The following is a 110,904-nucleotide window of genomic DNA, read 5'->3' as shown; positions in this document are numbered from 1 at the left end:
GTTCGCGATGGAGTCCGCGCTGGACGAACTCGCCGAGAAGTGCGGCCTCGACCCGATCGTGCTGCGCACCCGCAACGAACCGGACGCCGGCCCCCTCTCCGGCCTGCCGTTCAGCAGCCGCAACGTCCTCGCCTGCTTCGAGGAGGGCGCCCGCAGGTTCGGCTGGGCGGACCGCGACCCGCGCCCCGGCGTGCGCCGCGAGGGCCGCTGGCTGCTGGGCACCGGCACGGCCGCGGCCACGTTCCCCGTACTGGTCGCCCCGTCGACGGCGTCCGTGACGGCGGAGGCGGACGGCACCTTCACCGTACGGATCACCGCGGCGGACGTCGGGACCGGAGCGCGCACCGCGCTGACCCTGGTCGCCGCGGACGCGCTGGAGGTGACGCCCGAGCGCATCCGGGTGCGGATCGCGGACAGCGACTTCGGCCAGGCGATCCTGGCCGGCGGTTCGATGGGCACCCGTTCCTGGTCCTGGGCGATCGTGGCCGCGGCAGCCGGCCTGCGGGAGCGGCTGGCACTCGCGGACGGCATTCCGCCGGAGGGCATCACGGCGCGCTCGAACACCGCCGAGGCCATCGGCAGGCTGACGAGCAAGGAGCGGTACTCCTTCGGCGCGCAGTTCGCCGAGGTCGCCGTCGACGTCACCACCGGCGAGGTCCGGGTACGGCGGATGCTCGGGATGTTCGCGGCGGGCCGGATCGTCAACCCGCTGACCGCGCGCAGCCAGTTCGTCGGCGGCATGGTCTGGGGCCTGTCCATGGCGCTCCACGAGGAGGCGGTCCGGGACCGGGCCACGGGTGGACACGTCGGCGCGGACTTCGCGAGCTACCACTTCGCCGCGAACGCGGACGTCCCCGTCATCGAGGCGGACTGGGTGGACGACCCCGACCCGGACGACCCGGTCGGCATCAAGGGCATCGGCGAGATCGGGATCGTGGGAGCCGCGGCGGCGATCGCCAACGCGGTCTGGCACGCGACCGGCGTACGCCACCGGCACCTGCCCATCCGGCCCGACCGCGTCCTGATGGCCGGCCGACATGCTTGACATCGCAATCGAACTGCACCGGTGGGCGGCGGAGGGCCGTGACTTCGCCGTGGCCACGGTGGTGGCCGTCGGCGGCAGCGCTCCCCGCCCGCCGGGCGCGGCGCTCGCCGTCGACGCCGACGGCACGGCCGTCGGCTCGGTCTCCGGCGGCTGTGTGGAGGGCGCGGTGTACGACCTGTGCGTCCAGGCGCTCCAGGACGGCCGCGCGGTACGGGAACAGTTCGGCTACAGCGACGAGGACGCCTTCGCGGTGGGCCTGACGTGCGGCGGGGTGATCGACGTCCTGGTCACCCCGGTCCGTGGGGACGCGCCGTACCGGCGGGTGTTCGAGGCGGCGCTCTCAGCCGCCGCCGGTGGGGAGACTGCCGCGGTCGCCCGCGTGGTCCGGGGCCCGGACGGACTGCTCGGCGGCGCACTGCTGGTCCGCGTCGACGGGGCGTACGAGGGCGGTCTCGGCGGCGATCCGCGGCTGGACCGGACGGCGGCCGCGGAGACCCGCGCGCTGCTGGACGCCGGTCGCACCGGAACGGTCGACGTCTCGGAGGACGGCTCACGCTGCCCGGGCGGTGTGACGCTGTTCGTCGAGTCCAGTGTGGAACTGCCCCGCATGATCGTCTTCGGGGCGATCGACTTCGCGGCGGCGCTCGTGCGGACGGGCAAGTTCCTCGGCTACCACGTGACCGTCTGCGACGCCCGCCCCGTCTTCGCCACCCGGGCCCGCTTCCCCGAGGCCGACGAGATCGTGGTCGACTGGCCGGACCGCTATCTGCGCAGCACCGCGACCGACGCCCGCACGGTCCTGTGCGTGCTCACTCATGACGCCAAGTTCGACGTCCCGCTGCTGGAGGAGGCGCTGCGGCTGCCGGTCGCGTTCGTCGGCGCCATGGGCTCGCGCCGCACCCACGAGGACCGCAACCGGCGGCTGCGCGTGGCGGGTGTAACCGAGGAGGAGTTGGCCCGTCTGCGCTCCCCGATCGGCCTCGACCTGGGTGCCCGTACGCCGGAGGAGACCGCCCTGTCCATCGCGGCCGAGATCGTCGCGGCGCGCCGGGGCGGGTCGGGCATACCGCTGACCGGCGCACCGACCCCGATCCACCACGACCGCCCCGAAGGCCCCGGTCGGGTGACCGCAGTGACGTCGGCGGCCGGATGACCTCCTTCTCGTCCATCTACGCAGTGCCGAGGCGACGCTCACGCCAAAACCGATAAAGGGCCCAGCCGGTACCGAATACAGCGCCTGTCCAGACGGTGGCCTCTGCCACGGTTGCGGGCAGTGACGTGAACAGGCCGCCCAAGACGGGGCCCTCGCAGGCCCATCACCGAGCTCCAACGGGTCTTCGCGGACCCGAACGAGGTTGCCGAGGCAGCCGAGCAATCGGTGTGTCACCGGCGACCGCCCACCGGCGAGTTCCTGTCCGGGGAGCGTGTGGTGCGCGGTGTCGGGGTGGACTGGGGTCCGGTGTTGGAGGTGCAGGTTCCGCTGCTTCACCGGGCCCCAGCTAGGAGGCCTGGTGCCCGGGAAGGTGGTGGTTACACCGTTCGCCTGGAGGGATGTCCTGATGCTGGACATGCCTGTGGGCCCCGGATGTTTCCGGGGCCCACAGGCCGGCTGCTGGTTGGTGACTACCAGCGATACCAGCGGCCCTTGCGGCCGCCGGTATCCGCGGAGCGCATGACGAAGCCCAGAAGCCAGACGACCAGCACGATGACGGCGATCCACCACAGCGCCTTCAGCGCGAAACCCGCACCGAAGAGGATCAGAGCCAGCAGGAGAACGAGAAGCAGTGGAACCATAGTTATCAACCTCCGTCGCTCCTCGTGCCCGGGGTGCAGGAGAACATACGGTCGATTTCCCTGGTTTCTTCACCGATCTTACGGGCACTTGATCCACTTTCTCCACCGGTACGTGGCATCGCAGGAGTCACCGGCACGGTCTTGCGGGCGCTGATGCCCGGTCCCTGGCTGGAGTTGAGGATGGCCGTGACGGGCGGCGTGGACGCTGCTTCCTTCCGTGCGGTGCGGCGCCCCTCCCATCCGGAGCCGCGTTCCGGCCAGGTGAACGGCGGCCTCGACCACACCTGCGACCACGGCCCGACGACAGTCACGGTCGGGCGGGCGTAGGCGGTGAGCTCCGCGTGAACTGCGCCTGACCGGTGGGGAGTGGTATTCGCCCTACGACGACCGTGTGTTCGACGCTTCGCGGGGGCTGGACATCGACCCCCTGGTCCCGCTCGCCGAAGCATGGGACTCCGCCGCCTTTGCCTGGCGCGCAAGAACATGAGGCCTACGCCAACGACCTGAGAGACGAGCGGGCGCTGATCGCGGTGTCGGCCGCTTCGAACCGTTCGAAGGCTGATCAGGACCCGGCCACCTGGCTGCCGCCCGCGGAAAGCTACCGCTGCCGGTACGTGACCGACCGGGTGGCCGACAAGATCCGCTGGGGCCTGAGTATCGACGCCACCGAGCAGACAGCTCTGGCCCGTGTTCTGGAGGCTTGCCCCGCTGAGACAGTGACGGTCGTCCTGGCCCGGTGAGCCTGTCGCCGCACGAAGGTGACCATCCTGGACGGCTGGGGCCCGCCGGACTCCGGCGCGCGAATCGGTCAGGTCCGCACCGGCCTCCCGCCTCATGGGCCAACCAACGCCACCTGCATCAAGCTGGACAACGCCGTCCTCCGCGACATTGAGCTCGACCAGATCATCGGCTGGCCCCTCACCAAGTGGGCGGCCGATGGCCGAGGCGCATGAACCTGGCTCCACTCATCAGACCTCCTTGGAATCGATCATCTAGGGAACCGGGAGGCGCTCTACCGGCGGACCGCCGAGATCAGTCCGCCGGGCCGCTCCTCGCGCTGTGGCGGGGTGCTGATCGGGCGACCGTAGGCGGCAGCGCGCTCGCGCAGAGTGTGGCTGTCGGCCTCCCAGCCGTGCCCGGCCAGCCAGCCCACCGGGTCGTCGGGCATCTCCGAGACCCACATGGACGCCGCCGATCCCGGCGCGGCGTCCGCGCCGAAGCGCTCGATCACGCCGCGCGAGCCCAACGTCAGCCCCATCCGACTGCCTGCCGCCGACTGCGCGCTGATCCGGGCCAGCAGCAGCTCCACCGCGTCCTCGGGCAGATAGATCAGCAGTCCTTCGGCGATCCACGCGGTTGGCACCGCCGGGTCGTGCCCTGCGGCGGCCAGCGCGCCTGGCCGTCCTCCCGCAGATCCACCGCGACGGTGATCCGCTCGCAGCGAGCGACGGCCCGCTCCTGGCGCAGCACCGCAGCCTTGAAGTCCAGTGGCGCGGCGGTGTCGACCTCGAACAGCCGGGTGCCCTCGGGCCAGTCCATCCGGAAGGCCCGGCTGTCCATGCCGGCGCCGAGCAGCACGACCTGCCGGACCCCGGACGCGGAGGCCTGCTGCAACACGTCGTCGAGGAACTTCGTCCTGATGACGATGGAGAACGCCACGCCCAGCCGGCGGCGTTGCGCGGCCTCGTCACCAGGCAGCGGCGGCGAGGAGGGCCACAGGCCGCCGGTGGCGGCGAAGCCTGTGCCAGTGGGTCGCGGAACAGCGCGTTCTCCCGCTCGGTCTCCAGCGCCCGCACCCTGGCCACCCCCACCGCCGTGGCCCACACTCCCGACGGCTGCACCCGCTCCTGCTCATCCGTCACCGCGCCAGCCTACGGCCTGTCCGACGGGTCAGGCCCTGGTGCCTGTCCAACAGGGCTTCGGGCTTGCGCTTTCCGTTGCGGCAACTTCTACGGTCATGTGTGTGGCCGGAGAGACCGGCCCGGCGAGGGAGGCACCGTCAATGGCCTGGTCGATCGCGGAGGTGGCGCGGATGTCCAAGGTGACATCGCGGACGCTGCGGCATTACGACGAGATCGGCCTGCTGCCGCCCGCATGGATCGGGAGCAACGGGCACCGCTACTACGAGGAGGCCGATCTGCTGCGGTTGCAGCAGATCCTGCTGATGCGGGAGCTGGGCCTGGGGCTGCGCGAGATCCAGGCGGTCCTGGACAGCAAGCTCGACCAGGTGGCCGTGCTCCGTGAGCACCACCAACGGCTGCTCGCGGAACGGGACCGGCTGGAGACGCTGGCCCGTACGGTCGGCCGCACCATCGCCGAACTGGAAGAAGGTAAGGACAAGGGCCACATGGCGAAGATCAACAAGCCGGAGAACCTGTTCGAGGGGTTCCAGGCCCCCTCCGAGGCCGAGGCCGAGGTACGGGAGCGGTGGCCGCAGGCGTGGGAGCAGTCCCGGCAGGCCGTCGAGGCGATGACCCCCGAGGACACGGAGCGCTGGCAGCGTGAGGTGACGGCGCAGATGATCCGTATGGCGGAGTTCATGGTGGCCGGCACGCCGGTGTCCGACCCTGCGGTACAGGCCGAGGTGGACGCCAACTACCAGGGCATCTGCCGGTTCTGGACTCCAACCGCGGCCGCGTACAAGGGAGTGGGCCAGACCTATGTCGACGACCCGCAGATGCGGGCCAACTTCGACAAGATCGCCGACGGTCTCGCCGTCTACCAGCGCGATGCCATGACCGTGTACGCCGATACCCGGCTGAGCTGACCGCACGCGCCTGAGGGCTGTTCGGCCGGTCATGAGCGCAGCCAGAGCGAATGGCTGCGACGGTCCCGGTGCCGTGGAAGATGTATGCCCTCTTATCGAATCGGGTGGCGACGGCACGGAAGCCCTCGAGGGCATTGATCGTTCGCTCGACTTCATTCCTGCGCTTGTAGAGCGACTTGCCGAAGCCGGTGGGCCGACCGCCCCGGCTGCCACGGTGCTGCCTGTCGGCCCGCTGGCTCCTCGGTTCGGGGATGGTGTGCTTGATCCGGCGCCTGCGCATCGAGATCGTCTGCCGCGACCGCGCCCCCTTCTATGCCGAAGGTGCCACCCGAGGCGCCCCACAGGCCCTCCAGGTCGCCGACCGGTGGCACCTCTGGCACAACCTGGGAGAAGCCGCCGAGAAGTGCGTCTACCGGCACCGCGGCTGCCTGCGCCCTATCCCGACACCGCCGGACGAACAGCAGGAGGAGGCGGAGCCGACTGCGTCATCGCCATGGCCGACGGGCCACCGCTTCGCCGAACGCACCCGTGGCAAGCATGCCGCAATCCACGCGCTCCTGGCGGCCGGTCACAGCAAGCGGTCCGTCGCCCGGCAGCTCGGCATGGGACTTAACACCATCCTGCGTTTCTCCCGCGCCGCTACCCCAGAGGAGCTGTTCACCGGGCAGTGGCAGAGCCGCGCGACCAAACTCGACGCCTACAAGCCTTACCTGGACCAGCGTTGGCAGGAAGGCTGCACGAACGCCTGGAGACTCTGGGAGGAGATCAAGGAGCAGGGCTACCCGGACGGCTACGGCAGCGTCCGCAACTACCTGAGCAGGACCCTTCGCCGCAAGCCACAGCCGGTTGGGCCCCGGTCCCCATCGACCCGCGCCGTCACCCGGGCAATCCTCACCCACCCGACGCCCTGGCCGAGGGCGACCGGCTCCACCACAAAGCCGCCCTGGCCAACTGTCCCGACCTGACCCTACTCGCCAAGCACGTGCGCTCGTTCGCCCACATACTCACTCACCTGCAAGGCGACCAACTGCCGGCATGGATTGAAGCGGCCACCGCCACCAGCGAGCTGCCCAGTCTCCGCCGGTTCGCCCAGCACCTCGAACGTGACCTCGACGCCGTCGTCGCTGGCCTCACACAGCCCTGGAACTCCGGTGGCGTCGAGGGCCACGTCAACCGGATCAAGATGCTCAAGCGCCAATTGTTCGGTCGCGCAGGATTCGAACTTCTGCGCAGACGAGTCCTGTTGGCGTGACAGATCGTAGAAGCGGACACATGGTCGCCGCCAGCCAGGGCAAGAGGGAATGCCGGTACAACGCCGACAGTAAGACGCGGTACGTCAGCTGAGCCCTAGGGAGGCCGGTTTGTTCGAAGGATTCAAGACAGCGCAGATCGATGTCGGTCCGGCTTCCGTCTTCGTCCGCTTCGGTGGGGACGGCCAGCCAGTGGTGCTGCTGCACGGTCATCCCCGCACATCGGCGACGTGGCACCGGGTCGCTCCACTGCTAGTACGAGCCGGCCACACGGTAGTGTGCCCGGACCTGAGGGGATACGGGCGCTCGAGGGGACCGCGTTTCACTACGGATCACGCGGGCTACTCCAAACGCGCGGTCGCTGGGGACGTGGTGGCCGTGATGCGCCACCTCGGCCATCGCCGATTCGCTCTCGTTGGACACGACCGCGGAGGAAGCGTGGCGCTGCGCCTGACCCTCGACCATCCCGAGATCGTCTCCCAGGTGGCTTTCGCGGACTGCCTGCCGCTCACGGAACACCTGTCGCGGATCACCGTCGAATTCGCCACCCAGTGGTGGCACTGGTTCTTCTTCGCGCAACCGGGCATCCCCGAGCGCGTCATCACCGCCGATCCTGACAGCTGGTACCGCGGCGACCCCAAGACGATGGGACAGGAAAACTACGACGAGTGGCGGCAAGCCACACGCAATCCCGACGTGGTAAGCGCGATGCTTGAGGACTACCGCGCCGGCCTCACCATCGACCGACAGCATGAGGAAGCCGACCGCGCCGCCGGTGCGCGCATCGCTTGCCCGACGCTAATCCTCTGGTCGCTTCAAGACGACCTGGAGGACTTGTACGGAGACCCCCGCGCAATCTGGCGCCGCTGGGCCAGCAACGTCCGCGGCCACGGCATCGACTCCGGACATCATGTCGCCGAACAAGCGCCCGAAGCACTGGCCTCTGCACTTACTGACTTCCTTCAACCAGGTCCAGGCCACAAGTAGTGGCCGATCACGGAGCCCGGCCACAAAAGTCACGACAGAAGATGGGCCGCAGCGAAACTCACTCAACGTGCGCACACCACAGGAAGTGGACCAGAGCCCAAACTCGTGCACAAAGCCAGCTCGGGCGCGCACTGCGGCTGTCCGGCCTGCGGTATGCGGTTGCCGGGCAACGGCCGGCCGACAGTAACGACGAGCCGGGTGTCGGCGTCGATGACGACCTGGTGATTGGTCGAGTACCGGTAGTTCTTGGACTGCTCGGCGATGCTGTGGTCGCGGGTGGGAACCAAGGCGCCGTCAACGATCAACACGGCGTCCTTGCGGAAGCGCTTGCGCTGCTGCAGGGCGAGCAACGGCCCGAGGTGGTCGATGATGCGGTCGGCCGCAGACTTGGAGACCCCGAACAGCGGCGCGAGCTGCCGCATGGTCAGGTTGGTCCGCCAGTACGCGGCGACCAGCAGGACCCGATCCTCGAGAGCAGGCTCCACGGCCGACCCTTGCGGACCGGGTCCGCGACCTCCCGACGCAGTGCCGTGATCAGCTTGCCGAACTGACTCATGCTCAACCCGGTGAACGGGGCTATCCAGGACGACTCCGACGCCGTGATCACACCAGCCACGCCGAGATGTTCTCACCCATGTACGGCTGCCTACGGCACCCGTCAGTCGGGCAGGTTGCCGTCGCCGCCCAGGTTGGCGACCATACGTCGCAGGACGTTGACTGTGGTCACGAAGTCGGCCGTATCAATGCCTTCGTGCATCTGCTGATGTACGCGCAAGTTGCGCTCCCTGGCCCGCAGCCGCCCGTCCTCTCCTGCCTCGGTCAAAGTCATGAGCCCTGCGTCCTCCGTCAGCCAACCGCGGGCGACAAGGTCATCGAAGACACTATTGAAGTCGATCCCGAGGTCCTCGTACTTCGCCAGCCGCTCGATCAACATTGCGCGGGTCCACTTACCCGGCTCCCCGGCAACGTGGTTGAGCGTCCACCAATGCGGCTGCGTGAGATCCTCCACCGCTAACTGCGCACGGAGGGCACCGACCACCTGCCGGTATGCCTCGCCAGTCCATGAACCGATGGGCTGAGCAGCCAACTCCTCCTGCGAGTACTCCCTGAGCGTCACGCTCACGTGCCCCTCCTTCTCGTGATCGACAGAACGCGATCACCGTAGACCCTCAGGTTCAGTTGAGGTCAAGGCGTTTCAGGGCCCGTTCACAGCATCACGCGAGGCTGAACCCCGAGGGGCGCGGCCCACCTCAGAGAGCACTAACGGGACAGCCCTTAGTAGGGCTTGGTCAGGTGCGTTCGTCGGTGGCGTGTCCGGTTGAGGGGCTGTGTCGTTGACCGGGCATGACGCCTGAGGAGTTGGATGAAGTCCGGTGCCGTCTGGAGGACTTCGCGGCGGATGTGTTCGAGCCGTTCGCGCGGGCGGATCAGCGTCGGTGGGGTGGGGTGTATCTGCGGGGTCTGCTGCTGGACGGGCAGCGCAAATCGGTGGAGCCGATGGCCGCCCGGCTGGGTGAGGACGGCAACCGGCAGGCCCTGGCCCACTTCATCACCACCAGCCCGTGGGATCCGGCGCATGTGCGGGCCCGCATCGCGTGGAAGATGGTTCCAGCGATCAGCCCGACCGCCCTGATCATTGATGACACGGGCTTCCTCAAGGACGGCGACGCCTCGGCGTGTGTGTCGCGGCAGTACACGCCGGCAAGGTCACCAACTGCCAGGCGGGCGTGTCCATGCATCTGACAACGGACACCGCCTCGGCAGCGGTCGACTGGCGCCTGTTCTTGCCCGGGAGCTGGGATCCCGCCTCGCCGCAGGCCGATCCCGCCAAGGTGGCCCGCCGCGAGCGGTGCGGCATCCCGCCGGACGTCGGCCATGTCGAGAAGTGGCAACTGGCCCTGGACATGATCGACGAGACCCGGTCCTGGGGCGTCGATGTCCCCCTGGTTGTGGCCGACGGTGGCTACGGAGACACCGCAGCCTTCCGGATCGGCCTGGAGGAACGCGGGCTGCACTACGTGGTGGGCAGCTCGACCACCGTGACGGCCCACCCGCACGACGCGACAGCGCACACCCCGCCCCACAGCGGCCGCGGGCGCCCACCCCAGTCGGCTTGTCCACAGGCGCCGAGGAGCGTGAAGGAGCTGGTCATCGCTGCGGGGAAGCGGGAGGCCCGGCTGGTGCAGTGGCGGGAGGGCTCCCGCCCAGGCAGCGGCCGCAGCGGGTTCAAACGCATGTACTCGCGGTTCGTGGCACTGCGGATCCGGCCTGCGGGACGCGAGATCCGCAAGGCCGTCCAGGGGGCCGAGCTGCCCGCCTGCCGGCTGCTGGCGGAGTGGCCCGCCACCGAGCCGGAGCCGGTGCAGTTCTGGCTCTCCAACCTGCCCGAGGACACTGCGCTCACCACGCTGGTGCGGCTGGCCAAGCTGCGCTGGCGGATCGAGCACGACTACCGCGAGATGAAACAGGCCCTGGGCCTGGCCCACTTCGAGGGCCGCACCTGGAACGGATGGCACCACCACGTCACCCTCGTCTCCGCCGCCCACGCCTTCTGCACACTCCAGCGACTGGCCCGGACCCCAAAAAGAGACGGCGCCGGCCTGAGCCTCTACCAGGTCGTCCGCGACATGCAGTTCCTCCTCGCGGTCTGGACCGGCGCCTGCCCCACCTGTCACCGCGACATACCCACGGCGATACCAACCTGACCAAGCACTACTAGGGACAGGTCCCGGACTTCCTCGGCTCTCTACATCACGGGCCCCTGCCAGGCTCGAAGGCCTTCGTCTACCCGGTCGGGTGAAGACGCCGCGAACGCAGAACCGTCACCGGCGCAGGTGCGTGGTACCAGGCATGAGCCGATCAACGAAGCGCATGTGGCGGAGCCGGGGCTGGCCGTGGCGGACGTCGCGGCCTGTGACGACGAGACCGTCTTCGCCGTCCAGGAACTGCTCGCCGCGCACTGGACCATCGCAGCGGCCGACCGTACGACCCGGGATCCGGGGCAGCCCGGCGTACGGCTGCGCTGCTTCCTGGACACGCGGCAGGAACCCAACTCGTAGCGCCACGGCCCTCCCCGCGCCGGCCGCGGCGATCGTGCACTGATCTGCGGTGTCTGGGCACCAGGCGGCGGAGCGGCTCGAACACGCGCTTCTCTGCCCTGCGCCGGCCCCACCGACCAGTGCACCGACCGACCTGCGGCTGGCTGCCCTTGTGCTGACGGTGCACGACTCAGGTGTTGGCGGCCACGGCACGGACATGGACGTCCTCGCCCGCCTGTGCGGGCATTCCCCTCAGCAGACCGGAGAAATGCTGGACCGGCTGGTGGCTGTCCGCGCGCTGACTTCCCGGCATCACAACCGGGAGGCCGATGAGGTGGTCTGGCAGCAGCCGTCGCAGTACGCGCTCCCCCGTCTCACCGTCCGCAGGCCCGCCTGAGGCCTACCCTAGGTTGAGGGAAGATCAACAGGCAGAGTCTAGGAGAACAACTTGCTCCGCTTGTCCGTACCATCTACGGGCAGGTCTTTGCTCGGGGGGTTCAGTTCCACCGTCCCGGACACATCAGGCCGTAAAGCACACCTGCTTGCAGGCTCTGCGCGTTTGCCCTGAACCGAGAAAGGTTGTGCGCCAAATGTCTGAGAACACCTCCATCACCGAACTGACAACGCAGTACACCGCTCAAGTGACCGCCGACCTCGAACACAACGCCAAGGAACAAGAACGCATCGGCGGTGAAATCGCTGTGCTGCAGGAGAAGTTGGCCGCCCTCCAGCGTGACCACACAGTGCTGGTCAGCATTCAGCGTGCGATCGATGCGGCACCGGCTCCCGCTGAACGTGCGGCCGGATCCGACAGCGCTGCGGTGCCCGCCCCTCGCGAGGAGCCCGCCGGGCAGATCGCGAGCGGCAGGCGGCAACGGACGAAGAAGGCCGCCGCCGGGCCCCGTCGCGCCACGGCTGACAAGCCGACTGCCCGTAAGAGCGGAGGAAAGTCCGCCGCGCCGATGAAGGCGGCGCAGCCGACGCTGGTCGACTTGGTCCGTCGCCATCTCGCGGAGCAGAGCGAACCGCGTTCGGCCGCGGAGGTCGCTGCGGCCCTCGGTCAGGCCCATCCCGAACGCGGTATCAAGGCGAACGTTGTGCGCACCACGATCGAGGGACTGGTGGCCAAGAGCCAGGCTCAGCGCACCAAGCAGGGTGCATCCGTCTTCTACACCGCTCCTGACGCCCCGGAACAGGCCGGCCAGGGTAAGCAGCAGCCTGCACCGGCTGATGCCTGACAGCGCCGCGGCGCACTCCTTCCACCGTACCGCCCCTGTCAGGACTCAGAGCAGCCTGTGGTGGAGATCGCGGCGGCCGATGACGAGACCGCGCTCGCGGTCCAGGAGTTGCTCGCCGCGCGGTGCGCGATCGCGCCGACGGACCGTACGACCCGGGAGCCTGGCGAGCCCGGTGTGCGGCTGTGCTGCTTCCTGAACCTGCACGAGGCGCCCGACGCGTAGGCCGGCGGCCGGACGCTGGCCGTCCTCGTAATTCCATCGGCCGTCACCCATGCCGCACGTCGGAGGATGGGCGGGCTGATCACTTCCCGTCCTGGTCCGCTTTCGAGGGGTTCTTCATGGGGTGCCGGGTGGCGTCGGACTACCTGGGGCTACGGTAGCCCGTCGTCCCGCCCCCATGTCGGCTTGCGGCGCTGCCCCAGGTCGCGCCCGGGTGAAGTCGCCGAACGTACGTTGGCCGCAGTGCGCGGAGAGTCCGTGGACCCACCTTGCGCACTGCGGTCGCTCTCGGGTTCGGCTTGGCTCAGTAGCCGAGGGCCTCAACGTGAGGCAGAGTTTCGGCGTACGCGTCGTGCCCGAGCTTCCCGATGGCGTTCAGCCCAGCCAGGTACGTCCTCAAGCGCCCTTCGCCGATGAACCATTCGTTGGCCTTCGGCCGCCGGCACTGCTCGTGCCTCGGCCGGGCCGAGGTCGCCGCGTCCCGTAGTACGGACCGGCGCTGGGCTGCCGCTCAGGTGCGGTAGGCGTAGTAGAACGAGTTCGGGTTGGACGCCACGATGCTGGGCAACGACCGTCGGTAGGTGTCCAGGGAGTGGTAGGTGAGGTACGGGACACCGGTGGAGCCCCGGTACGTGGTCATCAGGGTGTGATCCTTCTCCCCGTCCCGGTTGAAGTCCATCTGGAGGACGTCACCCTTGTCCATCTGGTAGGCGTATTTCAGCGCGGTCGTCCGCTTGGCCGTCTGGGCGAACCAGGACCACTCGTTGACGCCCACCCAGGTGTCGGACTGGTCCCTCGAGCCGTACCACCAGGTCCCGTAGGACTCGCGGGAGCTGTTGATCTTCTTCCAGCCACCCGCGTTCAGGGACTGGCTCAGGAAGTTGGTGCAGTCGCCGCCTCCCCGGGCCCGGGCGAAGCTCCGGTAGGACGGGTTGTAGTTCTTCCAGTACTTCTCGGCGTACTGGGCCATCGCGTTGTAGTCGTACGCGCGGCCGGTGAGCTTCTTGGGCTTGGCCGGCGCGGGGTAGGCGGTGGACGCACGGGGAGCGTCGATGACAGCGCCCGGCCGTACCGGCACCGACGCGGCGGCCGGCGCGGGCTCGTTCACCGGGCGGGGCCCACTGTCCGTCAGCCGGATGCCCGACAACTTCCAGGTGCCGTCCGGCTGCGCGGTGAAGGTGAGGTCGTGGTGCGCCGTGAAGCCCGTCGTCGGCGGCTCGTCACCTCGGACCCTCTTGTACGTCAGTACGGTGGTCTCCGTGACGGAGACCGTCGCCTTTCGCCCCCGTATCCGGGTCGAGTCGACCGTCACCCGGGAGTCGGCGGCCGTGTAGGCCTCGTCCAGCGCGGCGAGGCGGGAGCGGGTGCCGTGCAGGGCGGACAGGGCCCGGTCCTCGGTGCGGGCCAGGCCTGCGGTCAGGTGCACCCCGCCCACGGGCTTCACCGCCGTGCGCGCCGTCCGGCCGTGGTCCAGCAGAGCGTTCGTGCGGTCCGTGAACACGGCGTCGGCGACGCGGCCGAAGGCGTCGACGGTCGCCCGGTTCACGGTGGGTGCCGGTGCGGCGGCGTGCGCGGCCGACAGGGGCAGCAGCGCTGTGGAGACGGCCACCGCCACCGCGGCCGGACAGCCGCGGCGCAGCATTCTTGATCTCACTGGGATTCTCCTTGCCCGGGTTGGTCGGACACCGGGCGAGGGCATCTTTACATGTCCTCCTCAACTTTCGCGAACACGCCACCGCGGTCGGCCGGTTGACGAGACTCGCACGTCAAGCGCCGGGCGTTAGGGTGCCGACAGCCCGCCGTCCCCGCCGGGCACTGTCACGTTGGCTGACCGGTGGGATGATCTTTGGGTTGATCAGCCTGGGAAGGGTCGTCCGTGGGGAGCGCGTCGCTTTCGTACAAGGGGCACCGGTACCCGGTCGAGGTCATCTCCCACTGCGTGTGGCTATACCACCGCTTCCCGCTGTCATTCCGCGAGGTCGAGGAGCTCATGCTCGAGCGCGGGATCGTCGTCTCCTACGAGACGGTCCGCCGCTGGTGCGGCAAGTTCGGGCAGACCTACGCAGGCGCCCTGCGCCGCCGGCAGCCCCAGTCCGGGGGCAAGTGGCACCTGGACGAGGTCTTCATAAAGATCAACGGGCGGTTGCAGTACCTGTGGCGGGCCGTCGACCAGGACGGCAACGTCCTCGACATCCTCGTGCAGAACCGCCGGGACAAGGCCGCGGCCAGACGCTTCTTCCGCAGGCTGATGAAGAAGACCCGCACGCCGCCGCGGGTGATCGTCACAGACAAGCTCCGCTCCTACGGCGCCGCCCACCGCGAGGTCATGCCCTCCATCGAGCACCGACAGTCGAAGTACCTCAACAACCGGGCCGAGAACAGCCACCAGCCAACCAGGCAACGCGAACGGGCGATGAAAGGCTTCCGCTCCGCGGGCGGAGCCCAGCGGTTCCTGTCCGCGTTCAGCGGCATCGCACCCCACTTCCGGCCCCGCCGTCATCTGATGGCCGCACACGACTACCGGGCCGAGATGACCGTCCGCTTCGCGATCTGGGAGCAGATCACCGGCGCCGCCGGCCTCTCCACCACGGCCTGGGCACAGCCCGGAACCGGGCTCCACCACGCCACGACGCACCATCAGACACCTACCCACCCAACAACGTGACAGCGCCCTCTCCGCAGTTCGAGGCCGTTCTGGACCGCATCCGGGTCCCCCGGCTGGGCCCGGGCCGACCGCGCACCCGGCCCCGGCGGGTGCGCGCCGACAAGGAATACGCCTCCCGCAAGAACCGCGCCTACCTGCGCCGGCGCGGCATCCGCTGCACCATCCCCGACAAGGCCGACCAGGCCCGCAACCGCAAGAAGCGCGGCTCCCGCGGCTGCCGGCCGCCGAAGTTCGACAAGGCCGACTACCGCGAACGGCACGCGGTCGAGTGCGGCATTAACCGCCTCAAGAGGCACCGCGCCGTGGCGACGCGGTACGACAAGCTCGCGGTACGCTACGAGGCGACCGTCCTCGTCGCGGCCATCAACGAGTGGCTGTGACCAGCACTTTCACGAGTTAGTCGACGATGGCGTCGAGCTCTAGCTCCACGAGCCAGTCGGCGTCAATAAAACGCGATACTTCGACAAAGGTGCAGGCTGGACGGACTGATGCGAACCGCTCTCCGTGCGCTCGCGCTGCTTCCTTCCATCGAGTCACGTCCGTGAGCATGATGCGGGTCCGCATGACATCCTCCAGCGACGCCCCGGCTTCCTTCAGCGCGGCCTCGGCGATATCCAGGCACCTCACAGTCTGCGCATAGACGTCACCTTGCCCCACCGTCGTCCCGTCGTTCCCGATGGGCGCGGTGCCGGCAACCGCGACATGCTTCCCTTTGCGGATCGCCCGGGAAAATCCGATTTGAGGCTCAAGCGGTGAGCCAGAACTGACCATCCGTCGAACAGGTTCCATCACGCCATGCTCTCAGAGCGCAGCGCTTTCGATACGCGCCCTAGCAGTAGCCGTCCACCCTGGAGCCTGCTGGAGCGAGGTTGGGCCAGGGATGTCCTGCTCTGTCGGAGGCGGAGGACCGTAGGAGGTCAAGGAGAGTGCACCCCGGGTACCCCTGAAAACTCGCGTAGGTGCCCCGGTAGTAGCAGTTCCAGTAGCTCACGACCCGTCGTTGAGTGCGCGCGAAGAAGGCCGGGTTGTCCACGATGAACTGCCCGTAGGCGAGGTGTCCGCAGGTGCCGGGCGTGGCTAGAACACGGAGCTCATCACAGATGACGACCAGGATCTCCAAGACGTACTCGCCAACCAGCTGCACGACGAAGGGGACGAGCCATGGGTCCGTGGAACCAACGACTTTCTCCAGGTGACGCTGCCTGACCACCCCGTCGCAGTGCCTTGAGTACAGGCAGTGCAGAAGCTGTTGTTGGCGCGACGAAAGCGACGCCACCGTGTCAGTTGGCGGCTCGTCGTTGTAGAGGCGCCCGGGGATCAAAACCTGCTGGCCCTCTACAGCGACCGAGAACGAGGCATGCGGCTGGAGCCGAGAATCAGGCATCACCGCCAGGACTGCCTCGGCATCGCTTGCAAGCTCGGCTGGGAACGCCGTGATCAACGGATTGCTGCGGTCGGAAAGCGGCTGCACGAGCCGAGCATAGGCAGATGGCTCGGCCAGGTAGCCGGCATTAATGGCCCCACACCCGCTCACCCCGGCGAAGGTATGCCGTCAGAGCACTGGTAGGACTCCGTCAGGTCTGTCTCGCGGTCCTGTTTGGGGGCATGTTGGGGGTGTGGACGCACATGAAGTGAACCGTGCTCGGGCGAAGTTGGCGTTATTCGTAGCTGATGTGTTCGCGTCGGTGCCGCGCAAGGATCAGCGGGCGAAGGGTGACTGCTATCTGCGGGGGCTGATGCTGGACGAACTCAAGAGCCAGAGCAACCTAACGGAGTCCTACTGGTGCTGTGACCGGGATGGTTCACCGTGGTCGGGAGACGGCTCACGGGACGAGCGCGGTCCGCAAGGCGACTGGTATTACTGGTGCATGCAGGAAGAGACCGCGCGGTCCGCGATCGACACGTTCATCTCCGCGTTCAACGCCTCGGACGACAGCTATGTGACTGCGCTGCTCTCCCAGGCCCTAACCTCGGACGTGGTCTTCTGGGGACCGTTGGGCCGCAGTGAGGGGATCGAGGCGGTCGAGCGGTTCGTGCTGGACATCCGGCGCCACCCCGCGGGGACCGGCACGATGGTGCGCTGTTCGGCGGTGGACATGCCGGACGAGTGGGCCCGGTACCAGTGGGTCTTCACGACGCCGGATGGAGGCCCCCGCCTGGCGGGAACGGACGTCGTCCATCTGCGGCGGAGCCTCATCGACCAGGTCATCGTCTTCGCGGGGCAGATCGAGCCGTCCGCCTCCTGAGTCATTCTCCTCTGGCGCCGTCCTTCTCCTGAACCGGCCCGTTCGGGGCTCCGGGTCTGCCCAGCCGAGATCATCTTCACAAGGCTTCGGTCGTCCGCGCTTGGCCACGAGCGGACCGATGATGCGCTGTGGCTGTGTAAGTTCGCGGTTGGTCAGGCTGCGGTGTTGAGGGGGCGTCCGCCCCAGCGGATGCCCTTCTCGCTTCGGATGCGGGCGCGTTCCTTGCGTTCGGCGGCCAGGACCTCGCGGTGGCGGGCGTTGGCGTTGCGCCAGCGTAGATAGGCGTGCAGGGCTCGTGTCTGCACGGGGTGGTTGGGGTGGTTGGAGTTGGCGATGGTGAACTGCCTCAGCGGTCCGAAGTGGGCCTCGATGGGGTTGGCCCAAGAGGCGTAGGTCGGGGTGAAGCACAGCTCGACCTTGTGCTTTGTAGCCAGCGGCGGATGTCGGTGCCTTTGTGGGCGGACAGGTTGTCCAGGATCACGTAGATGGGGGCGCCGTCTGGCCGGGCAGCGCGGATCGACTTGAGCGCGGCCAGCGTGTTCGCGGCACCTTTCTTGCGGCGGTTGACGCCCCACAACATGTCGTCGCCGACCGAGTAGCAGCCGTGGAAGTACCGGACTCCATGGGTGCGGTGGTAGGTGGCCGGCACCCGGTCGGAGTGTTTCCGTTCGGCCCAGCCCGAGCCTGCGGTGGGCCGGATCCCGAGTGGGCCGAACTCGTCGAACGCGAAGACCCGGTCGGGGAAACGGTCCAGGACGTGCTCGATCCGGTCCAGCTTCGCCTCGCGGTCGGGGTCGGTTGATTCCTTCCAGGTCTTGGTGCGCTGGAAGGTGACTCCACGGCGGGCGAGCAGGCCGCGTAACGCCTCGCGGCCGATACGGATCACTCGGCCGTGGACTGTGCGCAGGTAGGCGACGAGTTTGCGTAGCGACCAGCGAGTGAAAGGCTGGCCGAGCTTGGTGGGGCGGGTGGTGGCCGTCTGGATGACGAAGTCCTCGTCGTCATCGCTGAGCAGGCGGGGACGGCCTCCCGCCCACCGAGGGTCCAGGCAGGCCAGGCCGATCTCGTTGAACCGGTGGATCACATCGCGCACGGTGTCCTCGTCGGCCGCCACCAGCTGGGCGATCACCGGCACCCGATTCCCGCCGGCCGAGGCCAGCAGCATCATCGCGCGCCGATAGCGCACCGAGTTGGTGCTGCCCCGGCGCACGATCTGCTGCAGCCGCTGCCCCTCCTGGTCGGTCAGTCTGCGCACACGGACAGGCTCGGCCACCGCGCCTCCAGCGGTCGGATCGGACGTCACCGCACATCCAACCGCCACGACGACCAACCCGGCGAACCTATGCGGTCACAGAACACCGTCAAGTTGAGGACCCGGGTCACCCGCGGAGCTGGCAGCCCCGCAGCGGCCCTGGCCATGGTGTTCAAGCTCACCGAGTCCGCCCAGACCCGCTGGCGCGCGATCACCGCACCCCACCTCGTCGCCCTCGTTCGCAACGGCGCCACATTCCACAACGGCTACCTCGTCGAGCGTCCCGAGGTGAGCGCAGCATGACCAGGCACGGGAACCGCCCACTGCTCTTCCTGGACGTGGACGGGCCGCTCCTGCCGTTCGGTGACGACCCGCAGCGCGATCTCGCGGGCACCGCATCCAACTCGCACCTGGCGCGGCTCAACCCGTGATCGGGCCGCAGCTCGCGGCGCTGCCGTGCGACCTGGTCTGGGCCACCACCTGGGAGGAAGAGGCCAATATCGAGCTGGCACCGCGACTCGGCCTGCCGCAGTTGCCGGTCGTGAACTGGCCAGAGCCCTCAGCCACCCACGAACGCGAAGACCAGTGGTTCGGGCTCCATTGGAAGACCCGAACCCTCGTCGCGTGCGCGGCTTTACCGACCGGCGAGCTCACCGGGACGCGCTCAACCTGGGGCGATGCCTCGCGGTCGTGTCAGGGATGGCCTGCTTCCTTCTCGGATGTCGGGCCCCAGGTAGGCACCCTGAGCCTCGCGGCCACCCGGCGTCACGGCATGCCCGCACCGTGACGCCCCGGCTGCACACTGCGGACGGGCTACGTCATCAACTCGATGTGCGGATGCTCGGGCTTCGCCGGGCAGACGAACAGATGCTGCCGGTAGCCGCTGCCTATCTGGACCCCGGTCGCGTTGTAGCCGCGGTGGCCGGGGTACGGTCCAGCACCTGGGTGGGGGTACGGAGACCAGCTGTTCCCGGAGTCGTCTCCTTCCTCGAACGTGGCGACGGTCATCAGGACCTCCATGCCGGTGCCGCACTCGGAGCAGGGCTGCGGGCTGGGGTCGGTGGAGTCCCAAGCGGGCCAGCCGCCGACCTTCCAGCCGGGTGCGTTGGACAGCACACAGTCGTAGTACGTGTCCGGGTCCATGTCTTCCTCTGCTGCATGCGGCACACTCCACTGCTTGAGCTGCTCCTGCAGTTCTTCGCTCAGCTCCAGATGGTCGGGGTACTCGGTGATCTGCTCCGGTTCGAGCACGCACGGTTCCGGTAGATAGCCGTCGAACTGCACTGCGGGCGGCTCGGGGGGCGTGTCGAGGATGTCGGTGACGGCGGCTGCGGAACGCCAGAAGAGCAGGGTCCTGGGCATGATCGGATGATCGAAGGGGCACCACACAACTTGCAGCAGGTCCTTACCCTCCGGCGGGCTCAGATCGGGCACATCCCGTACGTACAGCTGCGCGACGGGCAGCATCGCTATGGGGCCGTCGTACGACTGGACCGCCAGCCGCACCGGATACGTCCGAGGGGGCCGGATCCGCTCGAGAGTCTCCCGTTCCTCCGGAGTCAGGTCCCGGCCGTGCGAGGCGGCGAAGATCTGTCGTTCCAGCCGCAGATCCGCCGGGGACTGGGCTGGGTTGATGCCATCCACCACATGCGGTTCCTCACAGTGCGGCCACGGCTCCTCAGCGGGCCACAGCAGCGGCCCGCCGATCGAGCTGTCGTGCCACGTCGGCGCCCCAGGGCGGGGGTGCAGGCGGGTCGCCGTGCGGGCCAGCGGAGCCAGTTGGGGAAAGACCGCGGCAACGTCGATCGGCCGTGGCGGAGTGACAGGAGTGACATTCATGGCCGCAATCTTGCCAATCGCCTCTGACAACGGCCCTCGTGGCCGCCCCACGAAGAGCCCCGGCACGGGCGCCACCCGGGAGAGCGCTACCGCCGGTCCGTTGCCGGCAGATGCCCCGCGAGCAGGTCCACGATCGCCGCGTGGATGTCCGTCCACGCGCGCGGTTCGTCGCCTGGCTTTGTTCACGGTCAGCGGTTCTGGCACAACTTCTGTGCTTGTCGTTTAACTTCAGGCGCTCGGTGGGGTCGTGGCAACGGTGACCTGAGCTGTCCAGGACCCGGGTTCCCGGGGCGGATCCCAGGTCACATCGACGTCAGCTTCGTGGAAGTCGTGTGCGAGTCCCACCACCATGGCAGCCACGGCGGCCTGTGCCTCGGCTGGGTCGGTGTTGGCCGCCACGTCGGCAAGGCGTCCGCAGAGCATCCCGCCTTCCTCGGTGAGGACACTGTGGCGCCAGCCTTCCTGTGTCGCCAGGAGGACGATGCTTCTCGGCATGCCGAAGGGAGGCCGTCTCTTCGTCACGCGCTCTCGTCGCACCATGGGGCTATCCAACCTTGTGGGCTTCCTGGAGGGTCGCGCAGGCGGAAGTTCAGGCGCCGCGGCGGGGTTTGGTGCCGACCTTGTGGTGGGCTGGCCGGGCGTATGCCTCACCGGTGGCGACAACCCGCCCGACGTCGTGGCGGGGTGCCGATCGCTGGTTCTTCGATCCTGGTGGCCGGCCCGGACCCGGGCGGGAAGGTTTCGGTGCACCAGCCGGGGAGCCGGTCTTTGTGCGCAGGTTTCTGAACCCTCTGCGGACCCGGGCGGGCGTGAGCTTGTTTGGCGGGGTCGGCTTCTCCCAGGGCCGACGAAGGTCGGTGGCCAGCGGGCGGGCGAGGCGGAGCTGGGCGAAGGCGACGATCACCAGCCACGTCCACCGGTCGGCGGCCTCGGAGCTGCGAAGCCGGGGCTTGGTCCACCCGAGTGTCTGCTTGAACAGGCGAAAGGTGTGCTCCAGGTCGAAGCGGCGGAGGAAGGACTGCCAGCAGCGGTCGACGTCCGCTTCAGTGGCGCCGGTGCCCGACCACCACAGCCATACCGGCTTGTTGACCCCACCACTGGGCAGCTTCTCCACGGCCAGGCGGATGACGGTGCCCTCGATGACGGGCAGCGGCCCCTCATGGCCGAGCCATGCCGCCCGTCGGGTCAGCCGCGGATGCAGCCGGTCCCACGCCTGCGCGGTCGCCTTCCCATAAAGTCGCGTGTCCGTGGCCGTCACGGCCTGCTCGGCGCCCCAGGTTGCGGGGTCGCCGAAGATGAACTCGCCGCCGTGCTTGGGCGGTCGGCCACCCTTGGGGTTGGCCAGGCTGAACTCTTTGCGGGAGGGTGTCGGACGCCGCATCACCCGATCTGAGCGGAGCCGGCCGAGGATCTCGACCGGCAGCCCGGCGAGCAGGTGGGCAATGCGCGGAGCGTCGTATCCCGCGTCCAACACGACCAGGACCTCGGGGTCACCCGGCCGCCACTGGCCGGCGGCGACCAGCCGCTCGACGACCTCGCGGACCTGCACCGTGGTCACCGCGGCGACATCGGCTCCTGGCTCCAGGCGGACCGCGTCCAACACCGCCGTCCAGGACGTGCGGCCGGTCTCCAACGCAGCGACCACCGAGTACGGCCAGCCCGGCACCATCTGGTGCTTGCCCTCACCCCGGCCGAACGTGTGGCAAAAGGCCCGGTCAGCACACGTGTTGGCGTCTGGACGCAGCCACGGCGAGACATCCACCGCCAGCACGAGACGACCGTCCGCTGCCCTCGGCAACGGCACCTCGACCAGGGCCCGACGCAGTCGGACGACGTCGATCCGTCCGTGGTTGAGTCCGCCGTACAAAGCCCCGTGCCCACGACGGTGTTCCGGCGCGAGCGCCAGGTCGACCAGCGTCCGCACCGGCCCGTCGGTGCACAGCAGGGCGTCGCATAACTCGAACAACGCGTCGCCCCGGGCGGTCAGACACGCGTACGACTCCGTCCGGAAGCGTGAGACTTCCGCGAACGCATCCCGCAGGACGCCTTGATGCTCCAGACTCACGACCACGGCCTTCGCGCTGATCCACTCTGTGACGGAGCACAGGATCAGACGGAGGCCGTCCTCCCGTCCGCTGAACTGCGAAAACGCCGACCAAGTTCGAGCCGCGTTCGACGCCGGACCTTAAATGACAAGCTGTGGACCTGTTGCGGAGCGTGACTGGTGACGGCCCCGGTGGCGTGCGCCGGTGAGCGATCGTGCAGGCTGGACACATGGCCAGTCGCGTTGAGAAGTACCTCGCCCATCTTGATCGACTTTCCGGAGGAAGGGAGCCCCGCTTCTTCCCTGTCGAGTCGACCAAGCAGGGGCTGCGGGGCGTGACGGAGATCGTTTACGACAACCTGCCGGACGGGCTTCTCACGGCGCTCACCTACGGCTTGTCGCTGGCGGAGCATCCCGATTGGCAGCACGGCTCGCCGGAACTCTGCCTCAGCGTGAACTCGACCAACGTGATCTGGGCCCCGCCGTAGGCTTCCTCGCCGAGCAGCTCCGTGGAACTGCCCATTCAGTTGCGGCAGCACGATCAACTTCGGTGAGCGCATCGTGCCCGAGTCAGAGATGACGGCATTCTGCGTGTTCGCGCCGCTGGTCCTCGACAGAGACGACTACCTGGGCATCGACGTCGGCATTCCGGGACACGAGGGCCACGACGTGATCAACATCCAAGGGATGTACCCCATCCAGGGGCGCTGTCACGTTGGTGGGATGATCTTCTGGTTGATCGTGTTGGAGGGGGCTGTCGTGGGGGCCGTGTCGCCGTCGTACAAAGGTCACCGGTACCCGGTCGAGGTCATCTCCCACTGTGTGTGGATGTATCACCGCTTCCCGCTGTCGTTCCGCGAGGTCGAGGAGCTGATGCTCGAGCGCGGGATCGTCGTCTCCTACGAGACGGTGCGACGCTGGTGCGGCAAGTTCGGCCAGGCCTACGCCAACGCGCTGCGCCGCAGGCAGCCACGGCCCGGTGACAAGTGGCACCTGGACGAGGTCTTCATCAAGACCAACGGCGCGCAGAAATACCTCTGGCGGGCTGTCGACCAGGACGGCATGGTGCTGGACATCCTGGTGCAGAACCGGCGGGACAAGACCGCGGCGAAGCGATTCTTCCGCCGACTCCTCAAGACGGCAGGCGCGGTGCCGCGGGTGGTCGTCACCGACAAGCTCCGCTCCTACAGCGCGGCCCACCGCGAGGTCATGCCCTGCGTCGAGCACCGGCAGTCGAAATACCTGAACAACCGGGCCGAGAACAGCCACCAGCCAACCAGGCAGCGCGAACGCGCGATGAAAGGCTTCCGAAGCACCGGCGCAGCCCAGCGGTTCCTGTCCGCATTCAGCGGTATCTCGCCCCACTTCCGGCCCCGCCGCCATCTGCTGCCCGCACACGACTACTGCGCCGAGATGACCGTCCGCTTCGCAATCTGGGAGCAGATCACCGGAGTCGCCGGCCTCGCCACCGCGGCCTGAGCGCAGCCCGGAACCGGGCTCACCACGCCGCGACGCACCATCAGACACCTACCCACCCAACAACGTGACAGCGCCCTGCCAACGCCTCCTGCCGGGCATCGCGATGCAGCAGACTCATCATCACGGCCTTCGTGCTGGACGTGTGTGTTCCTTGGTCGGAGCACATGTTCAGACGAAGGCCGCTTCTACGTACCGCAGTTACCGGACCGAGTGATCAAGTTCGACACACCATTCGACGCCGAAGGTTAAAGATCAAGTTAGGTGTTGCGATAGATGTTGCGCGAAGTGTTGCGGTAGGTGTTGCGCCGGCCTCCGCAACGCCCTGGAGTCTGCCCAGGTCACTACAGGCGTACGGCGTGGTCGGGCCGCTGACATCCCCGTTGCGCACCCCTTCGCCCATGCCCTGGCTGGAGTTGAGGATGAGGGAGGGGCGGGATGGGCGGGATGGGCGGCGCGGCCGCGGCCGGGGACCGAGGCGTCGCTCGCGGTTGCGCGTGGGCCGGGGCTGCCGCGCCTGTGCCGCCGTCAGCGCGGCGGCGAGGTCCAGCGGGAGACGTCGGCAGGGGAAAGGACGGGGCGGGCACGGTGCAGGCCTGCGGGGTGGCGCCACCGGCCGGAGGCATCACGGGCGACATCGACGCCGACTTCCACCACCAGCTCGGGTTCCGCCCGCGTGACGTCCAGTGTCACCCGGCTGCCCCACCCGGCGGAGACCGACCAGCCCGTCCACGGATGACCGTGCCGGGCCGGAGCGAGTAACCCGGCGACCGTGCTGCTCACCGCCTGGTTTCTGGAGACGTCGCGGTATGGCAGTCGATTTGGGCGTGCGACGCCGATGACCTGCGGGCTTATGAGCGGGTGCGGTTGTGGAGTGGCGGGCCGGGTGCTGTGCCGGTGGGGACGTGGAACCGGGCGGTGGCGGCGCTGGACAAGTGGGTGGCGTGGTCACTGGATGCAGGGCTGCTGAAGCGGGCTCCGTTCCGGTATGTCGACAAGACGGTGATGACGCCGGCCGGCCCTCGCCGGGTCCACGTGAACGCCGAGGTGGAGTCAGATCCGCAGGACGAGCCGTTGCGGTTCGTGTCCTTCGAGGACTACCTGTTGTGGCGGAACGCGGGACTCCGTGGGGAGTTGCCGGAAGGCGGCGCTGATCCGGCGTGGCGGGGGCGGCATGGTGAGCGCAACGCTCTGTTCGCCGATGGTCTTGTTCGCAGCGGGATGCGGCTGGGCGAGGGGGCCTGCCTGCTGGTGCCTGAGGTGCCCCCGCCGGGCGGGCCGGGGGAGTTCAGGGTGGCAGGGGCGGTGGCCAAGCCGCGCAAAGTCCGCCGGGTGTTCCTGCCGCCGCGCAAGGTGCGCCAGGTTCACCAGTTCCTGGCCGTGGAACGCGATGCAATCGTGGCCCGCTGCACTGCGCAGGGCCGCTTCAGGCCTGCGGCTACCGCCCCCGGCGGCGCGTACACACTGAGCTACGTCCCCAGCGGCAAAGCGCTCGATGTGAACGGCTCCTCCTCGACCGTCGGGCTGCAGCTTCAGCAGTGGACATCCACCGGCGGCACCAACCAGCAGTGGTACCTGCGACCGACCGGCGACAGGTACTGCACCATCGTCCGCCACGACAGCGGGCTCGTGGCGGACGTGTACGGCTGGGACACCGGCGACGGGGGCGAAGGCCGTGCAGTACACCGCCGACGGCGCCAACCAGTAATGGCGGCTGGTACCGGCGTGATCCGTTCCCGACCGTCGCCCGTATCCTGACGGCTGCGGATCCCCCAGGCCGCTGACGACTGGCCAGCGGCCTGGGACGGGTGCCGCTGGTGTGCCGCTGCCTCGGTGCGTTGCTCGGCTCCCGGTAGCGGCGGGTCCTTCGGCCGCTGGAGAACGGCATGGGCACGCCAGGATCGAGGACCCGGACGCTGGGCTGAGGTCGGGAACGGCCGCTCGCGCCCGGGCTCAGCCGGTTCGCCAGGCCGACTCGAGGGCCGTCCGGTTGGCGCGCAGGAGATCGTCCAGGTCCGTCTCGTAGAGCGAGTCCGGCACCTTGTCGGAGAAGATCTCCAGGACGCAGGGGCCGCGGTAGCCCACACCGTGGGCGGCGTGCAGCAATTGGCCCACCGGGATGTCGCCGGTGCCGACGCTGCGCCGGTCCATCCGCGAGCGGGGTGTGCGCCAGTCGCTGACCTGGAGCAGGAACAGGCGGTCGGGAGCGTCGGCGAGGCGGGGGACGAGGTCCGGATCCTGCCACAGGTTCCACAGGTCGAGGCAGACGCCCACGTTCTCCCGGTCGGCCTCCTGGACGATGTCGAGCGCCTGCCGGTAGGTCCAGATGGCGGTCTCCGCGTTCAGCAGGACGGGGTTGAGGGGCTCCAGCGCGATGCGTACGCCGTGGTCGGCGGCGATGTCCGCCAGTTCGCGGTGATGGGTGACGACATGGTGGATCGCCTCGTGCAGGTTTCCGTCGGGCGCCGGCCCGGTGTTGGTGACGAAGACCGCACCCGGGGCGAACGGTGCGATCAGCTCTATGCTGCGGCGGAAGCGGGCCAGCCGGTCGCGCCGGCCGACGGGGTCCGGCTGGGTCTCGCTGGGGAACACGGTCCGTACGACGGGCTGGACCGAGCTGATCGGCAGTCCCGTACCGGCGACCGAGGCGAGTTGCGCCTTGGCGAGGTCATGGTCGTGGTGGAGCTTGGTCTCGCACAGCTCGATCGCTTCGACACCGAGGTCGGCGTAGCGCGTCAGGTCCTCCTCGAAGGACCAGGGCATGGTGGTGAACTGGTTGACGCCGTAGGGGAAGGCGAACGGAGGTGCGGGGCTGTTCATACGAGTACCTCCGTGTCGTTCCTGCTGTCGGTCAGGAAGCCGGTGACCGTCCGGTGGAACTTCTCCGGCTCGTCGAAGAAGAGCGCGTGGCCGCTGTGCTCGAAGAAGACGGTCCGGGCACCCGGGATCGCCTCGCCGACCCAGGCCGGGCCCTGCCAGGGGAACACCTGGTCCTGACGTGCCACCAGGACCAGGCTGGGCAACCGGATCGTGGGCAGCAGGTCGCGCCAGTCGTGGCGGGTGTGGTCGGCCATCAGCGCGTTGCGTGCGTACGGGGGTGACTTGGCCATCTCGGCCAACAGCGACTCCCGTTCCTGCGGCGTGGGTTCGGTGGCGAGGATGGTGTCGATCTGGTCCTCGTCGAAGGCCGGGGGATCGCAGGTGAGCTGCGTCTGCAGGGCGGCCAGGGAGGGTTCGTCGTAGCAGGTGGCGTGTGCGTGCTTCCAGTCCGGTGCGTAGTACTGGCGGGGTGCCTGCTCGACGTACACCGCGCGGGCCAAGCGGTGGCTGCCGAACAGTTCCAGATAGCTCCAGATGACCGGGCAGCCCAGTGACCAGCCCAGGACGGTGACCTCGCGCAGGTCGAGTGCTTCGAGGAGGTCGAACAGGTCCTTGGCCAGCCTCGACACCCGGTAGCCATGGCGGGGTTTGCCGGAGTCGCCGTGACCGCGCAGATCGACGGTGATGACGCGGGCGTGTTCGGCGAGGGCGTCCAGGTTGCGGGTGAAGAAGCGGCCGCTGAACCCCCAGCCGTGGATCAGGACGAGAGGGGGGCCGCAGCCCTGGTCCTCGTAGTGGATCGTGACGCCGTCGCTGGTGGTGATGTCGCCCATGGCTCTCCTTCGACGTGGGTGTGTTGCGCCGCACGGTGTACGCGTCAGCGCTGGGGCGCCGGGTTGTTTCCCGGAGTGCTCGTCTCAGTGCCGCCCCGCGCCCGGCCCCGGCGGCACCGGCGAAAGGCCCTCACCGAGCGCGGCCACGGCGGCGGCCCCGTGCCCCGACGCGAGCAGCGGCGTGCGGATGTCCTGCTTCAGGTCGGGCAGGTAGCCGAGGAGGACATCGGCGGGCCCGTGGATGCGTACGCGGCCCAGCGCGGCCGGCAGCAGCAGGCTCCGGGCGCGCCCGAGCCGCTCGGACCGGCCACCGGACTCCACGGTGACCGGGGCACCGGCGTTGCTGACGACCAGCGCGGTGGAGAAGTCGTGCACCAGCGGGGCTGTGGTGCCCGCCCGCCACCGCTCCAGGGCGAAGTACGGGCCGGCGCACAGCACGGTGCGCTCCACCGCGTCGTCGACCTGGACGCTCAAGCCGGAGTGGAACTCGGGGCGTGCTCCAGGACGCCACTCGTCGAGGAGCCGCCCGAGGTTGCTGTGCCACTCCTCGTCGTCCAGTTCCGAGCCGTCCTCCATGCGCCGGCGCATGGCGTGCTGCTGGATGTCGGACGTCTGCTCGATCTCGTGGACCAGGATGCCGGGGCCGAAACTGTGCAGGGTGCCGCCGGGTACGTAGACGGTCTGCCCGGCCCGCACCGGAAGCCGGCGCATGACCGCGTCGAAGTCCTGGGCGAGCAGGGCCCGGTGCAGCGTGTCCCGGTCCACACCGGCCTTCACCCCCACCAGTGCGGTGGCCCCCGGGGCCGCGTCGAGGACGTGCCACGCCTCGGTCTTGCCGTGGGGCTCGCCCTCCAGCCGGCGCGCCGTTTCGTCGTCGGCGTGAAGATGGACCGGGAGGGCGCCGGTGGCGTCGATGAACTTGGTCAGCACCGGGAATCGCGGGCCGCGCCACCCGCGCCCCACGAGTTCGTCGGGGTGGTCCTCGACGAGCCGGCGCAGCGGGCGTCCGGCCAGCGAGCCGTCCGCGACCCGCGCTCCCTCGCCGTCCACATCGCTGACCTCCCAGGTCTCGGCGACCGGGCCGTCGGGCAGGCCGGTACGACCCAGCCGTTCGGCGAGTGCCCGGCCGCCGAAGACGTGCTGCTTGACCGGGGTGGTCAGCCGCAAGGGGTACCAGTCCACGAGTCGCTCCTAATTCCTGATGATGCGTCAGAAAATGAACGTCAGAGGATGGGCTGGCCGCCGGTGACGGCGATGCGCGCACCCGAGACGTAGGCGGCCTCGTCGGAGGCGAGCATGACGTACACGGGGGCGAGTTCGGCGGGCTGTCCGGCTCGTCCCAGTGGCGTCTGTCCGCCGAAGTCCTCGACCTGTTCGGCCGGCATCGTGGCGGGGATCAGCGGCGTCCAGATGGGCCCGGGGGCGACGCTGTTGACCCGGATGCCTCGCTCCGCGAGCGACTGGGACAGAGAGCCGACCATGTTGGCGATGCCCGCCTTCGTCGCGTTGTACGCGAGCAGGCCAGGCGGCGGCGTGTCGGAGTTCACCGAACTGGACGCGATGATCGACGCCCCCGGCTTCATGTGCGGCACAGCCGCCTTGCAGAGGTGGAACATGGCACTGAGGTTGGTCGCCAGCGTGTGGTCCCACTCCTCGTCGGGGATCTCCTCGATCGAGTCGCGGAACATTTGGAACGCCGCGTTGCTGACCAGGACGTCGATGCGGCCGAACTCCTCGACGGCCCGTGTCACCACCTCTCGGCAGTGGGCCGGATCGGACAGGTCGCCCGGCAACAGGACCGCCTTGCGGCCGGCCTCCTCCACCCAGCGCGCCGTGTCGCGGGCGTCGTCGTCCTCCTCGTTCAGGTACGAGATGAGAACGTCAGCGCCCTCGCGGGCGTAGGCGATCGCGACGGCCTTGCCGATGCCGCTGTCGCCCCCGGTGATCAGGGCTGTCTTCCCGGCCAGTCGGCCCGATCCGCGGTAGCTGTGCTCACCGTGGTCGGCCCGGGGCCGCAGGGCGGCCTCGGCGCCCGGAGGCTGTTGCTGCTGTGCGGGCTTCTCCATGGGGACGTACCTCTCTTTCCTTGCGTTTTCCGTCCGCGTGGCAGGGCTCGTGCCTGCCCGCTCCCGGCCGGGGACCCACCGCCTCGGGCCACGGGACCGGCCGGGGGGCGCCCCGAGCGGGCGGGGACCGACTCACCGGGACGGCGATGGTGGTGCCGTCGGGCCTGAGTTGACGCTCACATCGACGGAGCGGCAGAAGAAAGGGGCGACGGCGCGCCCCTGCCCTGTCGAGCGGGTAACCCGGGTGCGTGGGGACAAACGGGTCCTGACGGCAAGCGCGGTCATGGCGTGCCGTGCCACAGCCGGGTATGCGTCCGACCTGCTTGAGCACAACGTCCACGACATCGACTGAGAGGTCGTTCTCTTTCCGAACCTTGTGTGCGGATTCCGCTGGTCAGACATGAGATTGCAGCTGACGCGGAAGTCTCGGCTCGGTGCCGGCCGAGGTGTTATGGGGTGGCGGATGCCGTCGATGCGGGCGGTTCTGGATCGATGCGGGCGGTTCTGGAAGCGCGGCGGAAGGCCGCAGTGGTGCGGGTGGAGGAGCTCGAAGCCGAACTGGAACGGGTGCGGACGGACTTGGCGGACGCCCAAGAGGTACTCAGGCACCGGGTGATCGGCCTCGAGCAGTATCTGGAAGCGCTGGCCGAAGACGAAGCGCCCGCTGCGGTGGTCGGCGATTCGCCGCAGAGGAAGCCGGTAGGACCGCGACGAGCGGTGCCGCATCGGGGTAGTCCCGGACCAGGCGTCGGCTGCGCAGGAGCCAGGCGAAGGATCTTTCGACGACCCAGCGGCGGGGCAGTGCCTGGAAGCCGCGGACGTCCTCGCGGCGGCGGACGACCTCGAGGACGATCCCGAGGTGGGCGGTGGTCCAGTCGGTGAGGTGGCCGGTGTAGCCGCCGTCGGCCCAGACCCGCGCCAGCCGCCGGAAGCGGCCGGCTGCCGCTGGCAGAAGTGCCCGGGCGGCGTCCCGATCGGTCGTGGACGCCGGCGTGACCAGCACGGACAGGAGAAGCCCGAGGGGGTCGGTGAGCAGATGCCGCTTGCGCCCGTTGATCCTCTTCCCGGCGTCGAAACCCCGCGAGGTGTGGGCGACGGTGGCGTCCGCCTTCACCGACTGCGAGTCCACCACGGCTGCACTCGGGTCCGGTTCACGGCCCTCCGCCCGGCGGACTGCCTGGTGCAGACGCTCATGCAGTTCGCTCACCAGCCCCGTATCCCGCCAGCGGGCGAAGAAGGCGTAGACGCGCGGCCAGGGCGGGAAGTCGGACGGCATCGCCCGCCACTTGATGCCGCTGTCGACGAGGTAGCGCACCGCATCGATCATCTGACGGTGGCAGTAGCCCTCCGGTCGGCCGCCCCGGCCGGCCGGCCGGGGCGGCACCGGCAGCAGATCCCGCACCAGAACCCACTCGGCATCGCTCATGTCCGAGCCGTACCGAGGTCGGCGATCTGGCCGGTCGACCGCGTTACCGAACCTGTGGGCGAGACAGTCACACCCACGAGTGGACGAACTGGACTCGGCAACCGTGACCACGCGAAACTTCGACAACAGGGCCTCCTGCTTCTCGCTGGACTCGACCTCCGCGAGCTACCAAGAGGCCCTTCTTCCATGCCTCCGCACCCGACAACTCGACCGAACCAGGCCTCTGTTCGAACCCCACCGACCACAGGGCCTGATAGAGAACAGCCAGTTACAGACAGCCTGCCCGAGCACAGCCGCCGGCGACGGGTCCGTACGCGCGCGTGAGGCGGCCCGCACGAGGTCCAGGCGCGCAGCAAAGCCGGCCGCGGCCGGTCCGTCGCACCGGCAAGCCGGTATCCCTTTCCGGACGCCCGATCAGGAGTCGTAGCGCTGGGGCACGACGGCCGTCCGTCACGGCGAAGCCGGCATCGGCCGGAGCGAGACGGTCTCGCCAGGCGCGCACGAGGGTGCCGAAAGCGGAGCGGGAGGAAGCCATGGGTTCATTCTCGCCGCGCGGCCCAGGGTGAGCCTGGGTACTGCCAGTCCTAGTGACGGGGACGGCACTGGTTGGCGGTGGCGCGAGCGGTGAACGTGGACGTGTGACCGAGCCGGACGCCATCGGCCAAGCAGTGAAGGAGCCTTCCATGAAGGACACCATCGTGATGACGGGCGCGAGCCGCGGGATCGGCCGCGTCGCCGCCGGGCAGATCGTGCACCGGTCGCCGGACGTGCACCTCCTCGTCGTCGCCCGCGGATCCTCCGGCGCACAGCTCGCTGCGGAACTCGCTACGGGCGGGCACACGGTCTCGCACGTCTGAGCGGACCTCGGCTCGCTGGACCGCGTCCGCTCGGCCGCCACCGAGATCCGTGACCGGCTCGATCGCGGTGACCTCCCGCCGCTGCGCGGCTTCGTGGGCAACGCGGGCATGCAGTACACGAACGCGCTCACCGAGACACCCGACGGGTTCGAGTCCACCTTCACGGTCAACGTGCTCGCCAACCACCTGTTCGTCCGCCTGCTCCAGGACCGCTTCGCCGCTCCCGCCCGGATCGTGATCACCGCCAGCGACACCCACTTCGGCGACTTCAAGCACAACATGGGCATGGTTCCCGGCCCGGCCTGGAAGTCCCCGGACGTCCTCGCCCGCACCGGCGCCTTCCCCAACCCGGACACCGTGGTCGCCGGGCGCACCGCGTACTCGACGAGCAAGCTGGCCGCGATCTACCTCGTGCACGAGTACGCGCGCCGCCTTCCGGCCGGGATCGACGCCGTCGCCTACAACCCGGGCTTCGTCCCCGGCACCGGCCTCGCCCGCAACGCCGACCCCGTCTCCCGGTTCGCGATGCGGCGCATCCTGCCGGTGATGACCCTCACCCCGTTCGCCACCAGCCGCAACGCCGCGGGCCGCTACCTCGCTGACGTCGTCCTCGGCACGCCCCAGGCGCCGACCGGCTCCTACGTCGACCGCAGCCGTGTGGACCGCTCGTCGGAGGAGTCCTACAATCCACGGCGTGAAGGCGAACTCTGGGATGCCGCTGAACGGTTCACTGCGGCGTGAGCAGCCAGGACGGATGCGCTCGCAGGTGACGTGGTGAGCGGTTCACCCCGCTAGAGCGAGCGGTGACCGAATGGCCTGACTGGAAGCAGTGAACACGACTCCTGATGATCAGGGTTGTAGAAGCCTTTGATCATGAACAGGGGTCGCGTTCGCATGTCGTCTTCCCTGATCGGTGTCCTGCGGCGCCACTGCGCAGACTTCGACTCCACCTGCCCGGATCCGGAACTGCCGCGGCTCACCTGCCTGGCGGACGTGTTGGGTCGGATACCCGATCCCCGCCGGGCCCGAGGCCGCCGCTACCGTCTGGGCTCCCTGCTCGCGCTGTGCCTGGTCGCCAAGGCGGCCCTTGAGGGCCGCTGGAAGACCTGCGTGAACTTCTTCGCCGGCCCCAAGCTCCTGATCATCGACGAGCTGGGCTACCTCCCGCTGCCCGTTCCAGGTGATCAACCAGCGGTATCTGAAATCGAGCACGATCCTGACGACCAACGTCGGGATCGCCGACCGGGCCGGTGCCTTCGGCGACGCAACGGTCGCCGCCGCGACTCTCGATCGGCTCCTGCACCGGTCCGCTCTCGCAGGCATCGACGGCCCCTCCTACCGGCTGCGCGGCCACCAGAACCAGGCCGAAGCCATCCGAGCCGGGGTGAACGCCCGTGCCTCCTGACCCCATTCGCGACACCACCGAGGCCGAAGCCGACATGGCTCGTCACTGCCCGGTCTGCGAGACCGTCTTCACCGTCGCCACCGCGACGAGTCGGCGGGTCTTCTGCTCACCCACCTGCAAGGAAACCAACCGCAACAGGAAACCAGCCCAACAGACCTGCCCGGTCTGCGAGAGCGAGTTCACGACCACGGTCGCCCGCCGACGGACCTACTGCTCCGAGGAATGTCGCGCCACCGCCCGCACCAGCGATGACGTTCGGGAAAGGCGCATCTGTCCCGTCTGCGACGGCCTCTTCGAAGCCCTCAAGACCACCCGCCAGATCTACTGTTCCCCAAGCTGCCGCAAAGTCGCTGAACGCAGACGCCACCAGGCCCGAGATGAAGACCGGGCCCGCCGCCTCGGCGAAACCACAACCTTGCCACCGCTGCCCGAGCTGCCGCCTCCACCCAGATCTCTCAGCCGATCCCCGTCGCGTCAGCCCGCCGCGGAACGTGATCCGCTGCAACCCACCGCGGCCCGGAACTGTCCGCACTGTCACCAGCCGGTCACCATCGTCGCACTCCTCGCGACCCCCGAGGCCGCCCGACCCTCCGTCCCCACCACCAGCCCCGACATCGTTCCACTGCGAAGGACCCCATGACTGTCATCCACCGACCGTCACTGATCACCGGGCCCGCCGACCTGACGGTCGGCGGGCCCACACAGTGCTCCTCGAACCCCACCCTCCCCACATGCTTCAACTGCCAACGAACTGAGGCGAAGAGCACCGCTGGCCGTTTTCAAGGCTGTGGCGGATATTCCGTGACGGTGGAGGCTGATCACCAGATCAGATCTTGTGGCGGTGGGGCCTGTCACACCCTCTGGCTAAGGTGATCAATCGCTCGAAACATACGAGGGCACAGCGTGTGCCGGGGGAGGATGAGCGTCGTGCGTGGCGGCATTCAGTGGCTCGTAGAGCAAGATGACTGGCAACACAGCGTGGTTTTTGCACGGGGCGTCACGCCCGAGGAGCTGGGCCTGCGTATGGGCGGCGTACGTGGTTCCGTCGTTTCGCCGATCACGGACTCTGAGGCATGGAACATGGTTCTCGACCTGTCGACGGCCGACGATGATGTCGTGCGCGTCGGTGCGCACGGTGGGTGGTCCTTCGCCGTTGAATACGGGCTGGGGGACGGTGCGCAACGACTCGTCGACATTTCCCGGAACGGGGTGGAGGTGGTTCACCTCCACCCTTCCGTGGACCATCCGCCGGCGATGTTCTCCTATGCAAGAGACGGCGTGGACGTCTGTAGCTTTGGGATCGGGGAGGAGTGCTGGCGGTGGGGCGTCCAGCCAGACCTCCTGCTACCTGAGCTGGTCGCGGCCGGGGTGCTGCACTCCGACGGCGAGTACGCACGGCCGCAAGACGAGTCCTACCGGGACCGGGACCGGCACACACTGGCGATCATAGAGACCCAGTTCGGTCTTTCCCTCCCCCGTGATGTATGGGAGGGCGAGCGCCTGCTGGCCTTCGTCATCGCCTAATACTCCAGTCTCACTTCGCGATCTTGTCGCGGGCCCAGCTGGGAACAGGGGCGGCCACCGCGTGATCATCGGGGGTTGTGTGGACTCCTGAAGATCGTGTAATGGCCGCAGGCCATAGCGTAGACCCTGCCCGCTGGCAGGCGATGTTCGACCAGGCCATGGCTCGGATCGCGGGCAAATTCAAGCGAGTTGAGCCCCGGGCCGCGGCCCGCGCCTACCTGCTCGGGCTGCTGTCGAGCGTCGAACGCAAAAACTGCTGGCAACTGGCCGAGCAGGCGGGCCATACGCGGCCTGGGCCGATGCGGCGTCTGCTGCGCTACGCCCGCTGGGACGCCGATGCTGTCCGCGACGACTTGCGCGCCTACGCCGCCGAACACCTCGGTACTGACGGCAGCGTTCTCGTTGTCGACGAGACCGGCTTCCTGAAGAAGGGCCGGTCTTCGGCAGGAGTGCAAAGACAGTACACCGGCACCGCGGGACGCATCGAAAACGCCCAGGTCGGCGTGTTCCTCGCCCTGGCCACCCGCCGGGGACGGACCCTGATCGACCGGCGCCTCTACCTCCCCGAACACTCCTGGTCCAATGACTCAGAACGCCGCACCGGGGCCGGGATACCCGAGACGGTGCAGTTCGCCACCAAGCCCCGTCTGGCCTCGGAGATGATCGCCGCTGCGCTGGACGCCGGGATCACCGCCTCCTGGGTGACCGGCGACGAAGCCTACGGGCAGGACCCCCAGCTCCGCGCCGCCCTTGAGGCACGCGGCACCGGCTACGTCCTGGCCGTCGCCTGCTCGATGCGGGTGAAGATCAACAACGGCCGTACTCCCGTCCGCGCCGATACCGTCGCCAGCCGTCTGCCCGCCACCGCCTGGCACCGTCAGAGTGCCGGAAACGGCGCGAAAGGCCCGCGATACTACGACTGGGCCTGGATCCACATCGGCACCAGCAGTCATCGGCACCTGCTCATCCAACGTAACCGGTCCACCGGTGAACTCGCCTTCTACCTGTGCTGGTCACCCACCGAAGTGCCCCTGTCCGAACTGGTCCGGGTCGCCGGTGCCCGCTGGAGCGTCGAGGAGTGCTTCCAGGCCGCCAAGAGCCAGGTCGGACTCGACCACTACCAGGTCAGGCACTGGACCTCATGGCACCGGCACATCACCCTCGCCATGCTCGCCCTGGCCTTCCTCACCGCCCTCGCCGCCGGCGCGGCCCCCGAACTGCCCGCAGACACGAACCGCTTCATCCGCAGCCGCGATCCGATCACGCTGACCGTCCCGGAGATCCGACACTTACTCGTCGCCGTCTTCGCCCCACCAGCCGTGACCGTGGCCAGGCTGCTGCACTGGTCCAACTGGCGCCGACGCCACCAGGCGGCAGCCCGACGCAGCCACTACCGACGACGAAGTGCCGGCGAACCGCGGGATAGCTCACCAAATCGCCGGAGTACTGATTCCTGATAGGCCCTCACCTGAGGCCCGCACGACGGAGGGATGCCCGCCAGCTCGGGAAGGGGGCTCGAACGGTGGTGGGGCAATGCGCGCGTCGTGAGGTAGGCCGACGCCGGTCAGACCTGGGTGTGGAGGGGGCCCGAGTTGCAGATGATCGCGTCGGTGAGTGCCTGGGGCAGGTCGAAGGGGTGGCCGGTGGTCTCGGCATAGGCGCGCGGTGCAGGTTGAGGACGATGCGTTCCCCGTCGGGCAGGACGGGGCCACGTGTGTACGGCGGGGCCGGAGCCGTGGGTCACGAGGGGGCGATCATGCCGGCGGAGAGGTCGATGTCCGCGCCGCAGAGTCCGGGCATGGCGAGCAGCGCCACCAGGGCCTTCGCCACCTCGTCCTCCTCCACCAATCTGCCCAGGGCCGCCCGTGACGCGAACGCCCGCTCGGCCTCTTCCGGTGTGCTGCCCGTCAGTTCGGCCTCCAGCCGGAAGTTGCGGTCCATGCGCGGGCCGCGCACCGGGCCGGGGGAGAGGGAGTTGACGGCGACACCGTGGGGTCCGACCTCAGCGGCGAGGGTGCGGGTCAGGCCCAGCAGGGCCATCTTGGAGGCCGTGTAGGGGGTGCGGTTGAGGAGGGGGCGTTTGCCGCTGACCGAGGCGATGTTGACGATGTCACCACGGCCGGCCCCGATCATCGAGGGAAGGAAGGCCCGGCACATCAGGTAGACACCGCGTACGTTCGCGGAGAAGACCCCGTCCCACTCGTCGGGTTCGACCTCGGTGAGAGGCTTCACCGGGCCCGCGACGCCCGCGTTGTTGACCAGGACGGAGATGTCCTCCTCGGCGAGCGTGTCCGTGAGTGCCGTGACCGACGCCGGGTCCGACACGTCGCACACCGCGGTGCGGGCCGTGCCACCCTCCATGGCCACACGGCGAGCCGCACCGGAGAGGGCCTGCGCGTTGCGGCCGACGAGGATCACCCGGGCCCCGGCCTGTGCGAGCGCGAGGGAGAAGGCCCGCCCGAGCGGGCCCCCTCCGCCGGTGACCAGTGCCGTACGGTCCCGCAGGGGCAGGGTGGTCATGCCCGCACCGCCCAGGGCAGTTCGTCTCCCGCGGCCTTGGCGGCCCGTACGTCGCCGGACCGGGCGTGTCCCTCGAACAGCTCGATCCGGGCGGCCCGGCCGCAGAGCCGGCCCAGCAGGGCCTGCGACTCGGTGTCCGTGACCTCCTGGTAAGTCACCGTCTTGAGGTACTTGCCGACCCACAGACCGCCGGTGTAGCGGGCGGCGCCGCGCGTGGGCAGCACATGGTTGGTGCCGATGACCTTGTCGCCGAAGGACACGCAGGTGCCCTCGCCGAGGAACAGCGCACCGTACTGGGTCATTCGCTCCAATGCCTCGCGCGGGTCGGCGGTGAGCACCTCCACGTGCTCGTACGCGAACTCGTCGGCCAGCGTGTACAGCTCGTCCACGGAGTCCACCACGATCACCTGGCCGTGGTCCCGCCACGCCGGCTCCGCGAAGTCCTTTGTCGGCATGCCGGGCAGCAGCCGCTCCACCTCGGCGATGGTCCGCTCGCCCACCTCGCGGGAGGTGGTGATCAGCACGGCGGGGGAGTCGGGGCCGTGCTCGGCCTGGGAGAGCAGGTCGACGGCGCAGATGAACGGGTCGGCATCAGCGTCGGCCAGCACCAGGATCTCGGTGGGGCCGGCGAACAGGTCGATGCCGATCTCGCCGAACAACTGCCGCTTGGCCTCGGCGACGTACGCGTTGCCCGGCCCGGCGATCAGGTCCACCGGTCGCATGGTGTCGGTACCGGCGGCCATCGCGGCGACGGCCTGGACACCGCCGAGCAGCCAGATCTCGTCGGCGCCCGCCAGGTGCGCGGCGGCGACGGTCGCGGCGGGGACCTCGCCGCGGATCGGCGGGGTGCAGGCGACGACCCGGGGCACGCCCGCGACCTTCGCCGTGACGATGGTCATGTGGGCGGAGGCGGTCAGCGGGTAGCGGCCCCCGGGGATGTAGGCGCCCGCGGCCTGGACGGGGATGTGCTTCTGACCGAGCTTCACGCCGGGCAGGGTCTCCACCTCGAACTCGCCCAGGGAGTTGAGTTGGTGGCGGGCGAACGTGCGCACCTGCTCCTGCACGAAGCGGATGTCCTCGATGACCTGGGCGGGCACCGAGGAGACGATCTCCTCGATCTGCTCCGGTGACAGCCGGAAGGACTCCGGGCTCCATCCGTCGAACTTCTCGGAGTACTCGCGCACCGCCGTGTCGCCGCGTTCGCGGATGTCCGCGATGACGTCGGTGACCGTGGCGCGCACGGCGTTCAGATCGACGGCGACCTGTTCCTCGGAAACGGCGGTCTTCAGAAATGTCTTCGCCATGGTGGCGCCTTTCTCGGATGCTTCGGGGGGCGTTTGGCCAGAGGGGGCGGCGGGTGCTGATCACATCCCGGTCACACGGGCGGGGCCTCGAACAGCACGTCAGGGTCGTTGAACTGTTCCTTGGCCACCGACTCGCTCATCGGGTCGGCGGTGCCCCACTGGTCCTGCGTCTGCGGATCGTCCACGTCGTGCCGTCCGGGGTGCCACAGGTCCTCCTCCAGGACGGCGAGTTCCGTGGTGTACTCGACGGTGTTGCCGTGCGGGTCGTGGAAGTAGGCGAAGGTGTTGTCGCCCGCCAGGTGGCGGCCGGGCCCCCAGGTCAGCCGTGTCCCGGCGCGCAGCGCCCGTCCGGTGCCGCGCATGTACTCCTCCACTCCGCGCATCTCGAACGACGCGTGGTGCAGGGAGACATGGGGGCCGCGCGCGATGGCGAAGGAGTGGTGCAGCGGGTTGCACCGCATGAAGTACATGAGGTCACCCATGTGCTGCGAGAACAGGGTGTCGGAGAGCCGGAAGCCCAGGTGCCGCGCGTAGAAGTCCCGAAGTCCTGCCGGATCGGTGGAGTTCACCACGCAGTGCGAGAGCCGGACCGGGACCGCCTCCCTCTCCTCGATCTTGCGGTGGACCCTGTTCTCCACGTCCGCGGAGACCTCGACGACCCTCCCGTCGGGGTCGAAGAACCGAAAGCCGTAGCCGCCTCCCGGAGTGTCCATGGCGCCCGGTTCGCTGACCAGCGGGACGTCCGCGGTGCCCAGCCGTGCGGCCAGCTCGTCGACATCGGATACCGAGGCGGCGCCGAAGGCGACCAGATCCATGCGCTTGCGCTGGTCCTTGCGGATGCGGACGACGTACTGCTCGGGGCTGCCCTCGGCCGCGAAGAACGCGATGCCGCTGTCGTTGGCGATCTCGGTCAGTCCCCACACCTCGGAGTAAAAGGTGCGCTGCTGGTTGAAGTCGGGCACGGCCAGGTCGAAGTGACGCAGATGTGTGATGGGCTGGAAGGCGTCGGAAGAAGTCGAGGTCATCGGATGCTCCTGACGGTGTTGCGCTGGTGCCCGAGGCCGGTGATTTCGGCCTCCATGGCGTCGCCGGGCGCCAGGAACACGTTCCAGTGGGCGCCATTGCCGGCCGGCGAGCCGGTGAGCAGCAGGTCTCCCGGGCGCAGGGTGCTGGTGGTCGAGGCGTAGGCGATGAGCCGGGGGATGTCGAAGATCATGTCCTTCGTCGACTCGTCCTGGCGTACGACTCCGTTGTGGCGCAGGGTGATCCGGAAGTCGGACGAGTCGCCGACGAAGCCGGCCGGCACCAGGAACGGCCCGGTCGGCAGGAAGGTGTCGGCGTTCTTGGCGGTGAACCAGTCGGTGCCTATGGCCTTCAGATCCGGGCGGTAGAGCCGGTCACGGGTCGTGATGTCGTTGCAGATGGTGTATCCGGCGACATACGACCACGCGTCCTTCGGGGCGATGTTCCGCCCTTCACGGCCGATGACAAGCGCGAGCTCCAGCTCCCAGTCGTGTCGCTCGCCGAGTTCAGGCAGCACCACCTCGTCGTAGGGGCCGCACATCGCGCGCGGCGAGCCGAGGAAGATGTACGGCACGCCGTTGCGGGCGCGTTCGTCCATCATCTTCTCGGCGTCGGCCCGCGCCGCGTCCGGGGTGGCCCCGTGCACGCTCTCCTTCTCGGCCGCGACCAGATCCACCACGTGACGCCGGTAGTTGGCACCCGACTGGAGGATCTGGCCGGGCTCGATCGGGGCGTGCACGCGCAGGTCGGCCAGGTCGTGCCAGGCGGCGTCCGGTGTCTGCGGTTCCTCGGCGAGAGCGGCCAGCCGCGGCAGCACCCCGTCCCAGTCCTCGACCAGCGCACGCACCGACGCCGCCACGTGCGACAGATCGCGCACCCGGGTGGCGGTGACCAGTCCCGGGAACGGATCGCCGTCATCGCGGCTGAAGGTGCCGAGCGCGAACGGCCCGGCGTGCAGGGGTAGACGATCAGGCACGAGCGACTCCTCGTCCATGGGTGACAGGGGAAGTGACAGGAAACGGGATGCGGACAGGGCATCCACTGGGAACGCTAGGCATCAGCGAGTGCCCGGCGGAAATGGTCATCGGCGATGCCAGCCATCACGTTCAGCCACTACTGCCCGTCACCCCAGATCGCGCATGGTCCCCGGCTGGTCCATCGCCGTAGGGCATGGATGACGTGCTGATTCGCGATGCCCGAATCCGTTGACCGCGCGGTCGCCACTCACGGAGGGTCATGCAACGCAGACCCGACGGCGGGCGTTGGGTGTGCTGGACCGTCGCACCCGGAACGTCAGGAGAATCTGGTGATCGTCGAGCACGCGGAACTGGCCGTATCGGCCGGCCAGGAGCAGCAGTTCGAGGCGGCCTTCGCCGAGGGACGCAAGGTTCTGGCCGAGGCCGACGGCTTCCGCTGGGCCGAGTTGCTGCGCTGCGAGGAGCGGCCGCAGACCTACCTGCTGCTCGTCGGCTGGGACAGCGTCGAGGCGCACACCGTCGGTTTCCGCAGCTCCGAGCGGTTCCAGCGCTGGCGTTCCTTGGTGGGCCCGTACTTCGACAAGGCCCCGGTCGTCGAGCACTACAGCGAACTTGCGGACCGCTTCACCGGCTGACGGACTGGCCTTCCCATAGCTCTCATCTCACACGGCAAGGAATGCCCATGGCAGTGGACAAGGTGCTCGTCGTCGGCGGCGGCATCACCGGAAGCGTGCTGTCGCTCGCGCTGACGCAGCGAGGCGTCGACGTCGACCTGGTAGAGATCTCACCTCGGTGGTTCGGAGTCGGCCACGGCATCACCCTCCAGGGCAACGCGCTGAAGGCGCTGCGCTCGGTGGGCGTCCTGGACAAGGTGCTCGCCCGGGCGGTGCCCTACGACGGTCTGCGACTGCGCCAGGCGGACGGCGAGCTGATCACCGATCTTGCGGTCGCCCACACCGGCGGACCCGACCTTCCCTCGACGGCCGGCGCGCTCCGCTCCGACCTTCAGAACGCCCTGTGCGACGCGGTGTACGCCCAAGGGGTGCACGTCCGGCTGGGCCTCACCGTCGAGCGGTTGGAACAGTCGACCAGCCGTATGGAGGTGACCTTCACCGACGGCACCACGGGGAGCTACGACCTGGTCGTCGGCGCGGACGGCATCAAGTCGCACATGCGCTCCCTGATCGGCATCACCGTCGAGCCGCGCCCGGTCGGCATGTCCATCTTCCGGGTGGTCGCCGACCGCCCGGCCGAGCTGGACTGCCACGAGGTCTACTACGGCGGCCCCCGCTACAAGGCCGGCTACAGCCCCATCGCCCCGGACAAGTGCTACGCCTACCTGCTGGACGAGAACCTGGACGCCTCTCTGGTGGGTCCGTCCGCCCCGGTGTCCCTGCTGCGTGAACGCGGCGAGGGATACGGCGGCACCTGGGGCAGGCTCATCGCCGCGCTGCCCGACGACACGGCGGTCGACTACCGCTGGATCGAGACCGTGATGATCGACGAGCCGTGGTACCGGGGGCGGACGATCGTGATCGGTGACGCGGCGCACGCGTGCCCGCCCCTGGTCGCGCAGGGCGCGGCGATGTGCGCCGAGGACGCGGTGGTCCTCGCGGAGCTGCTCGTCGGTGACGACCCGGTCGAGATCGCGCTCAAGGCGTTCATGGCACGGCGGATGCCCCGTGTGCGGATGGTGCTGGAGAACTCCCTGAAGCTGGCCGAGTGGGAGATCAACCCGGAGACGCCGGGAGCCCACCCGGCCCGGCTGATGACCGAGACCCTCGACGCGCTGCGGGCCCCGGCATGATCACGCCTGTCGTGGACTTCCACGGCCACTTGGCCGTCCCCGCAGCGGACGAGCTGTGCGCCGGTACGGACGGACTCGCGGCCGAGTTCGCAGCCGAGCAGCGGGCGCACGCGCCCGAGTCGCTGGCGGCCAACCGCGCCCAGTTGTCCCGGCTGCGGCCCAAGCTGACCGACGTACGGGCAAGGCTGGCGGACCTCGACGCGATGGGCGTCGACATCCAGGTGGTCGGTCCGATGCCCATGCACCACTACTGGGCCGGCGAGGACCTCGCGCAGCGCCTGGCCCGTACCACCAATGAGGCGGTCGCCGCGCACTGCGCGCAGGCTCCGGAGCGGCTGTGCGGCCTGGGCACCGTGCCGCTGCAGCACCCGCACCTCGCGGTGGAGCTGCTTCAGGAGGCGGTCACCGGACTTGGGCTGTACGGGATCAGCGTCTCCACCTCCGTCGACGGCCGCGAGCTGGCCGACCCTGCCCACGACCCGGTGTGGGCCAAGGCCGAGGCGCTGGGTGCGGTGGTGTTCGTCCACCCGTGGGGCTGTTCCCTCGGAGAACGGCTCGCCGTCCACTACCTCGGCAACACCGTCGGCCAGCCCGTGGAGACCACCGTCGCGCTGTCCCGGCTGATCTTCGGCGGCACACTCGACCGCTTCCCGGGGCTGAAGCTGGTCGCCGCGCACGGCGGCGGCTACCTGCCCACGTACATCGGCCGGTCCGACCACGCATGGCAGGTACGCCAGGACGCGCGGGGCTGCGCCCACCCGCCGAGCACCTACCTGCGGCGCATGTGGTTCGACGCCTTGGTCTACACGCCCCGGGGACTGCGCCACCTGGTCGAGGAGGCCGGTGCGGACCGTGTCGTTCTCGGCACCGACCATCCCTTCGACATGGGCGTCGAGGACCCGGTGGCGCGCCTGGACGCCGCGGGGCTGGCCCCGGGGGCCCGGGCCGCGATCGCCGGCGGCAACGCCATGGACCTGCTGGGGACGGTCCGGCGGGCACCCACCCCCACCCACCACTGAGCACGGGAGAGACACACGATGCGTTTCGCGACATACGAGCACGAAGGCGCCGAGCGCGCGGGTGTCGTCCGGGATGGGGTGATCCACCCGCTGCCGGACGGCACCACGGTGCTGTCGCTCCTGGAGAACGGGACGTTGCGGGAGGCGGGCGAGCGGGCCCTGGCCGGGGACGGCGGTCCGCGGGTCGAGGACGTCCGGTTGCTGCCTCCGCTGAAGCCGCCGTCGATCCGTGACTTCGTGGGCTTCGAGGCGCACATCGAGGGCGTCTCGAAGGCCCTGGACGGTCTGGAGCACATCCCAGAGGAGTGGTACAGGGCACCGAACTTCTACTTCACGAACCCGCACGCCGCCTACGGCGCCCACGACGAGGTGCCGGTCCCGGCCGGGTGCTCGGTGCTCGACTGCGAGCTGGAGGTGGCCGCCGTGATCGGCCGGCCCGGGCGGGACCTCACGCCCGAGCAGGCCGGGGACCACATCGTCGGCTACCTGGTGTTCAACGACTGGTCCGCCCGTGACCTGCAGAAACCGGAGAAGAACCTCGGGCTGGGTTTCTCCAAGGGCAAGGACTTCGCCAACACCCTCGGCCCGTTCCTGGTGACCGCGGACGAGGTGGAGGACCGCAGGGACCCCGACGGGTTCCTCGACCTGGAGATGACCGTCACCGTCAACGGAGACCTCATCGGCCGTGACACCCTCGCCAACTGCTCGTGGACCTTCGAGGAGATGATCGCCTACGCCAGCCGCGACACCTGGGTGCGCCCGGGAGACCTGCTGGGCTCGGGCACCTGTGGCTGGGGCGCCCTGGCGGAGCACTGGGGCCGCAACGGCGAGCGGACCCCGCCCCCGCTCACCCCGGGTGACGTGGTGACGCTGACCGTGGAACGGCTCGGCAGCGTGTCCAACCGGATCGTGCCGGGCCGCCAGGACGTCTACCTGCCCCGGGCCCGCAGGCGCGGGCGTACCCCGCGGCCCTGAGCGCGGGAACCGTAGAACCACACGTCCACGGGCTGCTGCGGCGGACCGCACCAGCACCACGGGTGGCGTCGCGAATGTTATCCGTGGCACCGATGGCTGGTATGGATCTCGGTGACGGCCGCACGCCACCCCTTCCGTGTCTGATTGCTCCCGGTTAAGCTCACCGCCCTGGTTAATCCCGCGTTTCGGCGCTCGTTCGGTGACATTGCCGGAAGGGGACTCGGATGGGGCTCGGAACGATCGACCTCAACCTGCTGGTGGCGCTCGAAGCGCTGTTGCAGCAGAAGAACGTCACCCGGGCGGGTGAACGCCTGAACACGAGCCAGTCCGCGATGAGCGGCTCGCTGGCGCGGCTGCGCCGACACTTCGACGACGAGCTGCTGGTGCGGGTGGGCCGGGAGTACGAGCTGACGCCGCTCGCGGAGCGCCTCCTGCCCGTCGTGCAGGCGTCCCTGCAGAAGGCCGAGGAGGCCCTGTCCCTGACTCGTCGGTTCGATCCAGCCACCAGCGACCAACGGTTCTCCGCCGTCATGTCCGACTACATGATGACGGTGATGGTGGAGCCGCTCCTGCGGGTCATCGGGCAGGAAGCGCCGGGCGTGCGCATCGACTTCCACCCCACGCCCGGACAGCTGGCGAGCGAGACGCATCTGGCCTGCCACGACGTGCTGATCGCGCCGCTCGGCTACGGGGTGCCCGGGGTCAACGAGGCTGTGCTGCGCGACCGGTTCGTGTGCATCGTCGACCCGGACAACCCACGGCTGGTGGACGGACGGCTGAGCCTTCGGGACCTGGCGGAAATGCCGCACGCCGCGGCCGGATTCGCCAAGAGCCCCACCCCGTCGGACCGTCAGCTGGAGGTGCTCGGGATCACTCCGAGGATCCAGGTCAGCACCCCGGGTTTCAGTGTCCTGCCGTTCGTGGTGAGTGGCACCGATCTGGTGGCGATGGTGCCGGAGCGGCTGGCCCGCCGGTACGCGGGCTTCGCGCACTGTGCCGTCGTACCGGCGCCGTTCCCCGACGAGCTGCCGCTGGTCGAGGCAATGTACTGGCATCCCAAGCGCCATACGGACCCCGGGCACACGTGGCTGCGCGGCGTGGTCCGTCGTGTCGGCGCGGAACTGGCCGAACCCGGCATGCCGGCTCCCGCCGCCGGGGCATCGGCGACCGGCGCTGCCGCCGTTCAAGCCATGGCGGCTCCGGATGCCAGCCATCGGCAACAACCGTTTCCGCATCTCGTCTCCGCTTCCTAGCGTGAGTCCCGTGCCGGGTACGGCCGAGTGCCCGGACGGGACACAGGCGGGAAACAGGAGGAAGCCGTGAGTCGAAGGCGTCTGGAAGGCCGAAGCGTTGTCGTCACCGGTGCCGCTCGGGGCCAGGGTGCCGCCGAGGCGGAGGCCGCGGCCCGCGAGGGCGCCACCGTCTTCGCCACCGACGTCCTCGGCGAGGACGGCGAGGCCCTCGCCGCCTCCCTGACCGCCCAGGGCCTGGACGTCAGCTACCGGCACCTCGACGTCTCCTCACCCGACGACTGGGCCGCTCTCGCCGACTGGCTGGAGGCACTCGGCCGTCCCCTGCACGGCCTGGTCAACAACGCCGGTGTGCCGGTACGCGCGCGGCTCGGCGAGGTCGACGTCGCCGACTGGAACAGGGCCTTCGCGGTCAACACCACCGGCGCCCTGCTGGGCATGCAGGCCATGGCCCCACTGATGCGCGAAGGAGGCTCGATCGTCAACGTCGGTTCGGTCGCCGGCCTCGTCGCCCACCACGCGGTCGCCTACACCGCCAGCAAGTGGGCACTGCGCGGACTGTCGAAGGTCGCGGCGCTGGAGCTGGCTCCCCGGGGGATCCGTACGAACATCATCCACCCCGGATACATCGACACACCGATCATGGCCAACGCCAACCCCGTGTTCGTGAAGGCGCATCTGTCGATGACGCCCATGAACCGGGCCGGGGTCCCCGAGGAGGTGGCACCGCTGGTGGTGTACCTCCTCTCCGATGAGTCGGCGTACGTCAACGGCGCCGAGATCACCGTCGACGGGGGATTCTCGGCACACGGCGGCACCAAGGCGTTCACCGACGCGCTTGACGCCGTGTAAAACCCTCCGCATTTTTCCGCCTCTGACGCCCTGCGGTGTTTTCCGCACCGGGCGGCGGGCTGCGCTGTGCCCTTTTCCGGCAGCGCGCCGATTCATTCACCACGCTGATTTCATTCGTTCGCTGAAAGGTGAGCTTTATGAGCTGGATCTCTCGCCGGGTCGTCACCGGTCACGACGACAACGGAAAATCGGTGTTCCTCTCGGACGGACCGCCGCCCGTGGTGCGGACCGCACCGGACGGCGCGGTCTTCCACGAGCTGTGGAACACCCGCGAAACGCCGGCCCGTATAGACCCTGACGAACCGGAGCCGACGCAGATCTCCCTGACCGTACCGCCCGACCCGAACGGGACGAAGATCAGGATCAACGAGTTCCCACCGGGTGCCGTGTCACCGATGCACCGTACGCAGACCGTCGACTACGGCATCGTGCTGCAGGGGGAGGTCGTCCTGGTGCTCGACGACACGGAGACCGTGCTGCGGCCAGGGGACGTGGTCGTACAGCGGGGCACTGATCACCGCTGGGAGAACCGCTCCCAAGCGGTTGCCCACATGGCGTTCGTGCTTGTCGACGGCGAATTCTCCGGCCAGCTCAGGAAGCGGCTTCCCGAAGGAGTCATGGAAAGCCTGCTAACGGATCCGAATCACCCCTGACATCGCTGTCGAGGCAGCCGCGGATCAGCAGGAGCGCATGCATCATGTTCCGCGATGACATTCATGCTGATTCGCAATTTCCCTTGCAGCCGCGCACTGTGTTCAATTCCAGCAACCACCGGCTCCGGAATGGCAATGCTGCCGTCACCGCTCCCCAAGGAGAACCGTGTCAGAACAAAGGCGTTCACTTCCAAGACTTGCCCTCCCCCTGATCGTCGCGGCGATCACCGCCATCACCGCCGCCTGCGGCGCCTCCCCAAGCACCTCGGCCGGCGGGTCCTCCGACTCCGGGACCTCCAAGGAGGCGCGCGCCGCCCTGGAGACGGCCTTCAAGGGCGCCACCGGCGACTTGCCGGAGGTCACCGCGAAGCCGAAGGCAGGGGTGAACCTGTGGGTCATCTCCTGCGGCCAGCAGCAGCCCGGATGTGTGGAGCCCAGCGTGGCCGCCATGGCGGCCGGCAAGGCCGCAGGCTGGAAGACCAAGCTCTGTGACGGCAAGCTCAACCCCGGCGGCTGGGGGGCCTGCATCCGGCAGGCGATCAGCGCCAAGGCCGACGTGATCGTGCCCGTGGGCATCGACTGCCCGGCCGTCCAGGGCCCCCTCGGCGAGGCCAAGAAGGCCAAAATCATCACCATCGGCAACGGCGGCATGGACTGCGACGTGGTCGGCGGCAAGAAGCTGTACTCCGCGGTCACCACCCCCCTCAAGGGCATCACCCTCGCGGACTACCGCGCTCGGATGGGCGCGCTCCAGGCCGACTACGTCATTGGCAAGACCAACGGCAAGGCGAAGGTGCTCCTGGTCAACTTCACCGACCCGATCTGGGGCCCGATGATCACCAAGGGCTTCCGTGACGAGCTCAAGAAGTGCTCCGGCTGCGAGGTCGTCAAGCAGCTCGACGTCGGCAACCAGGACCTCGTCAACAACACGCTCGGCTCCAAGTTCTCCTCCGCCCTCCTCGGGGCGCCGACCGTGAACGCGGTCGCCTTCCCGATCGACGGCTGGCTGCAGGCGGGCATCGGCCAGGCCATATCCTCCTCCGGACGGAGTGCCCAGCTCACGGTGGTCGGCAACTTCGGCGACGCGGCCAACGCCGACGTCATCCGCAGCGACGGCGCGCAGGACGGCGACGTCGGCTACTCCTCGAAGCAGCTGTCGTGGGCCGCCATCGACGACGCCGTCCGGCTGCTGGCGGGCCAGAAGCCCGCGGAGTCGGCGGGCGTCGGCCTCGTCGGCATCGACGCCGACCACAACCTGCCCAAGAAGGGCAGCTCCTACGAGCCGCCCGTCGACTACGTCAAGCACTACACCACCGGGTGGGGGAAGTAGTGAGCCGCCCGTCCGGCACGGCACTGCGGATCACCGGGCTGACGAAGCAGTTCGGCGGTACCACGGTGCTCCACGGCACGGACCTCCAGGTTCGTGCCGGCACCGTCCACGCGCTGCTCGGCGGCAACGGCTCCGGCAAGTCCACCACCATCAAGATCCTCGCCGGCGCACACAGCGCCGACGGCGGCACGATCGAGGTCGGTGGGCAGAGCTGGGAAGCCCGGCACTTCTCGGCCGCCACCGCACAGGCGGCCGGGCTCCGCTTCGTCCACCAGGACCTCGGGGTCTTCGACGACCTCACCGTGGCGGAGAACATCGCGCTCGCCTCCGGCTGGCCCACCCGGGCGGGCGCCCGGATCAGCTGGAGGGCGCTGCACGACCGGGTCGCCGCACTGCTGGAGCGGTTCGAGATCGACGCCGACCCCCGCGCCCCGCTCGGCACTCTGCGCCCGGCCGCCCGCACCATGGTCGCCATTGCCCGGGCACTGCAGGAGACCGACCGGGACGACCTCATCCTGGTCCTCGACGAACCCACCGCGAGTCTGCCCGAGCACGAGGCGAGCTTCCTTCTGGAGTCCGTGCGCCGGCGTGCCGACCAGGGGCAGACGGTGATCCTCGTCAGCCACCGCCTCAGCGAGGTCATCGCCGTCACCGACGACTACACCGTGCTGCGGGACGGCCGGGTAGCCGGCACCCTCGTGGACCACCGCCCCACGGAGTCCGAACTGGTGGAGCTCATCGCCGGGCGCGCACTGGACGAGGCCGTGCGTCCGACCGTGAGCACGAGCCGGCCCCACCCGGTGCTCACGGTCACCGACCTGACCGGCGGCCCGCTCAGTGGCGTCGACCTCGAGGTGGGCGCAGGTGAGATCGTCGGCGTCGCGGGCCTGCTCGGCTCCGGCCGCACCTCGCTGCTGCGCACCCTCTTCGGCGCCCATCGGCCGACCGGCGGCACCATCGAACTCGACGGCGCCAGGGTGTCCTTCACCGGCCCCGGCGATGCGATGCGCGCCCGCGTCGCCTACGTCCCTGAAGACCGCGGCGCTGACGCCGCGTTCCCGGACCTCCCGCTGCGGGCCAACCTGTCGATGTCGGTGCTGAGCCACTACTGGCGGCGCTGGCGCCTGGACCAAGGGGCCGAACGCAGCGACAGCCAGGACCTCGTGAGCCGCTACGGCGTGAAGGCACCTTCCGTCGAGGCGGCGTTCAGCACCCTGTCCGGCGGCAACCAGCAGAAGGCCGTACTGTGCCGCTGGCTGCGCCGCGACCCCCAGCTGCTGCTCCTCGACGAGCCCACCCAGGGCGTGGACGTGATGTCCCGCGCCGACATCTACACGGTGGTCCGCCGCACCGCTGCCACTGGGTGCGCGGTCCTGGTCGCCTCCTCCGACCTGGAGGAACTGGCAGCCCTGTGCGACCGGGTCCTCGTGCTGCACCAAGGCCGCGTCGTCACCGAGGCCGACGGCGAAGGGCTCAGTGCCGACCGCCTCGTCCACCTCGTCCAGCGTTCACCGTCCCTCACCTCCGGAGCAAGGACATGACCATGAGCGGTGTTACCTCTTCCGCACCCTCGCCCCCGCCGCCCCCGTCGTCGGCGAAATCCGAGAGGTCCGAGGTGACGGAGTCGACCCGGCGCACCCGGCGGCCCGCCCTGTCGCCGGGCCGGCTCGCAGAGCGGTACACCCTTCCCGCTCTGGCCGTATCCGTGGCGGTCTTCTTCAGCCTCTACCCGCCGAGTGCCGCGGTCTTCCCGACCTCCGCCAACCTCAGCGTGGTGACCGGCAACCAGTCGGTCATCGCCCTGCTGGCACTGGCCGCCCTCGCGCCGCTGGCCGCCGGCTACTTCGACTTCTCCCTCGGGGCGAACGCGGCGACCAGTTCCCTGGTGTGCGCGGCGCTCATGGCCCGCCACGACGTGGGCGTCGTGCCAGCGATACTCGCCGCGGTGGCAACGGGCGTGCTCATCGGACTGGTCAACGGCGTCATGGTGGCCCGGTTCCAGATGAGCTCGTTCATCACCACCCTGGGCAGCGCCACTCTCCTCGGCGGGGTCATCCAGTGGTATTCGGGCGGCCAGACCATCAGCGCGGGCGTCTCGCCCGCCCTGCTCGACTTCGGCTCCCAGCAGTGGCTGGGTCTACCCCGCGTGGTGTCCGTCGTCGTCGTTCTCGGTGCCCTGATGTGGTATCTGCTGGGCCACACTCCATACGGGCGGGCCCTGTACGCGATGGGATCCAACCCCAGGGCGGCGAACCTGGTCGGCATCCGCGTCCGGCGCAACCTGCTGCTGACCTTTGTCATCGCCGGAGCGCTCGCGGGGATGGCCGGCGTCGTGCAAACCGCCCGTGTCGGCGGAGCCACCGCGGACAGCGGCACCAGCCTGCTCTTCCCCGCTTTGGCCGCGGTCTTCCTGGGCGCGACCGCGATCGAGCCGGGCCGGTTCAACGTGCTCGGCACGATGATCGGCGTGGTGTTCGTCTCCGAGACCGTCAGCGGCCTCACGCTGGCCGGTGCCAGCGACTGGGTCGACCCGGTCTTCAACGGCGCCGCGCTCCTGCTGGCCGTGGGCCTGTCCACCTACTTCGGTCGCAGGCGGGCCGCCGGAGCCGCCGTCTAGCGAGGTGGCTCCGGCGGCTGGCCGGCTACGGAGGGCGCCAGCGGCGGTGCCAGGGCAGAGCCGCCGGGTAGGCGTCCTCCTCGTCGGCCTGCTCGAGAGAACCGATGACGGTGGCAGTGATGGCCGCCAACTGCTCAACCTGTTGGGGGCTGAGCGCGGCGGACGGCGGCGACATGGCCCGGGGCCGCGCCGGTCAGCAACGCCATGCCTTCCTCGGTGAGTTCGACCAGCTGACCGCGCCGTTCGGCCGGGTCGTCCCGGCGCCGTACGTAGCCAGCGTGCTCCAGGCGGATCACTGCGTGCGTAAGGCGACTGCGCGTGAATTTGAGCTGCTCGGCGAGCACGGACATCCCCAGCGTGTGGTCGGGGCGTGCGGACCCCAGGAGACTGTAATCCGTATGCGTCACGCCGGCGTCGCGGCCGTAGCTGCTGATCGAGGTAGTCGCTCAGCAGCGTCGAGCAGTCGATGAGGTCGATCCGGGCTCGCATCTCTGCTCATCCTCAAGGAGTGCACGCTCCCGCTCATCGGCGCCACCAGGCAACAGCCCGACGCAGCCACTACCAACGACGATCCGCCGACGGACCCACTCGATAGATCACAAAACCGCACTGGAGTACTAATACTCCAGCAGCGTTTCGCTATCTGGCCTGGTCAGAGGCATCGCCGGGAGTGTAGTTGGCGGATGGCCTGTCAGGGGCGGTCTTGCCGGACCGCCCCTCCAACGAGTGGCATCGTCGCCGGTAGTGGCAGTGCCTCGCGACGGCCTGACGCCTGCGCCGCCACCGTGACCAGCTGATTGCGTGGACGCGGAGCGGTGAGCGGGGCCGGTATGCGAGGCCAGTTGCCAGCAGTCGGCGGACTTCCGCCACGGTGAGCGGAACCAGGGTGGAACCGTTTCTGCATCCCCCTTTGCCGCCGCCTGTGCCGCCGTGACCGCGAGAAAAGCGTGCGCGAGCATGGCCAGGGTGACGTGCCGCATCCAGCCGACGTAACGGCGGACCTCGTACTGGTCCAGGCCGCACTCGTTCTTCGCGGCCTGGAAGCACTCCTCGATCGCCCACCGGCGCCCTGCAACGCGCACGAGCCGGTCGACGTCGGTGCCCACCGGCGCGTATCCGAGGTAGTAGGCGATCACATCGGGTCTGCTGATACTGCGCCAGGCCAGCGCCCAGCGGTGATGGGTGGGCCGCTCACCGTCGAAGTCCTCGATCGGACAGGGGCGGCGAGCATCGGTTCCGGCAGAGTCCGCGTCACAGCCCAGGCCTTCCACTCAGCCCGCCCGTCGGCAAACCGAGTGCGCGTACGCACCCGACTACCGGCCCGACCACGGCAGGTCAGCGCACTACAACACCTCGCCGGGGGCTGTGTGCTGAGCTCCTGGCGCACATCCAGGTAGCAGCGCAACCGGACACTGGCTGCCCCGATCCCGTGTCGTACGGTCTGACATCGCGGTCGCCCACCCTCCGCAACGGATCTCACCGAACCCGGCGGTGCCGCCGGTACGGCCGAGAGAGCTGAACCAATACCGGGAATCAGGCGGCGACGAGTTCCTGCTCACGGTCCGGCGTTTTGACCTTGGGCTTCTTGTTCGGCAGCGAGAGCCGGAAGACCTTGTGCCACGCGGAGAACACCTGCTTGGGCAGCGGGCCGGTGACGTACTCCAGCTCGTACTTCTCGAACAGCGCGCGCACCTTCACCGCGACCTCGGCGTACCGGTTGCTCGGCAGGTCCGGGAACAGGTGGTGCTCGATCTGGTGCGAGAGGTTGCCGGTCATGAAGTGCATGGCCTTGCTGCCGCTGATGTTCGCCGAGCCCATCATCTGGCGCAGGTACCACTGGCCGCGCGTCTCGTCCTTGATCGACCGGCGCTCGAAGACCTGTACGCCCTCGGGGAAGTGCCCGCACATGATCACCGAGTGGGACCAGATGTTGCGGACCAGGTTCGCGGTGAACGTGGCGGCGAGCGTGGGGAGGAACGACGGGCCCGACAGCAGCGGGTGGATCACGTAGTCCTTGAGCACCTGCTTGCGGATCTTGCGGCCCACGGCCTTGGCCCGCGCGCGGAACTCCGGGTTCTTGCGGCGGCGCTTGTGCAGGTTCTTGCCGAGCTCCAGGTCGTACGCTGCGATGCCGTACTCGAAGAAGCAGGCGTTGATGAAGTTCCACAGCGGCTGGCCGAGGTGGAACGGGTGCCACTTCTGGTCCTCGTCGACGCGCATGATGCCGTAGCCGAGGTCGTTGTCCTTTCCGATCACGTTGGTGTACGTGTGGTGCAGCTCGTTGTGCGAGTGCCTCCACTGCTCGGACGGCGAGACGTGATCCCATTCCCAGGTGGTGGAGTGAATCTTCGGGTCCCGCATCCAGTCCCACTGGCCGTGCAGGACGTTGTGGCCGATCTCCATGTTGTCCATGATCTTCGCCACGGACAGCCCGGCGGTGCCGAGCAGCCACGCGGGCGGGAAGAGCGAGAACAGCAGCACGCCCCTGCTGACCAGCTCGAGCTTGCGCTGCGCGGCGATGACCTTACGTATGTAGGCGGCGTCTTTCTCGCCGCGGCCGGCGATCACCTCGTCGCGGATCGCGTCCAGCTCGCGGCCCAGCTCCTCGATCTGCTCCGCGGTCAGGTGGGCGGTGGGGTCGATGGCGGTCAAGGTGCTCCTACCGTTCGATGTCGCAGGGGCCCGCCGCGGCGGACACGCAGGTCTGGATGAGGACGCCCGGCTCGGCCTCGGTGATCTCGCCGGTGCGCAGGTCGCGGACGGCGCCCGCCTTGAGCGGCGTGACGCAGCCGAAGCAGATGCCCATGCGGCACCCGGAGGGCATGAGCACGCCTGCCTCCTCGCCGATGTCCAGCAACGGCGTGGCGCCGTCCGCGTCGACACTCTTGCCGGTGGCGCTGAACGTGACCTCGCCGCCGTCGCCGGCGACGACGATGCTGGGGCGGAAGCGTTCGGTGTGCAGGCGCTCTTGGACGCCGTGCTCCATCCAGTGCTCTTCGGCGGCGTCGAGCAGGCCCGCGGGCCCGCAGGCCCAGGTCTCGCGCTCGGCCCAGTCGGGCACGAGTTCGTCGAGACGGGCGATGTCGAGCATGCCGTCTGTGTCGGTGTGCACCTCGGTGAGCCGTAGCTTCTTGTCCGCGACCAGGTCGTGCAGTTCGTTGCGGAAGATCACGTCTTGCGGCTGTGGCGCGCAGTGGACCATGACGACGTCGTCGAACTCGGTGTCGCGCAGCATGCCCATCACGGGCGTGATGCCGCTGCCGGCCGTCAGGTAGAGCACCTTGGCGGGCTTGGCCTGCGGCAGCACGAAGTCACCGGTCGGCTGGTCGAGCTGGATCAGCGTGCCCGGTTTCGCCCTGCGGACCAGGTGGTTGCTGACCTTGCCGTCCGGGATCGCCTTCACGGTGATCGTGACGCGGCCGTCCTGGCGGCTTGTCGGCGAGGTGAGGGAGTAGGCACGCCACAGGCGCACCCCGTCGACGTCGACCCCGATCCGCACGTACTGACCGGCCGTGTGGCCGCGCCAGCCCCGTCCCGGCCTGATCAAGATAGTCGCGGCGTCACCCGTCTCGGGGCGCACGGCCTCGATGCGCCCACGCAGGTCAGCGCCCGCACGCAGCGGGCTGACCAGGTCGAGGTAGTCCGACGGCAGCAGCGGCGTCGTGACCATCTCCAGCAGTTTCCACGCCCTGCTGCGGAGGGCTGCACTCGTCATGACTCCAGCTTGCTGCGCCTCAAGGCGTAAAGTCCTGACCGCAGGACGTAAATCTGGCCGGCAGAATTGTTCGTAGGGAACAAAAACGTGAGCCATGCAATCCGGAGGGCCAGTGAACTGGCCCTGGATGAGACGACGGTCACCGCACTTCGGGCCGCGGTGAAGACCACCGCCGAGGAGGTCGTCCAGGCGATCATCGACGAGGTCCCCTCCTACGCCAACGCCCTTTCGGGCAGCATGGGCGCCACCATCCGCCGAGCCGTCCGAACCGCCCTGGGGCACTACCTCGACCTCGCGAGCGGGAAGACCACAGGCGGCGACGGCGGTGACGCGGCCTACGAGCTGGGCCGCGGCGAGGTGCGCGACGGCCGTTCCATGGACGCCCTGCTCAGCGCCTACCGCGTCGGCGCCCGCGTGGCCTGGCGATGCCTGGCAGCGGGTGCCGTTCCCGCAGGTCTGCCCGCCGCCGAGGTCGCCAAGTTCGCCGAGCTGACCTTCGCCTACATCGACGAGCTCTCTGCCGCGAGCGCCGCGGGCCACGCCGACGAACTGGCCGCCCAGGGGCGGGCCCACGAGCGCCACCTGGAACACCTGGCCCGCGACCTCCTCGCCGGCGCGAGCCCGGACGTGCTGCTGGCCTCTGTTCAACGGGCCGGGTGGCAGCCTCCGATTTCGCTGACCGCGGTCCTGCTGCCCGCCGCCCAGGCTCGGCCTGCCTACCGCGCGCTCGACCCGAGCACCCTCGTCCTCGACGATCTGCCGGACGCCACCGGTGTGCTGCTCGTCCCCGATGCCGACCGATCACATCTCTTGCGGCAGCTGACCGACCGCACCGCCGTGGTCGGCCCGGCCCGGCCATGGACTCGTGCGTCGGCCTCGTACGCACGAGCCGTACGCGCGCGCTCCCTCTCCTCTGATATTCGCGACACCGAGGATCACCTGCCCGAGCTGGTGCTGAGCGCCGACGCGGACGCGTTCGCAGACCTGCGTTCCCGAGCCCTCGCACCGTTGCGGACCTTGCCTGTCGCGACCGCGCGGCGGCTGGAGGAGACGTTGCGGGCGTGGCTGCTGCACCAGGGCAGGCGGGACGAGGTGGCGGCGGCGTTGTTCGTCCATCCCCAGACGGTCCGGTACCGGATGTCGCAGCTGCGGGAGCTGTTTCCGGATCTCGCATCGCCACACCGGGTCCTTGAACTGACGCTGGCGGTCGGTCTTCGGGTCAGCTGACGCGTACTTCGACCGTCCACGACCGCCTCCGCGAGCGGTTAAGGAATCGTGCCTCGTTCCCGGTGCCATCAGCTGGCTCATGCGGCCCGGGGGAGAGCGGTATGAGCCAGCTGAGACCGGGGGTTGATGCGAAGACCAGACAAGGCCTCGGGAAGCCTGTCGGGGGCGCTGTCTCTGAGAAGCGCGGTGGCGGATACGGCTCGACTGGACCGGGTGGACGATGCGCACCGGCCCGCTCGTCGACGCGCCCATCGAACATCTCGTCGGTGATCTGGGCCTCTATGCCCTGAAAGCGGCTTTCGTGTCGTCGTGGAGGGCGCCGTCCTGGCACGAGCTGACCCACAGGCGCGCGGCGGGCTGCAGCCGGGTGACCGGCGGGGCAGCCAGGCCGGGTCACCAGGGGCGAGGGGCCGGGCCGCTCGCGCCGGGGACCACCGTGGTTCTGCGACGGCCCCGTGCCTCCCTTCGGCAGGTCGGCCGGACGACCGGCCGGGCCGGCCTGGCACACCGCGCGAGGGATGATGGGGATGAAATGACGGAACGTGAGGTCAGGAGCTTCCATGGCGAAGCGGGTTCACCGACCCCGTGAGGACGCGGAGTTCAATTTCATCCTCAAGATGAGCGGAGTTCCGGTCCTCGCATACTTCACCGGGACATGGCCCAAGGCAATCGAGCCCTGCCGGGTGATGGACCTCGTCGTGGGTGCCGTCGCCGACGACTACGCGGGCCGCCTGACGGCCGTCCGCACCGACATCACGCGTTGTCCGGCCGCAACCGAGCGATACGGGATCACCGGAGCCCCGTCCTGCGTCCTGCTGAAGGAGGGAGAGGCGGTGGCACACGGCACGGGGCCTATGACCATCGCCGAGGTACGGAAGTTCCTGGACGGCCACCTCTGAGCGGCCGCTGCGGCACGTGGCCGCGACGCCCGTCACGTCTCGTCCATGGGAGCTGCGCCGCCTGAGACACCTTGGAGCTGAGACACCCCCACAGGTCACATAACGCCATCCAGCCCGGTGTCCGCCGGCAGCTGCGCGAGCGCCGCGGCCCGAACCTCAGGGAACGACGCCGTCATGTCCGTCCCCCGCCAGGAACGCAGCAGCACTCGCCCGCCCGCGTGCACGGCAAGCTGAGCGCGGTAACCGTCCCATTTCGGCTCCGCGGCCCACTCGGTGGGCAGGGCAGGGCTTTCGACGGCCACGGTCAGCATCGGCTCGGGCAGGGACCACGTAATGCGTGATGCCTTCCACGTCGACCACCGGTAGCCCGGGCGAGCAGGGCGCAGCCACCCGGCAGCCGGTCACCGTCGCCCGGCGCTAGTCGAGGATGCCGAGGGCCGTGTCTGGTCGGCAGTGGACGCAGGCCGGCACCTGCTGGCGCAGTGCCTCCAACGCCTGCTGCCGGGTGGCCGGACGGCACCGGCCGCTCTTGGCCGCTGCCCAGCACTCACCGGTGTGCACGGCGTCGACGTTCGTGCGGTTGAGCCCGTGCTGGACCAGCCACTCAGGCGGAGGTGGCCGCATCTCCTCACCCCGGCGTCGTTCTGCCTCGTGCCGCTCTTCCACCGCGATCCAGCCGTCGATCTGGGCGAGGGCCGCCGTCGCCTGTTGGACCACCACGCGCCGGGCGAAGCGGAGCAGCTGAAGCCTCGACGGGTCCTCGTTCATGCGTTCGATTCTATGTTCCTTTCGTGCAGGTGGCGGGGCCGGGCAGGTTGTGACCTCTCGCAGTGAAGGTTGAGCGTTCTCGCCGAACCTTGGTCGACAGGCGCAGGGGCCATGGGCTGAGCGAGCAGATCGCTCGCTGACCTCTAGCCAAGTGCGAATGGATCAAGAAGGGCCTGCCCCTCTGCCTCATCGGCGACTCCGGCACGGGGAAGTCCCACCTGCTGATCGCACTGGGCACCGAGGCCGCGTTGGCCGGCTACCGAGTCAAGTGCGTCCTGGCAGCCAAGCTGGTCAACGAGCTGGTCGAAGCCGCGAACGAGAAGCAGCTGACCAAGACAATCGCCTGCTACGACCGCGTCGACCTGCTCTGATCGACGCACTCGGCTACATGGAACTCGACCACCGCGGCGCCGAACTCCTCTTCCAGGTCGTGACCGAACGCGAGGAGAACAGCGTCGCCATCGCCTCCAACGAGTCCTTCTCCGGCTGGACCAAGACCTTCACCGACCCCCGCCTCTGCGCTGCCATCGTCGACCGCCTCACCTTCGGCGGCCACATCATCGAGACCGGCACCGACTCCTACCGCCTCGCCACCACCCGAGCCCGAGCCGAACAGCAAGCAGTCGTCTCACTGCCTCTTTTCGAAAGGAGCAGGTCGTGAGGCGGCCCAGATGGGGGGTCACACGGTGAGGGCGCCGCCGACGAAGGTGCGTTCTGGCGGTGACGGCACGAGTTCGACCATGGTGCCGGTGCGGAGGTCATCGCCGACGACGCGCGTGATCGCGTCGGTGAGCGCGGTGCCGAGACGCGCGGTGATCTGGGCAGCGTCGGGGCGGTCGAAGACGCCGGCGCGGACACCCAAGATCACCGAGGCGTTTGTGTCCACGGCCTTGCCGCCCTGCGCGAAACGGCCTGCGGGGACTCCGGCCAGGCGGATGCTTACGAGGTCGCGGGCCCATGCGCCATAAACGTCGACGATCGCGTCGGTCAGTGCGGCGACGAGCATGGGTTCGTTGCCGGTCAGCCTGTTCTCTGGAAGGTGGACGGTCAGATGCGGCATAGTGGGTCTCGTTCCCTTTGAGTCCAAAGCCTTTGATTTCAAAGGTATCTGGAAGAGGTCGCTGATGTCCACGGAATCGGACGGTCCAGCCGTCGATGAGGCCGTCCGCACCCTGCTGTTGCTCATGCCACGGCTCGTAGGCCGGGCCAAGCGCCTGCCCATACCTCCGGCGCTCCAGGGTCTGGACCTGGCACCGCGACATCTCGCGCTGCTGGCCCACCTGGAGTACGAGGGTGCCACCAGCATCAATGAGCTGGCCGCCCGGCTGGAGGTGGCCCCGACGACAGTCAGCCTCATGGTCAGCGAGCTGTCACGGCCGGGCGTCCTGCAGCGCACTGCCGATCCCGCTGACCGCCGCCGCCGCATCATCGCCATCGCCCCCGCCTACGCCGCACCAATCAGCGAATGGCTTTCTGGCAGCGCCTCTGCCTGGGAATGCGTCATGCGCGGTCTCGACCCCGCGGAACGCGCCACAGTCATCACCGCCCTGCACGCCTACGAGGCTGCCTTGGAGCAGGCGGGCGACCAGCATCGGAACGCGCAGCCGCGTTAGCGGGCTTGGCGAAGTCGGCATAGCGCGGCCTGCAGCCACAGCCGCTCGCGCTTCTCACCAACATTTTCCCGTCTCGAGATCGCGACCGTTGCCCGAACCACCTGGCAAACGCTGCTGCTTCTCGCCAACGAAGCCATCACGGGCACCGTTGTCTGACCGTGCGTTATGGCTGCCCGCAGAGCGTGGTGCTCGGCGGGCAGCGCCATGAGTTGTAGGCGGCGACGACGCCACTGGCTCGGTCGGCTCGCTCGGGTTGGCGGTGGGCGCCCACTCCCTCACCAGCATCGTCTTTCTGCTGCTCGGCGGGGTGTTGGCGGACCGGCTGCCGCGCGGCCCGCTGCTGGTCGGCAGCAGCGTGGTCAGCGCCGCGAGCCAGGCGGTGACCGCCGCCCTGGTCCTCACCCACAGCGCCACCATCCCCCTGCTCATGGTGCTCGCCGCGGTCAACGGGGCGTCAAGTTCCTGCTAACAGCCCGCCGCCCAGGCCCTGCTGCCCCAGGCCGTGCCGGCCGAGTCCGGCCGCGCCGCCCTCGTGCTCTCCCGGATCGCGGGCAGCAGCGCGATGATCGTGGACGCCTCGCTGGGCGCCTCGCTGGGCGGCGTACTGGTCGCCGCGGTCGGCCCCGGCTGGGGCCTGGCCGTCGACGCGCTCAGCTTCGCGCTCGCCGCCGCGTCCTTCGCGCTGGTCCGCGTCCAGATAGCGACACCCGCGCCCAGCCCCGGCCTGGTGCATGAACTGCGCATCGGCTGGCAGGAGTTCACCTCCCGCAGCTGGGTGTGGGTGATCGTGGTGGCCTTCTGCTTCCTCAACGCCGGAATCACCGCCTCGTTCACCGTCCTCGGCCCGGCCGTCGCCGACACCACCGGGATCGGTCGGACCGGCTGGGGCCTGGCCGTCGCCGCGTCCTCGCTCGGCGCGGTCGCCGGCGGCGTACTCTCGCTGAGATGGCGGCCCCGGCGCGCGATCCTGGTCGGCTGCGCGCTGATGGGCCTGACGGCGATGACCCCGCTGCTACTCGCGCTCGCCCCGTACACCTGGGTGCTGGTCGTGGCCAACTTTGTGGCGGGTGTAGGTGTCGAGCAGGCCGGCGTCGCCTGGTACGCGACCCTCAACGAGCAGATCCCCGAGGCCCGCGTCTACGCCTACGACGACCTCGGCTCCTACCTCTCGCTCCCGCTCGCCCAGTTCGCCGCCGGACCCGCCGTACTCTTCCTCGGCCTCCACGCCGCCCTCTACGCGGCCGCCGCGCTCATCCTCCTCGCCACCCTCGCCCTGGTCGCCACCCCCTCCATCCGCGCGCTGGTCCCGAAGACCGCAGAATCGCTGCCCGCCTCCGAAGATCCGGTGCCTCGCTGAGCTCGACCCGGACGCGGGAACAGGCGGTCGTAGAGTTCTGGCCCGCCCTTGCTGGAATCATCACGGAGGACGGGCCGTTCGACGGTCGGGCCCGGCGCCTTACTCGGCGGCGACGGACGCGGTGCGGCGGGCCCCGCCCAGCACGAGAACCGTCAGGAGGGCGAGGACGGCGCCGATCCACAGCACGCTCGTGGTGGCGATGCCGTCGACCGCGAAGCCGCCGAAGAGCGCCCCGAGCGCGATGGACAGGTTGAATGCGGAGACGTACAGCGAAGAAGCGGCCTCGGTCGCGTCCGGCGCGGCGTCGACAATCCAGGTCTGAAAGGTGACGGGCACCGCGCCGTAGCCCAGGCCCCAAAGGATCAGGAGGGCGCCCGCGGTGACGGTGCCCGTGTCGACGAGGGCGAGAAGCACCATGGCGAGGGTGAGGACCAGGGAGATGGCCAGGACGGTCTGCCGCAGCCGCTTCGCGATGAGCACTCCGGCGATGAAGTTGCCGCAGATGCCGGCGACGCCGAAGGTGAGCAGCAGCGCGCCGATCATGTTGTTGTCGATCCCGTCGTCCTCGAGGACCGGCCGGACGAACGTGTAGGCCAGGAAGTGACCGGTGATCACGAGGAAGGTGATGGTGATCCCGGCTCGTAGACCCGCGTGGCCCTTGAAGACCTTCGGCAGGTCCTTGAACGTGATGGTCTGCTCGGCCGGCACCTTCGGCATCAGGAAGACCATGCAGGCCAGGGAGGCCAGTCCCAGGATGCCCACGACGGCGAACGCGGTACGCCAGCCGCTGAGGTCACCGATGATCGTCCCCGTGGGGATGCCCAGGACGGACGCGGTCTCGACGCCGCCGAAGATGACGGCGGTGGCCCGGGGGACGTGCTTCTCCGGCACCAGCCGGAGCGCTATGCCACCGGCGATGGACCAGAAGCCGCCCACGCTGATGCCGATCAGGAAACGGGCGGCCAGGACGACCGCGAAGCTGGTCGCGAAGGCGGAGGCCACGTTGGCCGCGCCCACCAGGCCGATCAGGACCGCCAACACGATGCGGCGGTCGATGCGACCGGTGGCCACGGTGACCACGGGCGCGGAGACGGCGGCGACCAGACCGGGAACGGTCACCATCAGTCCCGCGGTGCCCTCGGAGACGTCCAGGGCGGAGCCGACCGCGGTGGACGGCGAGCCAGCCCTTGACGGGCGAACGGCCGGTGGAGGCTGACACCGGTGTGTCGACGGTGGTCACGGCTTCATCAGCCCTTCGTCAGGAATGGGTCATGGCATGCCACGGGCGGTGGCCCCGGTGGGTCGGCCACCGCCCGTGACGGGGAACTGTCGGTTTACTCGGTGCCGGGCGTCTTGCGCGTGGTGACGTTCATCCGGTTCCACGCGTTGACGGTGAAGATGAGCGCGATGAGCTGGGCGAGCTCCGTGTCGTCGAAGTGCTTCGCGGCCTCGCTGTAGACCTCGTCCGACACACCCTGGGGCAGGAGGGTGACGGCCTCGGTCAGCGCCAGGGCGGCCCGCTCCTTCTCGGTGTACAGGCTCGACTCCTTCCAGGCGGAGAGCTGGTAGATCCGCTCTTCCGTCTCGCCGGCCTTGCGGGCGTCGGAGGTGTGGTAGTCGATGCAGTACGCGCAGTGGTTGATCTGGGAGGCGCGGACCTGCACCAGCTCCAGCAGGACTGGGTCGAGCCCCTCACGTGCGGCGGTGTCGAGCGCCAGGACGGCCTTGAAGACCTTGGGGGCGACGGCGGAGAAGTCCATGCGCTGAGGAACCTGAAAATTTGTCATGCCTCAAAGCTAAGAAGGGAAGTGACCCGAGCTATGGTGCATTTCCATGTCAGAAACTTGGGTCAATGTTTCTGAGCCCGGGACGGCCGGAGCTGAACCGGGCCAGGCCGCGGGAATATGGAGTTGTCGGCGCCGGGCCGGGCCCGGAGCGAAGAAGACAGCCGAACAGGCCGTGGAGGTTGCGTGCCACCTCGCGGACCTCGCGGGCGTGGACGGCTGGAGCACGGCGGCCGCTGAGGACGTCCCGACGCGACCGACATCCTTGGCGGCGGAGGGGCGTAACTCGCGCAGGCCCTCGCTGTGATGCCAGCCGCCACCACCGGCGCACCGGCGCCTGGACATCGCTGCGGATGCCTAGGCGCCCGGGCGAGACGTTGCGGCGTCGGGGCCCGTGGAAAGCGGTCGGGAGAGAAGGCCTCCCCAGCGTCGCGGGCTCGGTCCGGGCTTCCGAGGCATCCGTAAGGACCGCTGAGTGCCTGATCGGGTTTCTACAAATCTGGGGCTCACGCGCGTCACGGCCGGCCGCTTCATCGAGCAGTTCCCCTCGGGCCCGGTTCACGCGAACCCCTGCTCCACCTGTCCAGCCGCTGAGGTACTGGCCCTCACCTCCAGGAGAAGAGCACGCGTGGCCGGGTACAGCAGGGGCTACACAGTGGAGAGCCGGGGCGCCTGGTCCCGCTGCGCGCGGCGACCAGCACGACGACCTCGCACAGGTCCACGCTGCCCGCCACCAGCATCAGGACCACTACGAGGGCCTCATCAGCGACGCGGTCGCCATACTCAAGGGCGCCCAAAGGGAGAGTGGGCGGGGCGTTTGCTGTAAGGGACAGCCGTCTCGCTGGTCGCACGGCCTACGTGTTCGGAGTCGAGCAGGCTCTTCGCGGTGCGCCAGACCCGGTTGCCGTGCCGGTCAAAGTGCACGGCGGTGACTCGGTCGACAGCAGCATCGCCTCTCTTCGGTGACGCTGCTGTGCGGCGCGGCGGTTGTGCCACTCGGGTCAAGGAGAAGACTGGGCAGTGTCAGGACTGGCCCAAAGCACGACTCCGTCAACGTTCTTCCGTACTTTTGGCCGGTACACGATGAGCTTCGGCTTTCTAGCCTGAGCGGCATGAAGACAGGGGACCGGCTGACAAAGCCGACTGGCACGATGTCCACCATCGGGCTCGGCGCCGTGTTCAGCCTGGGGATCGTCTTCACGACGTTCATGCTCATGGACAGCTGGGGCGGCGCCTCCTGGCTGTTCGGTTCCGCCGTCTCGATCATCGTGGGTGGCCTCGCGCTGATGCGCGAGCGGCAGCAGATACAGACCGCGATCGCGGGCTTGGCCGTGACGGCCGTCGCCGTCGCGGTGTCCGTGATCGCCGCGGACGACCTGCCGCAGGAACCCGCGCCCATCACGGCGCTCGCTCTGTCGGTGCTCGTCGGCTCCGCGATCAGGACGCTGCCGAGGGGACGGGCTGCCGGGATCGCCGCGGGCGGCGTCGTGGTGACCGGGGCCACCTGGTTCAACGGGTGGACCGGCGTGACGAACCTGGCCACGATGGGGATGATCGCCGCCCTCGTGACGGGACTGGTGCTGCGCGGTCTCGCCCGCAACCAGCGCGCCAACGCCCCGGCCATGGCGGGCAGTGTCCGGCGCAGCAGGAGCCCGACGACGGTGCCGAAGGTGAAGGCCATCGCGGCGTAGCCCATCGGAGCGATGTTGCGCGCGCCGAACACGAAGGTGTCGAACTGTTCCTTGACCACCTGGTCGAAGGGGCGTGCCGCCCAGGTCAGCAGGGCCGAGGCCGCACCGGTCACCACGATGGCGGCCAGGCCGATGAGCAGGACCTTACTGAGAAGCCAGCGCGGGCGGGTGACGCTCTGGTTCCACACCAGCCGGTGGGTGCCGGTCTCGAGTTCCCGGGCGATCAGGGGAGCGCCCCAGAAGGTGCCGATGAGGGCGGGGATCAGAGCGAGTCCGGTCGCCAGGAGCAGCAGGGTGTTCTGGAACGTGCTGCGGAACTGGCTCCTTGCCTGCGTGCAGTTGCCCGAGCTCTCGCAGTTGGCCCGGTAGACGTCGTAGGCGTCGCGGATGTCCGCGCCGACGTACACCATGTACGCGGCGATAAGGGTTAGCGCACAGGCGGCGAACAGCGCCTGGATGCGGAACTGGCGCCAACTCAGCCATGTCATCGCGAGGCCCCCCTTGCTGCCGCTCCGCTCTGGGCGGCGGGTACGGCAGCTGCCCGGGTCATGTAGGCGAGGACGAGCTCCTCAAGCATGATGGGCTCGGCCTGGTAAGGCAGGGGCTCGGGTGCGGTCGCGGTGCGGACGACCGCGCTGCTGTGCTTGCTGCTGTGCTCGATCGAGATCACCTCGACCCCGGCGGGCAGCCGGTCGAAGTCGCCGCGACGCGCGACCAGTCGGGCGTGCCCGGCCAGCAGATTCCGGGTGTCCCCGGCGATCTGCACCTGCGAGTCGCACAGCACGATGATGTAGCCGCAGACCTGCTCGATGTCGCCGAGCAGGTGCGAGGTTACGGCGCTGGCGCCGAGCTCGAGCACGAACTCCACCAGGTTCTGCAGGAACCCTTGCGGGCCAGTGGGTCGAGCGCCGCCGCCGGCTCGTCGAAGATCAGCAGCTCGGGCCGCTTGGCCGCTGCGATGGTCAGCGCCAGTTGCGCCCTCTGGCCGCCCGAGAGCTGCCCCGCCTTCTGGGCGGGGTTCAGCCCCACCTGGCTGATCCGCCGCTCGGCCAGGGCCGGGTCCCACGCCGGGTTCATCTTCGCGCCAAACATCAGGTGCTCGCCCACGGTGAACGAGCCGTACACCGGCGTGTTCTGCGCGACGAACCCCACACGGGGCAGATGCGACGCGTTCGCCGCCGGACGTGACCCCAGCACGGTCAGTGACCCGGACGTCGGCTCGATCAGGCCGCAGGCCAGGTGCAGCAGGGTCGATTTACCGGCCCCGTTCGGGCCGACCAGGCCGATGACACGGCCGGAGGGGATGGTGAGGTTCACGTCGGTCAGGGCCGGCGCGCCGCGACGACCGTACTTCTTCGTCAAGCCATCGGCATGAAATGCCGGAGGGGAGTCTGCATGTGACATGCTCCCATCCTGGAATTTCGCCTTCTTCCCGGCACCAGCCCAAAGCACGGTTCGCTTGTCGGCGACCGTACTTTTGACCGGTTCGGCGCCGAGGCCCCGCTGCTGGGCGAACTGCGTGCCCTACAGCTCGGCGCAGAGCCCACCGCCACGCGCAGCCGCGAGCCTCCGCCCGAGCCGGAGGAGCCCGAGGACGAGATGTCGTCGCCGGAGGAGGCAGGGCGGGAAGGCTACCGTGTGATCCGTCTCGATCCCTGGGAGTTCGACGACCAGTTCGATGTGCGCGGCAGCGTGATCGGCGAGGTCCTGCAAGACCTTCTGTCTGCCTACGGGTCGCAGGACGGCCTGCCGGAGAAGGTCAAGGAGCTTCTGGAGCGCGTGAGCTGGTCACGCGTCGCCGTCAGCATGACGAGGGGATCGCTGGTCGCCCAGTCCGAGGACCTGGCCAAGGCCCTCACGCCCCGTTCGAAGAGCGACCCCAGGAGCCTCGCGGGCTTCCGGGAGGAGTTGCCCGCCTGCGGCCCAGGAGCAGCGGCGTGGCCACCACGAAGCGGTAGCCGTGCGCGAGTTCACGACGGTAGACACGCAGCGACGTCGGCTCGGCCCGTCGTTGGGCCTGCGCCTCGGGCAGGCCGCGCACCCCGAACGCGAACAGTGGCGCCGCCACGGCGAAGCTCGCGGCATCCACCAACAGGACGTTCTCGGCACCGAGTACGGCGATCAGCACACCTCCGAGAGCGGATGCCGTCAGCGCCGCACAGCGTGCCGCACCGTCGTACAGCCCCGCAGCCCTGGTCATCGGCATTCCGGCGCGTTCGGCGAGCGTGGGCAACAGCACGCCGCGAGCGGTTTCACCCGGCGCACGGCACAGCCCTGTCATCGCCATCAGCACACACAGCATCCAGAACTGCAGGATGCCGGCGAACTGCAGCAGCGGGATCGCCGCAACGGCGACTCCGCAGGAGAGATCCGAGGCGACACTCACCCGCCGTCGCCCCATCCGGTCGATGACCGGACCCGTGACGAGCGCAGCGAGCACTGCAGACAGCAGTGTGCAGAACGCGACGATCCCAGCCTTGGCGGCGCTGCCCGTGCTCTGCAGCACGAACCACGGCACGCCCATGTAAGTGAGGCAATTCCCTGCGATCGAAACGAGGTTGGCGGCAAGAACCGTCGCCAAAGGACGGCGATCAACCGTCCCGAAGTCTTCGGACACTACGGTGGTCTCCCATAAGGGGAAGCGCCCACCGTGAACGAAGCAGGTCAGCCGGTGGGCGAAGCGAAGGGGTCAGCGTCTGGCGCGCATGGCAAGGCGCACCGCGGTGCGGTGTTCACAAGCAGCGCCTCCAACACTTCGCCGGGATGACCACCCGGCACCTCCACGCATTGTGACGTCGGGCACCGGCCCTCCGCAACGACGATCCGTCGCAATGGGCGAGCTCACACAGGGAATTGATCGAGTTGCACCCATGAGGACAGATCTGCTGACCATCTGGATCTCAGGGCGCCGTGCTTCAACGCGCTAGGAAGAAAAACACCTACTAGCAGGGACAGGCGTTGCAGACTCCGGCACAGGCTGCGTGTCTGGCCCTCGGTCAGCCCGCCGCTTGCCTGCTACAGCAGGGCGACCACCGGGTCGGGGATGGACTCGTCCTCGGCAAAGATACCCAGCTCGGTGAAGCGGTCCGGGCCGCCCGGCGGTACCAGGGTGGTGGCAGCCTCGATCGACGCCTTGACAGCCTGGTTGCGCAGGCGAGGGTCGTCGAGACTCCAGGTGGCGGTCGGGTCGTCCACCACAGCGGGCCCCCTGCCACATAGACGGTTCAGGATCCCCTCAGCGGTGGCGGTGGGATCAGCGCCGCCAGCACACTGTTCGGCGATCAGGCGGTTCGTCAGGCGAAGCAGCAGCGCCCATCGGCCGGTGACCTGCAGCAGATCCTCCACGAGGGCCACGGGCACGGGTGGCAGTTTCCAGGTCGGCACGGCCCTGGCCTGGGCGTGGGACATCTGATCGACCGGGATGCGGCGGGCGCCGGCGGGCAGGAGGGCCGGGTTGCGGGTGGTGACCAGCCGTACGCAGCGGCTACCTCCCTTCAGGAAGGGCTCGAGCTGCTCGCTTTCCCACACGTCGTCGAGAACGAGCAGTGTGCGGGGCCGCTGGTCGAGGAGCCGCCCGAGATGAGCGCCGGCCAGGTCGGGATCGTCGAACTCGGTGGTGTCCCCGGTGATGAACCGGGTGACCTCGGCGACCTTGGCAGCTACCGCCGCTCGTCCGCGGACGTCCCGGCCGATGGTGACGGGGTAGATCCGGGAGCGGAAGTGTCGCCGCACCGTCTGCGGGCGCACACCGCGTGCGCCAGCGTCGTCTTACCGAACCCGCCTGCTCCCCACAGGGAGGTAGTGATGCCCACGGCGCGCCCGCCGCGGCACACTGCCGCAGCTGTAGTGCGGGTTTGGGCACGGTCCACGAACCATTCCGGCACAGTCGCCGACGGCGGGGGCGGCGGATCGTCCTGGCCCGCCGGCGGACGTAACTGCAGCCATGCAGCAACACCGCCTGCCGCGATGGCCAGCGCGCCGAAGACACCGACAGACCACCACGGATGCTGTGGTGCTGGTCGGCGCGGACAGTTCCAGCGCCCCCTGCTGGCTCTCTCGGGCGCGGCGGGTGTCCCCGAGGGTGGTGAAGGCGTGGCTGAGGGGGACGTGGTGCTTCTGCTCGCCGTACGTGAGCCACGTGTCCGATCGCTCGCCCTCGGGGAGCCGGCCCATGAGGGCGTCGGCGTCCTCGAGCGCGGCGCGGGCCTGCTCGGGCTGGTGGTTGAGGGCGTAGGAGCGGGCGGCGACCGCGGCCGCCAGCGTCGCCGCGGCGGTCGGCCGGGACCCGGCTAGGGCATCCCCACCGCCCACTCCGAAGCCGATGGTCGCCCATTTCCACATAGGACACGAATCCCACAGCGACCATTCCAAGCCCCAGCGGCTGCATGCCGACAAAGCCTACGACGTCCCTGAACTGCGACGATGGCTGCAGCACATCGACGTCCGTATCGCCCGCAAGGGAATCGATTCAAGCGAACGACTGGGTCGCCGACGGTGGGTCATCGAGCGCACGATCTCCTGGCTGACCGGCAACCACCGCCTGTCACCCCGCTACGAGCGACATCCCCGCAACTACCTGGCCTTCCTCGGACTTGCCGCAGCCCTCTGCTGCTACAAACGCCTTGGCAAACTGACCATGTAGGACACGGTGTAAGTGGCCGGCTCCAGAAGTCCTTCGGGGGTTGATCATGCGGCCGGGGCGACGGAGGATTCTTGTTGGTCGGCGAGTGTGGGCCGACCCAGCCTGGCCAGCAGATCGTCCAGGTCGGTGGTGGTGAACTTCCACTGGAACGGCTGTGCCGTGGCGTTGTAGCGTTTGGGGTCGGCCAGGGCCCGCAGCCCGCCGCGGGCGAAGCGGCCGCGCCACGCGGACCGTGCCCAAAGCAGGCCCGTCTCATAGGCGATGCGCGCGTTGGAGCGTCCCTTCGCCGCATGCAGGACGACCTGCGCGCGTATCCGCAGCCGGTGCTCAATCTTGTGGCCGTAAGCCATCCTCTTCAACCGCTCATGTCCGGTGACGGTCAGGACTATCGGGCAATCCGGGGCAACGGGCATGGCAGTCGGGCCGATCGGGAGAAGCGGATCACGACGGGCCGCAGCCCGCCGAAACCCGTGCCTGGATCCACCAGAACTCAGCGTTCCGCGACCGCCGACTCGAGCAGGGACAAGGTCCGGTTATCCGCGTCCACGTCTGCGCGGACGCCGAGGGGCAGCGGCAGGTTCGGCGAGGTGTGGCCGAAGTCGACCTGGGCGAGGACGGGGATGTCTCGCTGCGCCAGGACGTCGAGCACCACTTCGCGCAGACCGACCTGGTCGCCGCCACCCTCGTAGGGCGTGACCTCACTCGGGATGCCGACCACCATGCCCGCGATCCGGTCCAGCACACCGGACAGCCGCAAGGCTTGCAGGTCGCACCAGATCCGCGTGACCGGCCGCTGTAGCTCTTCCCAGAACAAGACGGCGCCGTCGAACAGTTCGGCGGCCAGTGCGAATGGTGTCGCCTGCAACTGGACCAGGCGGTTCAGCAAGCCGCCGACCAGTGGTCCCTGCGCGCGGCCCGGCTGCCAGGTTTCCCAAGTCCCCTTTGCCGGCAGCACGCCCGGCGCCTCGTCCTTCGTAAGCACACGGGCGTAGAGGTCGACGAGTTCGGACCGACGGGCCTCGTCGCCCAACGTGTACCAATCGCTGCCGAAACCGTGGGTGACGATGTCGGCGTGGAAGCCGACGAGGCCGGTCTTGGCGTACAACGCCATGTGCAGCAGCGAGATGTCGCTGTACCCGAGGATCGGCTTCGGGTCGGCCCGGACCGCATCCAGATCGATCAGATCGAGATAACCAATGGCCGCCTGGCCACCGGTGTGCGCGACGATGGCCCGCACCTCCGGATCCCGGAGCAGCGCATTGAGCTCGGCAGCCTGCTCCGCCGGAGCGCCCGCCGCCCACCAGCGGCTCCGCGCGGGGTCGACCATCGGGCTGACCCGCACGCGGAAACCCATCCGCTCCAATATCGCCACACCGCGAGCGAGCAGCGGCTCCTCACCGGGCTCGAGCTGGCCCGAGGGCGCGGTGACGACCACGAGATCACCGGAACGCAGCGCACGGGGGCGACGGATAGTGGGCATAGGGCCTCCTTGTTGATCGACAACGGCGGAGAACCACGCAGGTACCGCTGGTATTCCGCATGCTCGACGCGATCAAGCCAGGCCCCGGAATCCCGACAGGAGGCCAACGGTTGCCGACCACCTCCACGCTGACATGACGGTGACCCAGGGATGGCTGGTGCCGAGGAACGTTCACCGGCACCCCGAGGACGCCCCGACGGTGCCCAACCCGAGACTTCCGGAGCCGACCACGAAGTTGCCTGCTCGCGGCCATGGTTGGGCCGTATGCCCATGGGACGCTGTCGGTTTCGCGGTGGGGAGCGAAGGAGTCCAGTTTCACGCCTGGGCATCGCAAGCAACAACCCGGGTCATCACGCTGCCGATGGCCGGAGCGCTCTGGCTGCTGGTGGGGCGTCCCCTGGTGGCGATGCGCGTGCTGCCCCGAAGCGAGCAGGCCGGCGGCCGCAGCACCCGTCACCCGGGCTGGGGTGCTGGGGCCGAGGCTACTGAAGCCGGCCTTGGCGGCGCACACCTGCCACGGCTGGACTCGCCGTTGCCCCGATGCCAGGAGGGCGTGCCGGAGGCGTAGGGATCACCAGTCGACGTTGGGAGGGACCGGCACCGTCCAGAACTCGTCGTTGGTGTGCTGGGGGTTCTCCAGGCTCAATGCGTTCCAGGTCCTTGCGTCACCGAGCGGGGTGCTGGTGGGCCTCAGGACGGTGGAGATGTCATCGCGGGGGTGGATGGAGACCGTCCCGCGCGGCGCCGGGAAGGGCTCCGACCACAGCTGGAACTGCTGGTTCGTGGCGTTCGGGCTGCACGGCGCCAGGGTGACGACCCATGGGCCGTACCGGTCCCAGTCGCCACCGGCTGCAGGCTTGGGACTGCGGGTCCAGCAGGTTCCCTTGGTGGTGCTCTGGATGCTGTAGTACCTGCCGTGCTCGCGGGCCGTGAAGGTCCAGCTCCTGTCGGACGAGGCCGGCCAGTCCGCGTCGGTGAACGCGGCAAGCACCTGACCGTAGTTGCCGTAGGTGCCGATATGCCGACCGGAGCTGGCGTTGCGGACCTCCCCGGTGCCGCCGGACACCGCAGCCGCTGCGGACGTCGCAGTGCCCAGGACACCACCCAGCGTGGCACACACCGCGGTCGCAGCGACAACCGTACGGCGCCACCGTCGGCGGCTCGGCGAGGCCGCAGTCGTACCGGCGGCCACGGCCATGGACCAGCGTAGATGCATTAGTGCTCCTTCGGTGAGGACGATGGGACGCCCCACAACCTGTCCCGCTCCACCCTCGTGACACCCCTCAGCGCGCCAACCATCCGATCGAGCGATCACTTTCCCGCCACGCATGCCGGCCAGTCGCTCGAGGCCGTGTCGGTCGCGCTGCTGGGCGCTTGTGCACGAGACAACGAGGAAAGGGGGCGTCAGAGGAGCCCCGCAGAAGTGGAAGGCCACTAGCGGCTGGACCGGGCACCAGGACGGTCGGTCTTTTTCCCGTTCGGTGGTCAAGCTGCCGTGAGGACTACCGGCGGTGAGGGGAGCTAGCAAGGGGCGCGTGGGGGTACACAACTGGCGGCCGTGTTGACTCGGCGATGTCGCAATGACGTGTGCTCCGACACAGCCGTCGACTACCGTTTGTAGTATTGGAGCTACTCTTAGTAACCGGAATGCTGGTTGTGATCGCGGTCGGTTGTGTCGGTGGCTCTCACTCTTTTCAGAACGTACGTGTTCCGTGCTCCCCCTCGCGTACGCGCCGAATGAGTGCTGCCGTCGTCGGCCCGCCGCCCCTCCACCTACCGGAAAGCAGGACGACACAAGCCATGCAGACTCCAGTCCGCCTCGCGGCAAGCATCGCACTCGCCACCGTCGCCATGGTGACGGCAGCCGCTCCCGCCTCCGCCGACGCTTCGATCATCCGAGGCCAGGGTCGCGACGCATGCACCCGCAACTACGTCTGCCTCTACGACAACTGGGACTACAACGTCCCCACAAACGCCCGCATCTTTCGAACCACCGAAGACATCACCCACCTCAACGACTACAACTTCAACGACGTCACCAGCTCCGTTGTCAACAACAGCCGCTTCCTCGTCCGCATCTACCCGGACTACGACTTCAAGGGAGTGCCCGTGACGCTCCTGCCCGGCGAGTCCATCAGCTTCAACAGGGGCAACGGCTTCAATGACGTGGCCTCCTCCGTCCAGTTCCTCCCCTACACCATCGGATAGCCGCCTGCCGCACCGGTGCTCCTCCCCAGGCAACCAGCACCCCCTGGGGAGGAGCTATCTCATGGCTGTCTCCCTTCAAAGGACGGACTTGCCGCAGAACGCGCAAGCCCGTGTGTGGGGGACGCCTATCCGATCCTTGGGTGGCATCGACGACCAAGCCTGTCGTGGTCGCCGCGACGATGCTCCTGCTGGATGAGTGCCGACTGCGGCTGGACGACCCGTAGACCGCTGGCTGACCGAACTCGCCGACCGGTGGGTGCTCGAACGGGGCGACGGCCCGCTGGACGACACCGTGCCGGCCCGACGCCCGATCACCGTGCCGGTTCCCGGCAGCTCAGGCACCCCGGAACGGCGCCGCGGTGCGCACGGCGTTCGTGTGCGACTACCTCGCAGATGTCGAGATGCGGCGCGAGATCCATGAAGGACTCCAGGTCGTGGAGAACTGGAACTCCGCGAACAAGGGCCTCTTCTACGGCAAGGACGGCGACCTGGCCGGTGCGGACAAGGAATCCCAGGAGGTCAGCATGCTCGCGCTGCACCTGCTCCAGTCCGCCCTGGTCCACGTCAACACGCTGCTGATGCCGGAGGTCCTCGTTGATCCGAAGTGGGCTGACATCCTCACCGATGCGGACCGGCGCGCACTGTCTCCGCTGTTCTGGACGCATGTGAATCCCTACGGCCGGTTTGAGCTGGATATGAACCGTCGCCTGGATCTGGACCTGGCCACCCGCGCCGTGCCAGGCCCGCGCACTCTTCAGGGGGAAGGGGCTGCCGTGCCGGGGTGAAGGGTGGGCTAGGGTCTTTCGTTTGGATCATGCCGGATCAGGGAGCGGGCGCCGGTGCCGTGCATCGCAAGGCGGAGGAGAGCGGCAGGGCGGAGCCCTGCCAACCGACGACAACGCGGCGAGGCGCGGTGCCGGGGCCCGCGAGCCCGGCATGATCCAAACGAGAGGCCCTAGGTCCAGATGCGGGCCGCAAGGCAACCAGGGATGTTCAGCCGTTGTAGGGCACGGCTACGTCGATGCGTAGTACCGCTGGCGAGCTTCCCTGACGTCCTCCGGGAAGGCGTCCACCAGGCCGAAGTCGGTGATCGAGTTGTCGAGCTTCTCAATCGCCGTGTGCACTCTGGAGGTTCGCCGTGGTCCCAGTCTCGGGCAGTGCGGCCTCGCGCCGATGGTCGGCGGCTCCTTACTCTCCCCCGTCGGTGGAATGGAGCTGGAAGTCGACGACGACGCAACCAACCTGTCCGTCATCGGTGCGGCCGATCCAGACGGGGTAGGCCCCGTCGCCCCGGCCGGCACGGAAGGCGATGAGGTTCGGCTCGGGTTCCGTGCTGGGCAGTTCGACGCTGAATTGGCTGTCGAGGGGTATGAACAGGTCCTCGTCCAGCTGGTCTTCGATCACCGTCCGAGTCGCATCCATGAAAGCTCGGCCGTGCGGTCGAACGCGGCCGGTTCCAGGGCTGCTGCGGTGCGGATGGCTCGCACGAGGGAGACCTCTGGCGGACGCCTAGCGCTGATAGGCCGCCGCGATCCGTTCCCGGAACGGGCGGCGGTGTACCGCCTGCGCCACCTCGGTCAGCAGGTCCGCCAGCGGCATAGAGAGTTCCGCGTCCAGTTCGGCCATCGCCGCCACCGTTGCGTCCCACTCCGCCTGGATCTGCGGCAGCAGGGCGTGGGCCTTGCTGGTGAGTTCGATCAGGCGGCGGCGGGCGTCTCGTGGGTCGGAGGTATGGGTGACCAGGCCCGCGCGGGCCATCTGAGCCGCCGTCTGACTTGCGGCCGAGTGCGTGACGCCGACTGCAGCGGCCAAGTCGCGGACCGGAAGCGGGCCTTCGGCCAGCAGGGCGCGTACGACCGGGGAAAAGCGGGGCCGGTACTCGGACAGGCCCTGCTCCTCGTAGATATTGGCCACGTCGCGGTCGAGCAGTTCCAGGACGTGGCGGAGCAGGGTGCCGGCAGCGGCAGAGTCCGGGTGATTCCTCACCCTGTTAATCTAACAGCGCTGTCGGATCTGGGAGGCGTCTCACATGGCCGGGCTCTATCCCCCCGTCGAGCCGTACGAGCACGGCATGCTGGACGTCGGCGACGGCAACCGCGTGTACTGGGAGACCTGCGGGAATCCGGCGGGCAAGCCCGCCCTCGTCCTGCACGGCGGGCCGGGGTCCGGCGCGGGGCCGTTCTGGCGCCAGCTGTTCGACCCCTCGGCGTACCGCATCGTGCTGTTCGACCAGCGCGGGTGCGGGCGCAGCACCCCGGACGCGGCAGATCCGCAGACCTCGCTCGCCGCCAACACCACCCCGCATCTGATCGCCGACATCGAACTGCTGCGTCGTCACCTCGGCATCGAGAACTGGCTGGTCGTCGGCGGCTCCTGGGGTGTGACCCTGGCGTTGGCTTACGCCGAGCAGCACCCCGGACACGTCTCGGAGCTGGTGCTGTTCAGCGTCACCAACACCACCCGCCGCGAGGTGGAGTGGGTCACACGGGACATGGGGCGGATCTTCCCCAAGGAATGGGCCCGGTTCCGCGACGCCGTACCGGAACCGGAGCGAGACGGCAGCCTGGTGGAGGCATACGCCCAGATGCTCGCCGATCCCGATCCCGCCGTACGGGAGCGCGCGGCCCGGGAGTGGTGCCGGTGGGAGGACGCGCACGTGTCCACCCACCCGGGGCACAAGCCCGACCCCAGTTTCGAGGACCCGAACTTCCGGCTGCGCTTCGCCCGCCTCGTCACGCACTACTGGCGGCACGCCGGCTTCCTGCAGGACGGGGCGCTGCTGCGCGATGTCGGCAAGCTCGCCGGCATCCCCGGCGTGATGGTCCACGGGCGGATGGACATCAGCGGGCCCCCGGACATCGCATGGCACCTGGCCCAGGTGTGGCCGGACGCGGAGCTCGTACTGATCGGCGACGAGGGGCACGGGCTGTCGGGGGACGCCACGATCAAGGCCGTTGTCGCGGCCACGGACCGGTTTCGGCCGGTCTAGGAAGAGATGGCCGTCCGTGGCCTGAGCTCATCGGCTCAGCCCAGCGTTCACGCCGCCATGGTCTCTGGTCGTTCGACGAGGCGGCCGTTCTCGAACCGGGCGCCTGCGCGGACCAGGGGCACGAGGTGGGCGCCGGTGATCGCGCGCGAGCGGATCTGCGCGGACTCGACGAGCTTGAACACCATCGCGAGGGCCGCGGCGGGGCTGCCGGCGCCGCGGGTGACCTTGGTGCGGAGCTTGACGGTGGAGAAGGTCGACTCGACGGGGTCGTGGTCCGCAGGTGGATCCAGGGCTCGGCCGGGAAGTCGTAGAACGCCAGCAGTTCCTCCCGGTCGTCGGTGATCTTCGCGACGGCCTTGGGGAACTTGGCGCCGTAGGTCTTCGCGAACGCCTCGATCGCCTTCTCTGCGTGTGCGCGGTCCTCGGCGCTGTAGATCTCCTGCATGGCCTTCGTGGCGCCCGGCTGTGCGGACTTCGCCAGGGAGTTCGTGACATTCCTGACCTTGTGGACCCAGCACCGCTGGTGGCGGGCAGCCGGGAACACCTCGGCCAGCGCCTTCCACAGGCCCATCGCGCCGTCGCCGACGACCAGCTCGGGATCGCGTATGCCGCGACGGCGGCAGTCGCGCAGCAGGTCGGCCCACGACTCGGTGGACTCACGCAGCCCCTCGGCCAGCGCGATCAGCTCCTTGGTGCCGTCCAGGCGCACGCCCATCAGCACCAGGACGCAGGAGTGCGCCTGCCCGAGCCGGATCTTGGGGTGCACCGCGTCCGCCCAGACGTACGCGTAGTCGCTGTCGGCGAGGTCGCGCTGCTGGAAGGCGGCGTGGTCGTCCTGCCACTGCTTCGTCAGGCGGGTCACGGTGGCAGGTGACAGGCCGGCCGCCGAGCCGAGGAACTGCTCCAGCGCGGGCACGAAGTCCCCCGAGGACAGTCCGTGCAGGTAGAGCAGCGGCAGCACCTCGCTAACCTTGGGCGACCTACGGCACCAGGGCGGCAGGATCTTCGAGGAGAACCGCATCCGCTCGCCGGTGGCCGCATCCACCCGTCTGTCGTTCACGCGCGGGGCCGTGACCTCGACGGGACCTGCTGCAGTGGTCACGGTGCGGGGCCGGTGGTGGCCGTCGCGGACCACCAGGCGGTGCCCAGCTTCGTCCGTCTCGGCGGCCAACTCGGCTATGTATTGGTTGACTTCGGCCTCCAGCGCTGCGGTGAGCATCCGGCGCGCGCCCTCGCGGACGATCTCGTCGATCAGGGAGGCGGACTCGGTCGAACCGTCGGCGTTCACTACGCTGAGCACGGGCGTGCCTTCCCGACCCGCGCTGCGAACGCGGGCCTACTCGGTGACTGGTCGATCAATCACCCGGGAAAGTACGCCCTTCGCGCGCTCCCGGGGAGCCGATCCACAAGTCCTGAGCATTGCTCGAGCCTGAGCCGTCAGTGACCGTGGCGGACACCGGCAACGCCAAGGCCGCCGGTGATGAGAAGGCCGTGACCGGCTACCGCGGCCCGGCCCCGGCAAGCGGCCCTGAGGCCCCCGCCTCGGTCCATCTGTCTCGCACCGGACCTGCAACCGCGACCAACGGCGGAACCGCCATCAGCGGCTACGTTCACACGCTGACCGTGCAGCGCGCGCCGCGGGAGCCGGCTTCTTGGCCGCACCAGGTCGGTGTGATCCCGTCCGAGGCGCGGTCCTTCCAGCATCGCGCCGAGGCAGACCGGCTGCGTGCGGCGGTCGAGGACGGGGCACCGCCATGCTGTCCCAGGTGCTGACCGGAATGGGCGCAGTCGGCAAGACCCAGCTGGCCGCCGACTACGCCCGCGCCGCCTGGGACGACGGAGACTTGGACGTTCTGGTCTGGGTCACCGCGAGCGCCCAGTCCGCTGTGGTGAGCGGACGCGCAGGCCAGCGTCGAACTGTGCGGGGCCGATCCCGAGGACCCTGAGCAGGCCGCGAAACAGTTCCTGGTCTGACTCGTCCCTGAACTGGGGCGCCGTGCCGGTGGCTGATCGTCCTGGACGACGTCGCCGACCCTAACGACCTCATCGTCCACCCCTACGACCCCGGCAACCGCGACGGGCCTTCACCCGGTCCGAGCTGGAAGCGTTCTTCGACCACGCCGACGAGGAAGTGCTGCGGAGTGAGCGGCTGTGCGTCAGGCGGAGTCCGGCGACAATGCGCCGAGAACGGCCGCGAGGCTGTGCGAGTCGCGGCGGGCGATGTTGTGGCCGACGGGGATCTCGTGAACCCGCCAGCCTGAGTCGTTGCGCAACCGTTCGGTCAGAGTCACGAACGGGCTACCCGGCCACGCGCCACCACTGATGAACGTTCGGCCGAGCGCGCGGCTGGGGTTGCCTCCCAGCCTGATCGACTGGACGAAGCTCGCCAGTGGGTGCGGTCGCGCGCGAGGGTCGAGTCCTTCGGGGACTGCGACCCATCGACCGTCGGCGCGGGCGCCAGCTATGAACAACTCCCGGAAGCTGTCGCTGGTCAAAGACCAACATGAATCCCCGTCGTCCGGGACGTAGGCGTCGATGAAGACGAGCTGATCGAGGCGGTCGCTGAGCCGATCCGCGACACCGGCGATCACCATTCCGCCGTAGCTGTGCCCGCATAGCGCGACGGGCGTTCCGTCGCCACGGTCAATGATCTCTGCTACCTGGTCAATATGGGCGTCGAGGTTCGGCGGACGGTCCACATCGACTGGGCCGTCCGACTCCAACCCTGACAGGGTCACCGCCTCGACGTGGTGACCGGCTCGGTGCAGCTCGGCGGCCACCGAGTCGAACACCCATCCGCCTTGCCAGCCACCCGGCACCATCACGAACTTCACCGCGTCATCGTAGGTCAAGCAGAACCCGACGAGTACAGCTGCTCCGCCTCGGTACGCTCGGGCTGGCGGCGGCGAACCGTAAGGCGAATCCGTGCGCACCGGCCAGCTTTGGCGACGACGCTCCATAGGCCCTCGATGCCACACGGTTCTCACAAACATCCGATTGTGAGAACTGGGCTCCGAGTTCGGAACTCCGGCTTGATGCCGACCGGCGAAAGCGTTACGGCGCTGCTTCGCGCGGGATGGTGGACTCGGGCCGGGGGAGCGTGTCCGGCTGTGGTGCCGTCCAGTTGGTGAGGAGTTGGAGAGAGCGGGCGGTTTCGGAGCCCGGTTCGACGGTGTAGACGCACAGGGTCTGGTCGCTTTCGCCGGGCGCTTGGAAGGACTCGTAGGAGAAGTGCAGTTCGCCGACGAGGGGGTGGTGGTAGTGCTTGGCGCCGTGGGTCCGGCGCAGCACCCGGTGGTCGTTCCACCATGTCGAGAACTCCGGTGACTTCAGCGTGAGTTCGCCGACGAGGTCGGCGAGCTGGCGGTCCTGGGGGCTTCGGCCTGCTTCCAGGCGGAGGATGGCGACGGTTTCGGCGGCGATCTGTTCCCAGTTGCCGACCCGTTCGCGGGCGTCGGGGTCCAGGAGGTAGTAGCGGGCCAGGTTCCGGCGGGGCGCGGGCAGGGCGTCGAAGTCGGTGAGGACCTCGCGGGCCAGGCGGTTGGATGCAAGGACGTCGGTGCGCCGGCCGAGGATGAACGCGGGCACGTGGTCAAGGGTCTGCAGCATCAGATGCAGTCCGGGGCGCACGCGCTGGGGGCTGGTCGGAGCGCGGCGGGCCGGTGTGGGCCGTGCCAGGAGGTCAGTGAGGTGCTCGCGCTCGGAGGGGGTCCAGCCGAAGGGTGCTGGCGAGGGCTTCGAGGACTTCGGGGGAGGGGTTCTGCGCCCGGCCCTGTTCGATGCGGGTGTAGTACTCGGTACTGACTCCGGCCAGTCTGGCGACCTCGTCGCGGCGGAGGCCGGGCACGCGGCGGGCCCGGCCGTCATCGGGCAGCCCTGCCTGGTCGGGGGTGACCCGGGCACGGCGGGTGCGCAGGAAGTCGGCGAGCTCGTTACTACGGTCATCCATATCCCCAGTGTGGCGGAAGAGAGTGGGCCATGCCCCGGGCTGGGTGGTACTGCCAGTACCTTCCTTGTGGATACCTGCCTGGTCAGGGCCTTTTCCGGCGCCCCGTGAGGCGTCTGCGAGTGGTGTTCTTGTGGAGGAGCCGATGGCGATAGGCCGCGGTCCCGAACCCTTCATCTCACCCACCTTGAAAGGTGTGCCTCATGACCACGCAGACTTCCGCCCGTCCCCTTTCCGGCCGTGTCGCGGTCGTCACCGGTGCCTCCAGCGGTATCGGCGAGGCGTCGGCCGAGCACCTGGCCGGACTCGGCGCTCGTGTCGTCGTCCTGGCGCGGCGTGCGGAACGGCTCGACGACCTGGTCGCGCGGATCGAGAAGGACGGCGGCGAGGCCCTGGCGATCGCCGCCGATGTCACCGACGCGGTGGCGGTGCAGGCGGCCGCCGACCGGGTGGCGGCCGAACTGGGCGGCGTCGACCTGCTGTTCAACAACGCGGGCGTCATGCTCCCCGCCCCTGTCGCGGAGCTGGCCACCGACCAGTGGCAGCGCCAGATCGACCTCAACGTCACCGGCCTGATGCACATCATCGGTGCGTTCACGCCCCAGCTGGTCAAGGCCGCCGGCGAGCGTGGGGTGGCCGACTTGATCAACACCTCGTCGATCGCGGCGCAGAACATCTTCCCCACCTTCGCGGTCTACTCCGCCACCAAGGCGTACGTCACACACCTGTCCCGGCACCTGCGGGCCGAGCTCGGTGCGAAGAAGGTGCGGGTGTCGGCGATCGAGCCGGGTATCGTCGGCACCGAGCTGCAGAGCCACGTCACCGATGAAGGCGCACTGGAGTGGCTGGCCGGCTCCAAGGAGACGATGGAGTGGCTCACGCCGCAGGATGTTGCCCAGACCGTCGGGTTCATCGCCGCCCTGCCGCCGCGGGTCAACCTGCAGCAGGTCACCATCATGCCCACCGGGCAGGCCAGCTGACCGTGGGATGCCGTAGGCCGCCGCCCTCGCACGAGGGCGGCGGCACTCAGCTCGGGACGGTGATCCCGGTCACCACGTCGACGGCGTGGCGGCTCCGTAGAGGGACAAGCCCGGCGCTGGGGCGGTGTGGTCCATCGTGTTCCTCCCGGATGCAGTGGGTCAGGCCGCCTGGCGGTAGCCGTCCGGGGCGGGCGGGTCCTCGCCGCGCAGCGGGCTGAACCGGTGCACGAACCGCTCATGCAGAGCGCCCAGTTCACCCGCCCACAACCTGACATCAGCAAGGCCCCCACCCATAACCACACCAACGACTGAGCTGGCCAGCAGTCACGGAAAGCACCGTTGCAGTAAGAGGTCGCCCGCGTCTGTTGGGACGGCTAGCGTGGTCCCGAACGGCTTGTCGACCAGGAGCTATGGGGGCGCTTCAGCACCGGGTTTGATCAACTGCGCTGGTTGAGAGCCCGGGTCAGATCCCGGTTTGCCGCCCGGGCTGCATCGAGTTCGGCCTGTCGCTCTTCCAACTGGCGCGTCACCTCGGCGTTGCGCTGTTCAAGGCGGATCATCGCGGCTTGCAGGTTGGCGACGTCGGCCGGAGCGCCGAGACCTGACTCTCTCCACGCCTCGTCCCCAAGCTGCCGGGAGAGACGGCTCTCCAGTTGCTGAACCCGGATGGCTAGGCGGGCGGCGCGGGCGTTGGCGTTGGCGAGATCGGCCTGCAGTGACGCCTCCGTAGCGGCCGGACCGGCGCCTGCCGGCTCGGTCGGGCGGCTACCGGCGGTATGCAAGTGCTCCAGCAGGTCGCGGTGGCGGTAGAGGAAGGTGCGGTCGACCCGTGCTGCGCGGGCGATGGCCGAGGCGGTCATCGGTGTGCCGTCGTGTGGGGCGGCCGTGATGGCTTCGTGGACGCGGCGGCGGCGTTCAGTGCCGACGTGGCGGCCGTAGTTCATGGGGGTGGTCACGTCGGGGTCCTTGTGGGGCGAATGTCCGGACGTTGTGAACCGTCGTGTTCCGGAGCTCTCCTTCGTTGTGGCACGCTTTCCTCGGAGTCGAACGCCCCTATGGGCTGATCGGGTGTGCTACGTCTTCGGTAACCATCACGACGCCTGAGCTCACCGGCTTCTCATCGTTGGCAAGGATGAGCCGGTGACGGGCCCAGGTGCCGAGCCGGTCACACGCCGAGGCAGGGTCGTACGGCGATGAACCTCCGTCAGGGCGCCGCCGACACCGTCTGCATCACCGGCCACGCAACCCCCGCCAAGGTCACGGAATGTCGCACACAAGTGCGTACCCGAGCTGGCAGCGGGTCGCGAGTCCCCCTTGACGGGTATCCTCCTCCGGCGTTATCGGGCCCGCGCTGATCATGGGAGGTTCTTGAAGGTGAATCCTCTACTCCATGTCAGCCCCTCGGAACCCCGGAAATGCGGCGGCGTGGTTCGCCCGGCGGCGGGTTTGAGTTCCGCGAGGACCACCGTGGCGACGGCCGACACGTTCACTGCGGCGCTGCTGAGAGCCGGATGCGTCGGCCGCATGCTTGTGCCCGTCGGCTGTCGCTGATGCCGCGGATGGTGAGGGTCTGAAGGACGCCCGTCAGGTGGGCGGCTTGGGCCACGCCCGCGCTCTCCATCTCGATGGCGACGGCGTCGTTGAAATGGCGCGTGAGTTGCTCGGACAGTGCCGAGGAATGGGAGTTGAGGACCACCTCGTCGGCGGCGACGGGCTTGAAGTGCACGCGCCCGGCCAGCTCGGGGCCGAACCGGGCATGTCGGGCGGCCTGTTCCAGACGGTGGGAGACTTCCCAGGCGCGCGGGCGGGCGTGGAAGCCGGCGTCAGTGTCCTTGCCGCCGTGGTACGCGTACACGCGGGTGGCGACCACGACGTCCCCGAGTGCGATCGCGTCTTTCAGGCCGCCCGCCACGCCGACAAAGAGGAGCGCCTCGGGGGAAGCCAGCTGTTCGCCCGCTCGGTGATCACCGCTCCTGCCCCATTGCCCTCGCCGATCTGCCCCAGGGCGACGGACCAGGGGGTGTCGGGCAGACGTCCGAGGTCGAAGCGGGTGCCGAGGGGGTGGGTCAGTTTCCGGATGCCGCTGAGGTGGGCGCGTACGGCCTCATACTCCACGGGGACGCTGTCAGGATCACCACGCTGGGGTGTTGCTCGTTCTCCGCCATGCCACCGACCTAAGCCACATCCGCGTCAAGTCCCGGTTGCGGGACCGGGACTCAACCGTAGGGGACGATTAGGGCGGAGTGAGTGGTTCCGCCATGAAGGAGCGTCGGCGCGCACTTTGCACCGTGGGTCAGAGATAGGAGACCGGGGCCCTGATTCCCGTGGGTTCAGGGAAACCGGAGGTCCTTCAGCGCGAACTCGCGGGTCCATCGGTGTGCGTCAGGCCGATGCATCCGTGGGTTCGGGTGAAACACGAGGATGCTGAGCGATCCGAAGGGTCTCGGCGGTGACGTCGGCCTGGATGTCCTCGGTCATCACGACCGCCTGCCGAACTGCCAGTTGTGCACCCAGAGCGGCGTACCGGTCCGGGGTCGGGATGGCGCGTGCCGTGTCCGGGTCCGGCCTTCGGACCAACGCCGCCGTCCCCAGCCGGGTGGCGCCGTTGTCGGACAGCCGTAGGCGATCAGCTCGTCCCGGTCGAGCGGCACCGCGAGGTCGGCGGCCTGCCCCGTGCCGAGGCCGAGCACCAGGTCAGGTCTGATCCGCGGCGCGCAGGGCCCGCGCCAGCCATTCCAGCTCCTCGGTCGCGTCGGGCGACGAATCCTGCCCTCGCACACGGGCGACGAGCCTGCGGTAGTGCTCCGCTCCTGCCTCGATCCCGGCTTCCAGGCTGCGCAGCACGGCGGCCCGATCGACGTCACCGAACAACTCTGACAGCACCTCGGCCGCTGCCGGCCCCTCGGGAGCGACCCCGCCTTTTCTGACCTCCGCGACGGCCTGCACGATCTGCCTGGCCCACCAGATGGACGCCCCGGGGGGACGGCCCTGCCCCGGTACGGGCGTGTTGAGCTCCATCCATGTGCGCAACCGGGCGCGGAAACCGGGGTCCCGCACCAATTCGGCCAGTTCGATCCAGGCGTCGACCTGCTCAGGTGTGGGATCGTCGGGCAATTCGATGCTGAAGGTGCGCATGCGGTCGCGCAGGCGCGGGTCGTCGAGGCCGCCGAACACCTCCTCCTTGAACTCGTCGATGATCTGCTTGCGCTCGGCGGCCGAAAGCCGCGCCAACCGGTTCATCAGTGCTGTCTCCTCAACGGTCGAACCCCGTTTCGCCACGGTGGACAGGACGGCCCGGCTCACCTTGAGTGAGCGGATCTGCGCGTCGAGCGCGGCCACATGCGCGTCGGCGACCTCGGCGACCGTGGTGCGGCCGCTCAGGACACGGCACACGTCGTCGAGCCCGAGGCCCAGCTCCCGCAGGGTGCGGACCAGCTCGACACGGGCCACGGACTCGGCGTCGTACAACCGGTAGCCGCCCGCGGAACGGCCCACAGGCGGCACCGCCCCCTCGTCCGACCAGAAGCGCAGGGTACGCACCGGAAGTCCGGTGCGGTGCGCGAGCCGGCCAATGGTGAGCACGTCGGGGCGTTCGTCGTCCATGAGTAAGATCCTGAACCCTCCGGCGGCTGGAGACTCAAGCGCCTCAGTGCGACATCCCGTGAGTTCTCCAGAACTCTGCCGAGCCTTCTCACCACCGCCAGCGCCGACAGTATGCGCCTCCCCGCCTTCGACCAGACTGCAGACTGATCAGATCGGACGAGAAAGCTTCAGGAATCCCGAAGTCACGTCACTGACCGGCCGACCACGCGAACGAGAGAGAAGCCCCAGGCCAGGGGCTCAGGGTTCCGGCAAGAACCACGGGAACCCACGGCATGTCGCACACGCGGTGACGGCGGCCGCCGTCTGTCTTTTCCTGTGCTTCCTGTGCGGCTTCAGCCGCTCGGCCACCGCGGGGCGGTGTGCGGCCGGAAGCATGTGATGGTTCGCGCCGTCGAGGTGGAAAGGGAGCCCGGGCGTGTCACCGGGTCACCGGGTCCGGTGAGACGGTGCGACCGCGTCTCGGAGAAAAATGATTGAGATGGCAACCTTTCCGCTCCGAGTGGCCACTTAGGGGTGTACCGACGAGGGCGAGCCGTGGTCAGTGGCGCTACGCCCTCTGTGTCAACACCCGATCGGAGCACTACGTGTCACCAGACGACCCGAGATCCGCCGAGCAGCCGATGCCTCGGGGTCGCACGCCCCGCCGTAGCCGGATGCTCCGGCATTGTGTCGTGGGGGCGGTGGCGGTGCTCGCCGCCTCGGCCGGTATCGGCGCCCTGGCGCCCAGCGCGGGCGCCGCGCCGACCGTCGGCATCCGTGTGGATGCCGGTACCTCCTTGGGCACGGTGCCCAGCAGTGGTGCCGGCCTCAACACGGGCTACGGCGACGAGCACATGGGGAACGCCAAGGCGTCATCGCTGATGAAGGCCGCGGGAGTTCGGCAGCTGCGCTTTCCCGGCGGCTCCGGCGCGGACGAGTACCACTGGAAGACCCATACCTTCGGCGACGGCAGCGGCTGGATCCCCTCCAACACCGACTTCGACCACTTCATGGCCACCGCGAAGAGGGTCGGCGCCCAGCCGATCCTGACCGCGAACTACGGGTCCGGCACCCCCCAGGAGGCCGCCGACTGGGTCAAGTACGCCAACGTCGACAAAGGTTACGGCGTGAAGTACTGGGAGATCGGCAACGAGGTCTACGGCAACGGGCACTACGGCAACGGCAAGGGCTGGGAAACTGACACGCACGCCGACAAGAGCCCGAAGGAGTACGCGAAGAACCTGATCGCCTACGCGAAGGCGATGAAGGCCGTGGACCCGAAGGTGAAGATCGGAGCGGTGCTCACCACCCCCGGCTACTGGCCGGATGCGGAAAAGGCTCCCGGTGACAGCGCCGACTGGAACAACACGGTGCTCTCCATCGCGGGACGCTCGATCGACTTCGTCATCGTCCACTGGTATCCGGGCGGCACCACCACGGCCGACCTGCTGAATACCCCCTCCCGGATCGCCGGTGTCAGGTCCGCGCTGCGCTCGCTGATCGCCAAGTACGCGGGCTCGCACGCCGCTTCGGTGGAGATCGCGGTCACCGAGACCGACGCCGTCGGCTCGCCGGCCTTGACCAGCCAGGCCGCAGCCCTGTTTGCGCCGGACACCTACATGACCTGGTTCGAGCAGGGCGCCACCCACGTGGACTGGTGGAACCTGCACAACGGCTCGGGCGAAGCACCCACCACCGTCCACGGCGAGACCGACTACCAGGACGGGGGTGTGCTCTCCGCTGGAACCTGCGCCGGGGGGAAGTGCGAACCGCCGCGCGAGACGCCCTTCCCCACCTACTGGGGCATCCGCTCACTGACCGCACTGGCGCAGCCTGGCGACACCATGGTCAAGTCGTCCTCGGGCAACTCGTCGGTCGCTGTGCACGCGGTGCGGAGCAGTAACGGCGGTCTGAACGTCATGCTGATCAACAAGAGCCCGCAGAACGCGGCGCAGGTGTCGCTCTCGTACGCCGGATTCACCCCGGCCGCAGGGGCGGTCACGACCGTTTCGTATGCCAAGGGAGGCACCGCCCTGACGACGGCGGAGCGGGGCACGGCGGTCGCACAGACGCTGCCGCCGTACTCGATCACGACTCTTCAGCTGAAGCCCGCGTCGGGGACTGCCGGCGCTGCCAAGCCGTCGCCCGCCCCCACGCCGACCGCCGCCACGCCGGTTGTCTCCGCCTCCGGCACGACCGGCACCCGTGCGCAGGCGGAGATCGGCGCACCCGTCGGCCAGCCGACCCCGAGCAGCACGTCCGGCCCCCTGGCTTCCACCGGGGTGAGCAACGCTGTCACGTACAGCGCCCTCGGTGGCCTGCTGGTCGTCGCTGCCGGCGGCGTGCTGGTGCTTCGCGGACGTCGACGCAGGGCTTTGCACGGGAAGTGAGACCGCGTGAGTGACTGACGGCCCGGCAGCAACACCACCCACCCGTGGCGTGCGCGCCGGGCCGTCGGCCTCCGCGCCGGCGTCGGCGGTCAGGAAACAAACAAGGCCCGGGTCGTTGACCTGGACCTGGCCTGCCTCGGCACCGGTCCCGACCCGTGGGGCGGCCCACGGGCCGCGTTCCGGGCCACCGTAGAACTGCCGCGCGAGGACTTCGCGATGAACTACAACCAGGTCGTCCAGGCCGGCATGGCCGCCATCGGCACCACGCTCCGCGTCGGGATCGACCTCCAGGCCGTCCAGGGCGAACAGCTTCCGCCGCTCGCCTGACGGCGGAGACGGCTCGGCCCCCTGCCTCGGCTTGTTTTTTAACCTCTGTGCGCTTGTGTCTGCGGGTGCCTCTCGGTAGGGCGCGGTTTCTGATCACGCGGAAGGGGAGAGCTGTTCGCGCACCCATTCGGGATCGGGGTTGGTGTGTGGCTGGCCCGCCACGACGACGGTCGGCACGGTCTCGTTGCCGGCGTTGGCTGCTCTCACCGTTGCGGCTCCTGCCGGGTCGCGCCAGATGTTGACCCAATGCAACTGGCGGGCGCTGCGGCCCAGCCGGATGCGCAGTCGTATGCAGTACTTGCAGCCCGGCCGCCAGAAGACGACCGGTCGGCCGTCGACCGCGCTGCGGCGTTGTGCCTCCTGCGCGCCGATCGACCTCGGGAAGATCAGGGGTGAGTTCACGCTGGCGAGCGCCAGGAACGCCAGCAGGAGTGCTGCGGCTGTGCCGGGGCTCCCCTTGAAGATCTGCCCAGTCGCGACGGCCGAGCCGCTGAGCACAAGCAGCATCGGCAGAATCCAAGCGCGCATCATGGTGATGCAGGTTATCGATGAGTCGAAATGCTCCTCGAACTAGGCCGCTCACCTGGGTGTTCGACGGACGCTGAGGCGGCCTTCGTCTGATCATGTGCTCCGACCAAGGATGCACGTGACCACGACGAAGGCCGTGAAGGTGAGTCTGCTGCCTGATCATGTTCCGGGGGAAGCGTTCGCGAAAGCGTCACGCTTCCGGGAGGACTTATTCGACTGCCTGACCGCTCGCGGGGACGAACTGTTCGACCTCGCGGATGCGCTGCTGTGTGCGGATGGACCGGTGAGGGTGAGGGCGCCGGTGGACCTGACGTTGGTGGCTGAGCACCGGCGCGGGCACGGCGCCATGTACGACGCGCTGAACTGCGGGAAACGTCGACGTCCCCCGGCTGCGGCAGGTGCTGGTCGGCCTGCCCATGCCGCAGGCCGGCGACGGCCGCCTGGTCCTCGCGGTCGACGTCAGCAACTGGCTCCGTCCTGACGCTCCCACCAGCGCCGATCGCCTGTTCTGCCACGTTTACGGCCGCAGCGGACGGTCCTCGGACCAGTTCGTGCCCGGCTGGCCGTACTCGTAGTCGACCTCCGCGAGGTCGCGGTCCATGAAAGCGGTGTGATCGGCCTGCACGGCCTGCCAGTGGGGTGCGCCGGGTGTTTGGGGCGAGCCGGGCGGCGGGGTGTGGCTGGCCCAGCGGTGTGCGTGCAGCCGGGTCAGGACAGCGTAGGCGGTGAGTAACTCGCCGCTGTCGCGGGTGCGCTGGTAGGTCACTGTCCGGCTGGTGGCGAGTTCGTCCCAGGTGCGCTGGCGTCGTTTGTGATCGCGTCTGGTGAGCGGGCATCGTCGCCTCATAGTTGAGCGGTGACGCGATCTCGGCGCAGTCGGTGACGCTCGTGCGCCAGAGCCCTGCTGGTACGGCTGCGCCCAGGATGAGGCCATGAAGGCGCCGGCAGCAGCCCCCTCGAGAGCACACACGGATAAGTTCATGATCGGTTTCTCCTCGCTGGCGGCCAGGTGGCGCCGGAAGCCCCATGGTCACGTCGCCCCGCACGGCAAAACGCCGCATCAAACGTGAATTCACACGAACGAGGCTCCGACAGACACGATGACCGAGCGCGCGACGGACAAGTGTCGCCGGCCAGCCACCCGGACTAGGCAGCCCCGGCGCTGATGCACGTGCCGTGGCAATGCGACCTGCCCGAGGAACGCCGATCAGCGCGTGTCCCGACCGCGCGCGTGCCAAGCCCCACCAGAGCGAGCGCCGGTGGCACGCCCGGCCGTCAACCGGCGCCGCAAGGGCACCGTCAACACCCTGGCCGCGCTGAAGTCGATCCGCGCCGCCCGACCCGACGGCGCCCCGATCTACATCATCCTGGACAACCTCTCCGCCCACACCGGCGCGGACATTCGCCGCTGGGCGAAGAAGCACAAAATCGAGCTGTGCTTCACTCCGACCTATGCCTCCTGGGCCAACCCGATAGAGGCCCACTTCGGCCCGCTGCGCCAGTTCACCCTGGCCAACTCCCACCATCGCAGCCATCCCGCGCAGACCCAGGCCCTGCACCGCTACCTGCGCTGGCGCAACGCCAACGCTCGCCACCCCGACATCCTCGCCGCCCAACGCAGGGAACGCGCCCGCATCCGCAGCGAGAAGGGCATCCGCTGGGGCGGACGCCCCCTCGCCGTCGCAGCCTGAACTCGAGTGGGCCCTCGCGTCACCTTCGCCAGAACAGGTGATGCGTCACGCCGCTCGGGCTGGGCACGACCTCCAGGTGGAACCGGTCGAGCAGTTCATCGGGGGACTCCCACAGGCTTAATCCGGACCCGAGCTTTACCGGCGAGACCGCCACATGCATGGTGTCGACGAGGCCGGCATCAAGGAACTGCCGGATGGTGATGACCCCGCCGCCGAGTCGGACATCCTTGCCCTGCGCCGCTTCCCGCGCCCGTGCGAGGACCGTGGCCGGGTCGCCGTCGACGAAGTGGAACGTGGTGTCGGAGAGCGTGAACGACGGACGCGTGTGGTGAGTCATGACGAACACCGGGGTGCGGAAGGGGGGCTCCTCCCCCCACCAGCCGCGCCAGTCATGGTCATTCCAGGGCCCGCGCTGGGGCCCGAACTTGTTGCGGCCCATGATCTCGGCGCCGATGTTGCGTGCGAAGTCTCGCGTGAAGTAGTCGTCGAGGCCCCGGCTCCCGCCGGGATCCGTGCGCATGGGCCAGCTCGCCGTGGCTCCGGCCCAGGCGAACAGCCTCTCGGGATGGTCGTGGCCGAACGGCCGCTCGAGACTCTGGTGCTCACCGGCACCGATTCCGTCACTCGAGACGTTGAAGTTCATGACTTTCAGCAGTTGATCCACGTGTTTCCTCGTCAGGTCCTGTCGCATCATCGTGTGGCGAGCCGCCGCACATCATGACGTCGAACGGGACGTGGCCGGATCGACAGCAGCCCGCAACTTTTTCCAAGGCGCGTCAGGAAGCGGCCTCGTTGGCGGTGTGGCCGTAACGGACGCGGTGACGGCATCGGGGTGGCCGGGGTGGCCGCCGCGACCACTCACATGCGTCGCAACGGACGTCACCGCCCATGCAAGGGGTCCAGCCGAGATACGCGCCAAAGGGGCAATGAGTTGATCTTGATGTGACATCGCACGTGGTCAGCACAGTGAGGCCGCAGTAAATGCGTAGACCTCGCCTGGCGGCCGGAACGGACCGCCGCAGGTCGCGAGGATCACGGCAGGGGCTCCGTCGCAGTAAATCCGGTACCTACTGCGGCAGTTGCGAACGCGTCTCCGCGGTCGAGCATCCGCCCGAATGTGGTTCTGCTATGGGAACTTGAGGGGAGGGGACTGTGAGTGCCCGACGCGGACCAGGCCTGGCGCCAGGCTGTTTGCCTGGGTCATGCCCGCAGATCTTCCGTCACGGGCAGGCACTCGGCGAGCAGGTCGACGACGTCGCGCCAGGCTCGCTGCGCGTGCTGTGGGTGGTAGCCGACGCCGGGGACCGTGGGATGGTCGACCGGCGGGTGGTGGAAGGCGTGCAAGGCGCCGCCGTAGACCGCGAGGCGCCAATCGACGCCTGCGGCCTGCATCTCGGCGGTGAACGCGTTCCGTTGTGCGGGCGGCATGATCGGGTCTTCCGACCCGACGCCGGCCCACACCGGGCAGCGAATGCGCGCTGCCTCGCCCGGTCGGCCCGTGGTCAGTGCGTTGACTGTCCCGATCGCGCGCAGGTTGACGCCGTCGCGCCCGAGTTCCAGCCCGACGGCGCCTCCGGTGCCGTAGCCGATGGCGGCGATCCGGTCGGGGTCGGCCCGCGATTCGGTGCGCAACAGGTCGAGCGCCGCATGGCCGATGCCCCGCATCCGGTCGGGATCAGAGAGCAGTGGTATGCAACGGGCCAGCATTTCCTCGGGGTCGCTCAAATAGCGCCCGCCGTGAAGGTCGAAGGCCAGCGCTACGTATCCCAGCTCGGCGAGAGCATCGGCCCGGCGGCGCTCGACGTCGCTTAGCCCCATGCCCTCTGGTCCGAGCAGCACCGCGGGTCGGCGGTCGATACCGGCCGGGAGCGCGAGGTGCCCGATCATCGTCAAACCGTCGGCCGGGTACTCGACCGTACGCGTCGTAATCGCCGTCATGAGACTGGACTGTAGTGATCGTCGAGCTCGGCCCGGCCGGTGTTCTGCCGCTGGCAGAACAGCGCGCGTGTCCCTCTGAAATGCGGGGGCCGAGCCCTCAGGGCTTCAAGATCATTTCGTTGCCGCCTTTGGCGCGTACCTCGGTCATACCCCTCCAACCGTTCCAACCGCCAACCCGGCGAACCATCGCGGTCAGAGCACTAGCCGCGCCGGGGCAGTAACGGCTCCACCAACACGCACTCGCACGGCAGATCTCAAACGAGGCCTGAGCCATCTCACCGCCACGCAAGGACCAGGGAGACTACACCCTCCACCGCCTACATCCTGCACGCGGAACCGCCGCGTGCCCTATCCCGAGGCGGAAACTGCATGTCCACACTCGCCCTGCTGGTCGTCCTGCTGCTGGTCCTGGTCGGCCTGCTGCTCCTCGGCGCGCTCACCTACGCCGTCTACCGCGTCCCGCGCCTCACGCAGCCGCTGACCGTCGCTGGTGCCGGGGCCTGCCGCCCTCGTCATCGCCGTGTCACCGGCGGCGTGCGGTGAACCGCGCACCGCTTCGTCGGCCGCAGCGCCCACGAAGCTCCACCTGCTGCACGGAGTGTGCAGCCACGTAGTGCTGCACACCCCGCCCCTGCAGCAGGGAAGCGGGTCGTACCGCCGACAGATTGAAGAGTGCTCAAGGTGGTGGCCGGCGACGGGCCGGTGACCGCGAGACCCTGGCAGCGATCATCTTCGTGGCCTCGTCGGGCTGCACTTGGCGGCAACTTCCGCCGGTGTTCGGCCCGGCCTGGCCCACTGTCTACAGGCGATTCGCCCAGTGGAGCCGGGACCGGGTCTGGGCCAAGCTCCACCGGGTGATCCTGGATGAACTCGGGGCCAGGGGGCGAGCTGGACTGGTCGCGGTGCGCGATCGACTCCGTCAGCGTGCGAGCCGCAAAAAGGGGCCGTTGAGCGGACCGAACCCGACCGACCGTGGCAAGCCGGGATCGAAAATCCACCTGCTCACGGACAGAAGCGGGCTTCCCCTGTCGGTGGCGTCTCCAGCGCCAACACCCGCGACAGCCTCGGCCTCAAGCCGTTGATCCGCGGGATCCCGCCCATCCGCTCCAGCCGCGGCCCGCGCCGCCGACGCCCGGCCAAGCTCCACGCCGACAAAGGCTACGACTACGACCACCTGCGCCGATGGCTGCGCAGCAAAGGCATCCGCCACCGCATCGCCCGCAAGGGCGTCGAGACCTCCGCCCGGCTGGGCCGCCACCGCTGGGTCGTCGAGAGGACGGTGTCATAGCTGGCCGGGTTCCGACGCCTGCACCGCCGCTACGAGCGCAAGGTCGAGCACTTCCTCGCCTTCGTCGGCATAGCCGCAGCCCTCATCGGCTACCGCCGACTCACCAAATAGAGCGAATCTTACTGGGTCGGGTCCACGTCCATGAACTGGTAGTCGCTCTGGATGAGGCCGTCCGGGCCGAGGACGATGAACTCTGTGCCGACGGCCGCGACATCACCGCCGCCGGCAGGCACCATGTGCCAGGTGAGGCGCACAGAGTTGTGATTCACCTGGTAGTTGTGGATCGTGAAGGCGAATCCCTTCTCGACGAAGTCCTCGTACGCCTCATGAATGGCCTCGTGGATCCGGCTGTGGCCGCGGTACTCATCGGTCACGTTGGCGTAGTAGCCATCGCTCGCCCAGAGCTCGCTGACAGCCTTCTGACGGCGGTCGGCGTCCACCTCGTTCCACACCGCGGTGTACCGGTCCACGATATCGGCGATATTGGTCAAGGCACGTTCCCTTTCCTGAATGAAACTGGGTCGGGTACTCGGCGCACCATCCGCATCGTCGGATGGTGTCGCCTGGAAGCCTCTTGATGCTCACAGCCTGGCATCACGGCTGTCGATTACTTTGGAGGTAATCCAACACCGGGCACCGATTTCCGGACGAGCACCCACAACTCGCCCCGCGCCAGCTGCTCAACCAGCTCCACGACGAACGGTTCAGCGACCAACCTCGCCATAAGAAACGGCGTCTTTACGACTTCGGGAACGATTGATGTCGGGGTGTGGTGGCCTGGCAGGTCGGCTGGAGGGTGATCAGCAGGCTGGCTGTCGGACGGGTACCAGGTCTGTGCTCGTCTTGCGGCGGGTTGTCCGTTGAGTAGATCGGTCGGAGACCAGCCCGGCGATCGCCAGGTGTGTGTCGGCGTAGTCCTTGCGCCGCCCGGTGTAGCGCTGGAGTGGGCGCCACTGCTTGTACTCGGCATTGGTGTGCTCCACGCAGATCCGCCGGGAAGACTGGCGGCGCCGCTGCTCGCGCCAGGCGTGGCGCTCGCCGAGCGGGGCATCGTCCTTGGGTTTCTTCGGCGGCGCGCTGACCCGGTCGGTGAACTCGTTGGCCAGGCCCCGGTAGCCCTCGTCTACCTCGGCTTTCACCGTCGGGTGCTGGTGGAACTGCTCGGCGATGCCCTCGGTGCGCGCGCAGGCCTGGTCGTGCATCCTGCCCGGGCGCACGACGCCGGAGAAGAGGGTGCGGCCCTGGCCGTCGCTGAAGGTGGTGGTCTTGATGGTGTTCTGCTTCTTCTTGCCGGACACGAATGCCTTCCGGCCGGGGCGCCCCGCCTTGGGGCGGCGGACCTGCACCTCGGTGCCATCGATTCGCAAATCCACGCCCTCCGCGTCGGTGTAGGCGAACAGGTCCTCCAGCGTGCGCAGCCGCACTCCGGGCCGGTCGGGGACGGCGAAGCCGCGTGCCGCGAGCAACGGGCGGATCTCACGGATCGCGCCGGAGATGGTAGAGCGGTCCACCGCGTAGAACTCCGCCAGCGCAGCGTGCGGCAGCCCCAGCCGCAGGTGCACCAGCGTGACCAGGAGCCGGTCCACGAACACCAGCCGCCGCTTGGGTCCTGCCCCGGCGGCCCGTCGCCGGTCCCCGCCACGCCGCTCGCGCAGCACCGATTCCCGCCCTGCCTGCCACTTGGGGGCGAGTTCTTCAAGTAACGCGCCGAAGTGTGCGCGGGAGACGCCGCACAGGGCAGGGTTAGCGCAGACCGCACGGGCCCAGGTCAGCTTCACAACTCACCCAACCAGCACGGCTCTTCTCGCGTCACGGGTCGACCACCACCTCCACGATCGGCCTCAAGGCCGTCACTGGCTGTCGGGTGTGGCCCAGGCTACGAGCTGGAGGATTACACCGTTCGGGTCGGTGACCTGGAAGAGGCGCTCACCCCACGGCTCTTCACGCAGAGGCATGGTGATGGAGACGCCTTCGCTCTGCAGTCGCTCGTATTCAGCCTCCAGGTCAGCCACGGTGAATGCGGTGATCACACCCGCGGCGTGCTGGTCCCTAACGCCCTCGGGCAGGACCTCGATGCCGCGCTGCAGAAAGATCACGTTGACGGCGTCCTCGCGGACCAGTGAGGCAAAGCCTTCGGAGGCCATGACCTCTTGGAATCCGAAGTGCCTGGTCAGGAATGCGGCGGAGGCGGGGACGTCGTCGACGGTCAGGGAGACGGCGGTGGAAGTGATCTTCATGGCTTCTCCTGGAGGATCGAGACCAATCTCTGTACGCTGTACTCTATACATCGTACAGAGTGTGAGTGGCAAGGGATCAAAGCCCTCAGGGGAAAGGATGGAGCGCATGGCTAAGGAACGAAGCGGCGCAGACGACCCGGCCCGCACTCTGGAACTGCTGTGGCGCGAGCCCGGACAAAGTGGCCCCCGGCGCGGCCCCAAGCAGGGCTTGACGGTCGATGCGGTCGTCCAGGCCGCCATCGAGCTCGCCGACTCCGGTGGGCTGGACGCCCTGACCATGCGCAGCGTTGCCCAGCAGTTGGGCGTCACGCCAATGACGCTCTACACGTACGTCCCGGGCAAGGCGGAGCTCCTTGACCTCATGCTGGACGCCACCTATCTGCAGATGCCGCGTACCGATCACACAGCCGCCCCGTGGCGCACGAGGGTGGAGGTCGTCGCGCGCGAGAACCGCGACCTCTATAGGCGCCACCACTGGGTGGCGACCCTGCCCACCACACGCCCGCCGCTCGGTCCCGGACTCATGACCAAGTACGAACACGAACTGGCCGCGTTCGACGGCCTCGGGCTCGACGATGTCGAAATGGACGCGGCCCTCACCTTCCTGCTCGGCTTCGTCCAGTCCGTCGCCCGCGTCGACCTCGATACCCAGGCCGCCGCCCGCGACAGCACCATGTCCGACGAGCAGTGGTGGGCCGCCAACGCTCCACTTCTGGCCAGGGTCTTCGATCCTGGCCGATTCCCCCTCGCAGCCCGGGTCGGAAGTTCCGCGGGTGCAGCTCACCAGGGCGTGTACAACCCCGAACACGCCTTCAGCTTCGGGCTGCAGTGCATCCTGGACGGCCTCGCCCACCTCACCGCGAGCCGTTCCCGATAGCAATCTCACTTGCCGGTCCGGCAACGTCCGCGTTCACGTCCGCTGACCGCGACGACCACTATCGATCCCAAGCTCGTTAGCCGCTGCCCAGGTCAGGGCACAGTCCACTGGCCGATGTTGTTGGCGAAGCCGCTGGCCAGGGCGAATTGGATCCTGGCGATCTTTGATCTGGTCGGGACCTCGAAGGTGACGAACCCCAGCGCGGTGTCCCCGGGGGAGGGTGACGCTGCCTCCGAAGCCGGGGCCGGCTGCCGTGTCTTCGACGGTGGGGTTGGACTGCTGGCCTTGGCTGTCTCTGAGTTTCGCGTCGTTGTCTGGCGCCTCGTCGAGGACCTGGGTGCCGGTGTTCTTCAGTCGGAACTGCACGCCAGGAATCGCTTCCCGGCGTCGGGGCTGGAGAATTCGTTCTCGGGTGCCGCCGGGTCAACTACCTTGACGACCGTGACCGCGGCTGTTCGGCCCTGTTCCGTGCCGGTCAGATTGATCGTGTCGCCCACCGAGGCGATCGATGGCCTCTGGCTGGGGGTGGGGCTCGGCTGCTGCGGCACTGTCGTCGTTTGCTCAGTCGTCCTGGTTTCCGGTGTGATGGCGACCTCTTTGTCGCTGCAGGCCGTCACCGTTACGGCGAGCAGCGCCGCCACAGCGAGAAACGGCAAGCGATACATGTGTGCTCCTTCGCTCAGGCGCTCCGCGGACGGCGCTCCGCCGCCTTCTTCGCCGCCGCGTTCTTCGTGGTCCGCTTCGCCGGCTGCGCCCCGGAGGGCGTCTTGGCTGCGGTCGGGGCATCGGCCTCGCCGCGGGACTCTCGCGCCTTGGCCACGGACTCATCCAGGGCGGCCATCAGGTCGAGTACCGCGGCTGGCTGCTCTGGCTGTGGCGCCTTCGGCAACTCGCGGTCCTGTCGCTTGGCCTCGATGATCTGCGCCAGGGCTTCTGTGTAGGTGTCGCGGAACTCGGCGTCGTTGAGGTCGTCGCGGGTCATGGTGTCCATGAGGGCGAGTGCGCCCTGGATCTCGTCGTCGGACACCTCGACGGGCGGTGGGAGCAGCTCGGTCGGGTCGCGGATCTCGTAGGGCCAGCGCATGGCATGCAGGACGATCACGTCGTCCCGCACCTGCAGCAGGCCCAGCCGCTCCCGCCCCGACCACGCGTACTTGGCGACGGCGACCTTCGACGAGCGGCCCAGGGCCTGGCGGAGCAGCTTGTACCGGCACCGGCCTGCCCCTCGACGAACCCACGTCACCTTGAAGAGCCGAAGTCAGTAAGCGTGGGCAGGGCGAGGCTCTGACCTGGGGTGCCTAGTGCTGTGACCGGGAAGGTTCGCCGTGGTGCTGGCTGAGGCAGTTGGGTGTGAGGCCACATCCGGTCCGGCAGATGGATGCGCGGTGGCAGAACCCGCCCGAGTACGCAGACTGACCGATCAGGAGGGGCCGCAGCTGCAGCGGATCGTGCGGCGGGGCAGTACCAGTATGGTGCGCTATCGGCGGGCGATGATGCTTCTGGCCTCGGCCGGCGGGAACCGCGTGCCGGTGATCGCCCAACTCGTCCAGGCGGACGAGGACACCGTTCGCGACGTGATCCACCGGTTCAACGAGATCGGGCTCACCTGCCTGGACCCTCGCTGGGCGGGAGGCCGTCCCCGCCTGCTCAGTGACGACGAGGAGGACTTCGTCGTCCAGACGGCCACCACTCGCCCCACCAAGTTCGGCAAGCCCTCCACGCGCTGGTCGATCAGGAAACTCGCCGACCACCTGCGGCGTAACCTCGCCCGCCCGATACGGATCGGCCGTGAGGCCCTGCGCTGTCTGCTGGCCCGCCGCAAGATCACCTTCCAGCGCACGAAGACGTGGAAGGAGTCCACCGACCCCGCCGGACGGTGCCCCGATCTACGTGATCCTGGACAACCTCTCCGCGCACAAGGGCAGCAAGATCCGCCAATGGGCTGGGAAGAGCAAGGTCGAGCTGTGCTTCACCCCGACCAACGCCTCCTGGGCCAACCCGATCGAGGCGCACTTCGGCTCGCTGCGGCAGTTCACCCTGGCCAGCTCACACCATCCGAACCACACCGTCCAGACCCGTGCACTGCACGCCTACTTACGCTGGCGCAACGCCAACACCCGCCATCCCGGCGTGCTGGCGGCCCAGCGCAAGGAGCGTGCCCGCATCCGCAGCGAGAAAGGCATCCGCTGGGGCGGACGCCCCCTAACCAACGTCGCGTGACAGGGCATGTCGCGAGCAGGCTCAACCGGCAGGGCCTATCTCCTTGAGAAAGCCGATCAGCAGATCGGTAACGGCCGATGGCCGCTCCAGGCTGGGAAGGTGACCTGCCCAGGGCAGTTCGACGTGGTCGGCGTTCGCGAGCAGATGCGGCAGTCGGGCGGCGATCTGTCGGAAGTCCGCCAGGTCATGCGCGCCCGACAGGGCAAGGCAGGGCGCTTGAATTGCCGCCAGATCGATCTCGGCCTCGATCGGCTCGAACTCCTCAGCGGCGGCTAGTTGCAGCTCGAAGGCGTGCCGCTGCATCTTGCGTACTGCCTCGCGGGCGGTCTCGTCGGCGTCCGGGCCGAGCCAGGTTTCGACCATAAGTTCCGTCGCGCCGGCGATGTCTCCCGCCTCGATCAGCGCTTCCTCGCGCTCCCCGAGTGCACTCAGTTCGGCAGAAGGTTCATGCCCGGGAAGGGCGGAACAGATCAACGCCATGGCGCTCGTCCGGTCCGGCCAGCGCGCGGCGATCTCCAAGGCGACCTGCCCGCCGTACGAGGATCCCACCAGTGCCGCCTGCGCGATGCCCAGACTGTTCAGGAGGGCCAGCACATCCTCGGCGTCGCTGTGAGGCCGGTCCGGCGCTGGAGTCTCACCGAAGCCCCGAAGATCACAGCGCACCAGCCGGTAACCGGCGTCGATCAAGGCCAGCCACTGGGCATCCCACATGCGCCGGTCACACACCCCGGAATGCAACAGCACCAGTACAGGACCGTCTCCGGCCACATCATGAGAGAGCGTCATCCGGCAGACCCTACGCAGCGGGTGCTCGAAACGCCTCCCGATTAGCACCGCCACTGCCCCGCCCATCACCCCGGCGAACCATGCCGGTCACAGCTAGAGTTGTGTGGGACGGGGGCGGAGAGTCTGTCCCGGTTAGCCGTGGGCATCTGTACTTCGGGCATATGCGTCACCCGCGGCGGCGGAACCAGCGACCGGCGGTTTGTCGATGTGTCCGTCAGCCCGCGCAGCGCCGTAGAACGCGATGCTGTCCTCGGGACCATTGCGGAACCGTTTGATCACCCGCTGGACGGGCCAGATGATCGAACCGTCCGGCAGGTGGGGGGGGCGATGTTCATCTCGGCCGTCGGGCCGTCGCCGTCCGCGGCCCATGCACCGCCGAGGGTTTGCCGGACGGTCTCGCCGACGTAGGTACCCAGGGCGAACAGTCTTGACCCCAGACCTGTTGCAAGGAGTCCGCCGGCCACCGCAACCCCGTGGTCGCTGTGCTCGTCCATGAACCGCTCGACGTCTCGGAGGCTTCCGGGGGTGAAGTCGGCTTTGTAGCCGGAGCTGTTGAGGGCGCGGGCGATCCAATGGGCGCTCGTGTGGATGTCGTCGAGGAGGGAGGTCATCACGCGCTCACCTGATCTCCGCGCTGCCGCAGACGAAGGTGGTGTCCCGTAGGAGCTCCGGCGTGATGCGCACGCCCGTCAGGTGCTCGGCGAGGGCGAATTGGCTTTGCTCACGAGTTCCGGTTCGGGTCCAACTTCTGTGGTGTGTCTACTCCCCGTGACCGTTGATCTTGGCGGTACGTCCCGCGAGATCGTCTGGAAACTGCCAGTGCCGACCTCGATCGGGCTGATGGTTCTGGGCTGTGTGCGAGGTACTGCTCCGGCTGGAAGAACTACTCTTCCTGGCGGCTCCAGAGATCAGGGTGGTGTCGGTGCAGGAAGACGGCGAGGGCATCCAAGTCGGTGTCAGATGTCGGACGGCCGAGGCTCGGTGCCCGGGCTGCGGAAGCTGGTCGGGACGGGTGCACGGGTCCTACCTGCGGATTCCCGCTGACCTCCCCGTTGCGGGACGGCGAGTGGTGCTGCGGCATCGTGTTCGGCGCTTCACGTGCGAACACGTCTCCTGCGGGCGGCGGACGTTCGTCGAGCAAGTCGCGGGCCTGACCCGGCGGTACAGCCAACGGACCGAACCAATGCGGTCCCGGCTTCCGCTCGATGTCGCGAAGGGCCATACAGCCCCAGAGGTTACAGAGCGTAAGCGCTCCACAGAAGTTGAGCCAGAGCCCGAGAACCGACAGCAGATGTTCACCACTTCGGGAGGCACCTGGGTGAGCCCCGGAATCGAACTGCTTGAGCCTCGTGACATCGTCGTGATGCCTTCGTGGCAGGCGTCACAACAAATCGGGTGCACTCTCCTGGGCGGGATCTTTGGATACCGGGTGACCTGGACCGCCGGCCGGGGCAGCGGCACGCAGCGCCACTTCGACCCGGCGGTTGCTGGTCATGGATGCTGTGACGGCCGTCATCGCCAGGAGGAGGACGGCGGCGGCGTGGAGCGGGGTGCGGATGTCGTAGGTGGTGGCCAGCCAGCCGCCGAGGAAGGCTCCGACGGGGGCGGCGCACATGGCCAGCATGCGGGAGGTGGAGGCGACCCGGCCCATGAGGTGGGCCGGGACGATCGCCTGGCGCAGGGAGGGCCCGAGCACCATCGTGGCGCCCATGCCGGCCCCGCAGACGGCAAGCGCCAGCCCGGCCACGTACGGGTTCGGGGCAGCGGCCAGGCCCAGGATGGCAAGCCCTTCGACTGCGGCCGTGCAGGTCAGTGCGGTACCGGTGCCGAGTCGTCGGCCAAGGTAGGAGGCGATGCCTGCACCGAGCAGATCGCCGGTGGCCTCCGCCGTGAGGAGCAGGCCGAAGCCGTAGGTGTCGATGCCGAGACGGTCGTGCGCGAAGAGGGCCAGAACGGTCTCCACAGCGAGGAAGGCGACGTTCCCGACCGCCGGACGGAGCGCCAGCCCGAGCAGCACCCGGTCCCGGAAGACGTACGAGGTTCCGGCCCGCGCCTGCCGCAGCAGCGACTCGCGGACCTCCGGCACAGGCTGGGGTATGGCGGGAAGGGACCGTACGAGCAGTGCGGAGAGCATGAACGACACCGCGTCGGCGAGCAGCGGAACCGCCCGCCCGAGCGCGAGCAGCGCACTGCCCGCAGGCGGCCCCGCGAAGCCGGACATGGCGGTCTGGGCTCCGCGCAGGCGGGAGTTGGCGCGCTCCAGGAGTGCGGGGTCGCGGCCGAGCAGATCCGGCAGATAGGCCGTGGCGGCCGTGTCGAAGAAGAGTCCGCCGAGGCCGAGCAGGAAGGCGACGGCCGCGAGCAGCGGAATGCTCAGCACGTCGAGCACGGCTGCTGCCGCCGGTATCGCGAGCAGCACCGCGCGAGCCGTGTCCGCGACCCACATCGTGCGCCGGCGGTCCCAGCGGTCCACCAGCGCACCGCCGAGCACCCCGAAGAGCAGCCATGGCAGCGTCCCGGCGGCCGTGACGAGGGCGAGCGCCATCGGATCCCGCGTCAACGTCAACGCGAGCAGCGGCAGCGCGGCATGCGACACTCCGTCACCGAGCGAGGACACCGTCTGCGCAGTCCACAGCCGTCCGAACCCCGTCGGTAACTTCCGAACGCCTGCGGTCACTTGGCGCCTCCCTTGGCCTGCTCGCGCGGTGCCGGGTGGAACAGCGCGAAGACGAGTGACGCATCCGGCAGCGACGGATCGGACAGCTCCCGGTACTCGTCCGCCAGTGCCTGCAGCCGCGCCCCCAGCTGTGCGAACTGCTCCTCGGTGAGCCGCAGATGCGCCATCCGTACGTGCCGCTCGCCATCCACCGGCGACGCCTCCAGGTCCGCCATCGCATGCCGCATCAGCACATCCGGCCCTCCCTCGCCCGGATCCGGCAGCACGATCGACCGTGCGGCCATCGCGTAGTACCGCTCGGTGACACCCCGCACCTTCCGCGTCCGTACCACCTTCACCAAGCCGGCCCGCTCCAGCAGCCGCACGTGATAGCTGGAACTCCCCTTCGCAAGGCCCACCCGCTCGGCGATCTGCGTGATCGTCGCCGGCTCGAAGCGGAGCACGGCCATGATCCGGTGACGCGTGAGATTGGAGACGGCGCGCAGCTGCTCGTCCGTGGTGACGTGAAACGTCTCGGGAAGATCGTCGGTAGGCATGCGAGCAATGGTCAACGATCCTTGACCATTGAGCAAGGGGATTTCGCGCGCACTCCCAGAATCTGCCGTCCGGCGCGCGAGACCTTTCCGTCAAAGCCCCCCATCTCACTGTCGATCCGGGGCGCCGTCAAACAACCTCCGTTTTCTGAAGATCGCTCTGCAGGGCCGCCCAGACCCCGCAGAGCCTTCAAAACCCCTTCAAAAACCTAGGTCGGTCAACAACCTCCAGACCGCCCCTTTCTGACATGATCCGGAGCCATGACCGCCCTCGAACCGGCCGACGGGCCGGACCTCCTCGTCGCCGAGCCGCTCGTCCGCTCCGAAATCAAGATCGGATATGCGCGGGTCTCGACTGGCGGGCAGAAGCTCGAACGGCAGCTCGACGCGCTCACCGCCGCCGGATACCGAAAGATCTTGCACCGGCGGCCACGCCCGCAGCGGAGAGGGCCAGGAAGTGTCTGCGATTCGTGTGAGGAGACATGGTGTGCTCCTGGGTCGGGACGCCGCTGAGCGGCGCCGGGAAGTGGGGAATGGCCGGGTTGCCCGCGGTTCCGGTCGGCTGCCGCGGACGGGGCGTCGGGGAAGAGACATGCCCGTCCGTTGCGTGAGGAGCTGTTGTCCAGCGCCGCTCCAGGCCCGAGTCGGAAGGGGACGACAGCTTCCGAGCACGCATATGACGGATGGCCCACGGGTTCGCGTCTTCGGTGCGGCCGGTCAGCCGTTGATGAGCTCGAACGACTCGGAGGGGCCGATCGTTGTGCGGTTGGCGATGAGTGGGTTGGCCCCGGCGCTGACGTACAGGTGGTTGGCCTGTGCGCGCAGGCTGATGGTCCCGTCGGCGTTGTTCACGCGCTGGAAGGTCTCCCAGGGTCCGACGGCTGTGCGGTTGGCGATGAGCGCGTTGGCACCGGCGTTGTCGGCGCAGACGTACTGGCCGTTGACGCGGGCCCGCAGCGCGACGGCGCCTTGGCCGAGGTCGATCAGGTCGAATCGTTCCCAGTCGCCGATGGCGGTGCGGCTGGCGATGAGGGGGTCGGCTCCGGCGTTCTCCGCACAGACGTACTGGTTGTTGGCCCGGGAGCGGAGGCTGACCACAGACGTCGGGTTGGTGGGGAGGGGGGCGAGGACGGCTTCCCAGGTGGTGGTGGAGGTGTTGGAGGTGGCGTCGGTACGGAGGCGGTCGCGGGCGGCGGTGTCGGCGTAGAGACTCCACCGCATCCAGTCCACGTAGGTGGCGATGGTCTGGGTGTGGTTGTAGCCGCTCCATATGTACTGGTCGTGGCCCGTGCCGCGGTGGGTGAGGAACGCCTTGGGCGCGGGCAGTTCCCCGTAGGCCTGGCGCGCGGAGGAGTACTGGCAGACGGGGTCCTGATCGCCGTGGACGAAGAGGACGTTGGCCCTGACCGTGGTGCTGGGGTTGCCCATGTCGACACAGGCAAAGGGGACGGCGGCGGCTATCCGGCTGTCCGGCCAGGCGGTCAGTAGCCCGTGGGTGGTCATGCCGCCCAGCGAGTGTCCGGCGACACCGACGCCGGTGGTGGTGCCGAGACGCCCGGCGAACGGGCTGCCGGCCGTGGTGTTGAGGGCGAGGGTGTTGGTGATGACCTGGGAGACATCCATGGACTGGTTTCCGTTGTAGACGTCCTGGATGTTGCCTGAGGTGCCGCTGGAGGTGGTGGGGAAGACGGGTGCGGGGACGACGAATCCGGCCTCGGCCAAGGGTCGGATCAGTGGTGCGTAGCTCTCCGGGTTGCCGCCGTTGCCGTGGCTGAACTCGCAGATGGGAAACACGCCGTTGGCGATGGGGGCGTTGACGACGGGATTGCCGCCCGGGGTGCCGGTGGCGGGGTAGAAGATGCGGGTGGTCAGCCGGCGGCTGCCACGGCTCCAGGCGTACTCCCTCACCCCGATGGCGAAGCGCTGGGTCGGCGCGGCTGCCGGGGATAACGAGGATGCCGTTGCCGCGGTGGCGCCGTACGCCTGGACGGCGGCCACGGCTCCGACTGCGCCCAGTCCCAGGAAGGTGCGTCTGTTCACGGCCATGTTGTGCTCCTTGTCGGACGGTGCGGGTGGATGGGGAGTTCCGGTTCGGCGGGTCTGCCGGGAGGAGCGCGGGCTGGCGGACCCGCGGGTCTGCCAGGAGGCGAGCGAACCCCGCGGCCCCGCGGGGTTGAAGCCCCGTCGGTGGGAATTCGCCGGCCTCCACCGACGGAGAGCGGAGCAACCCGGCCGATCGCGTCTGCTCTCACGGCCGGGCAGCCGTATCGGGTAACCCTTTCCAGCAGGGAGAGCAGTTGGTGGCGAGGCCGGGATGGCGGGGGTGGGAGTAGTCGCCGCCGTCCGGAGTTCAGGCCCTGGTGAAGGAGCTGAGGTTGCAGGGGGCGATGGTCGCGGTCCGGTCGGTGAAGCTGGTGTGCGCCGGACTCCAGGCGCCGGCGACGCCGGCGCGGCGGAGGACGCGTAACGCGCCGCGTTGGCCGCGTGCCCGGTCGGGCGGCGATGACATCCGTGTGACGGCGTGTGAGGCTACCCATGGGATTCCTCTCCTGTGTTCGCGCTGGCGCTGAAATGCGGAAGGCGGCGATCAGCGAAGGCGTACGGCGAGTGACGCCTGCTGGTGGACCACGGTCCGGAGTTCAGCGGCGTCGAGGGGCGGCTCGTGACTGACGCCGGGAGCGAAGTGAGCAATCGTCTCTTGGGACGCCCCATCATTGTTCGATATATCGTTCAACGTCCGCCTAACTGAACGGAGATTAGGTTGGGGCTGGCGGAGTGTCAATCGTCGGATGTGGTGCCTTACGGTCACACTTCGCGCGGTTCTGAGGCGACTTTCGAATTGGTCACCCCAAGCGAAGCGGAAGGGGCTACGAAATACCAACGAAATCCGAAGCAGGAGTCGGCGATGCGGGAGATAGTTACCGCTTTACCGGTGCTCCCAGCAGGGCGTCACTTCCGAAACTCAACGAAACCGAACTTCCCGCTCGTTGTCCGGAACTCGTGCAGGGGAAGGTTCCGAAGCCCGGTGGCCCGGGCGGCCCGGATCCGGTCCTCCGCGCGAGCCCGCAACCGGTGACGGAGCTCGAGTCCGGCGATCGGCCGGTCGGCGGTGTTGGTGGCGAAGCACGTGAGACGCATGCCGTCAGCATCCGTGATCCGCAACTGGGCTCCGGGGTGGGGACGTTCCTTGCGGACGAGCAGCCGAATGCCCTGAGGCCAGCCGTCGAGCAGGTCTCCGGTGAGTTCGGCGACCCAGGCCCCGTCTCGAACCTCGCCGTCCGGCTCGACCGCGGGCGTCCAGGCCGACGCGGGGATCTGAAGAACGTGCTGGTGGATGGCCTCGGTGATCACCATGCCGACCGTAGGACAGCCAACGCCCGCGCCAGGCGAGCCAGGCCACGAACTCATGGGTTCCGCCCGCAGAATCACAGCGGATCAGCGTCCGCCGTCCTTGCCAGTACTTCTTGGGCAGTTGAGCGAGGGCCAGGCGGGCGCCTGCGATGTGGTCGACGGCCGTGTTCGAGCCCGCGTTCCCGGGTCTCAGCAGGGCGGCGACAGGGCACCGGTCCCTCCCGGACCGTGGTCGACGAACCCCATGAGCGGGTGATGACCGTAGGACTTCTTCCAGGTCGGGGCCGCGTCCTGCTTGTCCGAGTGCGCGACGACCAGAACCCCGTCCAGGTCCACGGTCACCTGTCCGCCGGCGTCCGAAGCCCGGTTGCCGGCCAACTCCCAGACCTGTCGGCGGACTTCGGAACGTGCGGCGTGGAGGGCGGTCAGCGCCTTCTCGCCCGAGGCGGCAAGGGCGTCGACCAGCCGGGAGACCGTAGGGTCGGAGGCGACCGGCCCGAACATGGCCGGCTCGGACCGCAGCAGGGCGGCATCGGCGAGGCAGTCCCCGCCCAGAGCAACCGCCAGTGCGAGGTCCACGAGTATCTTGCCGGGGTCGTGGACGGGCCCGCGGCTTCCGCCACGGGGGCAGGGCTGCGGACATGGCCTGGTCAAGGCCGGTCTTGCGGACAGTTTCGATCAGCAAGACCGAACCGGCCTGCGAGACGACGGCCCGGCCGTCCTCCCGGATACGGACACGGGGGTAGGACCCGATAGGCTTCTTCACCTGGAAAGTGCCTTTGGTTTCAGCGGGAACAAGGACCTAGACAATCCTCATTTGGGCGCCGACCGATGAGGCGATCGGGGTGTTGCAGACTGCGGCCTACCCCAAACCCCCTGACTACGTATGGCTCTGCACACCCCATACGGAACGCGAGCCGAAAAGCATTTACCGCAAGGCCAAGCATGACCTGAAGCTGCCCGTCAGGCTGAACGCTAAGATGTCGGACGTGGACGGCTTCGTGCCGGCCACCAGCGCTGGCCGGACTTTCTCACCAGTGTTCGGCACTGGTCGTTGGGCATTCAACGTGCTGGTCGGCCCGTGGATTTCACGCAAGGTGTCAGATTCGCTGCACGAAAGTGTGCAGGGGAGTGACGTGTTCAATACGGCCTTGGTCTGCGCCTCACCTTGGCCGCTGCTGCTCGCCGACCTCCCGCCCGGCCTGCCGGATGACCTCGCCGAGCGTCTCGATCGCCATGCGGACGAACAGGCGGCTCGCCTCGGCCCTGAGATCCGCGACCTCGTGGCCTACGCCGCTCTGTCGAACTTGCCGCTGGTGGAGTTTCGGGAGTGGCTTAAGACGCGCAAACTGCCGGTCGACCGCGCGCTACTGCACACGGGCTACTTCGACGACCCGGACGTCCTGGCCTTGATCAGCCTTCATATCGAACGGCATATGGCCAAGCCACCGCGGGGCGGTAAGGCACGGGCGGCAGCCAGCCCGAAATTGACCGCCTGGCTCGACCAGAACGCTGTGGAGGTGGCGGCCCGCCTGACGGACTTCCGCACACGGGTGCCGGACTGAGCCCGCGACCTCGGCTGAGCCCATTCACCCGTCGCACCGTTGGTTCCTGGCCGAGACCCGGCCCCTCTCGTCCACCACGGCCGCGCGCCACTGCTCGGGCACCACCTCCTTCAGCGGAATCCGCTCCGCCTCGTCGAAGAACGCGCCCTCCTTGATCGCTGGTCCAGATAGCGGGTGAGCAGGTCGATCGCGTCCATCACCGGCCGGTAGGCGGTGTTGTTGCACTTCAGATCCAGCGCCTTTCAGCAGCGGCTTGAGCATCCGTCGCCAGTGCGCCGAGTACGCCGATCGCAGGACCGTGCGCACCCTGGCCTTGTAGCGGGCCTCGTTCGCCGCGGCCTCCGCCGCCAGCGCCTTCAGCGTCTTCTCCCCGCCGACCACCGGGTAGATCACCCGCCGCACCACCCCCGCAGGCTCCGCCAGTGCCGCCTCGGCGACCCGCAGCAGCATCGCCTCCTTGCCCCGGACCTTCTTCAGCTCCGCGCCCAGCTCCCGCTCGACCTTCCGCTCCGCCCGCGTGTTGATCTTCAGCACGAGCTGGATGAACAGCTCCACCAGGGAGTCGGTGATCTCCGTCTGCCGCACGTGGCACAGCGCCGCCAGCAGCGTGAGGCGCACCGGCCGCTTCATCCGCAGCAGGCTCGCCGGGTACTCCTTCGACGCGCGCGCCCGCCAGGCGTCCACCAGCTTCTCCGACACATCCGCGAACAGATCCGCCGGCAACTCCAGCCGCTTGACCCGCTCCAGCTTGGTCACCTCCGCCAGCAGGCTCTCCAGCCCCGGCGCCCCCGGATCGGTCTTCAGCTCGGTGAAGGACGACCGTTCTCCGCCCATCACATCGGCTTCGTCCTCGCCGTCAGCGGGCTCTTCACCGGAGATCAGCTCATCCAGCCGGTCCCGGGTCGCCTGCGGCAGCCGCTCCATGGTGGTGCGGCAGAACCGCTCCTCGAAGGCCCTGATCGCCCGGCCCACCAGGCGGTCGACCTTCGCCGGTGCGGGCGGCTCGATGCGGTCGTTGCGGCAGCGGGCCACCACCGCGGCCACCAGGCGCGCACGCGACAGCTCCACCGGGCACAGCTCCGCGCTCAGCCACTCCGCCAGCGCCGCCTGGTCCTCCTCGGTCGACTCCCGGAACTTGTACGCGGCCCGGATCTCCGACCGGTGCCGCGTGATCGCCCGCCCCGCCCAGTCGTACGACGCCCATTCCCCGGCCGGCACCTTCACCTGCTGGGCCACGTACGACACCACCGGCGCCGGGATCTCCCCGGCGCTCTCCGGGAAACGGGCCTCGACCTCGAAGAACTTCAGCACAGCAGAGCGAACCCCAGCCGGTTCGCGCCGGACTTGTTCCGCAGCCGCTTCATGTCGTCTTCGAGCAGCGTCCAGACCTCGATCAGGTCCTCGGGCTCCCACTCCTGGCGCACTCCGGCCTCCTCCCAGTCGTCAAGACGTGACCACCGTGACCGCGAAGCACAGGGAAGGGATGTCCGGGGTCGCTCTGGCTCCCGGCGTCGTTCATCTGACGTACTTCGCCGACAACCAAGGGCGTCGGGCCTGGCGAAGCTCCTTGTGGCGGCTGACGGAGACGGGCTGGCGCATGTACTTCCACCAGGCAACTCCTGTTGCGTCCGAGGCCGAGTAGCCATGCAGGTCACCAGCAGCGACGGAGTACAGATCGCCTTCGAGACCATGGGCAGTGGACCGCCGCTGGTGCTGCTGCACGGATTTTTCGGAGAACGCACCACGTGGCGGTCTGCCGGCTATGTCGACGCCCTCGCCGACAGTCATCGCCTTGTCCTCATCGATGCCCGTGGTCACGGCGGCAGCGATGCACCCCACGAGGTGGACAGCTACCGGATCGACCGTCAGGTCGAGGACGTCACCGCCGTACTCGACGAGCTGAACATCTCTCGGGCGGCGTTCTGGGGAGCATCGATGGGCGGCATCATCGGCCTCAACCTGCTGGCTCGCCATCCTGAACGGCTGACCGGACTGATCGTTGGCGGAGCCCATGCCGACCGCCTCGCCGCCGCTCCCGACGAGGTTCAGCGGGAAGCCCAGCTGTTCCGCGTTCAGGGGACGGCGCCATTCATCGACGTGCTGGAGCGTCAGAACTCCCTTCCAGCATGGATGCGTGCAGCGATGCTGACGGCCGATCCGCATGCGCTGGCAGCGCTGACCGTCGCCCTCGCCAGCCGCGACGGCGTCCTGGGCTGTCTCGCTCAGACAACAGCGCCAGTACTTCTGCTCGCGGGGGACCGTGACCCCCAGCTCAAGGCCATCCAGGACACCGCTGATCACATCTCGGGCGCCACCTGCATTGAACTCCCTGGCTGCGGGCACTTCGAGACGTTCCTGCGAATCGATCTCACCTTGCCGGTCATCCGTCCATTTCTCGCGAGGTGCGCGGCTGGGTGAGAGTGGTCAGTCAGGGCTTCCTCATCGGGCCGGTCTGCGGGTGCGAGGCAATAAGGCGTAATCTTCACGCGCGAATCGCGCCTACCTGCGCAGACGTGGCATCAGGTGCACGATTCCTGAGCCGGTCGATCAGGTCCGCAACCGCAGGCGCCGCGGACGTGGCGGTGGCCGCCCGCCCTTCTTCGACCGCGAGGACTACAAGGCTCGGCACGCGGTCGAATGCGGGATCAACCGTCTCAAGCAGCACCGGGCCGTGGCGACCCGGTTCGATAAACTTGCGGTTCGGTTCGAGGCGACGGTTCAGGTCGCGGCGATTCATCAGTGCCTGTGAACCCTCAGCCTGCCGTCGTGCGGATGCCACAGCAGGAAAGGGCGGCCCTACGGTCGTTACGGAGGAAGGGCGCATTTCTTGGCATTGGGCGGAGCGGTGTGTATGGGGTTGCACCTTCCGTAGCGGCATGTGGTCCGATGGGCTTACGTCCCGATGCCTTGAGGAAAGGTCCCTGCTCATGCATTCGTCTTTCATGCCACCCCGCAAGGTCAAGATCGGTGACGCGGCGGCCTTCGCCGGCACCACGCCACGGGCGATTCGCCATTACCACGAGATCGGGCTGCTCCCCGAGCCTGAGCGGGGCGGCGATGACCGCCGCCGCTACGGGTACGAGGACATGATCCGCCTGCTGTGGATTCGCAAGATGGCCGATGCCGGGATCGCCCTGGACGACATCCGTAACGCCTTTACCACCGGCACGGCTTCCGCCGGTGCGGACAGCGGAGACGGTATCGCGGGCATCCTGGAGCGGTTGGAGGAAACCCTCGCCGAGCAGGAGGCGGAATTGCGGCGGCAACGGACCGCCGTGCAGCGGATGCGCACCGAAGGCAGCCGGATGGGCCTGCTCTCCGACTTCGTCACCGAACGCCTCAAGAGCCTGCCCGAGGGCTCCCTGCGTCAGGCGGACCTGGACAGTCTGCTGGTCACTGAGCGGATCTTCGGCCCGCTCGGCGCGGCCGTCCAGGCCACCCGCTTCGTCGTCCTGGCCACGCATCCCGCTCTGCGGGAGGATTCCGACCGCATCGATGTCGCCGAGGAGGCACTCGATGACAGTGTCGCCGTCGATGATCCACGGGTGGCTCAAGTGGCCGTCGAGCGGCACACCTTCGAAAGCGCCCTGCAGGCCGTCATCGAGGAGTCCGGCCTGAGTAAGGACGACGATGACCTCTTCGACGCCTGGGACACTTTGCACCCTGCCACCGCCGATGACGGCGAGGGCGAGGCCGACCTCAGCTCTGGCAGGCGGGAGGCTGACTCCATGAGCGTGTTCGAAGACACCGGCAAGATGCCCTACGACTTCTCCCCAGCCCGCCTGCGCTGTATGGAACTGGCCGAAGAACTCTCCGCCCAAGACTCACCCGCTACCTAAAACACGGCCTAGGTGTATTGATCACGAGCGTTGTTAAGTGAGCGTTTGGTTCGCTTGTCGGACAGTTCATGCTGATTTCAGCGGCCAGAGGACGAGCGCCGAACCAGCCGATCCGCCGGAAAAACGGCTTCTGCGGCAATCAGCAGACCAGCTATGCGCCGGGTTCCCCGCAAAAGCTCCTGTCTCATTTAGAAACCTACCGGTTCACCCGAGACGGCGAACGCACGCCCCGGTACACCCAACACCTCCGCACACGCCCCGCTCAGGCCGGCAGCCACCGCATACCCAGGCATCATGCAGCCCTCACGGCCCTACCCCAGCGACCTGTCCGATGCCCGCTGGGAACTCATCCGCCCCACCCTCGAAGCCTGGCGCCAGGCCCGCAACGGCATCCGCAAACCCACCCACGACCTGCGCGCCCTGATGAACGCCATCCTCTACGTCGACCGCACCGGCATCCCCTGGCGCTACCTGCCCCACGACTTCCCGCCCCACCAGACCGTCTACGGCTACTTCGCCCACTGGGAAGCCGACGGCATCTTCGACCAGCTCACCGGCCTCTTAGACGTCATCTCATTTGGCTGGGTAAGCTGCCGGTCGTGGCAGGGATCGTTGAGCGGCTGGTGCCGGACGAGTTGTGGGAGCTGTTCCAGCGGGT

The 110,904-nt window shown here is 68.7% G+C and carries 107 protein-coding genes and 29 pseudogenes (1 of these 136 only partly in view); 68 read left to right on the top strand and 68 right to left on the bottom strand.

The genetic code is table 11. The features are described from left to right. Positions 1–1,045, top strand: partial view of a xanthine dehydrogenase family protein molybdopterin-binding subunit gene (locus tag AC067M_RS38180; protein ID WP_478701598.1) — the 3' end only. The gene continues 1,076 nt to the left of window position 1, outside the view; the window shows 1,045 of its 2,121 coding nt (coding positions 1,077–2,121); its start codon lies off the left edge, out of view; its stop codon occupies positions 1,043–1,045. Continuing rightward, positions 1,038–2,198: an XdhC family protein gene (locus AC067M_RS38175; RefSeq protein ID WP_478701597.1), complete on the top strand. Its 1,161-nt coding sequence runs from the start codon at positions 1,038–1,040 to the stop codon at positions 2,196–2,198. Before AC067M_RS38180 ends, AC067M_RS38175 begins: the two co-directional genes overlap by 8 nt. A 470-nt stretch (positions 2,199–2,668) precedes the next feature. Here the strand turns inward: AC067M_RS38175 and AC067M_RS38170 are convergent, their stop codons facing one another. After that, complete coding sequence (locus AC067M_RS38170; protein WP_030933194.1) at positions 2,669–2,839, bottom strand: DUF5670 family protein; 171 nt, start codon at positions 2,837–2,839, stop codon at positions 2,669–2,671. 180 nt (positions 2,840–3,019) lie between these two features. Between AC067M_RS38170 and AC067M_RS38165 the strand changes: the two genes are divergently transcribed. The 3 genes from AC067M_RS38165 to AC067M_RS38155 all read left to right on the top strand — a co-directional run bounded on the left by AC067M_RS38165 (position 3,020) and on the right by AC067M_RS38155 (position 3,792). Beyond that, positions 3,020–3,166, top strand: a complete 147-nt coding sequence (locus tag AC067M_RS38165; RefSeq protein WP_478701596.1) for a hypothetical protein — start codon at positions 3,020–3,022, stop codon at positions 3,164–3,166. A 137-nt stretch (positions 3,167–3,303) separates the two neighbouring features. Beyond that, positions 3,304–3,579 (top strand): GmrSD restriction endonuclease domain-containing protein, encoded by a 276-nt coding sequence (locus AC067M_RS38160; RefSeq protein ID WP_478701595.1) that lies wholly within the window; start codon positions 3,304–3,306, stop codon positions 3,577–3,579. Positions 3,580–3,597: 18 nt separating this feature from the next. Further along, positions 3,598–3,792, top strand: coding sequence for a hypothetical protein (locus AC067M_RS38155; RefSeq protein WP_478701594.1), 195 nt, complete (start codon positions 3,598–3,600; stop codon positions 3,790–3,792). A gap of 59 nt (positions 3,793–3,851) precedes the next feature. Here AC067M_RS38155 and AC067M_RS38150 read toward each other — a convergent pair. After that, positions 3,852–4,665: pseudogene (locus AC067M_RS38150) on the bottom strand (class I SAM-dependent methyltransferase). 176 nt (positions 4,666–4,841) lie between these two features. Here AC067M_RS38150 and AC067M_RS38145 point away from each other — a divergent pair. Continuing rightward, positions 4,842–5,606 carry a MerR family transcriptional regulator gene (locus AC067M_RS38145; protein WP_478701607.1) on the top strand — a complete coding sequence of 255 codons (765 nt, stop codon included), beginning with the start codon at positions 4,842–4,844 and terminating at the stop codon, positions 5,604–5,606. Positions 5,607–5,635: 29 nt separating this feature from the next. Here AC067M_RS38145 and AC067M_RS38140 read toward each other — a convergent pair. Next, positions 5,636–5,802 (bottom strand): annotated as a pseudogene (locus AC067M_RS38140) (IS5/IS1182 family transposase); the annotation flags it as partial. 82 nt (positions 5,803–5,884) lie between these two features. On the opposite strand from AC067M_RS38140, the pseudogene AC067M_RS38135 reads away from it, so the two are divergent. Both AC067M_RS38135 and AC067M_RS38130 read left to right on the top strand, forming a co-directional pair. Beyond that, positions 5,885–6,858, top strand: a pseudogene (locus AC067M_RS38135) (ISL3 family transposase); the annotation flags it as partial. Positions 6,859–6,967: 109 nt separating this feature from the next. After that, the gene (locus AC067M_RS38130) at positions 6,968–7,843 is read left to right on the top strand and encodes an alpha/beta fold hydrolase (protein WP_478701593.1); all 876 of its coding nucleotides are present in this window, start codon (positions 6,968–6,970) and stop codon (positions 7,841–7,843) included. 155 nt (positions 7,844–7,998) lie between these two features. Here AC067M_RS38130 and AC067M_RS38125 read toward each other — a convergent pair. Continuing rightward, positions 7,999–8,459: pseudogene (locus AC067M_RS38125) on the bottom strand (helix-turn-helix domain-containing protein); the annotation flags it as partial. Positions 8,460–8,501: 42 nt separating this feature from the next. Beyond that, entirely contained in the window at positions 8,502–8,966 is a 465-nt protein-coding gene (locus AC067M_RS38120) for a MarR family transcriptional regulator (protein ID WP_478701592.1), read from the bottom strand. Positions 8,967–9,187: 221 nt separating this feature from the next. Between AC067M_RS38120 and AC067M_RS38115 the strand changes: the two are divergent. From AC067M_RS38115 to AC067M_RS38095, 5 genes and pseudogenes are all read left to right on the top strand, one after another. After that, positions 9,188–10,428, top strand: a pseudogene (locus AC067M_RS38115) (IS701 family transposase); the annotation flags it as partial. Positions 10,429–10,677: 249 nt separating this feature from the next. Continuing rightward, complete coding sequence (locus AC067M_RS38110) at positions 10,678–10,902, top strand: DUF6207 family protein (RefSeq protein WP_478701591.1); 225 nt, start codon at positions 10,678–10,680, stop codon at positions 10,900–10,902. 49 nt (positions 10,903–10,951) lie between these two features. Further along, complete coding sequence (locus tag AC067M_RS38105) at positions 10,952–11,278, top strand: hypothetical protein (RefSeq protein ID WP_478701590.1); 327 nt, start codon at positions 10,952–10,954, stop codon at positions 11,276–11,278. A gap of 193 nt (positions 11,279–11,471) precedes the next feature. Continuing rightward, positions 11,472–12,119 carry a hypothetical protein gene (locus AC067M_RS38100; protein WP_478701589.1) on the top strand — a complete coding sequence of 216 codons (648 nt, stop codon included), beginning with the start codon at positions 11,472–11,474 and terminating at the stop codon, positions 12,117–12,119. A gap of 57 nt (positions 12,120–12,176) precedes the next feature. After that, positions 12,177–12,341: a DUF6207 family protein gene (locus AC067M_RS38095; RefSeq protein ID WP_478701588.1), complete on the top strand. Its 165-nt coding sequence runs from the start codon at positions 12,177–12,179 to the stop codon at positions 12,339–12,341. Positions 12,342–12,849: 508 nt separating this feature from the next. On the opposite strand, the gene AC067M_RS38090 is transcribed toward AC067M_RS38095, so the two are convergent. Beyond that, the gene (locus AC067M_RS38090; protein ID WP_478701587.1) at positions 12,850–13,992 is read right to left on the bottom strand and encodes an amidase domain-containing protein; all 1,143 of its coding nucleotides are present in this window, start codon (positions 13,990–13,992) and stop codon (positions 12,850–12,852) included. Between the two features lie 222 nt (positions 13,993–14,214). Between AC067M_RS38090 and AC067M_RS38085 the strand changes: the two genes are divergently transcribed. Both AC067M_RS38085 and AC067M_RS38080 read left to right on the top strand, forming a co-directional pair. Further along, positions 14,215–15,003, top strand: coding sequence for an IS6 family transposase (locus AC067M_RS38085; protein WP_478701586.1), 789 nt, complete (start codon positions 14,215–14,217; stop codon positions 15,001–15,003). A gap of 8 nt (positions 15,004–15,011) precedes the next feature. Next, positions 15,012–15,383 (top strand): annotated as a pseudogene (locus AC067M_RS38080) (transposase); the annotation flags it as partial. A 16-nt stretch (positions 15,384–15,399) separates the two neighbouring features. On the opposite strand, the gene AC067M_RS38075 reads toward AC067M_RS38080, so the two are convergent. Beyond that, the gene (locus AC067M_RS38075; RefSeq protein WP_478701585.1) at positions 15,400–15,792 is read right to left on the bottom strand and encodes a RidA family protein; all 393 of its coding nucleotides are present in this window, start codon (positions 15,790–15,792) and stop codon (positions 15,400–15,402) included. Between the two features lie 40 nt (positions 15,793–15,832). Next, on the bottom strand, positions 15,833–16,474 hold the full coding sequence (locus tag AC067M_RS38070; protein WP_478701584.1) for a hypothetical protein: 642 nt from the start codon (positions 16,472–16,474) through the stop codon (positions 15,833–15,835). A gap of 145 nt (positions 16,475–16,619) precedes the next feature. On the opposite strand from AC067M_RS38070, the pseudogene AC067M_RS38065 reads away from it, so the two are divergent. Beyond that, positions 16,620–16,748 (top strand): annotated as a pseudogene (locus tag AC067M_RS38065) (IS701 family transposase); the annotation flags it as partial. 123 nt (positions 16,749–16,871) lie between these two features. Then, positions 16,872–17,249 carry a nuclear transport factor 2 family protein gene (locus AC067M_RS38060; RefSeq protein ID WP_279569481.1) on the top strand — a complete coding sequence of 126 codons (378 nt, stop codon included), beginning with the start codon at positions 16,872–16,874 and terminating at the stop codon, positions 17,247–17,249. Between the two features lie 152 nt (positions 17,250–17,401). Here AC067M_RS38060 and AC067M_RS38055 read toward each other — a convergent pair. Beyond that, a pseudogene (locus AC067M_RS38055) lies at positions 17,402–18,522 on the bottom strand (IS630 family transposase). A gap of 84 nt (positions 18,523–18,606) precedes the next feature. Between AC067M_RS38055 and AC067M_RS38050 the strand changes: the two are divergent. Together AC067M_RS38050 and AC067M_RS38045 are read left to right on the top strand one after the other, a co-directional pair. After that, positions 18,607–18,804: pseudogene (locus AC067M_RS38050) on the top strand (IS256 family transposase); the annotation flags it as partial. Beyond that, a pseudogene (locus tag AC067M_RS38045) lies at positions 18,801–19,288 on the top strand (HAD domain-containing protein). The pseudogenes AC067M_RS38050 and AC067M_RS38045, both read left to right, overlap by 4 nt. A 26-nt stretch (positions 19,289–19,314) precedes the next feature. On the opposite strand, the gene AC067M_RS38040 reads toward AC067M_RS38045, so the two are convergent. The 3 genes from AC067M_RS38040 to AC067M_RS38030 all read right to left on the bottom strand — a co-directional run bounded on the left by AC067M_RS38040 (position 19,315) and on the right by AC067M_RS38030 (position 22,405). Further along, positions 19,315–20,340, bottom strand: coding sequence for a hypothetical protein (locus tag AC067M_RS38040; RefSeq protein WP_478701583.1), 1,026 nt, complete (start codon positions 20,338–20,340; stop codon positions 19,315–19,317). 228 nt (positions 20,341–20,568) lie between these two features. After that, entirely contained in the window at positions 20,569–20,862 is a 294-nt protein-coding gene (locus AC067M_RS38035) for a hypothetical protein (RefSeq protein WP_478701582.1), read from the bottom strand. Positions 20,863–20,929: 67 nt separating this feature from the next. Continuing rightward, entirely contained in the window at positions 20,930–22,405 is a 1,476-nt protein-coding gene (locus tag AC067M_RS38030) for an NF041680 family putative transposase (protein ID WP_478701581.1), read from the bottom strand. Positions 22,406–22,614: 209 nt separating this feature from the next. Here AC067M_RS38030 and AC067M_RS38025 point away from each other — a divergent pair, with 209 nt between their 5' ends. Together AC067M_RS38025 and AC067M_RS38020 are read left to right on the top strand one after the other, a co-directional pair. Next, positions 22,615–22,872, top strand: coding sequence for a hypothetical protein (locus AC067M_RS38025; protein WP_478701580.1), 258 nt, complete (start codon positions 22,615–22,617; stop codon positions 22,870–22,872). A 235-nt stretch (positions 22,873–23,107) separates the two neighbouring features. Beyond that, a complete protein-coding gene (locus tag AC067M_RS38020; RefSeq protein WP_478701606.1) occupies positions 23,108–23,863 on the top strand; it encodes an IS6 family transposase in 756 nt (251 codons plus the stop codon). Between the two features lie 525 nt (positions 23,864–24,388). Here the strand turns inward: AC067M_RS38020 and AC067M_RS38015 are convergent. Next, on the bottom strand, positions 24,389–24,643 hold the full coding sequence (locus AC067M_RS38015) for a hypothetical protein (RefSeq protein WP_478701579.1): 255 nt from the start codon (positions 24,641–24,643) through the stop codon (positions 24,389–24,391). A 135-nt stretch (positions 24,644–24,778) separates the two neighbouring features. Between AC067M_RS38015 and AC067M_RS38010 the strand changes: the two genes are divergently transcribed. Then, positions 24,779–25,618, top strand: a complete 840-nt coding sequence (locus tag AC067M_RS38010; RefSeq protein WP_478701578.1) for an RICIN domain-containing protein — start codon at positions 24,779–24,781, stop codon at positions 25,616–25,618. A gap of 195 nt (positions 25,619–25,813) precedes the next feature. Here AC067M_RS38010 and AC067M_RS38005 read toward each other — a convergent pair whose 3' ends face one another. The 4 genes from AC067M_RS38005 to AC067M_RS37990 form a co-directional block, all read right to left on the bottom strand. After that, positions 25,814–26,680 (bottom strand): sugar phosphate isomerase/epimerase family protein, encoded by an 867-nt coding sequence (locus AC067M_RS38005; protein WP_478701577.1) that lies wholly within the window; start codon positions 26,678–26,680, stop codon positions 25,814–25,816. Then, entirely contained in the window at positions 26,677–27,513 is an 837-nt protein-coding gene (locus AC067M_RS38000) for an alpha/beta fold hydrolase (protein WP_478701576.1), read from the bottom strand. The genes AC067M_RS38005 and AC067M_RS38000 overlap by 4 nt, the downstream gene beginning before the upstream one ends. 84 nt (positions 27,514–27,597) lie before the next feature. Then, a complete protein-coding gene (locus AC067M_RS37995; RefSeq protein WP_478701575.1) occupies positions 27,598–28,695 on the bottom strand; it encodes a type I phosphomannose isomerase catalytic subunit in 1,098 nt (365 codons plus the stop codon). A gap of 41 nt (positions 28,696–28,736) precedes the next feature. Beyond that, positions 28,737–29,579 (bottom strand): SDR family oxidoreductase, encoded by an 843-nt coding sequence (locus AC067M_RS37990; RefSeq protein ID WP_478701574.1) that lies wholly within the window; start codon positions 29,577–29,579, stop codon positions 28,737–28,739. A 492-nt stretch (positions 29,580–30,071) separates the two neighbouring features. Between AC067M_RS37990 and AC067M_RS37985 the strand changes: the two are divergent. Then, positions 30,072–30,308 (top strand): annotated as a pseudogene (locus AC067M_RS37985) (hypothetical protein); the annotation flags it as partial. 61 nt (positions 30,309–30,369) lie between these two features. On the opposite strand, the pseudogene AC067M_RS37980 reads toward AC067M_RS37985, so the two are convergent. Beyond that, positions 30,370–31,005 (bottom strand): annotated as a pseudogene (locus AC067M_RS37980) (IS5 family transposase); the annotation flags it as partial. 683 nt (positions 31,006–31,688) lie between these two features. On the opposite strand from AC067M_RS37980, the gene AC067M_RS37975 reads away from it, so the two are divergent. The 3 genes from AC067M_RS37975 (at position 31,689) to AC067M_RS37965 (ending at position 33,267) form a co-directional block, all read left to right on the top strand. Then, positions 31,689–31,862, top strand: coding sequence for a hypothetical protein (locus AC067M_RS37975; protein WP_478701573.1), 174 nt, complete (start codon positions 31,689–31,691; stop codon positions 31,860–31,862). A 108-nt stretch (positions 31,863–31,970) separates the two neighbouring features. Next, entirely contained in the window at positions 31,971–32,603 is a 633-nt protein-coding gene (locus tag AC067M_RS37970; protein WP_478701572.1) for a Rossmann-fold NAD(P)-binding domain-containing protein, read from the top strand. Positions 32,604–33,042: 439 nt separating this feature from the next. Then, positions 33,043–33,267 carry an ATP-binding protein gene (locus tag AC067M_RS37965; RefSeq protein ID WP_478701571.1) on the top strand — a complete coding sequence of 75 codons (225 nt, stop codon included), beginning with the start codon at positions 33,043–33,045 and terminating at the stop codon, positions 33,265–33,267. A gap of 42 nt (positions 33,268–33,309) precedes the next feature. Here the strand turns inward: AC067M_RS37965 and AC067M_RS37960 are convergent, their stop codons facing one another. Further along, positions 33,310–33,450 carry a hypothetical protein gene (locus tag AC067M_RS37960; protein ID WP_478701570.1) on the bottom strand — a complete coding sequence of 47 codons (141 nt, stop codon included), beginning with the start codon at positions 33,448–33,450 and terminating at the stop codon, positions 33,310–33,312. A gap of 735 nt (positions 33,451–34,185) precedes the next feature. Here AC067M_RS37960 and AC067M_RS37955 point away from each other — a divergent pair. After that, on the top strand, positions 34,186–34,791 hold the full coding sequence (locus AC067M_RS37955; RefSeq protein ID WP_478701569.1) for a DUF6461 domain-containing protein: 606 nt from the start codon (positions 34,186–34,188) through the stop codon (positions 34,789–34,791). 143 nt (positions 34,792–34,934) lie between these two features. Next, on the top strand, positions 34,935–36,248 hold the full coding sequence (locus AC067M_RS37950; RefSeq protein ID WP_478701605.1) for an IS701 family transposase: 1,314 nt from the start codon (positions 34,935–34,937) through the stop codon (positions 36,246–36,248). 283 nt (positions 36,249–36,531) lie between these two features. Here AC067M_RS37950 and AC067M_RS37945 read toward each other — a convergent pair whose 3' ends face one another. From AC067M_RS37945 to AC067M_RS37930, 4 genes are all read right to left on the bottom strand, one after another. Next, complete coding sequence (locus AC067M_RS37945) at positions 36,532–37,311, bottom strand: SDR family NAD(P)-dependent oxidoreductase (protein ID WP_478701568.1); 780 nt, start codon at positions 37,309–37,311, stop codon at positions 36,532–36,534. Continuing rightward, on the bottom strand, positions 37,308–38,615 hold the full coding sequence (gene hisD, locus AC067M_RS37940; protein ID WP_478701567.1) for a histidinol dehydrogenase: 1,308 nt from the start codon (positions 38,613–38,615) through the stop codon (positions 37,308–37,310). Before hisD ends, AC067M_RS37945 begins: the two co-directional genes overlap by 4 nt. 71 nt (positions 38,616–38,686) lie before the next feature. Continuing rightward, on the bottom strand, positions 38,687–39,640 hold the full coding sequence (locus AC067M_RS37935) for a VOC family protein (protein ID WP_478701566.1): 954 nt from the start codon (positions 39,638–39,640) through the stop codon (positions 38,687–38,689). Further along, entirely contained in the window at positions 39,637–40,614 is a 978-nt protein-coding gene (locus AC067M_RS37930; RefSeq protein ID WP_478701565.1) for a fumarylacetoacetate hydrolase family protein, read from the bottom strand. Before AC067M_RS37930 ends, AC067M_RS37935 begins: the two co-directional genes overlap by 4 nt. A gap of 330 nt (positions 40,615–40,944) precedes the next feature. On the opposite strand from AC067M_RS37930, the gene AC067M_RS37925 reads away from it, so the two are divergent. The 10 genes from AC067M_RS37925 (at position 40,945) to AC067M_RS37880 (ending at position 51,118) form a co-directional block, all read left to right on the top strand. After that, the gene (locus AC067M_RS37925; protein ID WP_478701564.1) at positions 40,945–41,250 is read left to right on the top strand and encodes an antibiotic biosynthesis monooxygenase family protein; all 306 of its coding nucleotides are present in this window, start codon (positions 40,945–40,947) and stop codon (positions 41,248–41,250) included. A 47-nt stretch (positions 41,251–41,297) separates the two neighbouring features. Next, positions 41,298–42,422, top strand: coding sequence for an FAD-dependent monooxygenase (locus tag AC067M_RS37920; RefSeq protein WP_478701563.1), 1,125 nt, complete (start codon positions 41,298–41,300; stop codon positions 42,420–42,422). Next, the gene (locus AC067M_RS37915; protein WP_478701562.1) at positions 42,419–43,441 is read left to right on the top strand and encodes an amidohydrolase family protein; all 1,023 of its coding nucleotides are present in this window, start codon (positions 42,419–42,421) and stop codon (positions 43,439–43,441) included. The genes AC067M_RS37920 and AC067M_RS37915 overlap by 4 nt, the downstream gene beginning before the upstream one ends. An 18-nt stretch (positions 43,442–43,459) precedes the next feature. Continuing rightward, entirely contained in the window at positions 43,460–44,416 is a 957-nt protein-coding gene (locus AC067M_RS37910) for a fumarylacetoacetate hydrolase family protein (protein WP_077004375.1), read from the top strand. A 224-nt stretch (positions 44,417–44,640) separates the two neighbouring features. Then, on the top strand, positions 44,641–45,669 hold the full coding sequence (locus tag AC067M_RS37905) for a LysR family transcriptional regulator (protein ID WP_478701561.1): 1,029 nt from the start codon (positions 44,641–44,643) through the stop codon (positions 45,667–45,669). Positions 45,670–45,735: 66 nt separating this feature from the next. Further along, the gene (locus tag AC067M_RS37900) at positions 45,736–46,518 is read left to right on the top strand and encodes an SDR family NAD(P)-dependent oxidoreductase (protein WP_362936641.1); all 783 of its coding nucleotides are present in this window, start codon (positions 45,736–45,738) and stop codon (positions 46,516–46,518) included. A gap of 137 nt (positions 46,519–46,655) precedes the next feature. After that, positions 46,656–47,171 carry a cupin domain-containing protein gene (locus AC067M_RS37895; RefSeq protein ID WP_362936638.1) on the top strand — a complete coding sequence of 172 codons (516 nt, stop codon included), beginning with the start codon at positions 46,656–46,658 and terminating at the stop codon, positions 47,169–47,171. A 166-nt stretch (positions 47,172–47,337) separates the two neighbouring features. Continuing rightward, entirely contained in the window at positions 47,338–48,501 is a 1,164-nt protein-coding gene (locus AC067M_RS37890; RefSeq protein WP_478701560.1) for a sugar ABC transporter substrate-binding protein, read from the top strand. Next, positions 48,501–50,042, top strand: a complete 1,542-nt coding sequence (locus AC067M_RS37885) for a sugar ABC transporter ATP-binding protein (RefSeq protein WP_478701559.1) — start codon at positions 48,501–48,503, stop codon at positions 50,040–50,042. Before AC067M_RS37890 ends, AC067M_RS37885 begins: the two co-directional genes overlap by 1 nt. Positions 50,043–50,116: 74 nt before the next feature. Continuing rightward, a complete protein-coding gene (locus AC067M_RS37880; protein ID WP_478701558.1) occupies positions 50,117–51,118 on the top strand; it encodes an ABC transporter permease in 1,002 nt (333 codons plus the stop codon). 134 nt (positions 51,119–51,252) lie between these two features. Here the strand turns inward: AC067M_RS37880 and AC067M_RS37875 are convergent, their stop codons facing one another. The 4 genes and pseudogenes from AC067M_RS37875 to AC067M_RS37860 all read right to left on the bottom strand — a co-directional run bounded on the left by AC067M_RS37875 (position 51,253) and on the right by AC067M_RS37860 (position 54,833). Continuing rightward, entirely contained in the window at positions 51,253–51,468 is a 216-nt protein-coding gene (locus tag AC067M_RS37875) for a MarR family winged helix-turn-helix transcriptional regulator (protein WP_478701557.1), read from the bottom strand. Positions 51,469–52,002: 534 nt separating this feature from the next. Next, positions 52,003–52,290 (bottom strand): annotated as a pseudogene (locus AC067M_RS37870) (IS701 family transposase); the annotation flags it as partial. Between the two features lie 361 nt (positions 52,291–52,651). Beyond that, positions 52,652–53,770 (bottom strand): fatty acid desaturase family protein, encoded by a 1,119-nt coding sequence (locus AC067M_RS37865; protein WP_478701556.1) that lies wholly within the window; start codon positions 53,768–53,770, stop codon positions 52,652–52,654. A gap of 7 nt (positions 53,771–53,777) precedes the next feature. Next, positions 53,778–54,833: a ferredoxin reductase gene (locus AC067M_RS37860; RefSeq protein WP_478701555.1), complete on the bottom strand. Its 1,056-nt coding sequence runs from the start codon at positions 54,831–54,833 to the stop codon at positions 53,778–53,780. An 87-nt stretch (positions 54,834–54,920) separates the two neighbouring features. On the opposite strand from AC067M_RS37860, the gene AC067M_RS37855 reads away from it, so the two are divergent. Together AC067M_RS37855 and AC067M_RS37850 are read left to right on the top strand one after the other, a co-directional pair. After that, positions 54,921–56,060 (top strand): PucR family transcriptional regulator, encoded by a 1,140-nt coding sequence (locus AC067M_RS37855; RefSeq protein ID WP_478701554.1) that lies wholly within the window; start codon positions 54,921–54,923, stop codon positions 56,058–56,060. Between the two features lie 560 nt (positions 56,061–56,620). Continuing rightward, positions 56,621–56,959, top strand: coding sequence for a thioredoxin family protein (locus tag AC067M_RS37850; protein ID WP_478701553.1), 339 nt, complete (start codon positions 56,621–56,623; stop codon positions 56,957–56,959). A 95-nt stretch (positions 56,960–57,054) separates the two neighbouring features. Here AC067M_RS37850 and AC067M_RS37845 read toward each other — a convergent pair whose 3' ends face one another. Together AC067M_RS37845 and AC067M_RS37840 are read right to left on the bottom strand one after the other, a co-directional pair. After that, a complete protein-coding gene (locus AC067M_RS37845) occupies positions 57,055–57,270 on the bottom strand; it encodes an ATP-dependent DNA ligase (protein WP_478701552.1) in 216 nt (71 codons plus the stop codon). Positions 57,271–57,376: 106 nt separating this feature from the next. Continuing rightward, entirely contained in the window at positions 57,377–57,727 is a 351-nt protein-coding gene (locus tag AC067M_RS37840; protein ID WP_478701551.1) for a DUF6233 domain-containing protein, read from the bottom strand. 143 nt (positions 57,728–57,870) lie between these two features. Between AC067M_RS37840 and AC067M_RS37835 the strand changes: the two are divergent. Then, a pseudogene (locus AC067M_RS37835) lies at positions 57,871–58,388 on the top strand (ATP-binding protein); the annotation flags it as partial. Positions 58,389–58,406: 18 nt separating this feature from the next. On the opposite strand, the gene AC067M_RS37830 reads toward AC067M_RS37835, so the two are convergent. Beyond that, on the bottom strand, positions 58,407–58,859 hold the full coding sequence (locus AC067M_RS37830; RefSeq protein WP_478701550.1) for a tautomerase family protein: 453 nt from the start codon (positions 58,857–58,859) through the stop codon (positions 58,407–58,409). Here AC067M_RS37830 and AC067M_RS37825 point away from each other — a divergent pair. Both AC067M_RS37825 and AC067M_RS37820 read left to right on the top strand, forming a co-directional pair. Further along, a complete protein-coding gene (locus AC067M_RS37825; protein ID WP_478701549.1) occupies positions 58,852–59,340 on the top strand; it encodes a MarR family winged helix-turn-helix transcriptional regulator in 489 nt (162 codons plus the stop codon). The genes AC067M_RS37830 and AC067M_RS37825 overlap by 8 nt on opposite strands. A gap of 244 nt (positions 59,341–59,584) precedes the next feature. Beyond that, a pseudogene (locus tag AC067M_RS37820) lies at positions 59,585–60,697 on the top strand (MFS transporter); the annotation flags it as partial. A gap of 99 nt (positions 60,698–60,796) precedes the next feature. Here AC067M_RS37820 and AC067M_RS37815 read toward each other — a convergent pair. Together AC067M_RS37815 and AC067M_RS37810 are read right to left on the bottom strand one after the other, a co-directional pair. Next, on the bottom strand, positions 60,797–61,819 hold the full coding sequence (locus AC067M_RS37815) for an MFS transporter (RefSeq protein WP_478701548.1): 1,023 nt from the start codon (positions 61,817–61,819) through the stop codon (positions 60,797–60,799). 212 nt (positions 61,820–62,031) lie between these two features. Then, a complete protein-coding gene (locus tag AC067M_RS37810; RefSeq protein WP_478701547.1) occupies positions 62,032–62,484 on the bottom strand; it encodes a carboxymuconolactone decarboxylase family protein in 453 nt (150 codons plus the stop codon). Positions 62,485–63,593: 1,109 nt separating this feature from the next. On the opposite strand from AC067M_RS37810, the gene AC067M_RS37805 reads away from it, so the two are divergent. Both AC067M_RS37805 and AC067M_RS37800 read left to right on the top strand, forming a co-directional pair. Beyond that, on the top strand, positions 63,594–64,172 hold the full coding sequence (locus AC067M_RS37805) for a metal transporter (RefSeq protein ID WP_478701546.1): 579 nt from the start codon (positions 63,594–63,596) through the stop codon (positions 64,170–64,172). Between the two features lie 51 nt (positions 64,173–64,223). Further along, the gene (locus AC067M_RS37800; protein ID WP_478701545.1) at positions 64,224–64,541 is read left to right on the top strand and encodes a hypothetical protein; all 318 of its coding nucleotides are present in this window, start codon (positions 64,224–64,226) and stop codon (positions 64,539–64,541) included. Positions 64,542–64,656: 115 nt separating this feature from the next. Here the strand turns inward: AC067M_RS37800 and AC067M_RS37795 are convergent, their stop codons facing one another. The 4 genes from AC067M_RS37795 to AC067M_RS37780 all read right to left on the bottom strand — a co-directional run bounded on the left by AC067M_RS37795 (position 64,657) and on the right by AC067M_RS37780 (position 67,919). Next, positions 64,657–65,031 carry a hypothetical protein gene (locus AC067M_RS37795; protein ID WP_478701544.1) on the bottom strand — a complete coding sequence of 125 codons (375 nt, stop codon included), beginning with the start codon at positions 65,029–65,031 and terminating at the stop codon, positions 64,657–64,659. Further along, positions 65,004–65,534 carry an ATP-binding cassette domain-containing protein gene (locus AC067M_RS37790; protein WP_478701543.1) on the bottom strand — a complete coding sequence of 177 codons (531 nt, stop codon included), beginning with the start codon at positions 65,532–65,534 and terminating at the stop codon, positions 65,004–65,006. The genes AC067M_RS37795 and AC067M_RS37790 overlap by 28 nt, the downstream gene beginning before the upstream one ends. Positions 65,535–66,027: 493 nt before the next feature. Beyond that, positions 66,028–66,789: an MFS transporter gene (locus tag AC067M_RS37785; RefSeq protein WP_478701542.1), complete on the bottom strand. Its 762-nt coding sequence runs from the start codon at positions 66,787–66,789 to the stop codon at positions 66,028–66,030. A 398-nt stretch (positions 66,790–67,187) separates the two neighbouring features. After that, positions 67,188–67,919, bottom strand: coding sequence for an NB-ARC domain-containing protein (locus tag AC067M_RS37780; RefSeq protein WP_478701541.1), 732 nt, complete (start codon positions 67,917–67,919; stop codon positions 67,188–67,190). Positions 67,920–68,264: 345 nt separating this feature from the next. On the opposite strand from AC067M_RS37780, the gene AC067M_RS37775 reads away from it, so the two are divergent. Both AC067M_RS37775 and AC067M_RS37770 read left to right on the top strand, forming a co-directional pair. After that, positions 68,265–68,465 (top strand): hypothetical protein, encoded by a 201-nt coding sequence (locus tag AC067M_RS37775; RefSeq protein WP_478701540.1) that lies wholly within the window; start codon positions 68,265–68,267, stop codon positions 68,463–68,465. Positions 68,466–68,487: 22 nt separating this feature from the next. Next, positions 68,488–68,814, top strand: a pseudogene (locus AC067M_RS37770) (transposase); the annotation flags it as partial. Between the two features lie 44 nt (positions 68,815–68,858). On the opposite strand, the gene AC067M_RS37765 reads toward AC067M_RS37770, so the two are convergent. The 3 genes from AC067M_RS37765 to AC067M_RS37755 form a co-directional block, all read right to left on the bottom strand. After that, positions 68,859–69,164 carry a hypothetical protein gene (locus tag AC067M_RS37765; RefSeq protein ID WP_478701539.1) on the bottom strand — a complete coding sequence of 102 codons (306 nt, stop codon included), beginning with the start codon at positions 69,162–69,164 and terminating at the stop codon, positions 68,859–68,861. Positions 69,165–69,304: 140 nt separating this feature from the next. Continuing rightward, positions 69,305–70,294 (bottom strand): S66 peptidase family protein, encoded by a 990-nt coding sequence (locus AC067M_RS37760; RefSeq protein ID WP_478701538.1) that lies wholly within the window; start codon positions 70,292–70,294, stop codon positions 69,305–69,307. 571 nt (positions 70,295–70,865) lie between these two features. Continuing rightward, positions 70,866–71,510, bottom strand: a complete 645-nt coding sequence (locus AC067M_RS37755) for a hypothetical protein (protein ID WP_478701537.1) — start codon at positions 71,508–71,510, stop codon at positions 70,866–70,868. 584 nt (positions 71,511–72,094) lie between these two features. On the opposite strand from AC067M_RS37755, the gene AC067M_RS37750 reads away from it, so the two are divergent. The 3 genes and pseudogenes from AC067M_RS37750 (at position 72,095) to AC067M_RS37740 (ending at position 73,287) form a co-directional block, all read left to right on the top strand. Next, positions 72,095–72,502, top strand: a complete 408-nt coding sequence (locus AC067M_RS37750; protein ID WP_478701536.1) for a peptidase inhibitor family I36 protein — start codon at positions 72,095–72,097, stop codon at positions 72,500–72,502. A 140-nt stretch (positions 72,503–72,642) separates the two neighbouring features. Continuing rightward, a pseudogene (locus tag AC067M_RS37745) lies at positions 72,643–72,821 on the top strand (serine hydrolase); the annotation flags it as partial. Between the two features lie 40 nt (positions 72,822–72,861). Beyond that, the gene (locus AC067M_RS37740; RefSeq protein ID WP_478701535.1) at positions 72,862–73,287 is read left to right on the top strand and encodes a Tn3 family transposase; all 426 of its coding nucleotides are present in this window, start codon (positions 72,862–72,864) and stop codon (positions 73,285–73,287) included. 403 nt (positions 73,288–73,690) lie between these two features. Here the strand turns inward: AC067M_RS37740 and AC067M_RS37735 are convergent, their stop codons facing one another. Then, positions 73,691–73,906, bottom strand: coding sequence for a DUF4241 domain-containing protein (locus AC067M_RS37735; RefSeq protein ID WP_478701534.1), 216 nt, complete (start codon positions 73,904–73,906; stop codon positions 73,691–73,693). A gap of 105 nt (positions 73,907–74,011) precedes the next feature. Continuing rightward, positions 74,012–74,488: a MarR family winged helix-turn-helix transcriptional regulator gene (locus AC067M_RS37730; protein WP_478701533.1), complete on the bottom strand. Its 477-nt coding sequence runs from the start codon at positions 74,486–74,488 to the stop codon at positions 74,012–74,014. Positions 74,489–74,531: 43 nt separating this feature from the next. Here AC067M_RS37730 and pip point away from each other — a divergent pair, with 43 nt between their 5' ends. Then, a complete protein-coding gene (pip, locus tag AC067M_RS37725; protein ID WP_478701532.1) occupies positions 74,532–75,491 on the top strand; it encodes a prolyl aminopeptidase in 960 nt (319 codons plus the stop codon). Positions 75,492–75,538: 47 nt separating this feature from the next. Here the strand turns inward: pip and AC067M_RS37720 are convergent. Continuing rightward, a pseudogene (locus AC067M_RS37720) lies at positions 75,539–76,791 on the bottom strand (IS256 family transposase). Between the two features lie 454 nt (positions 76,792–77,245). Between AC067M_RS37720 and AC067M_RS37715 the strand changes: the two are divergent. Continuing rightward, positions 77,246–77,437 (top strand): hypothetical protein, encoded by a 192-nt coding sequence (locus tag AC067M_RS37715; RefSeq protein WP_478701531.1) that lies wholly within the window; start codon positions 77,246–77,248, stop codon positions 77,435–77,437. A 210-nt stretch (positions 77,438–77,647) separates the two neighbouring features. Here the strand turns inward: AC067M_RS37715 and AC067M_RS37710 are convergent, their stop codons facing one another. Together AC067M_RS37710 and AC067M_RS37705 are read right to left on the bottom strand one after the other, a co-directional pair. Next, positions 77,648–78,325, bottom strand: a complete 678-nt coding sequence (locus tag AC067M_RS37710) for an alpha/beta fold hydrolase (protein WP_478701530.1) — start codon at positions 78,323–78,325, stop codon at positions 77,648–77,650. A 220-nt stretch (positions 78,326–78,545) separates the two neighbouring features. After that, positions 78,546–79,440 (bottom strand): annotated as a pseudogene (locus AC067M_RS37705) (helix-turn-helix transcriptional regulator). A gap of 200 nt (positions 79,441–79,640) precedes the next feature. On the opposite strand from AC067M_RS37705, the gene AC067M_RS37700 reads away from it, so the two are divergent. Further along, positions 79,641–80,417: an SDR family oxidoreductase gene (locus AC067M_RS37700; protein WP_478701529.1), complete on the top strand. Its 777-nt coding sequence runs from the start codon at positions 79,641–79,643 to the stop codon at positions 80,415–80,417. 159 nt (positions 80,418–80,576) lie between these two features. Here AC067M_RS37700 and AC067M_RS37695 read toward each other — a convergent pair whose 3' ends face one another. The 6 genes and pseudogenes from AC067M_RS37695 to AC067M_RS37670 form a co-directional block, all read right to left on the bottom strand. Beyond that, a complete protein-coding gene (locus AC067M_RS37695; RefSeq protein WP_478701609.1) occupies positions 80,577–80,711 on the bottom strand; it encodes a hypothetical protein in 135 nt (44 codons plus the stop codon). A 143-nt stretch (positions 80,712–80,854) separates the two neighbouring features. After that, complete coding sequence (locus tag AC067M_RS37690; protein WP_478701528.1) at positions 80,855–81,373, bottom strand: hypothetical protein; 519 nt, start codon at positions 81,371–81,373, stop codon at positions 80,855–80,857. Between the two features lie 530 nt (positions 81,374–81,903). Further along, positions 81,904–82,329 carry a 5'-methylthioadenosine/S-adenosylhomocysteine nucleosidase family protein gene (locus tag AC067M_RS37685; RefSeq protein WP_478701527.1) on the bottom strand — a complete coding sequence of 142 codons (426 nt, stop codon included), beginning with the start codon at positions 82,327–82,329 and terminating at the stop codon, positions 81,904–81,906. Further along, the gene (locus AC067M_RS37680) at positions 82,314–82,532 is read right to left on the bottom strand and encodes a hypothetical protein (protein ID WP_478701526.1); all 219 of its coding nucleotides are present in this window, start codon (positions 82,530–82,532) and stop codon (positions 82,314–82,316) included. The genes AC067M_RS37685 and AC067M_RS37680 overlap by 16 nt, the downstream gene beginning before the upstream one ends. A 362-nt stretch (positions 82,533–82,894) precedes the next feature. Beyond that, positions 82,895–83,110, bottom strand: a pseudogene (locus AC067M_RS37675) (YciI family protein); the annotation flags it as partial. Position 83,111: 1 nt separating this feature from the next. After that, complete coding sequence (locus tag AC067M_RS37670; protein ID WP_478701525.1) at positions 83,112–84,020, bottom strand: helix-turn-helix domain-containing protein; 909 nt, start codon at positions 84,018–84,020, stop codon at positions 83,112–83,114. A gap of 653 nt (positions 84,021–84,673) precedes the next feature. Between AC067M_RS37670 and AC067M_RS37665 the strand changes: the two genes are divergently transcribed. Both AC067M_RS37665 and AC067M_RS37660 read left to right on the top strand, forming a co-directional pair. Further along, a complete protein-coding gene (locus AC067M_RS37665; protein ID WP_478701524.1) occupies positions 84,674–86,389 on the top strand; it encodes an LPXTG cell wall anchor domain-containing protein in 1,716 nt (571 codons plus the stop codon). 108 nt (positions 86,390–86,497) lie between these two features. Then, positions 86,498–86,716: pseudogene (locus AC067M_RS37660) on the top strand (YceI family protein); the annotation flags it as partial. A 93-nt stretch (positions 86,717–86,809) separates the two neighbouring features. Here the strand turns inward: AC067M_RS37660 and AC067M_RS37655 are convergent. Continuing rightward, entirely contained in the window at positions 86,810–87,247 is a 438-nt protein-coding gene (locus tag AC067M_RS37655) for a glutaredoxin domain-containing protein (RefSeq protein WP_478701523.1), read from the bottom strand. A gap of 109 nt (positions 87,248–87,356) precedes the next feature. Here AC067M_RS37655 and AC067M_RS37650 point away from each other — a divergent pair. Further along, a pseudogene (locus AC067M_RS37650) lies at positions 87,357–87,816 on the top strand (transposase); the annotation flags it as partial. On the opposite strand, the gene AC067M_RS37645 reads toward AC067M_RS37650, so the two are convergent. Beyond that, positions 87,762–88,091 carry a hypothetical protein gene (locus AC067M_RS37645; RefSeq protein ID WP_478701522.1) on the bottom strand — a complete coding sequence of 110 codons (330 nt, stop codon included), beginning with the start codon at positions 88,089–88,091 and terminating at the stop codon, positions 87,762–87,764. The pseudogene AC067M_RS37650 and the gene AC067M_RS37645 sit on opposite strands and share 55 nt — an antisense overlap. 427 nt (positions 88,092–88,518) lie before the next feature. Here AC067M_RS37645 and AC067M_RS37640 point away from each other — a divergent pair. Further along, a pseudogene (locus tag AC067M_RS37640) lies at positions 88,519–88,935 on the top strand (transposase); the annotation flags it as partial. Between the two features lie 19 nt (positions 88,936–88,954). On the opposite strand, the gene AC067M_RS37635 reads toward AC067M_RS37640, so the two are convergent. Next, positions 88,955–89,599 carry a dihydrofolate reductase family protein gene (locus AC067M_RS37635; protein WP_478701521.1) on the bottom strand — a complete coding sequence of 215 codons (645 nt, stop codon included), beginning with the start codon at positions 89,597–89,599 and terminating at the stop codon, positions 88,955–88,957. A 536-nt stretch (positions 89,600–90,135) separates the two neighbouring features. Then, positions 90,136–90,873, bottom strand: a complete 738-nt coding sequence (locus AC067M_RS37630) for a dienelactone hydrolase family protein (protein ID WP_478701520.1) — start codon at positions 90,871–90,873, stop codon at positions 90,136–90,138. A 369-nt stretch (positions 90,874–91,242) separates the two neighbouring features. On the opposite strand from AC067M_RS37630, the gene AC067M_RS37625 reads away from it, so the two are divergent. Together AC067M_RS37625 and AC067M_RS37620 are read left to right on the top strand one after the other, a co-directional pair. Further along, entirely contained in the window at positions 91,243–91,416 is a 174-nt protein-coding gene (locus AC067M_RS37625) for a hypothetical protein (RefSeq protein WP_478701519.1), read from the top strand. Positions 91,417–91,473: 57 nt separating this feature from the next. Then, positions 91,474–92,272: pseudogene (locus AC067M_RS37620) on the top strand (IS5 family transposase). 8 nt (positions 92,273–92,280) lie between these two features. Here the strand turns inward: AC067M_RS37620 and AC067M_RS37615 are convergent. The 3 genes from AC067M_RS37615 to AC067M_RS37605 all read right to left on the bottom strand — a co-directional run bounded on the left by AC067M_RS37615 (position 92,281) and on the right by AC067M_RS37605 (position 94,398). Next, positions 92,281–92,652 (bottom strand): nuclear transport factor 2 family protein, encoded by a 372-nt coding sequence (locus AC067M_RS37615; RefSeq protein ID WP_478701518.1) that lies wholly within the window; start codon positions 92,650–92,652, stop codon positions 92,281–92,283. Positions 92,653–92,961: 309 nt separating this feature from the next. Next, positions 92,962–93,939 (bottom strand): transposase, encoded by a 978-nt coding sequence (locus AC067M_RS37610; protein WP_478701517.1) that lies wholly within the window; start codon positions 93,937–93,939, stop codon positions 92,962–92,964. Positions 93,940–94,011: 72 nt separating this feature from the next. Further along, positions 94,012–94,398, bottom strand: coding sequence for a VOC family protein (locus AC067M_RS37605; protein ID WP_478701516.1), 387 nt, complete (start codon positions 94,396–94,398; stop codon positions 94,012–94,014). Between the two features lie 106 nt (positions 94,399–94,504). Between AC067M_RS37605 and AC067M_RS37600 the strand changes: the two genes are divergently transcribed. Further along, on the top strand, positions 94,505–95,275 hold the full coding sequence (locus AC067M_RS37600) for a TetR/AcrR family transcriptional regulator (RefSeq protein ID WP_478701515.1): 771 nt from the start codon (positions 94,505–94,507) through the stop codon (positions 95,273–95,275). Positions 95,276–95,625: 350 nt separating this feature from the next. Here AC067M_RS37600 and AC067M_RS37595 read toward each other — a convergent pair whose 3' ends face one another. Further along, positions 95,626–95,940 (bottom strand): hypothetical protein, encoded by a 315-nt coding sequence (locus AC067M_RS37595; protein ID WP_478701514.1) that lies wholly within the window; start codon positions 95,938–95,940, stop codon positions 95,626–95,628. A gap of 14 nt (positions 95,941–95,954) precedes the next feature. Beyond that, positions 95,955–96,518, bottom strand: coding sequence for a Ku protein (locus AC067M_RS37590; protein ID WP_478701513.1), 564 nt, complete (start codon positions 96,516–96,518; stop codon positions 95,955–95,957). A gap of 142 nt (positions 96,519–96,660) precedes the next feature. Here AC067M_RS37590 and AC067M_RS37585 point away from each other — a divergent pair. After that, positions 96,661–97,495 (top strand): annotated as a pseudogene (locus AC067M_RS37585) (helix-turn-helix domain-containing protein). A gap of 21 nt (positions 97,496–97,516) precedes the next feature. On the opposite strand, the gene AC067M_RS37580 reads toward AC067M_RS37585, so the two are convergent. From AC067M_RS37580 to AC067M_RS37570, 3 genes and pseudogenes are all read right to left on the bottom strand, one after another. After that, positions 97,517–98,281: an alpha/beta fold hydrolase gene (locus AC067M_RS37580; RefSeq protein ID WP_478701512.1), complete on the bottom strand. Its 765-nt coding sequence runs from the start codon at positions 98,279–98,281 to the stop codon at positions 97,517–97,519. 275 nt (positions 98,282–98,556) lie between these two features. Continuing rightward, on the bottom strand, positions 98,557–98,892 hold the full coding sequence (locus AC067M_RS37575; protein ID WP_478701511.1) for a hypothetical protein: 336 nt from the start codon (positions 98,890–98,892) through the stop codon (positions 98,557–98,559). A gap of 7 nt (positions 98,893–98,899) precedes the next feature. Then, positions 98,900–98,998, bottom strand: a pseudogene (locus AC067M_RS37570) (DUF6461 domain-containing protein); the annotation flags it as partial. A gap of 136 nt (positions 98,999–99,134) precedes the next feature. Here AC067M_RS37570 and AC067M_RS37565 point away from each other — a divergent pair. Continuing rightward, positions 99,135–99,377 (top strand): annotated as a pseudogene (locus tag AC067M_RS37565) (transposase family protein); the annotation flags it as partial. Between the two features lie 285 nt (positions 99,378–99,662). Here AC067M_RS37565 and AC067M_RS37560 read toward each other — a convergent pair. Both AC067M_RS37560 and AC067M_RS37555 read right to left on the bottom strand, forming a co-directional pair. Next, positions 99,663–100,958: an MFS transporter gene (locus AC067M_RS37560; protein ID WP_478701510.1), complete on the bottom strand. Its 1,296-nt coding sequence runs from the start codon at positions 100,956–100,958 to the stop codon at positions 99,663–99,665. Next, entirely contained in the window at positions 100,955–101,494 is a 540-nt protein-coding gene (locus AC067M_RS37555; RefSeq protein WP_478701509.1) for an ArsR/SmtB family transcription factor, read from the bottom strand. Before AC067M_RS37555 ends, AC067M_RS37560 begins: the two co-directional genes overlap by 4 nt. Positions 101,495–101,752: 258 nt before the next feature. On the opposite strand from AC067M_RS37555, the gene AC067M_RS37550 reads away from it, so the two are divergent. Further along, positions 101,753–102,004, top strand: coding sequence for a recombinase family protein (locus AC067M_RS37550; protein ID WP_478701508.1), 252 nt, complete (start codon positions 101,753–101,755; stop codon positions 102,002–102,004). Between the two features lie 204 nt (positions 102,005–102,208). Here AC067M_RS37550 and AC067M_RS37545 read toward each other — a convergent pair whose 3' ends face one another. The 3 genes and pseudogenes from AC067M_RS37545 to AC067M_RS37535 all read right to left on the bottom strand — a co-directional run. Further along, entirely contained in the window at positions 102,209–103,537 is a 1,329-nt protein-coding gene (locus AC067M_RS37545) for a DUF7910 domain-containing protein (RefSeq protein ID WP_478701507.1), read from the bottom strand. 304 nt (positions 103,538–103,841) lie between these two features. Further along, the gene (locus tag AC067M_RS37540; protein WP_478701506.1) at positions 103,842–104,000 is read right to left on the bottom strand and encodes a hypothetical protein; all 159 of its coding nucleotides are present in this window, start codon (positions 103,998–104,000) and stop codon (positions 103,842–103,844) included. A 491-nt stretch (positions 104,001–104,491) separates the two neighbouring features. After that, positions 104,492–105,608 (bottom strand): annotated as a pseudogene (locus AC067M_RS37535) (IS1380 family transposase); the annotation flags it as partial. Positions 105,609–105,687: 79 nt separating this feature from the next. Here AC067M_RS37535 and AC067M_RS37530 point away from each other — a divergent pair. Next, positions 105,688–106,407, top strand: coding sequence for a hypothetical protein (locus AC067M_RS37530; protein ID WP_478701505.1), 720 nt, complete (start codon positions 105,688–105,690; stop codon positions 106,405–106,407). 24 nt (positions 106,408–106,431) lie between these two features. Here AC067M_RS37530 and AC067M_RS37525 read toward each other — a convergent pair whose 3' ends face one another. Continuing rightward, entirely contained in the window at positions 106,432–107,718 is a 1,287-nt protein-coding gene (locus tag AC067M_RS37525; protein WP_478701504.1) for a DUF4158 domain-containing protein, read from the bottom strand. Positions 107,719–108,051: 333 nt separating this feature from the next. Here AC067M_RS37525 and AC067M_RS37520 point away from each other — a divergent pair, with 333 nt between their 5' ends. The 4 genes and pseudogenes from AC067M_RS37520 to AC067M_RS37505 form a co-directional block, all read left to right on the top strand. Next, entirely contained in the window at positions 108,052–108,825 is a 774-nt protein-coding gene (locus AC067M_RS37520) for an alpha/beta fold hydrolase (RefSeq protein WP_478701503.1), read from the top strand. 61 nt (positions 108,826–108,886) lie between these two features. Beyond that, a pseudogene (locus AC067M_RS37515) lies at positions 108,887–109,156 on the top strand (IS5 family transposase); the annotation flags it as partial. 178 nt (positions 109,157–109,334) lie between these two features. After that, the gene (locus tag AC067M_RS37510; protein ID WP_478701502.1) at positions 109,335–110,246 is read left to right on the top strand and encodes a MerR family transcriptional regulator; all 912 of its coding nucleotides are present in this window, start codon (positions 109,335–109,337) and stop codon (positions 110,244–110,246) included. Between the two features lie 294 nt (positions 110,247–110,540). Continuing rightward, positions 110,541–110,904: transposase (locus AC067M_RS37505; RefSeq protein WP_478701501.1), on the top strand; the 364-nt coding region annotated here is incomplete at its 3' end.

It is taken from the genome of Streptomyces sp. NPDC043427, assembly GCF_056436655.1.
The sequence above is the reverse complement of the archived record's forward strand: the minus strand, read 5'-3'. Positions and strand labels throughout refer to the sequence as shown.

Excerpts from the sequence above, each read along its gene's own strand:
- AC067M_RS38175 (WP_478701597.1), top strand. The coding sequence starts at position 1,038 with ATGCTTGACATCGCAATCGAACTGCACCGGTGGGCGGCGGAGGGCCGT.
- AC067M_RS38170 (WP_030933194.1), bottom strand. The coding sequence starts at position 2,839 with ATGGTTCCACTGCTTCTCGTTCTCCTGCTGGCTCTGATCCTCTTCGGT.
- AC067M_RS38165 (WP_478701596.1), top strand. The coding sequence starts at position 3,020 with ATGGCCGTGACGGGCGGCGTGGACGCTGCTTCCTTCCGTGCGGTGCGG.
- AC067M_RS38145 (WP_478701607.1), top strand. The coding sequence starts at position 4,842 with ATGGCCTGGTCGATCGCGGAGGTGGCGCGGATGTCCAAGGTGACATCG.
- AC067M_RS38100 (WP_478701589.1), top strand. The coding sequence starts at position 11,472 with ATGTCTGAGAACACCTCCATCACCGAACTGACAACGCAGTACACCGCT.
- AC067M_RS38075 (WP_478701585.1), bottom strand. The coding sequence starts at position 15,792 with ATGGAACCTGTTCGACGGATGGTCAGTTCTGGCTCACCGCTTGAGCCT.
- AC067M_RS38060 (WP_279569481.1), top strand. The coding sequence starts at position 16,872 with ATGCAGGAAGAGACCGCGCGGTCCGCGATCGACACGTTCATCTCCGCG.
- AC067M_RS38040 (WP_478701583.1), bottom strand. The coding sequence starts at position 20,340 with ATGAATGTCACTCCTGTCACTCCGCCACGGCCGATCGACGTTGCCGCG.
- AC067M_RS38025 (WP_478701580.1), top strand. The coding sequence starts at position 22,615 with ATGGCCAGTCGCGTTGAGAAGTACCTCGCCCATCTTGATCGACTTTCC.
- AC067M_RS38020 (WP_478701606.1), top strand. The coding sequence starts at position 23,108 with ATGATCTTCTGGTTGATCGTGTTGGAGGGGGCTGTCGTGGGGGCCGTG.
- AC067M_RS38005 (WP_478701577.1), bottom strand. The coding sequence starts at position 26,680 with ATGAACAGCCCCGCACCTCCGTTCGCCTTCCCCTACGGCGTCAACCAG.
- AC067M_RS38000 (WP_478701576.1), bottom strand. The coding sequence starts at position 27,513 with ATGGGCGACATCACCACCAGCGACGGCGTCACGATCCACTACGAGGAC.
- AC067M_RS37990 (WP_478701574.1), bottom strand. The coding sequence starts at position 29,579 with ATGGAGAAGCCCGCACAGCAGCAACAGCCTCCGGGCGCCGAGGCCGCC.
- AC067M_RS37975 (WP_478701573.1), top strand. The coding sequence starts at position 31,689 with ATGAAGGACACCATCGTGATGACGGGCGCGAGCCGCGGGATCGGCCGC.
- AC067M_RS37970 (WP_478701572.1), top strand. The coding sequence starts at position 31,971 with ATGCAGTACACGAACGCGCTCACCGAGACACCCGACGGGTTCGAGTCC.
- AC067M_RS37955 (WP_478701569.1), top strand. The coding sequence starts at position 34,186 with ATGAGCGTCGTGCGTGGCGGCATTCAGTGGCTCGTAGAGCAAGATGAC.
- AC067M_RS37950 (WP_478701605.1), top strand. The coding sequence starts at position 34,935 with ATGTTCGACCAGGCCATGGCTCGGATCGCGGGCAAATTCAAGCGAGTT.
- AC067M_RS37945 (WP_478701568.1), bottom strand. The coding sequence starts at position 37,311 with ATGACCACCCTGCCCCTGCGGGACCGTACGGCACTGGTCACCGGCGGA.
- hisD (WP_478701567.1), bottom strand. The coding sequence starts at position 38,615 with ATGGCGAAGACATTTCTGAAGACCGCCGTTTCCGAGGAACAGGTCGCC.
- AC067M_RS37935 (WP_478701566.1), bottom strand. The coding sequence starts at position 39,640 with ATGACCTCGACTTCTTCCGACGCCTTCCAGCCCATCACACATCTGCGT.
- AC067M_RS37920 (WP_478701563.1), top strand. The coding sequence starts at position 41,298 with ATGGCAGTGGACAAGGTGCTCGTCGTCGGCGGCGGCATCACCGGAAGC.
- AC067M_RS37915 (WP_478701562.1), top strand. The coding sequence starts at position 42,419 with ATGATCACGCCTGTCGTGGACTTCCACGGCCACTTGGCCGTCCCCGCA.
- AC067M_RS37910 (WP_077004375.1), top strand. The coding sequence starts at position 43,460 with ATGCGTTTCGCGACATACGAGCACGAAGGCGCCGAGCGCGCGGGTGTC.
- AC067M_RS37905 (WP_478701561.1), top strand. The coding sequence starts at position 44,641 with ATGGGGCTCGGAACGATCGACCTCAACCTGCTGGTGGCGCTCGAAGCG.
- AC067M_RS37895 (WP_362936638.1), top strand. The coding sequence starts at position 46,656 with ATGAGCTGGATCTCTCGCCGGGTCGTCACCGGTCACGACGACAACGGA.
- AC067M_RS37875 (WP_478701557.1), bottom strand. The coding sequence starts at position 51,468 with ATGTCCGTGCTCGCCGAGCAGCTCAAATTCACGCGCAGTCGCCTTACG.
- AC067M_RS37860 (WP_478701555.1), bottom strand. The coding sequence starts at position 54,833 with ATGACGAGTGCAGCCCTCCGCAGCAGGGCGTGGAAACTGCTGGAGATG.
- AC067M_RS37850 (WP_478701553.1), top strand. The coding sequence starts at position 56,621 with ATGGCGAAGCGGGTTCACCGACCCCGTGAGGACGCGGAGTTCAATTTC.
- AC067M_RS37845 (WP_478701552.1), bottom strand. The coding sequence starts at position 57,270 with ATGCTGACCGTGGCCGTCGAAAGCCCTGCCCTGCCCACCGAGTGGGCC.
- AC067M_RS37840 (WP_478701551.1), bottom strand. The coding sequence starts at position 57,727 with ATGAACGAGGACCCGTCGAGGCTTCAGCTGCTCCGCTTCGCCCGGCGC.
- AC067M_RS37825 (WP_478701549.1), top strand. The coding sequence starts at position 58,852 with ATGTCCACGGAATCGGACGGTCCAGCCGTCGATGAGGCCGTCCGCACC.
- AC067M_RS37815 (WP_478701548.1), bottom strand. The coding sequence starts at position 61,819 with ATGGTGACCGTTCCCGGTCTGGTCGCCGCCGTCTCCGCGCCCGTGGTC.
- AC067M_RS37810 (WP_478701547.1), bottom strand. The coding sequence starts at position 62,484 with ATGACAAATTTTCAGGTTCCTCAGCGCATGGACTTCTCCGCCGTCGCC.
- AC067M_RS37805 (WP_478701546.1), top strand. The coding sequence starts at position 63,594 with ATGAAGACAGGGGACCGGCTGACAAAGCCGACTGGCACGATGTCCACC.
- AC067M_RS37765 (WP_478701539.1), bottom strand. The coding sequence starts at position 69,164 with ATGGCTTACGGCCACAAGATTGAGCACCGGCTGCGGATACGCGCGCAG.
- AC067M_RS37760 (WP_478701538.1), bottom strand. The coding sequence starts at position 70,294 with ATGCCCACTATCCGTCGCCCCCGTGCGCTGCGTTCCGGTGATCTCGTG.
- AC067M_RS37755 (WP_478701537.1), bottom strand. The coding sequence starts at position 71,510 with ATGCATCTACGCTGGTCCATGGCCGTGGCCGCCGGTACGACTGCGGCC.
- AC067M_RS37750 (WP_478701536.1), top strand. The coding sequence starts at position 72,095 with ATGCAGACTCCAGTCCGCCTCGCGGCAAGCATCGCACTCGCCACCGTC.
- pip (WP_478701532.1), top strand. The coding sequence starts at position 74,532 with ATGGCCGGGCTCTATCCCCCCGTCGAGCCGTACGAGCACGGCATGCTG.
- AC067M_RS37715 (WP_478701531.1), top strand. The coding sequence starts at position 77,246 with ATGCTGTCCCAGGTGCTGACCGGAATGGGCGCAGTCGGCAAGACCCAG.
- AC067M_RS37700 (WP_478701529.1), top strand. The coding sequence starts at position 79,641 with ATGACCACGCAGACTTCCGCCCGTCCCCTTTCCGGCCGTGTCGCGGTC.
- AC067M_RS37695 (WP_478701609.1), bottom strand. The coding sequence starts at position 80,711 with ATGGGTGGGGGCCTTGCTGATGTCAGGTTGTGGGCGGGTGAACTGGGC.
- AC067M_RS37670 (WP_478701525.1), bottom strand. The coding sequence starts at position 84,020 with ATGGACGACGAACGCCCCGACGTGCTCACCATTGGCCGGCTCGCGCAC.
- AC067M_RS37665 (WP_478701524.1), top strand. The coding sequence starts at position 84,674 with ATGCTCCGGCATTGTGTCGTGGGGGCGGTGGCGGTGCTCGCCGCCTCG.
- AC067M_RS37655 (WP_478701523.1), bottom strand. The coding sequence starts at position 87,247 with ATGATGCGCGCTTGGATTCTGCCGATGCTGCTTGTGCTCAGCGGCTCG.
- AC067M_RS37645 (WP_478701522.1), bottom strand. The coding sequence starts at position 88,091 with ATGAGGCGACGATGCCCGCTCACCAGACGCGATCACAAACGACGCCAG.
- AC067M_RS37630 (WP_478701520.1), bottom strand. The coding sequence starts at position 90,873 with ATGACGGCGATTACGACGCGTACGGTCGAGTACCCGGCCGACGGTTTG.
- AC067M_RS37625 (WP_478701519.1), top strand. The coding sequence starts at position 91,243 with ATGTCCACACTCGCCCTGCTGGTCGTCCTGCTGCTGGTCCTGGTCGGC.
- AC067M_RS37605 (WP_478701516.1), bottom strand. The coding sequence starts at position 94,398 with ATGAAGATCACTTCCACCGCCGTCTCCCTGACCGTCGACGACGTCCCC.
- AC067M_RS37600 (WP_478701515.1), top strand. The coding sequence starts at position 94,505 with ATGGCTAAGGAACGAAGCGGCGCAGACGACCCGGCCCGCACTCTGGAA.
- AC067M_RS37595 (WP_478701514.1), bottom strand. The coding sequence starts at position 95,940 with ATGTATCGCTTGCCGTTTCTCGCTGTGGCGGCGCTGCTCGCCGTAACG.
- AC067M_RS37580 (WP_478701512.1), bottom strand. The coding sequence starts at position 98,281 with ATGACGCTCTCTCATGATGTGGCCGGAGACGGTCCTGTACTGGTGCTG.
- AC067M_RS37575 (WP_478701511.1), bottom strand. The coding sequence starts at position 98,892 with ATGACCTCCCTCCTCGACGACATCCACACGAGCGCCCATTGGATCGCC.
- AC067M_RS37555 (WP_478701509.1), bottom strand. The coding sequence starts at position 101,494 with ATGCCTACCGACGATCTTCCCGAGACGTTTCACGTCACCACGGACGAG.
- AC067M_RS37550 (WP_478701508.1), top strand. The coding sequence starts at position 101,753 with ATGACCGCCCTCGAACCGGCCGACGGGCCGGACCTCCTCGTCGCCGAG.
- AC067M_RS37545 (WP_478701507.1), bottom strand. The coding sequence starts at position 103,537 with ATGGCCGTGAACAGACGCACCTTCCTGGGACTGGGCGCAGTCGGAGCC.
- AC067M_RS37540 (WP_478701506.1), bottom strand. The coding sequence starts at position 104,000 with ATGTCATCGCCGCCCGACCGGGCACGCGGCCAACGCGGCGCGTTACGC.
- AC067M_RS37520 (WP_478701503.1), top strand. The coding sequence starts at position 108,052 with ATGCAGGTCACCAGCAGCGACGGAGTACAGATCGCCTTCGAGACCATG.
- AC067M_RS37510 (WP_478701502.1), top strand. The coding sequence starts at position 109,335 with ATGCATTCGTCTTTCATGCCACCCCGCAAGGTCAAGATCGGTGACGCG.